Source organism: Streptomyces sp. NPDC020917, from assembly GCF_044333795.1.
Taxonomy (GTDB): Bacteria; Actinomycetota; Actinomycetes; order Streptomycetales; family Streptomycetaceae; genus Actinacidiphila.
In genome coordinates this window covers 93,926-196,175 of sequence record NZ_JBIRRR010000020.1, presented here as the reverse complement: position 1 = coordinate 196,175, position 102,250 = coordinate 93,926, and the positions used below count along the sequence as shown (strand labels likewise).

Genomic DNA, 102,250 nt, shown 5'->3' with positions numbered 1-102,250 from the left:
GATCTAAGGGCCCGGAGGCGAGGGCGCGGCAATAAGGGCCAGGACGTCCACTCTGCGGACTACGGCAACCGATCACCTTCAGCCGAATCGTCCACCCGACGAGCTACCCGCACCGATCACGTCCAGCCGATCCGTCCACCCTGCGAGCTACCCCCACCCCCCACCTCCACCCACCTCACCCCCACCCCCCACCTCCACCCACCCCCACCCCTCACTTCCCCGGGAACTCCACGCTGTTGACGATTTCCTGGAGGAGGGCGGGGTCGTGGGCGGTGCCGTCGGCGGCCCAGGCGCGGATGGTGACGGGGTGGCCCGCGGGGTCGCGGACGCTGACCTCGATGTGGCCGGCGGCCCGGCCGTCGGGGGCGGCCTGGGAGAAGCTGAGTACCTGGGCGCGGCGGCCGTCGAGGGTGAGCGTCTCGCGGCGCGCGTCGGCCGGCAGCTTGGTGTGGCGGGCCGGCGCGGCGGGGGTGACGGTGAGGGCGGCGTCGGTCCTGCCGCCGGTGCCGGGGAGGTCGGCTCCCCCGGTCCGCTCCTGCCACGTCTTGGGCAGGGCGACGGCCACGGAGCCGGTGCGCAGGTAGCGCCAGCCGTCGGGCGAGCCCTGGCCGACGGAGCAGCCGGTGGCGGCGAGCGCGAGGCCGAGGACGGCGGCGTGCCGCACCCTGGGGCGGGCGGTACGGGCCGGGCCGGGCGGCACGATCGGCGCGACCACTTCGGCATGCTTTGTCCGCTTCGTCGGCATGCGGGCAAATCTACGGTGCGCCGGCGCCGCCCGGGCTGATAGTCATGCGACATGCCCCCGCACGCCCTTCGGACGACGTACGAGCTGGATCCGCGTACCGACCCGCTGCCCACCGCCGATCCGCTGTGCCGCTGGGCGGCCGGACACCCGGACGGCGGCTCCCGGGCGTTCGTCCGTGGCGCGGCGGTCGCGGTGGCCGCGCCGGGGCTGTCGATGCGCGACCGGCTGGTGGTGACCGGCCCGTCCGGCGACGCGGTGCCGCTGGTGCGGGATGTGCTGGAGGCGGTCGGTCCCGGCTACCGTCCGCTCGGGGACCGCGCGCTGATCGACGCGATGGTGGCCGGGTTGCCCGGACTGCACCCGGTGGCGGCCTTCGGCTGGATGGACCGGTCGGCCACGCCGGCGCCGCCGGCCGCCGCCGAGCCCACACCCCTCTCCCCTTCCGCCGCCTGGCTCACCGAGGGCGACAGGGTCGCCGTGGGGGCGCTGCTCGACGAGGCGTTTCCTGAGTCGTACGCCTATCCGGGGCGTCCCGGGGCCCGGGACCGGTGGGCGGGCGTGCGGGACGGGGGCCGGCTGGCCGCGGTCGCCGCGCTGGCCTGGTGCGCTCCTACGGTGGGGTTCCTCGCCGGCGTGGCGACCGCACCCGCCGCGCGGGGCCGCGGCCTGGGCCGGGTGGTCTGCGCGTTCACGGTCGAGCGGGCGCTCGCGGAGTACGGCACGGCCGCGCTGATCGTGGACGACGCCAACACCGCCGCCCTGCGGCTCTACCGCGGTCTCGGCCTGGCGTACCGCCCGCTGGGAGCCGCGAGCCTGTCCCGCTGACGGGCGAGAACCGGCCGCACACAAAGAAACGGGCCGGTTCGCAGGGGGGGAGAGCGAACCGGCCCGAGGGGGGGAGTTACACCGTACCGCGTCCGAGGGGTTCGTCAGCACGTTACGCGGCAGGTGGCGTGAAAGTGATCTCGACCCGGCGGTTCTGGCGGCGGCTGGTTTCGGTGGAATTGTCCGCTATGGGGTAGTCCTCGCCGTAGCCGCGGACCTGAAATGTGTGGGAACCGTCACCGAGCGCACCCAGTTCCCTTGCGAGGACTTTGTACACCGCATCGGCTCTCTGCTTGGACAGGACGAGGCCATGGGCACTGGTGCCCAGATTGTCGGTGAACCCGAAGACACGGATGGGTGACGTGACGTGACGGGAGTTGATGTCGGCGGCGATCACCTGCAGCCGGGACGTCGCGGTCGGCGACAGGTTCGCGCTGTCCTTGGGGAACAGCACCTCCGCCTGGAGCGCATAGGTGACCGTCGCGTTCGACGTCTCCTCCCGCTGCTGGGGCTGGCTGGCCGACACCGAGCTCTGGTCGCTGACCGAGACGATGTCCAGCACCTTGGGCGGTGCGAGCGTGGCGCCCGCGGTCAGCCGCAGACCCGGGGACGAGGGGTCGATCTGCACCGGCGCGGTCGGCGAGGGGTCGCCGGCGCTGGGCGGCGGGTTGGCGTCGGCGAGCGCGGCCGGCGCGCTCAGGGTGGCGGCACCGGTGGTCAGCAGGACGACCAGCACGGCGGCTGCGGGCTTCATCGGCGCCTCACCCCTTCGCGTCCGAGATCGTGATCTTGGCCGGCGGCATGGTGGGCAGGTCGAACTCCACCTCGGTGGTGGCCTGCGGCGGCGCGGGGAACTGGGCGAAGAACGGCCGCGTCTCCTTGGGCCGGATGCCGACCAGCCCCATCGTGCACAGGCACCGCCCGTCGGTGTCCCGCAGCACGTAGTACCGCTTCTTGCCCGCCTCGTCGACGAGCACGGCCCCGGCGACCGAGGCGCCGGACTTCTGCAGGGCCACCTCCGGCCCGTTCCAGTACGTGGCGTCGAACGAGTTGCTGCCCTCGTTGTCGATGGTCCCCTCGACCGTCACGAAGCCCCCGGAGTCGCGCACCGCGGAGGTGATGGTGATCACCATGTCCCGCTCTCCCTTGAGTTGGGCCAGCACGGTGGTGGGCGACGCGGACGGGGTGGCGCCGGCGTCTGCGGTGGCCGAGGCCGACGCGGACCGTCCGGGCCCCGAACTCGGCTTGTCGTCGGCCTTCTTGCCGCCGCCCCCGCCGCCGCAGCCCGCCACGGCCACCGCGGTCACGGCGGCAAGCGCCACCGCGGCCGCGGAGTTGCGTCCGTATCGCATCGTTCCCCGCTCTCTCGTCGTGCGCTCTCGCATGGTGCCGGTGGTCACTTGCTCAGGTGGACGGAGTAGAAGTCCGCGAGGTCCAGCAGGAAGCCGGCCGCGGTGGGATCCACCGTCAGGTCGCCGCCGTCGCAGGTGAACCGGACCGCGTGGCCGTCCTTGTCGCCCGCCCGGCAGCGTGGTTCGACGACGGCGGTCGCCGACGCCGTCGCGTGCAGGTCCTGCGTGCCGTGGATCACCGAACTCCCCACCGTGCCACGGGTCCTGACTCCGACGGTGTAGCCGGGAGGACCGCTGACCCGCTGGCAGGAGCGCACGTCGGCGTCGTTGTCACCGGCGAACGAGCCCGCGGCCGAGCAGGCCGCGCCGTCGTCCGGGCCCAGCCCGGTGAGCAGGTTCCCGAGGGCGGTCAGGTCGCCCGCGGTCAGCGCCTTCAGGAAGTCGGCACCGACCTCGTCCCGGTACTCGCGGGCGGCGGCCAGCGCGGCGGCGTCCGCGGCGGTCTGGGCTCCGTTGCGCGTCACCGACGCCTGTCCCACCGCGAAGTACGCGAAGGCGAGGAAGAACAGCGCGGCCATGGCGACGATGTAGACGGCGATGGTCTGGCCGCGGTCGCCCGCGCACCGGCGCGACGCCCGCCGCGGCGGCGGCATCCCCGGCGAGGGTTTCGCCGGCCGTCTCACCCGCCCCCACCGCCTCAGTTGCCGGTGATCTTGTCGATCTGGTTCAGGATGCCGTCCTTGATCTTCTGGCCGATGTCCGTGGTGCCCGCCAGCACGCCGATGATCACGACGATCACCACCGCGATCCCGAGGTACTCGATCGTCCCCTGCCCGCGGTCGCCGGTTGCGGCGGAGCGCCGGGCCGCGAGCCGGTCCGTGCGTTCGCGGAGCAGGACTCCAGCAGCCACATAGAGCTGAAGTGCCCACCTGTTCATGCCTGTTCGCCCCATCCCTTGTCGCCTGGCCGCACACCGGGCGCTTCCGCGCCGAGTTGTGGCCGCCGTTCACGGCATCGCCGCAACTTCCGCCAGCATGACGGTTGATCACGTCCTGTGGCACCCCCGTCACGCATTCACCTCCCCCGTCCGCACCACGTTCACCCGTGGCCCCCGCGCTCTCATCCGTTGTTGCCGAACAGGTCGCCGAAGTGGACCTGGGACCCGATCACCGTGCCGGCCATGAGCAGGATCATCGTGGCCGGGACCAGCAGCGTGGTGACGACGAGCGTCGCGCGGGGCACCATGCGGGCCGCCCGGCGGCGGGCGTTCTGCGCCTCGGTGCGGCGCATGTCGGTGGCGATCTGCAGCAGGGTGCGGGCGATGGGCGCGCCGAGTTCCTCGCCCTGCTGGAGCGCGGTGACGAACTGGCCCACCTGCTCGCTGCCGTTGCGCTTGCGCAGCTGGTCGAAGGCGTCCCGGCGGCTCACGCCGAGATCCATCTGGCGCAGCGCGATGCGGATCTCGTCCGACCACGGGCCCCGGTAGACGGAGTTGACCCGCTCCAGGGCCTGGCGGAAGCCGAGGCCGGCGCTGACCACCACGGCCAGGACGTCGAGGAAGTCCGGCAGGGTGCGCTCGATGTCGTCGCGCCGGCGCCGGATCGCCACCCACAGCACGAGGTCGGCCCACCACCAGCCGTAGGCGAGCAGCAGCAGCGCGAGCAGCCAGCTGCCCTGGGTGAGCAGCAGCAGCGCGGCGAACCCGCCGAGCCCGCCGTAGACCGCGCGGCGGGCGGCGTACCGCTCGACGGTCAGGCCGTAGGGGTGCCCGGCGTGCTCGATCCGGGCCCGCATCCGGGCGATCCGGGCCGGGCCCATCAGCCGCAGCACCGTCGGCGCCCAGCGGATGCCGAGCCGGTCGATGAGGTTGCCGGTCCTGGTGGTCCGCGTCCGGCCGACCTCCAGGGCCAGTTGCAGGTCGTCGGGCAGCCGGACCTCGGCGCGCATCATGCCGACCGCGTGGACGACGCCGGCCGCGCAGGCGGCGAGCACGAGTCCCAGGGCCAGTCCGAGCAGGGTCATCGCGCGCTCCTCACACGTCGATCCGGGACATGCGGCGGATCAGCGCGAAGCCGACGACGTACAGGCCGAGCGAGATCAGGACGCAGATCCGCCCGACGTTCGAGCCGGTCAGGGCGCCGAGCGAGCCGGGCATGATCCGGTCGAGCAGCAGCAAAGAGCCGATCCCGATGACCGGAACGGCGTACGCGGTGACGGTGATCTGCGACATCTGGGTGCGGACCTCGCGCCTCGTCTCCTTGCGCTCCTCCAGGGTCACGGTGAGGTTCCGCAGCGACTCCACCAGCGAGCCGCCGGCCCGGCTGGACAGCACCAGCGTGGACACCAGGACCACCAGCTCCCGGCTGGGCAGGCGCTGCTGCAGCTCGGCGAGGGCGTCCTCGACGGAGTGGCCGAGCGCCATCGCGTCGGAGACCTGCTTGAACTCGTCGCCGGCTGGGGCCTCCAGCTCCTCCGCGGCCATCGACACGGCCGTGCGCAGCGCCAGCCCTGCCTGGGTGGCGTTGGCCAGGACTCGTGCCAGGTCCGGGAGTTGGGCGATGAAGCGCTCGTTGCGCACCCGGCGCCGCCACTCCAGGAACGACATGCCGGCCCATGCGGCGATGAGCGCGGCGATCGGCCCGAAGAACGGGGCGAGGACAAGGTGGGCGACGATCCAGGACCCGGCCACCAGGCCGGCCACCGCCGCGGTGAACTGGCCCGGCGTGAGGTTGGTGCCGGTGGCCGCCAGGCGTCCCGCGAGCCGCTTGCCCCAGGCGTACGTGCGGACCCGGCGGTCGAGCCCGGAGAACGCGGGCCGGCGTGCTTCGGGACCGCCGTCGCCGGCCAGCCGCTCGACGAGCGCGGCCCGGTCGGCCCGCCCGCCCCGCCACGCGGTCAGCCCCCACACTCCGAGCGCCAGGGCCAGCGCTGCGGCGCCGACGACCAGCAGCGGGTACGGCCCGGAGGCGAAGTCCCGGCCGGCGAGCAGGGCGTGCGGTCCGGCCGGCAGGTTCGGGGACCGGGTCATTTCGCCTCCCGGCTGTCGAGGTCGAGTTCGGTGACGCCGACGCCGAACGCGGCGGGGACGTGCTCGCCCGCCAGATACAGGCGCTCGCCGATCTCCCGTGACACCGGCCGGTGTTCGTACCAGCCGCGGACGATCCGGTCGACGCCCAGCGGCTCGGCGCGGAACCGGGTCGCGGTGGTGAGCCGGAAGACGTCGCGGCCGCGGGAGGAGAGCATCGCGATCTCGCCGATGCGCCGGGTGCCGTCGATGTGCCGATGGAGGTGGACGATGATGTCCACCGCGGAGTTGATCTGGTCGCGCAGCGCCTCGAAGGGGATCTTGACCTCGCTCATCGAGGCCAGGGTCTGCAGCCGCAGCACCGCGTCCTCGGCGGAGTTGGCGTGCACGGTGGCCAGCGAGCCGTCGTGGCCGGTCGACATGGCCTGCAGCATGTCGAGCGTCTCGCCGCCGCGGACCTCGCCGACGATGATCCGGTCGGGGCGCATGCGCAGCGAGTTGCGGACCAGGTCGCGGATGGTGATCCGGCCCTCGCCCTCGACGTTGGGCGGCCGTGACTCCAGCCGCACCACGTGCTCCTGCTGCAGCTGCAGCTCGGCCGCGTCCTCGACGGTGATGATCCGCTCGCCGTCAGGGATCAGCCCGGACAGGGCGTTGAGCAGGGTCGTCTTGCCCGATCCGGTGCCGCCGCTGACGATGACGTTGCACTTGGCGCGGACGAACGACGAGAGCAGCAGCAGCATGTGCTCGTCGAGAGTGCCCAGACCGATCAGTTCCTGCAGCGTGTAGGCGCGCGGGAAGCGGCGGATGGTCAGCGTCGGGCCGGTCAGCGACAGCGGCGGGATGATGACGTTGACGCGCTCACCGGACGGCAGCCGCGCGTCGACCATCGGATTCGACTCGTCCACACGGCGGTTGACGGTGGAGACGATCCGTTCGATGGTCTGCAGCAGCTGCTCGGCGGAGGAGAACCGGGCGGCGACCTGCTCGACCCGGCCGCCGCGTTCCACATAGATCCGGTCCGGGCCGTTGACCATGATCTCGGTGACCGAGGGGTCCTCCAGCAGCGGTTCGAGGATGCCCAGGCCGAGGGCCTCGTCCACCACCCGCCGGATGAGGGCGGCCCGTTCGGTGGTGGAGAGCACCGGGCCCTCGCGGCTGATGATGTGGCCGAGCACGCGCTCCAGCCGGGACCTGCGGTCGGCCGCGGACAGCGCGGACATCTCCGCGAGGTCGATCTCCTGGAGCAGCTTGGCCCGGTAGACGGCCACCAGGTGGCCTTCCTGCGTCTGCGGGGCGGCCTCGTCGACGGCGAGGCGGGCACGGAGGCTCATGGCGTGTCGTCCTCCTTCGGCATCGTCGCGGACCGGGTCACCGGGTGGAACAGGTGCAGGCCGGGGACGACGGACGGGACGTGGACGGTGGCCGTCGCGGTGGCCGCCGACGCGGAGTCCTGGGTGAGGCGGACGTCCGGGTCCACCCAGCCGCTCACGGCCTGACGGCCGGCCTCCACGGGGTCGGGGTGCGGGGCGTGCAGGGCCGCGGTCCTGGCCGCGGTTCTGGCCGCGGTGGCCGCCTGCTCGCCGCAGTAGGCGGCGATGCCGAGTTGGAGGCCGGCGAGGGCGATCAGTATCAGGAACGGCACCATCCCCAGGTACTCCAGTGCCGCCACGCCCCGATCCCGGGCCCGCTCCCCCGCGGTACCCCGCCGCCCCTGCGGTACGCCGCCGTCCCATGGCGCGCTGGGGTTGGTCGCGCAGTTCCCCGCGCCCCTACGGGGCTCGTCCCGTCGGACGAACGACAACCCGAGCCCCACCAGGGGCGCGGGGAACTGCGCGACCAACCCACCACCAGCCGGCGGACGGCGACGCACCGCACGGGGCACAACCAGCCCCGCAAGGAGCGCGGGGAACTGCGCGACCAACCCACCACCAGCCGGCGGACGGCAGCGGGCCCCGCGGGGCGGGGCGAAGGCCGTGGACGGGCGGCCGAACGTACGGCGCGAGGTGAACCGGGGGAAGCGTGCCCGCAGGGCAACCCTCATGGGCGCGCCTCCTCGTCGACGGTGCGCGCATGCCCGTGCACGGGCACCCAGAAATCCATCACCCCGGGAAAGAGCACCGGCACCTTGATGCTCAGCTCCACCTCGACCGTCCCGTCGGCACGGGAGACGTCGGGGCCGTTCAGGGAGTCGGCCCAGGCGCCGGGGAGGTCGGAGGCGGCAGCGGCCCTCGCGTCGCCGCCGACGGCAGCCGCGCGGGCCGCCTTGTCCGCCGCGTCGCCGGCCAGGGTGAAGGTGTAGCCGGCCAGCACGGCCTGCCAGACCAGGATCAGGGTGACGAGGATGATCGGCGTCATCCCGAGGGTCTCCAGGGCGATCTGGCCGCGGTCCCCGCCGCGCCGCGCCTTGCGCCCGCGCGCAGCGGGCAGCGCCGCGCCGGTGACCAGGCCCAACTCCCCGGCCAGCGCCCGGATTCCGGCCCGCACGGTGGACCGCGCGTCCAGGTCCTGCAGCCGCCCCGCGTCGATGACGGGCTGGAGTTCGCGGAACGCGGCCGGCACTGCGGACGCGGCGATCCTGGTGCCGGTGATCCGGCCGATGAGCGAGGGCTGGATCTCGCTGCCGCGGCTGTGCCGGTTGACCACGGTGGTGGTGTCCTGCGGCTTGCGGATCTGCAGCCGGTCCCACAGCCGGACCATGCGCTTGGCGGCGCGGACCGCGATCACGTCGGGGGTGGTGACCAGCACCGCGGCGTCGGCGGTCTCCACGGCGACCGCGTTCGCGCCGGTCATCTGGGTGCCGCAGTCCACCACGACGACCTCGTAGCGCTGGCGCAGCGCGGTCAGCACCAGCCGGGCGGAGCGGTCGGTGACCTCCTCGCCGCGCTCGCCGTCGCCGGGGGCGAGCAGCAGCGCGGGACCCGACTCGTGGACGTACATCGCGTCGTGCAGGACGCGGGAGGAGACGTCGGCGATGTCGGCGAGGTCGGCGATCGAGCGGCGGAACTGCACGTCCAGGTAGGAGCCGATGTCGCCGCCCTGCAGGTCGAGGTCGACCAGGGCGGTGGAGCGGCCGGAGGCGTGCGCGGCGAGGGCCAGGTGGACGGCGGTGACGGTGGTGCCGACGCCGCCCTTGGCGCCCGCGACGGCGATCAGAGTGCCGCCGGCGACCGCGGGCAACGAGGCGCGGCCGGGGCTCAGATGCCGCCGCACGCCGACCGCCCAGGTGGCCGCGGCCTCCACCCGGGCGCCCAACTCGTCGTAGGACAGGGGAAGTCCGATGACGCCGCGGGCGCCGGAGTTCATCGCGGAGGCGAGCATCGCCGGGCCCGCGTCGGCGGTGAGCAGCACGACGCCGGTCGCGGGGAAGCGCAGCGCGATGTCGCGGACCAGGTCGAGCGCGGGCATCGGGCCGATCACGTCGTGGACCACGACGACTTCGGGCAGTTCGTCGGGGCCGGCCTCGGCGGCCCTGGCGAGCGCGTCGAGCAGGGCGGTGGAGTCGCCGAGCGCGGGCCCGGGCTCCACGCCCGGCAGTTGGGACAGCAGCCCGGTCAGCGCGCGGGCGGCGTCGGGGTCGCCGGTTCCGGCGAGGATGCGCACGGTCACGGCTTCACCCCCGCGTCGCCGCCCAGGGTGTAGGTGCGCGAACTGGCGGGCGGTGGGGTGCTGTCGCCGGGCGCGACCAGCGCGAGCCGGACGTGGCGGGCGAACGACTCGGCGTAGGCGACGCGTTGGGCGTCCTCGGCGCCGAGCGCGAAGGTGATGGGCACGCCCTGCTCGGACAGCCGCTGGGCGTTGTCGCTCTTGTCGAACGCCTTGATCTCACCGACGTCGATGACCTGCGCGCCGGCGACGATGATCTTCGAGATATCGGGGTCGGTGTCCTTGCGCCCGGCGAACGTGGCGAAGATGTTCACCCGCGCGCCGGGGGTGATCTTGCCGGCCACGCCGGTCTCCGCGTCGATCATGATGGCGATCTCCATCTGGCCGGGCTGGAGGTCGGGCCGGGAGGACACCATGTCGGACTGCAGCAGCGAGCCCTTGGTCAGCGGTATCGCGGTGATCTTGCCCTGGAACTCCTCGGGCGTGCGTATCGCGGAGTCCGGCAGCCAGCGCTTGGGCATGGTGACCCGGTGCACCTGGGACGCGGTGAGCGGGGTGTACGCCGGGACGTCCTTGGTGAGTTCGTACGCGGTGACCTTCGGGCCCACCTGCGACCGCGCGTCGCCGACGACGGCGACCACCCCGGCGAGGGCGGCGGCCGCGCAGAGCACGGAGACCACCAGGAGGACGGCACCACGGCGCTGACGTGAGTTCATGTGCGGGCGCACCTATCGCTTGTGGGGTTCGAGTTGAGGCCGCTGGGGGCTGTCGAGGGCTCCGCTCCTGCTCCCGGGCACGGCCGGCCGGCCTTGCGGGGCGGCGACCGGGCGCCCGCCGGCGGGGGTGCCGGCGGCGGCGTGGCGGGCCGGCGCCAGGCGCCCGCCGAGCCGGGTGTCGCAGAACAGGCACTGGTCGCCGATGACTTCGAGCCCGCACCAGGTGCAGGTGTCGCGCCGTACCGAGGTGACGAGCTGGTAGAGCATGCCGACGTCCGCGATGTAGGCGGTGAACTCGACCAGTTTGGAGGTGCCCCACCAGCGGGCGGAGTCGCCCGGCAGCGGCACCTCGCGCAGGTGCTGGGTGCGCCAGGCGGCGGCCAGCGGTCCGGTGATCCAGCCGGGGTCCAGGCCGCGTCCGGCGACGGCGAGTTGCGTCTGGTAGCCGGGGCCGGGCGGCACGGCGGCCGCCTCGGCCGCGCCGAGGTACGGCTCGGGGTGGGCGAGGACCGCGAAGTGGCGCCCGGGGACGAGGGACTTGACGTGGTCGCCGACGCCGACCGGCACCCGGTCGAGCTTGGCGACCGAGCCCAGCAGCGCGCCGGCGTGCAGGTAGTACGTCAGCAGCCGGGCGGCGCCGGCCAGCACGCCGGGGCCGAGGTCGGTCCCGGCCAGCTGCCGCAACTGCTCGCCGAGCAGGGTGCGGGCGAGCGGCGGCAGGCTCAGCGGCACGATGGCGATCCGGTCCGCCTCCAGCGCGGAGCGCACCGTGTGCAGGCGCCGGCGGGCCGGATCGGCGGGTTCCGCCGGGGCGAGCGCCACGATGTGGCCATGGGCGTCCAGCGCGGCCGAGGTGCGCACCACCTGTTCCTCCAGGGGCAGCGCGAGGTCGTCGGCGGTGGCGATGATGACGCTCGGCATGCGGAACCTCCCCGTCTGCGCCCGACGAACGCACTCCACCTGCTCATTCGCGGTCGCCAGCTTATCGATGAGTAGCGATTCGGGCGCGGAAAGTTGCGGATCGGGCCCGGTGAACGACAGGTGGCCGTCAGAGGTCTTGACAACCTGATTGGTCTGGACCAGCTTTCTCCCTTGACACGTCTTCGACGTACCCGCGTTTCCCCCCAGCACCCGCACTCCCACCACCCCCCAACTCCTTGCCCCCAGGAGGCAGTCGTGGAACGTGCATCGCACGCGAATCACACGAGCCATGCCAGGCGGAGATCGACCGTCCTGCAGCGCACCCTCGCCGGCCTGAGCGCGGCCGCCGTCATCGGCGCCGGCATCGCCCTGGTCAACTCCGGTGAGGCCGGGGCCGCGACCACCAATCTGGTGGCCAACTCCGGTTTCGAGAGCGGCCTGTCCGGCTGGACCTGCACCTCGGGCTCCGGCACGACGGTCAGCAGCCCGGTGCACTCCGGCTCCTCCGCGCTCAAGGCCACGCCGACCAGCAGCGACACCGCCCAGTGCAGCCAGACCATCAGCGTGCAGCCCAACTCCCAGTACACGCTGAGCGCGTACGTCCAGGGCAGCTACGTCTACCTGGGCGCCACCGGCACCGGCGGCACCGACCCGTCCACCTGGACGCCGAGCGCGTCCTCGTACAGCCAGCTGAGCGTCAACTTCACCACCGGCGCCAGCACCACCTCGGTGACCGTCTACACGCACGGCTGGTACGCGCAACCCGCTTACTACGCCGACGACGTGACGCTGACCGGGCCCGGCGGCAGCGGCACCACGCCGCCCACCACTCCCCCGACCACCCCGCCGACGACGCCCCCCACCACGCCGCCGACGACCCCGCCGACCTCGCCGCCGCCGAACACCGGCCTGCCCAAGCACGTGGTCACCGGCTACTGGCAGAACTTCAACAACGGCGCGACCGTGCAGACCATCGCGCAGGTGCAGAGCCAGTACGACATCATCGCGGTGGCCTTCGCGGACGCGACCACCACGCCGGGCGCGGTGTCCTTCACCCTCGACCCGTCGCTCAACTACAGCGTGGCGCAGTTCAAGGCGGACATCGCGGCCAAGCAGGCGGCCGGCAAGAAGGTGATCGTCTCCGTCGGCGGGCAGAACGGCACCATCTCGGTGCGTGACTCCACCGCGGCCACCAACTTCGCCAACAGCGTGTACTCGCTGATGCAGACCTACGGCTTCAACGGCGTGGACATCGACCTGGAGAACGGGATCGACTCCACGTACATGCCGCAGGCGCTGCGGGCGCTGAGCGCCAAGGCCGGGTCCGGGCTCATCATCACGATGGCCCCGCAGACCATCGACATGCTCTCCGCGGGCAGCGACTACCTGGCCACCGCGCTGAAGATCAAGGACATCCTGACCATCGTCAACACGCAGTACTACAACAGCGGTTCGATGAACGGCTGCGACGGCGGCGTGTACAGCCAGGGATCGGTGGACTTCATCACCACGCTGGCCTGCACCGCCATCCAGGCCGGCCTGTCGCCCTCGCAGGTCGGCATCGGCACCCCGGCGTCCACCAGCGCGGCGGGCTCCGGCTACGTCAGCCCGTCCGTGGTCAACAACGCGTTGGACTGCCTCGCCAAGGGCACCGGCTGCGGCAGCTGGCACCCCAGCACCACCTGGCCGGGCATCGGCGGCGCGATGACCTGGTCGACCAACTGGGACGCCTCGGCCGGCAACGCCTGGTCCAACGGCGTCGGCCCGCACGTCCACGCCATGTCGTGACGTCCGGGACGCAGCACCCCGCGACCGGCCGCTGAGCCGGCCGGTCGCACACACGGCCGGGCCCGGGAGACGACGACCGTCTCCCGGGCCCGGAGCCGTGTCCGCGGGCGGGCGCCCGCGGACCCGCGCGTGCTCAGCCGAGCACGGCCAGCGCGTCGATCTCCACCAGGATCCCGGCGGGCAGCCCCACGTACACCGTGGTGCGGGCGGCCGGGGCCTCCTTCAGGCCGGCGAAGTACGCGTTCCAGAGCTGGTTGAACTCCGCGAAGTGCGCGGTGTCGGTGAGGTAGACGCGGATCATCAGCACGTCCTCCCACGACGCGCCGCCGGCCTCCAGCACGGCCAGCACGTTGGCGAGCGTCGTGTGCGTCTGCTCGGCCAGGGTGGGGCCGGAGAGCCGGCGCTCGCCGGAGCCGTCCTCGGGCAGGAAGCCGACCTGCCCGGCCACCTGCAGGATGTTGCCCTTCCGCACGCCGTGCGAGAACATCGCCGGCGGCGCGGCGGCGCCGGCCGGCGTGATCGCCGTCTTCGGCAGGTGCGGCAGCTGGGTGGGGTTGTGCTCGGGCAGCTCGCTCATTCGGGTGCTTCCTCGGAGGGGTCGGTGGTCGGGTCGGACATGGTCGTGGGCCCGGCGGCCGGGGCTTTCGTGGCGGCCGGCACGGTCCTGGCGGCCGGCGCGGTCGTGGCGGCGGGAACGGGCGGGATCGCGGGGCCGGGGACGGTGGTGCCGGGGACGGTGGTGCCGCGGACGGTGGTGCCGGACAGCTCCGCGCTGACGGCCTCCGCGGTGCGCAGGACCAGCGGGCGCAGCCGCAGCAGGTCGGCGGCGGCGACCACGACGTTGGGAGCCGAGACCGACATCGCCGCGCAGACCCGGCCGTCGGGGCCGCGCAGCGGCGCGCCGAGGCAGTTGATGGACTCCTCGTGCCCGCCGAGGTCGGTGGCCCAGCCCTGCTCGCGTACCCGGGCCAGCTCGGCGAGAAACGCCGTCGCGTCCGGCGTCGACCGGGCGGTGTAGCGCGGGTACTCCAGCCGTTCGGCGACCGCCCGCCGTTCGGGTTCCGGCAGGTCGGCCAGCAGCAGTTTGGCGACCGCGGCGACGGTGAGGGCCACCGGGCGGCCGATCCGGGAGTACATGCGGACCGGGTAGCGGCTCTCCACCTTGTCGATGTAGACCACCTCGCCCTGCTCGTACACCGCCAGATGGACGGTGTGGCCGGTGCGCTCGTTCAGCTCGGCCAGGTACGGGTGGGCGATCTCCCGGATGTCGAGGGCCTCCACGGCCTGCTGGGCCAGCGCGAACAGCCGCGTGCCGAGCCGGTAGCGCTGGTCCTGCTGGCGGTAGACCAGGCCGTGCGCGTGCAGGGTGCGCAGCAGCCGCAGCGCGGTGGACTTGTGCACGTCGAGCCGGGCGGCGACCTGGTCCAGGTTCGCCGGGCCCTCGGCGAGCAGCGGCAGGATGGTCAGCGCGCGGTCCACGGTCTGGCTCACGTCCGCACCTCCTGTCGCGTCCCGCCCGCTCCCTCGTCGCCGCGCCCGCCGCCGGCGCCGGCCCGGTCCGTACCGTCCGTCAGGCCCGTCCGGCCGGTCAGGTCCGTCCCGTCCTTCGCGTCCGTCCAGCCGGGGCCCAGCCGCAGTCTCCCCCACGCCGCGTCGTCCAGGGCGGCAAGCGCGTCGGCGTGTGCCCGGGTCGGGGGAACGGCCAGATCGGCGGGCACCGTCAGCGCGGCCGCGGCCGTCAGGTGGCCGTGCCGCAGCCGCTCGGCCGGCGGGAGGCCGCGGAGCGTCGCGGACAGGAAGCCGGCGGCGAAGGCGTCACCGGCGCCGACGTGCGCGACGACGTCGACGGCCGGCGCCGGCACGTGCAGCCGCTCGCCGCCCTGGTAGAGGGTGGCGCCGGCCGCGCCCTGCTTGACCACCAGCACCTCGGGCTCGGGCAGTTCGGCGCGCACCGCGTCGGCGTCCGGCAGTCCCCAGGCCGTGGCGGCCTCGTCCTCGCCGACGAACACCAGGTCGCAGCCGCGGGCCAGGTCGGCGAGCAGCCGCGGGTCGGCGTCCCGCCACAGGGCGGGCCGGTGGTTCACGTCGAAGGAGACCAGCGGGCGGCCCGGCTCGCGGCGGGTGAGGCGGTGCATCAGCTCGCGGCAGCTCGCGGACAGGGCGGCGGTGATGCCGGTCAGGTGCAGCACCCGGCCCGACCACAGCTCGTCGCGGTCCACCAGCTCGGGCGCCAGCGCGGAGGCCGCGGAGCCCTTGCGGTAGTAGACGACCTCGGCGCGTCCCGCGCCGGTGGCGTCGCGGTCGCCGGCGGTGCGGAAGTACACGCCGGTGGGCCGGTCCGGGTCGCGGCGCACCGCGCCGACGTCCACGCCGGACGCGGCGATCCGCCCGACCAGGTGGTCGCCGAAGCCGTCGGCGCCGACCCGGCTGATCCAGCGGGTGCGGTGGCCGGCGCGGGCGAGCGTGCAGGCGACGTTGGACTCGGCGCCGCCGATGGCCCGGTGGAAGGCCGGCACGTCGGCCAGCGGGCCCGGGACGGACGGCACGAAGGTGACCATGGACTCGCCCAGGCAGACGACATCGAAGGTCGGCGTCGTGCTCGGCTCGCTCGGCGTCACGTTCGCCCTCGCAATCCCTCAGGTGGCGGCCGCCGTTGACCCGGCGCAGGCTCGGATGTTAGACAGCCGTGAACAGCATACGCAATGCGTGTTGCACATAGTGCAACACGGCACGTCATCGAGTACGCGCACGGCCGGGAGGCACGATGGAGATCGACGAGCGGATCGCCGGACTGGACCGGGAGCCGGTGGGCCACCGCTTCAAGGGCATGCCCTTCGACGCGGCCGGGCTGACCGTCGGCGAACTCGCCGCCCAGCAGCGCGACCTGTTCGACGGCGGGTTCGCCACGCCCGTCCTGGTGCTCTCCGAGGAGGCGCTGGAGCACAACCTGGCCGCGCTGGAGCACTTCGCGGACGCCCACGGCCTGTCCTTCGCGCCGCACGGCAAGACCTCCATGGCCCCGCAGCTGTTCGCCCGCCAGCTCGCCCGCGGCGCCTGGGGCATCACCCTGGCCGTCCCCCACCAGGTGCGCGTCGGCCGGGAGTTCGGGGTGCGGCGGATCTTCCTGGCCAACGAGCTGGTGGACGCGGCCGCCCTGCGCTGGGCCGGCGGCGAGCTGGACGCCGACCCGTCGTTCGAGCTGATCACCTACGTCGACTCGGTGCGCGGCGTGGAGCTGATGGACGCGGCGCTGCGCGCGGCGGGCACCCGCCGGCCCCTCGACGTGGTCGTGGAACTCGGCGGCGGCGAGGGCGCCCGCACCGGTGTGCGCACCGAGGAGGAGGCGGCGGCCGTGGCCGAGGCGGTGGCCGGCACGGGCACGCTGCGGCTCGTGGGCGTCGCCGGGTACGAGGGCGAGGTGCCGAACGCGTCGCCCGAGCGGGTCCGCGCGTGGCTGCGCCGGCTGGTGGGGCTGGCCGCCGCCCTGGACGAGGCCGGGCGGTTCGCGAAGGCGGACGAGATCGTGGTGAGTGCCGGCGGCTCGGCGTGGTTCGACGCGGTCGCGGACGTCTTCGCCGACGTCCCGGAGCTGAGCCGGCCGGTGCGCAAGCTGCTGCGCTCCGGCGCGTACGTCTCGCACGACGACGACCACTACCGCCGGATCACGCCGTTCAACCGGGTCCCGGAGCAGGGCACGCTGGAGCCCGCGTTCCGCCTCTGGACGCAGGTGGTGTCCCGGCCCGAGCCCGGCCAGGCGTTCCTCAACGCGGGCAAGCGGGACGCCCCCTTCGACCTCGGACTCCCCCAGGTCGCCGCCATCCGATCGGCCCGCACCGGCGAGGTCCGCACCCCCGGGGACGGCGTCCAGGTCGCCCGCCTCTCCGACCAGCACGCCTGGCTCACCCTCCCCGACCACGAGCCCCTCGAGGTCGGCGACTGGGTCGCCCTGTCCGTCTCCCACCCCTGCACGACCTTCGACAAATGGCAACTGATCCCCGCGACCCGCGGCTCCTCGGTCACCTCCTACATCCGCACCTTCTTCTGAGCGACGCGGGCAGGGTGATCCGGCGCGGGGCGCGCGGTCGCGCGGTGGTCCCCGGGCGGGGTGCCCTGGTCCGGCGCGGGGGCCGCGTGATCCGGCGCGGGGCGCCCGGCATTGCGGCGCGGGCCGCGCTGGGCCCCTTCGGGGGTGCGGTGATCCGCCGCGCACGCCCGGTGGTTCGGCGGGACGCCGCGTGATCGGCGCGGGGGGCGGTCACAGGGGCAGGGCGAGCGTCAGCTCGTCGTGGAGGGGGATGCCGTAGTCGCCCGTGAGGGGGATCGCCGGCTTGAGGCTTCGGGCCGTGTCCACCGCGCCCGGCGCGACCGCGGTGATCCGCAGCCCGCGGCGCTGGTAGAAGCGCAGGGCGTCCAGGTTGTCGTTGGTGGTGACCAGCCACAGGCGCCGCATGCCGGCCGCCCGGGCGGCCTGGGCGGCGGCGGCCAGCAGGGCGCTGCCGACCCCGGCCCGCCGCTCCACCGCGTCCAGGGTCACGACTTCCAGCCCGTCGCCGTCCACGGCGTAGGTGAGCACCCCGGCGAGCCGGCCGTCCCGCTCGGCCAGCAGCGCCGGGAGGTCCAGGGCGTGGTACCGCGTCCCGTGCACCGCGATCACGGTGCCGCCCCAGGACCGGGCGAGCACCCCGGCGACCGCCGCGCGGTCCCCTTCCCCGGCCGGTCTGACCCGGACGTCCCCCCTCAGGTCCGGCACGTCCGGCCTCCCCCCGTGGCGCGCGGCGCGCAGCCGTACGCTGGCGTCCGTCGCGTCCGCCATCGTGCACGATGCCGCCTGTCCGGGCCACGGGCGGCGCGGGGGCCCGGCTCCGCGACGGCGAACTGAGAGGTGCGGGATGGACCTGGTGGTACGCGGGGCGACCGTGGTGGACGGCGGCGGAGGCGCCCGGTACCGGGCCGACGTCGCGATCGACGGCGGGCGCATCGTGGAGATCCGCCGGCCGGGCGGGCCGCGGCTGTCCGCCCGCGCCACCGTGCACGCCGAGGGCCTGGTCCTCAGCCCCGGGTTCGTCGACATGCACGCGCACAGCGATCTCGCGCTGCTCACCGATCCCGCGCACGAGGCGAAGGCCGCCCAGGGCGTGACGCTGGAGGTGCTGGGCCAGGACGGCCTGTCCTACGCGCCCGCGGACGAGCCGGTGCTGGCGGCGCTGCGCACCCAGCTGGCCGGCTGGAACGGCGACGGCAGCGGCGTCGACTTCGGCTGGCGCAGCGTCGGCGGGTACCTGGACCGGCTGGACGCCGGCGTCGCGGTCAACGCGGCCTACCTCGTGCCGCAGGGCACCGTGCGGGCGATGGCCGTGGGATGGGAGGACCGCCCGGCCACCGAGGGCGAGCTCGCCCGGATGCGCCGCCTGGTCGCCGAGGGCCTGGAGCAGGGCGCGGTGGGGCTGTCGTCGGGGCTGACGTACACGCCCGGGATGTACGCCTCGGACGCCGAACTGTCCGAGCTGTGCCGGGTGGTGGCCGCCCACGGCGGCTACTACTGCCCGCACCACCGCAGCTACGGGGCCGGCGCGCTGGAGGCGTACGCGGAGATGCTGGCGCTGGCCGCCCGTACCGGCTGCGCCCTGCACCTGGCGCACGCCACCATGAACTTCGGGGTGAACCGGGGCCGCGCCCCCGAGCTGCTGGCCCTGCTGGACGCCGCGCTGGCGGCCGGCACCGACGTCACGCTGGACAGCTACCCGTACACCCCCGGCTGCACCACGCTCGCCGCCCTGCTGCCGAGCTGGGCCGCGGCCGGCGGGCCGGAGGCGACGCTGGCCCGGCTGCGGGACGACGCGACGGCCGAGCGGATCCGGCACGCCCTGGAGGCCGAGGGCTCCGACGGCAACCACGGGGTGCCGATGGACTGGGCGACCATCGAGGTCTCCGGGGTGACCGAGCCGGCTCTGGCCGGCCGGGTCGGCACTCGGCTCGACGGCTGGCCGGCCGCCCGCGCCCTGCTGCTCGGCGACCGGCTGGGCACCACGATCCTGCACCACGTGGGCGACGAGCCGAACGTGCGGGCGATCATGCGGCACCCCACCCACACGGGTGGTTCCGACGGGATCCTGCACGGCGCCAAACCCCACCCGCGCGCCTACGGCACGTTCCCGCACTACCTCGGCCACTACGTGCGGGAGCTGGGCGTGCTCACGCTGGAGGAGTGCGTGGCCCACCTGACCGCCCGGCCCGCGGCCCGCCTGGGCCTGCCCGACCGCGGGCTGGTCCGCGAGGGCCACCGGGCCGACCTGGTGCTCTTCGATCCGGAGACGGTCGCGGCGGGGGCGAGCTACGACCACCCGCGGGTGCTGCCCGCCGGCATCCCGCACGTCCTGATCGACGGCCGGTTCGTGATGCGCGACGGCCGCCGCACCGACGTCCTGGCCGGCCGTTCGGTGCGCCGCGCGGGATCCCGGGCGGGCGGCGTGGTGAAAAACACCGAGCGGGTCCCGTGACGTGCCCGTAAGGTGACGCACATGCAGGTGATCCAGTCCACGAAGCTCGCCAACGTCTGCTACGACATCCGCGGACCGGTGCTCGAGGAGGCCATGCGGCTCCAGGCCGCGGGCCACCGCATCCTGGAGCTGAACACCGGCAACCCGGCGCCCTTCGGTTTCGAGTGCCCGCCGGAGATCCTGGAGGACATGCTCAGGTCGCTGGGCACCGCCCACGGCTACGTCAACTCCAAGGGCATCCTGCCGGCCCGCCGCGCGGTCATGCAGTACTACCAGACCAAGGGCGTCGAGCTGGACGTCGAGGACATCTACCTCGGCAACGGCGTCTCCGAGCTGATCCAGATGTCCATGCAGGCGCTGCTGGACGACGGCGACGAGGTGCTGGTCCCCGCGCCGGACTACCCGCTGTGGACCGCGTCGGTCTCGCTGTCCGGCGGCACCGCCGTGCACTACCGCTGCGACGAGGGCGCCGACTGGTTCCCCGACCTCGCCGACATCGAGCGCAAGATCACCGACCGCACCAAGGCGATCGTGCTGATCAACCCGAACAACCCGACGGGCGCGGTCTACGACGACGAGCTGCTGCGCGGCTTCGCCGAGATCGCCCGCCGGCACCGGCTGATCGTCTGCGCCGACGAGATCTACGACAAGATCCTCTACGACGACGCCACGCACACGCCGTTCGCCTCCCTCGCGCCGGACGTGCTGACGCTGACCTTCAACGGCCTGTCGAAGGCGTACCGGGTGGCCGGCTACCGCAGCGGCTGGCTCGCGGTGTGCGGCCCCAAGGAGCACGCCACCAGCTACATCGAGGGCCTGACGATCCTGGCCAACATGCGGCTGTGCGCGAACGTGCCCGCCCAGCACGCCATCGCCACCGCGCTCGGCGGCCGGCAGTCGATCAAGGACCTGGTGCTGCCGGGCGGCCGGCTGACCGAGCAGCGCGACGCCGCGTACGAGGCGCTCACCGCGATCCCCGGCGTCAGCTGCGTCAAGCCCCGGGGCGCGCTCTACGCCTTCCCCCGGCTGGACCCGAAGGTCCACAAGATCAAGGACGACCAGCAGATGGTGCTGGATCTTCTGCGGGCCGAGCGGATCCTGGTGGTCCAGGGGACCGGGTTCAACTGGCCCGAGCCCGACCACTTCCGCCTCGTCACCCTCCCCGCCAAGGAGGACCTCACCGACGCGGTCACCCGCATCGGCACCTTCCTCACCGGCTACAGCCAGCCCTGACGCTCCGCTGCGGGGTTCACCTGACGGTCAAGGCCAGCCCCGACAGGGCGCGGGGAACTGCGCGCGCCACCGGCCGGTGGTCCGGGTCGGACCGATCAGCCCCTTCGGGCCGGTGACGACCCGCGGCGCCGCGGTGGCCGCGCGCGCAGTTCCCGCGTCTCTTATGGGGTGCCCCAGGGCGTGGGGGTGCCCCAGGGCGTGGGGTGAGGCTCAGCCCAGGCGGGCGACAAGAGCCTCGTACTCGTCCCAGAGCTCCTTCGGGGTGTGGGACCCGAACGTCTCCAGGTGGGCCGGAATGAGACCCGCTTCCTCGCGCCAGACCTCGGGGTCGACGGTGAGGAGCAGGTCGAGGTCGGCCTGGCTGATGTCCAGTCCCTCGGTGTCGAGCGCGCCCTCGGCCGGCAGGATGCCGATCGGGGTCCGCACGCCCTCGGCCCGGCCGTTGAGCCGGTCCACGATCCACTTCAGGACGCGGCTGTTCTCGCCGAAGCCCGGCCACACGAAGCGGCCCGCGGCGTCCTTGCGGAACCAGTTGACGTAGTAGATCTTCGGCAGCTTGTCCGGGTCGTGGGTCTTGCCCAGGTCCACCCAGTGGCCGAAGTAGTCGCCCATGTTGTAGCCGCAGAACGGCAGCATGGCGAACGGGTCGCGGCGCAGTTCGCCGACCTTGCCCTCGGCCGCGGCGGTCTTCTCGCTGGCCACGTTGGCGCCGAGGAACACGCCGTGCTGCCAGTCGAAGGACTCGGTGACCAGCGGCACCGCGGAGGCCCGCCGGCCGCCGAACAGGATCGCCGAGATCGGCACGCCCCGGGGGTCCTCCCACTCGGGCGCGATGATCGGGCACTGGGCCGCGGGGACGGTGAAGCGGGCGTTGGGGTGGGCCGCCGGGGTCCCGCTCTCCGGCGTCCAGTCGTTGCCCTTCCAGTCCGTCAGGTGGGCCGGCGGCTGCTCGGTCATGCCCTCCCACCACACGTCGCCGTCGTCGGTCAGGGCGACGTTGGTGAAGACCGAGTTGGCGTACATCGTCTTCATGGCGTTGGCGTTGGTGTGCTCGCCGGTGCCGGGCGCGACGCCGAAGAAGCCGGCCTCGGGGTTGATCGCGTAGAGCCGGCCGTCCTCGCCGAACCGCATCCAGGCGATGTCGTCGCCGATGGTCTCCACGGTCCAGCCGGAGATCGTGGGCTCCAGCATGGCCAGGTTGGTCTTGCCGCAGGCCGAGGGGAACGCGGCCGCGATGTACTTGACGGCGTCGGCGCCGCCGCGCGGCGGGGTGAGCTTGAGGATCAGCATGTGCTCGGCCAGCCAGCCCTCGTCGCGGGCCATCACCGAGGCGATCCGCAGCGCGTAGCACTTCTTGCCGAGCAGCGCGTTGCCGCCGTAGCCGGAGCCGTAGGACCAGATCTCGCGGCTCTCCGGGAAGTGCGAGATGTACTTGGTCGCGTTGCACGGCCACGGGACGTCGGCCTGGCTCTCGGCGAGCGGGGCGCCCACGGAGTGCACGGCCTTGACGAAGAAGCCGTCGTCGCCGAGCTCGTCCAGCACCGGCTGTCCCATGCGGGTCATGGTGCGCATCGAGACCGCCACGTACGCGGAGTCGGTGATCTCCACGCCGATGGCGGACAGCGAGGAGCCGAGCGGGCCCATGCAGAACGGGACGACGTACATCGTCCGGCCGCGCATGGAGCCGCGGAACACGCCGCCCTCACCGTTCTGGCCGACGAAGACCTCGCGCATTTCCGCGGGGTCCTTCCAGTGGTTCGTCGGGCCGGCGTCCTGCTCGCGCTCGGAGCAGATGAAGGTCCGGTCCTCGACGCGTGCCACGTCCGTGGGGTCGGATGCGGCGTAGTACGAGTTGGGGCGAAGGGTGGGATCGAGTGGGGTGAAGGTGCCCTTTTCCACGAGTTCCCCGGCCAGCCGGTGGTACTCCTCCTCGGAGCCGTCACACCACACGACCTCGTCGGGCTGGGTCAGTTCGGCGATCTCGCCGACCCAGGTGATCAGTTCCTGGTGGTTGGTGGGAGCCGCAATACCGCGCGCCACGATCGCTCCGTCCCGCCGGGTCCGCACAGACCGGCGTCACATGTTGAGGGTTGGGTCGGCCCCTTGGGGGCTGCGGCCCGGACGCGTTCGTGGAATGCTCATCCGGTGCCGTCCGCACTCATATGAGTGTGAGCCCCTTCAAATGATTCTGTCCAGGGGACCGGGGGTGACCCACGCCACGTACCCGAGCGGAGTCCTACTTATGGGTAACTTACGGTTCCGTAGGTACGATTGACGTCATGACCGACGTGGAGGAGACGGGCGCGGCGCTTCCTGCCGTCGATCCGGCCGAGCTGCCGAAGCTCGCGAAACCCAAGCTCAGAGGGTGGCTGCACGCCGGGATGTTCCCGGCCGTACTGGTGTCGGGCGTCGCTCTGACCGCATTCGCGCAGAGCACCAGAGGACGTATCGCCTGCGCCGTCTTCACGGTCACCGCGTGCGCACTCTTCGGAGTCAGCGCCCTCTATCACCGTGGGAACTGGGGTCCGCGCAGCTCAGGAATTTTGCGGCGACTTGACCATGCCAACATCTTCCTGATCATCGCGGGCACCTACACGCCGCTGACCATCCTGCTGCTGCCCGGGGCCACCTCGGAGCTGCTGCTGTGGCTGGTCTGGGCGGGAGCGCTGGCCGGCATCGCGTTCCGGGTCTTCTGGGTCGGCGCCCCGCGCTGGCTCTACACCCCGTGCTACATCGCGCTCGGCTGGGTGGCGGTCTTCTTCCTGCCGGACTTCCTGCGCACCGGCGGTGTCGCGGTGATGGTCTGCGTGATCGTCGGCGGCGTGCTCTACAGCACCGGAGCGGCCGTCTACGGCTTCAAGAAGCCGAACCCCTCACCACGCTGGTTCGGCTTCCACGAGGTCTTCCACTCGTTCACGCTGGCCGCGTTCGCCGTCCACTACGTCGGGATCTCGCTGGTGGCCTACCAGCACTCCTGACCCCGTCCGGTCCGCCCGGCCACCGTCCCCAGGTCAGCCCCGGCCCCGCCCCCCACGGGAGGCGGGGCTTCGTCATGCTCAGCTGCGGCGCGGCCCCGTCCACACCTGGGAGCGCAGCTGCGAGCGCAGCGTGCGCGGGTCGGAGGTCGGCGCGTCGCACACGAAGTGCCGGCAGACATAGGCGGCGGCCCGGCCGCCGCGGGTGGGGCGGTCCTCCAGCAGCGGGAACTCGGTGGAGCCCTCCTCGCCGATGGCCACCACCGCCCCGGGCGCCGCGCCCAGCAGGGCGGTGCGGTGCAGCTCGGAGGTGAGCGGGTCGCCGGTGGGGCCGACGACGGCGACCTCGCGCGGCCCGTCGAGCATCGCCTCGGCCACCGCGAGTCCCCAGCCGACGAACCGCGGGGCCCGCGGCGCGAGCGCCCCCACCACGCCCAGCGCCCGCTCGGCGGCGGACCGGTGCGCCTGCGAGCCGGTGTGCGCCGCGTAGGACAGCAGCGCGCCGGCGGCGGCGTTCCAGCCGGACGGCACCGCGTTGTCCGTCGGGTCCTGCGGGCGCCGGATCAGCGCCTCCGCGTCGTCGGCGGTGTCGTACAGGGTGCCGTCGTCGGCGGTGAAGTGGTGCAGCACCGAGTCCAGCAGCAGCCCGGCGAAGTCCAGCCAGACGCCCTCGCCGGTGACGCCTGCCAGGGCGATGAAGCCCTCGGCGACGTCGCCGTAGTCCTCCAGCACGCCCTGGTGCGGGCCGGCGGTCCCGTCGCGGGAGGTGCGGAACAGCCGGCCGCGGCCGTCCATGTGCACCCGGACCAGCAGGTCGGCGGCGTCCACCGCCGCCTGCACCAGGTCGGGGCGGTCGAAGTAGGCGCCGGTCTCGGCGAGGGCGGCGATCGCCAGGCCGTTCCAGGCGGCGACCACCTTGTCGTCGCGTCCGGGACGCGGCCGCCGGGCGCGCGCGGCCAGCAGCCGCTCGCGCACCGAGCCGACCCGGTCGGCGTCCACCACGCCCGTGCCCTGCGGGAGTTGCAGGACCGAGGCGCCGTGCTCGAAGGTGCCCTCCTCGGTCACCCCGAAGTAGGCCGCGGCGAACGCGGCGTCCTCCGGGCCCAGTTCGGCGGCCAGCTGCTCGGGTGTCCAGACGTAGTGGGCGCCTTCCGCGGGCTTGCCCGAGCCGTCGTCGCTGTCGGCGTCCAGCGCGGAGGCGAACCCGCCCTCGGCGGTGCCCAGTTCGCCGATCACGAAGTCAGCGGTCTCCAGCGCGACGCGGCGTGCCAGGTCGGAGCCGGTGGCCCGCCACAGGTGCGCGTACACCCGCATCAGCAGCGCGTTGTCGTACAGCATCTTCTCGAAGTGCGGGACCACCCAGTCGCGGTCGACGCTGTAGCGGGAGAAGCCACCGCCCAGCTGGTCGTAGATGCCGCCGCGGGCCATCGCCTCGCAGGTGTCGCGGGCCATCTGCAGCGCGCCCTCGGCACCCGTGCGCGAGTGGTGCCGCAGCAGGAACTCCAGCGCCATCGACGGCGGGAACTTCGGGGCGCCGCCGAACCCGCCGCGCCGCGCGTCGTACTCGCGGGTCAGGCCCAGCAGCGCGCTGCCCAGCTCGCCCTCGCCGACCGGCACCGGCACCCCGTAGGCGCCGGCCCGTTCGGACAGCTCCCGCACGATCCGGGAGGCGACCTCGCCGACCTCGTCGCGCCGGTCCCGCCAGGCGGCGACGACACCCTCCAGCACCTGCATGAAGGACGGCATGCCCTGCCGGGCGACCGGCGGGAAGTAGGTGCCGAAGTAGAACGGTTCGCCGTCCGGGGTGAGGAAGACCGTCATCGGCCAGCCGCCCTGCCCGGTCGCGGCCTGCACCGCCTCCATGTACACCGCGTCGACGTCGGGCCGCTCCTCGCGGTCGACCTTCACCGCGACGAAGTGCTCGTTGAGGTACTCGGCGGTGGCCGCGTCCTCGAAGGACTCGTGCGCCATCACATGGCACCAGTGGCAGCTGCTGTACCCCACGCTCAGCAGCACCGGCACCCCGCGCTTGCGGGCCTCGCCGAACGCCTCCTCCCCCCACGGCCACCAGTCCACCGGGTTGTCCGCGTGCTGCAGCAGATAGGGCGAGGTAGCGTCACCGAGTCGGTTCACACCGTCACCTTCTCACGCCCCCGGCACCTCCCGTCACCGCCCGCCGCCCGGGTGTCGCCGGGTCGTGACCACACCGGCACGCCGCACGCACACGGACGGCGCAAAGGCCCCGCGGCCTGCGCCGGTTCAGTCGTTCGACCACAGCATGTCGGCCGACCGGGCGCAGTTGGTCGTGACGGCGTCCCCGGCGAAAGTGGTGCTGTTCTGGAGGCACTGCCCGGCCGTCGAGGCGCTCTCCACGACGGTGCCGCTGGAGGTGGACGAGCCGAACTTCCACAGGTCGGCGGTGGTGCTGCCGCAGGTGGCCATGTAGGTGAAGTTGCTGCCGGTGCCGGCGAGGCAGGTACCGCTGGCCGCGTTGCGCAGCTCGAACCGGCCGCCGGACACGGCGGCGTAGGTCCACTTGAAGGAGGCGGCCGAGGAGCAGCCCGCGAGGTAGGCGGCGGTGCTGTGGTTGAGGTCGAAGATCAGGCAGCGCCCGTCCAGGGCGGACTTGAGCCGGTGGGTGCCGCTCGCGGTGGTGCCGGAGCCGCCCGAGGAGGTGCTGCCGCCGCCCGAACTGCCCGAGCCGCCGGCACCACCCGAGGCCGTCGCGCCCGCGGACCCGCCCGTCTTCCCCGAACCGCCCGGTGTGCTGCCGGAGCCCGTCGGCTTCGACGTTCCGGTGGCCGTGCCGTGCGGGTGCTTGCCGCCGGGGGCGCCGCCGGCGTGGCCGGTCGGGGAGTTGGCCGGCCTGGTCGACGACGCGGCGGTGGACGGTGCCGCGCCGGCAGACGAGGTGCCGGCCGCGGACGCGCCGGCGGCGGAAGCGCTCACCGTGCCGCTGCCTTCGGCCGAGGGCGGGGTGTGGGTCTTCGGGGAGAGAACGTAGGGGGCGAGGGCCACCGCGCCGCCGGTGGCGGCGATGACCAGGGGCACCACCACGATGCGCGGGAACCGCCACTTGCGCCGCTCGGGAGCGGCAGCCTGGGGCGGTACGGCCTTTCCGTTCGCCCTGCCCGCGGGATCGCGACCGGGAGCCGGTTCGGACGCGGGCTCGGACGCAGCCGCTACCGCCGTTGCCGCCGCCGGCTCGGGCGCCGGCTCCGGTTCGGGTATGCGCTTCGCCGACTCGGCGTGCCTGGCGAGGAGTTGCCGCACCGGCTCCGGCCAGAGCACCGCGTCCCCGGTCACGTGCTCCACGGCCGTCCGGTTCAACTCCGCGGCGGTGGGCCGGGCCTGCGGATCCCGTGCCAGGCAGCCGGCGACCACGGCGGCCAGGTCCTCGTCGACCGCGCGCAGCGGTCCGAGGTCGGGGTCCTGGTGGATGATGCGGTACAGCATCTGCACCCCGCCGCCGTCGCCGTACGGCGGGCACCCGGTCGCCGCGAACCCCAGCAGGCAGCCGAGGGCGAACACATCGGTGGCCGCGGTCAACTCCCTTTCGCCGGCTGCCTGCTCGGGAGACATGTACGCCGGGGTGCCGATCGCCATCCCCGTCTGCGTCAGCCGGCTCTGCTCCAGCGCCTGCGCCACCCCGAAGTCGATCAGGGTCGCCCCGTCGGGGCGCAGCATCACGTTCGACGGCTTGAGGTCCCGGTGGACGACACCGATCTCGTGCACCGCCGCCAGCTCCGCCGCGGCCTCCCGCAGCAGCAGCCAGAGGTCCGCCACGGACAGCGGCCCGCCGTTCGTGCGGAGCGCCTCGTCCAGGGTGACGCCGGAGATGTAGGCGGTGGCCAGCCACGGAGGCCGGGCCTCGCGATCGCTGTCCAGGAGCTCGGCGCTGACCCCGGCGGGCAGCCGGGCCAGGTTGTCCAGCTCGTGGCCGAAGCGCCGCACGAAGCCCCGGTCCTCGGCCAGGTGCGGATGCACCTGCTTGACCGCGGCGAAGCGCCCGCCGGCCACGCCCAGGTACACCCGGCCCATCCCGCCGGACCCGAGCCGGCCCAGCAGCGCGAAGGGGCCGATCCGCCGCGGGTCGTCCGCCAGCAGCGGAACTGCTCCGAGGCCACTCAGGTCCCCGCTGTCTCCCCCGTGCACAGTCATGCGCGGCAGGCTAGCCAAACCGCGCACGCGTTGTCAGGCCGGAACGCCTGTCGCCGGTGCGGCGCCCGCACGCAGTCGACCGGGCCGGAAAAAATAATCCGGGCCGTGTGTCGAATCGCCGGGGGGTCGTTCGACGCGTTGGTGAAGGCGGGGAAGGCCCGCCGCGGGACACGTGGAAGAGGACAGTGCGATGCGCTACATGATGCTGCTGGAGCTGGACCCCTCGAAGGCTCCCTCGCAGGGCCCCAGCGAGGAGCTGATGGAGGAGATGGGCAAGCTCATCGAGGAGATGACCAAGGCCGGGGTGCTGCTGGACACCGGCGGGCTGAAGCCGGCCGACGAGGGCACGGTGATCCGGCAGTCCGGCGGCAGGCAGACGGTGGTCGACGGTCCGTTCACCGAGGCCAAGGAGGTCATCGGCGGGTACTGCATCGTCCAGGCCAAGTCCCAGGAGGAGGCGGTGGAGTGGGCTTCGCGGTTCCTCGCCATCCACGGCCCCGAGTGGGAGCTGACCTCGTACGTGCGCCAGATCGAGGAGCCTGCCTAGCCGGGACGCGGGTCCCGGGCGCACCGCCCGGGCCCGGGGCGGGCCCAGGGCCGGGGGGACCGTGGCGCGGGCCGCCGGTGCTTTGCACCCGCGGCCCGCGCCTGCTGTCATGGGTTGGCGTGAGTGCAGATGCGACGGCGGACGAGCGGGCCCGCAGGGCGGTCGACGCGGTCTGGCGGATCGAGTCGCCGCGACTGGTCGCCGGGCTGACCCGGATGGTGCACGACCTCGGCGTGGCCGAGGAGCTGGCGCAGGACGCGCTGGTGGCCGCCCTGGAGCAGTGGCCGGGGCAGGGCGTGCCGCGCAATCCCGGCGCGTGGCTGATGACCACCGCCAAGCGCCGCGCCGTGGACCGGATCCGCCGCAACGAGACGTACGCCCGCAAGCTGGAGCAGCTCGGGCACGAGCTGGAACTCGGCCAGGGCGCGGCCGCGTTCGAGGAGCCGGACGACCCCGAGGTGATCGAGGACGACCTGCTGCGGCTGGTGTTCATCTCCTGCCATCCGGTGCTGTCCCGGGAGGCCCGGGCGGCGCTGACGCTGCGGCTGCTCGGCGGCCTGACCACGGACGAGATCGCGCGGGCCTTCCTGGTCTCCGAGGCCACCGTCGCGCAGCGCATCGTGCGGGCCAAGCGCACCCTGTCCCGGGAGAAGGTGCCGTTCGAGGTGCCGTACGGGCCCGAGCGGGCGGACCGGCTCGCCTCGGTGCTCGAAGTGGTCTACCTGGTGTTCAACGAGGGGTACGCCGCCACCGCGGGCGACGACTGGATGCGGCCCGCGCTGTGCGAGGAGGCGCTGCGGCTGGCCCGGGTGCTGGCCGGACTGATGCCGGCCGAGCCCGAGGTGCACGGGCTCGCGGCGCTGCTGGAGATCCAGGCGTCCCGCTCGGCCGCGCGCACCCGGGGCCCGGTGCCGGTGCTGCTGCTGGACCAGGACCGCGGCCACTGGGACCAGCTGCTGATCCGCCGCGGCTTCGCGGCGCTGGCGCGGGCGGAGGCGGCCGCCCGGGCGCGCGGCGTCCCGCCGGGCCCGTACGCGCTCCAGGCGGCCATCGCCGCGAGCCACGCGCGGGCGCTGGACCCCGAGGACACCGACTGGGCGGCGATCGCCGCGCTCTACGAGCAGCTGGCGGTCCGCGCGCCCTCCCCCGTCGTGGAGCTGAACCGCGCGGTCGCGGTCGGCATGGCCCAGGGCCCGGCGGCCGGGCTGGCCCTGGTGGACGCGCTGGCCGCGAGCCCTGCCGGGGCCGCGCTGGCCGACTACCACCTGCTGCCGAGCGTCCGCGGCGACCTGCTGGCCCGGCTCGGCCGGTCCGCGGAGGCCCGCGCCGAGTTCGCCCGGGCCGCCGCCCTGACCCGCAACAAGGCCGAGCGGACGCTGCTGCTGGAGCGCGCGTCCTCCACGGCTTGCCCGCGTGGCACGAACGCCCCGCCCCCCTGACCGCCCCCACGGTGCCCCACACCGACCGTACGACGGCAACGAGCCCCGAAGGGGCGCGGGGAACTGCGCGCTGAGCCCATCTCCGGGCCTCAGGTCGTCACCGCCCCGAAGGGGCAGTTCTGTCCGTCCCGGACCACCGGCCGGTGGCCGGTTGCTCGCGCTCGGGGCACCTCCCCGGCGCAGCTCTGGGGGACCCCGCGCCCCTGACGGGGGGCACTCCACCACGCGACCAGCCCGCCGTGGCCAAGGCATACCGCCGACGCGGCCGAGCGCACGGCACCCCCCGCCTGCCCGGGGGGGGCCGGCCCGCCGTGGCCAAGACGTACCGCCGACGCGGCCGAGCGCACGGCACCCCCCGCCCGCCCGGGGGGCCAGCCCGCCGTGGCCAAGACGTACCGCCGACGCGGCCGAGCGCACGGCACCCCCCGCCCGCCCGGGGGGCCAGCCCGCCGTGGCCAAGACGTACCGCCGACGCGGCCGAGCGCACGGCACCCCCCGCCCGCCCCCCGGGGGGGCCGGCCTCGTGACGTCAGGGCGCACCGCATACGCGGGAGTTGACGCAAAAGCGGTGCGTTTCCCATCCACCGGATTCACACTCGTTCGGGTGCTTGACGTCCGGTCGGGGCGGGCACCAACACCACCCAGGGTGGTCGACCTTCAGCGGGAGGACATGTGCCGGAGTCACGGATCGCGCTGCGGGCGGCGGATCGCGGGGATGTGGAGCGGCTGCTGGAGCGGGCCGTGTCGGGCCGGGACGCCGGGCACCGCACGCCTGCCGAGACCGCCGCCCTGCTCGCGCGGGGGCGGGAACAGCTGGCGGAGATCGCGGACGCGGCGGCCGAGGAGTACGCGGCGTACCGGCGCGCGCTGGCCGCCGCCGACCGGTCCGGCACTCCCCCGCGCGCGTCCGGCTCGATCGGGCTCGCGGCGGGCGTCTCCGCGGCGGTGGCGTTCGGCGTGGATCTGGGCTTCGGGGTGGGGCCGGGGGTCGCGCTGGCGACCGGCGCGCTGGTGGGCGTCGCCGGGGCGGTCGTGGGAGGTGTGACGTCCGGGCGGGGCGGCAAGGACGCGGCCGCCGGTCCCGGCGGGTCCGCGCAGGCCCGGCTGCTGTGGCTGGCGGCCGTGGACCGGCACGGCATCCTCCCGTTCCTGGAGGCGGAGTCCGCGCGGGCGGCCGCACCCGCGGCGGCCTCCGCCGCGGAGGCCGCCCCGGACGCGGACCCGGCCGCCGGGACACCGGCCTCGGGCACGACCGCGGCCTCCGGCCGGACGGCCGCCTCGGGCACGACCGCGACTTCCGGCAAGACGGCCTCCTCGGGCAAGGCGGCGGCCTCCGGCAAGGCTCCCTCCGCGGGCCCGGTCCCCGCCCCGGCCAAGGTGCCGGGCCCCGCGACCGTCCCGCCGCCCCGCCGTTCCGGCGACCGCAGCGCCGCGGCCCGGACCCGGGCCGTGCTCGACCAGTCCTTCGGCCATCTCCCCGAGTACCAGGGGCCGTTCACCGGCCGCCGCGGCCATCTCGGGCAGATCGCCCAGTGGGTGCACCAGGCCCGCGCGTCGACGGGGGTGCGGCCCACCGTGGTGCTGCTGCACGGCCCGGCCGGCAGCGGCCGCACCATGCTGGCGGTGCGCGCCGCCCAGCAGTTGAAGGACCAGTTCCGGGGCGCGTGCGTGGTGGACCTGCGCGGCGCGGACGCCCCGCTGCCGGCCAGGGACGCGCTGCTGCACCTGCTGAACCGGCTGGGCGCACCCCGCGACCAGCTGCTGTTCCGGGACCGGCAGGAGCGGCAGGACCACGGCCAGCAGCTGCGCCGGCTCACCGACCAGTACCAGAAGCACCTCACCGACGTGCCCGTGGTGATCGTGCTGGACGAGGCGACGACCGCCGAGCAGGTGCGCAGCGCGGTGCCGGAGCGCTCGGAGTCCCTGGTGCTGGTCACCGCCCGCGAGCCGTTCGACCTGGAGCTGCCGGACACCTGGACGCACACCCTGGAGGTCGGCCCGCTCGACCTCGACGACACCTTCGAGCTGCTCGGCGACCTCGCCGAGGGGGCCGGGGCGCAGGGGCCGCGCCCCGAGGAGGCCGAGCGGCTGCGGGAGCTGTGCGGGGGCCTGCCGGTCGCGCTGCGGATCGCCGGCGCGGCACTGCCCGAGCACGGCAGCGCCGCCCAACTGGCCGCCGACATCGCGGTGTTCGGCCCGCAGGACCCGGTCGACCGGGTGCTGGCGCTGAGCTACCACGACCAGCCGGAGCCCAACCGCCGGCTGCTGCGGCGGCTCGCCCTGGCCGGCCGGGCCAGCTTCGGCGCCGCCGCCGCGGCCGCGCTGCTGGCCACCGACGAGCAGGAGGCCGGCCGCCGGCTGGAGGAGCTGGCGGCCGCCGGGCTCGTGGAGAACGTCCGCGGCAGCCGCTACCGCCCGCACGAGCTGGTGCGGCGGTTCGCCGGCGAGCGGCTGCTGGACGAGGAGGACCCGGTGGAGCGGGTGGCCGCGCACGAGCGGCTGATCCGCTCGTACGCGGACCTGGCGAACACCGTGATCCGGCTGGTCGAGGGGAAGACCTCCACCCGCGCCGGCCGGTTCGGGCAGCACGGCTTCCCCTCCCTCGACCAGGCGCTGCGCTGGCTGGACGAGGAGACCAGCTTCATCACCGGGGCGCTGCGCAACGCCGAGGGCGTGGACCGGGCCGCGGTGCAGGCGCTGCTGGGCGCGCTGTGCGACTACTGCCTGCTGCGCGGCGACCTGTACCGGCTGGGCGAGATCAGCGAGATGGCGCAGGCCCAGCAGGCCCGCGCGCAGGGCGCCGGACGGCCCGGCGAGGACCGCTCGGTGCTGGTCCGCTCGGTGCAGTGGCGCACCGGCATCGCGGCCCGGCAGCTCGGCGAGCTGGACAAGGCGCGGTCCACCCTGACGTCGGTGGTCGACCTGTACTTCGAGGCGCAGCACCCGGCGGGCGCCGCCCGGGCGCTGAACAGCCTCGGCATCACGCTGCACCACCAGGGCAACCTGCGGGAGGCCGAGGCCAAGCTGCGGGAGGCGCTGGCGATCCAGGGCACGTCGGCGGAGCTGGCCGAGGACCGGGCGTGGACGCTGCACGCGCTGGGCGCGGTGCTGCGCGACACCGGACGGCTCGGGGAGGCGCTGGAGCTGCTCCACGAGTCGCTGGCGCTGCACCGGGCCAACGAGAGCGTGCAGGGCGAGGCGTGGGCGCACCTGCAGCTGGGCCAGTCGTACCTGCTGCTGGGCATGGTCGACGAGGGCGAGGCGTCGCTGCGGGCGGCCGGCCAGTCGTACGCGCTGGCCCGCGACCCGCGCGGCTCGGCGTGGACGCTGACGCAGCTGGCCAGGACGCGGCTGCTGCGCGGCGCCGCCCAGGACGCGGCCCGCGACCTCGACGAGGCGGTGCAGCGGCACCGCGGCAACGACGACGCCCGCGGCGAGGCGTGGACCCTGTACCACCTGGGGCAGGCGCTGGAGGAGTGCGGCGACACCGACTCGGCGCTGCGCACCCTGGAGCGCTCGCGCAGCATGTTCTCCCGGATGCGGGACGTGTACGGGCTGGCGTGCGCCCGGCACCACTCGGCGCGGGTGACCCGCGACCAGCGGGCGGCGCGGACCGGGAACCTGCGCAACAGCGGGTTCGCCCGGCAGCTGCTCCAGGACGCGCGGCAGGACTTCCGGCGGATCGGGGTCGAGCACGGCGAGGCGTGGTCGTGCGTGGAGCTGGCCGTGATCGACGCCGGCAACGGGCGGCTGCTGGAGGCGCTGACGATGCTGGAGGAGGCCGCGGAGCTGTTCTCCGCGCTCGGCGACCTGCGCGGCCGGGACTGGGCGGAGTTCCTGCGGGCGACGATCCTGCCGCTGCTGGCCGCGGACAAGGACAGCGCGGGGGCGACGGGTACCGCGTACCCGCCGGAGGTCGCCGAGGAGGCCCGGGCGACGCTGCAGGCCCTGGCCGCGGAGCTGCACCCGGGGCAGGACCCGGACCTTCAGGAGTACGCGGCCGCCTACGGGCTGCTGCTGGACCGCGGCAGCATCGTCCCCGGCGGGCCCTGGGACGCCTGGCGGCTGGGCATGACGCCGGGCCGCTCGGCCCGCATGACGATGGCGCTGCCCGCGGCGGGCGGCGGCATGTGAGGCCGGCCGGTGGCGGCCGCCGGTGCGGTCAGGCGCCGGCGGACTTGGCGGACCGCTGGGGCCGGGCGTCGTCCTTCGGGGCGGCGGCCGGCTTCTGCTCCGGCTTCTCCTCGAAGTCGATCTTCTTCATCTGCTTGCCCATGTTCTTCATGAGCGCGTACAGCCCGACGGCCATCACGGCGAAGATCACGAAGCCGAGGAGCCCGGGCGTCACCTTGTTGTCGTCCAGCTCGGCGGCGAGCGGAACGAGCTGGTGGAGGGCGTGGGTCTGAGTCACGCCCTCCATTGTCCCCTAGGCCCCGCGGACGCCCGCAAAGAGGTCGTCCTCCGGGAGGGAGACGTCCACGCGGGAGCGCGCCAGCTCGTAGTCCTCGGTCGGCCACACCTCGCGCTGGAGGTCCATCGGGACGCGGAACCAGCCGCCGTCGGGGTCGATCTGGGTGGCGTGCGCGAGCAGCGCCTTGTCGCGGATCTCGAAGAAGTCGGCGCACGGCACGCGGGTGGAGATGTTCCGCTCCGGGCGGGCGAACTCGTCCCAGCGCTTGAGCCACTCCCCGTAGGGCGACTCCAGGCCGCGGGCCAGCAGGGCCTCGTGCAGCGCGATGGTGCGCTGCTTGTTGAAGCCCTGGTTGTAGTAGAGCTTCAGCGGGGTCCAGGGCGCGCCGGCCTCGGGGAAGCGCGAGGGATCACCCGCGGCGTCGAACGCCGCCATGGAGATCGTGTGGGTCATGATGTGGTCGGGGTGCGGGTAGCCGCCGTTCTCGTCGTACGTGGTGATCACGTGCGGCCGGAACTCGCGGATCAGCCGCACCAGCGCGCCGGCCGCCACGTCGACGTCCTGCAGCGCGAAGCAGCCCTCGGGCAGCGGCGGCAGCGGGTCGCCCTCGGGCAGGCCGGAGTCGACGAACCCCAGCCACGCCTGGCGCACGCCCAGGATCTGGCGCGCCTCGTCCATCTCACGGGCGCGCACCTCGTGGATGTGCTCCTCGATGTAGGGGTCGCCCTGGAGCTTGGGGTTGAGCACCGAGCCGCGCTCGCCTCCGGTGCAGGTCGCCACCAGTACGTCCACCCCCTCGGACACGTACTTGGCCATGGTGGCCGCGCCCTTGCTCGACTCGTCGTCGGGGTGGGCGTGGACGGCCATCAGTCGCAGCTGCTCAGTCAAGGCAGAAACCTCAAGTCTCCCGTTGTCGATCCCCCTCCGTCGGCGGGAAGGGCGCCTTCTATAGTGACCGAGTGCGGGGGCGAATAATTCCACGGTCCCCGAACGGGAGGAACGATCATGACGGCCGTGCAGTCCGGCCCGCCCGCCTCCCCTCCTGAGGGGCGCTACGGCAGCGGCGACCGCCGCTTCGACCGCGACGCGGACGCCCGCGCCGACCGCAAGCTGCGCCGCCTCGCGCTGGTGCTCGGCGTGCTGCTGGCCGCCGGCATCGGCTGGTACGGCTACCGCAGCATCGCCGACAGCCCGGTCAGCGCGCAGGTCGTCGCCTTCAAGCCGGTCTCCGACCAGGCCGTGGAGATCCATCTGGAGGTCCACAAGGACGCCGGGTCCACCGTGGTGTGCACGCTGCGCTCGGAGGACGCCGACCACAACGAGGTCGGCCGCAAGGACGTCCGGCTGTCGCAGCACGGCACGCAGGTCGACACCGTCGTCACGGTGCGCACCACCTCCCGCGGGACCACCGGTGAGCTGGTCGGCTGCAGTACCGCGTCGTCCTGACGCGGCGGTTCCGCCCGCCTGAGCCGGCCCGGCCGGTGAGACGTTGCCCCGGGCGAGGGGGCCGGTGCCGGGCGGCCGGTGCTTCGCTCCCGTCCGGCGCCGGGAATTGTTAGGCTCGTGGTTTCGTCCCGGCAGCCGGTGGCAATGCACTTGTTCACCGGGCACACACCTCTGTGCCGGCTTGCGGGGACGATCGGCCGGTCGCATTCGTTGACGCGACGGCACACCGTCCGCGGAGGGTCCGCCGGACAGGCACACCGCACGACAGTACCGACGAGGAGCACCTGTGACCCAGACCAGCGACAACGTCACCTGGCTCACCCAGGCGGCGTACGACCAGCTCAAGGCCGAGCTGGAGCACCTGTCTGGTCCCGCACGCGCCGAGATCGTCGCCAAGATCGAGGAAGCCCGCCAGGAAGGCGATCTCAAGGAGAACGCCGGGTACCACGCGGCGCGCGAGGACCAGGGCAAGCTCGAGCTGCGCATCCGCCAGCTCAACCAGATCCTGGAGACCGCCAAGGTGGGCGAGGCCCCGGCGGACGACGGCGTCGTCGCGCCCGGCATGGTCGTCACCATCGCCTTCGACGGCGACCCCGACGACACCACGACGTTCCTGCTGGGCTCGCGCGAGGGCGTGGCCGGCGATCTGGAGACGTACTCCCCGCAGTCGCCGCTCGGCAGCGGCGTGACCGGCAAGCGCACCGGCGAGGACGCCACTTACGAGCTGCCCAACGGCAGGTCGGCCACGGTGAAGATCCTCGACGTCAAGCCCTACCAGGGCTGACGCCCCCGAGCACGACGTCACCCCGGCCGCCGGACTGCTCCGGTGGCCGGGGTGACGTGTGTTTCACGGGCGCCCGGTGCCCGTGCGGGTGCCCTGGGTGTCCTCGGTCAGGCGGTCGCCGAGCGGTACTTGTGGACCGCCCAGGTGCGGAAGACCGCGACGATGATCACGGACCAGATCAGGGACGCCCACACCGGGTGCTCCATGGGCCAGGCGCTGGAGTGGCTGACGCCCGGGTTGCCGAACAGCACGCGGCACGCCTGCACCGTCGCGCTGAACGGGTTCCAGTTCGCGACCGGCTGCAGCCAGCCCGGCATCTGGGAGGAGTCCACGAAGGCGTTCGACACGAACGTCACCGGGAAGAGCCAGATGAGGCCGCCGGAGGTGGCCGCCTCCGGGGTGCGCACGGACAGGCCGATCAGCGCGCCGATCCAGGAGAAGGCGTAGCCGAGGAGCAGCAGCAGCGCGAACGCCCCGAACATCTTGGGGATGCCGTTGTGCACGCGCCAGCCGACCAGCACGCCGACGATGGCGAGCACCACCACGGTCAGCGCGGTCTGCACCAGGTCGGCCAGGGTGCGGCCGGTGAGCACCGCACCGCGGGACATCGGCAGCGACCGGAACCGGTCGATGAGCCCCTTGTGCATGTCGTCGGCGATGCCCGCGCCGGCACCGGCGGTGGCGAAGGTGACGGTCTGCGCGAAGATGCCCGCCATCAGGAAGTTGCGGTAGTCGGAGGCGCTGAGGGAGCCGCCGACGGCCACCGAGCCGCCGAAGACGTAGCTGAACAGCACCACGAACATGATCGGCTGGATGAGGCCGAAGATCACGACCTCGGGGATCCGCATCATGCGCAGCAGGTTGCGCTTGGCGACCACCAGCGAGTCGTGCGCGGACTGCAGCAGCCCGCCACGCGCCACCGGGGCCAGGGTGACCGACGGGCTGTCGGTGACGGCGCTCACTTCACTGCCTCCTTCTGCTTCGCGGCGGCAGGCGCGCCGTCCTCGTCGTCGGTGTTCCCGGTCTCCTCGGCGGCGTGGCCGGTGAGCGAGATGAACACGTCGTCCAGCGTCGGGCGGCGCAGACCGATGTCGTCGATCTCGATGCCCGCGCCGTCCAGGTCGCGGATGACCTCGGCGAGCAGCTTGGCGCCGCCGGTGACCGGGACGGTGATCTTGCGGGTGTGCTGCTCGACCTTGGCCTCGCTCAGGCCGTAGCGGGCCAGCACGCGCGCGGCCTCGTCGATCCGCGCCCGGTCGTGGGCCACGACCTCGACCCGCTCGCCGCCGGTCTGCGCCTTGAGCTCGTCGGAGGTGCCGCGGGCGATGACCTTGCCGTGGTCGATGACGCAGATGTCGTGGGCGAGGTGGTCGGCCTCCTCCAGGTACTGGGTGGTGAGCAGCAGCGTGGTGCCGCCCGCGACCAGTTCCTGGATGACCTCCCACAGCGCCTGGCGGTTCCGCGGGTCGAGGCCGGTGGTGGGCTCGTCCATGAACATCACCGGCGGGCTGACGACCAGCGCCGCGGCCAGGTCGAGGCGCCGCCGCATGCCGCCGGAGTACGTCTTGGCGGTGCGGTCGGCGGCGTCGGCCAGGTTGAACCGCTCCAGCAGTTCGTCCGCCCGGCGGCGCGCGTCCTTGGCGCCCAACTGGTAGAGCTGGCCGACCATCCGGAGGTTCTCCCGGCCGGTCAGGTACTCGTCGACCGCCGCGAACTGCCCGGACAGGCCGATGTGCCGGCGCACCTCGTTGGGGTGCTTGAGTACGTCGATGCCCGCCACGACGGCGGTACCGCTGTCGGGTTGCAGCAGGGTGGTCAGGACGCGCACGGCGGTGGTCTTGCCCGCGCCGTTGGGGCCGAGCAGGCCGAGGACGGTGCCCTCCGGCACGTCGAGATCCACGCCCCCCAGTGCCCTGACGTCACCGAAGGTCTTGACGAGACCCTCGGCGTAGATGGCGCCCGGCATGTTCTTCGCTCCTGTCGGTGGATTGCGGTGGGACTGCGGCCGCGTCCGGTGTCCGCGGCCCTCTCATTCGACCGGTGGCCGCGGTGAAACTCATCGGCCGCACGGTCGCCGGGTGCGTCGCCCCAGGATCCGCGGGCGGCACCCTCACGACGATAGGACGCGAGAATGCCAGACGCGATATATCGCGTCAACCCATTTAAGGAGTCGCTCAGGTGAGCACCGTGTAGCCGGCGTCCCGCAGGGCGGTGGCGACCGCCGTGCAGTGCTCCGGCCCCTTCGTCTCCAGGTGCAGCTCGACCTCCGCCTCGGTCAGGCCCAGCCGGGGGTCGGTGCGCACATGGCTGATGTCGAGGACGTTAGCGTCCACCACTGACAAAACCCCCAGAAGCGTGGCCAGCGCGCCGGGCCGGTCGGTGAGCAGCAGCCGCAAGGACAGGTAGCGGCCGGCCGCGGACATGCCGTGCCGCAGGATGCGCTGCATCAGCACCGGGTCCACGTTCCCGCCGGACAGCACCGCGACGATCGGGCCCTGGAAGGAGTGCGGGTGGGCGAGCAGCGCGGCCACCGAGCTGGCGCCGGCCGGCTCCACCACCAGTTTGGCCCGCTCCAGGCACAGCAGCAGCGCCGAGGACAGCTGGTCCTCGGTGACCGTGACGACCTCGTCCACCAGGTCGCGGATCACCGCGAACGGCACGTCGCCGGGCCGGCCGACCATGATCCCGTCGGCCATGGTGGCCACCGAGCGCAGCGCCACCGGCCGCCCGGCCTCCAGTGACGGCGGGTACGCGGCGGCGCCCGCCGCCTGCACGCCGACGATCCGCACCTCGGGCCGCAGCGCCTTGACCGCGACCGCCAGGCCCGCCGCCAGCCCGCCGCCGCCGATGCCCACCACGATGGTGCGCACCTCGGGGCACTGCTCCAGGATCTCCAGGCCCACCGTGCCCTGGCCGGCGATGATGTCCGGGTGGTCGAAGGGGTGGATGAACACCGCGCCGGTCTCGTCGGCGTAGTCCCGCGCCGCGTGCAGCGTCTCGTCCACCACGGTGCCGGTCAACCGCACCTCGGCGCCGTACTCGCGGGTCGCGGCGACCTTCGGCAGCGGCGCGCCGACCGGCATGAAGACGGTGGAGTGGACGCCGAGCAGCGAAGCGGCGAGCGCCACGCCCTGCGCGTGGTTGCCGGCGCTGGCCGCGACCACGCCGGCCGCCCGCTCCTCCGGGCGCAGGCCGGAGATCCTGACGTAGGCGCCGCGGATCTTGAAGGATCCGGTCCGCTGAAGGTTCTCGCACTTCAGGTGCACCGGTGCTCCGACCAGCGACGACAGGTGCCGCGAGCCTTCCATGGTGGTGACCCGCGCGACTCCTGACAGCATTTTGTGTGCGCCGCGAACGTCGTCGAGGGTGATCGACTGGGGCGCCGTCTGCTCCATGGGGCCAGTCTCGCAGTTCCCGCGGGGCGGTACGGGCGGCGCGCTCACCTGGGAGTCTGTGCCGGGGTCCAGAACAGGCGGCCGGACGGCCGCGGCGGGACCATGGGAGGGCCATCGCCGGCCGCCGCGCCGGTCCCCTGCCTGGACCCCGCTCCGGTTTCCCCGGGAAGGGTCCCGCGGCCATCACGACGCCGTACTCTTCTTCCCAACTTCCCGCCGTCCCGCCCTTTCAGCAGGGCCGACAGATCGCGAGCTTCAAGGTCATGTCCAACCCTCAGGAGACCTCGACCGACCTCCTCGAGCGCCTCCAGCACCAGGTAGCCCTCTTCGCCCGCCGAGCGGAACAGACCCGGCTCGGCGGCGTCGGCAAGGCCCGCAACTCGATGGACCGCGCCGCCTACCTGCTCCTCAACCGGCTCGACCGGGAGGGGCCGATGGGCGTCAAGGCCCTCGCGGAGGCCATGGGCATCGACTCCTCCACGGTCACCCGCCAGGTCGCCCCGCTGGTCGACACCGGCCTGGTCAAGCGCACCTCGCACCCGGAGGACGGCCGGGCCGTGGTGCTGGCGCTCTCGCCGCGCGGCCGCGGCCGGCTGGACGAGGTCCGCGACTCCCGCCGCCGTCTGATGGCGCAGGTGACGGACGACTGGACGCCGCAGGAGCGGGAGGTCTTCACCGACCTGCTGTTCCGCTTCAACATCGCGCTCGCGGAGTGGCACACCGGGTTCGGGCAGCGCGAGGACGCGGAGGAGAACCCCGCGCAGGCGGCCGACCCGGCGGACGCGCCGGTGCTGCGCGAGCCGGCCGGGACCGGCGCGGCGGCGGTCGCCGGAGGAGACACCCAAGGGGGTTGACCTGAACGCAAGGTTGCCGTCCTATGGCGGCGTGGGCAGACGCCGGGCGGCAGCGGACAGCCGACGGGACGCCGAGTTCGCGGCGTTCACCGCCGGCGCGGGGGGTCGACTGCTGCATTCCGCCACCTTGCTGACCGGCGACCCCGCCGCCGCCGAACGCCTGCTGACCACCGTGCTCGCCCAGGTCTACGCCGACTGGTTCCGGATGCGCGCGGAGGACCCGTACGAGCAGGCCAGGAGCGAGATGGTGCGCCGCTTCCACCACCGCCCGTGGTGGCGGCGGCCACACGGCGGCGAACTGGACCGGCTGTCCGGGCGGGAGCGCCTGGTGATCACGCTCCGGTTCTTCGAGGGCGTCGCCGAGGAGCAGACCGCTGCCCAACTGGGGCTGCCGGCCGACCGGGTGCGGGCGATCTGCGCGCGGGCGACGGCCACCCTGCGCAGCCGTCCGGATCCGCGGCTCGCCGGCGCGGAGCCCGCCGGATCGCCGGCGGCGCGGTCCCGTTCCGCCGCCGACTCCCGGGACCGGTCCGGGGATCCGGCCGCGATTCCGGGTGCCGGGAAGCCCGATCGGTCCGGGGGGTCCCCGGACGCCGCGCGGGACCCGGCGGTCGCCGCGCCGGCCGGGGCCCGCCGCTCCGAGGGCACGCCATGAGCCCGCTGCGGAACCGGCGCGACGACGAGGTGCGGCGGCTGCTCGACACCCCGCACCCCGCCGTGCCCGTGGACCTGGCCACCCGCGCGGTGCTGCGCGGGCGGCGGATCGTGCGCCGCCGCCGGATCGAGCACACCGTGCTGTGGGTGCTGCTCGCCGCGGCGGCGGTCGCCGGGATCGTGCTCGCCGTGCTGGCCTGGCCCGACCACCCCGCGCCGGACGTCCCGGCCACGGGCACGTGGTGGCCGCAGACCGGTCCGAACTGACCGCCGCGGGACGGCGGCTCAGGCCCCCAGGGCCTGGGTGAGGTCGGCCAGCAGGTCGTCGACGGCCTCGATGCCGACCGAGAGCCGGACGAGGTCGGCCGGCACCTCCAGCGCGGAGCCGGCGACGGACGCGTGCGTCATCCGTCCCGGGTGCTCGATCAGCGACTCGACGCCGCCCAGCGACTCGCCGAGGGTGAACAGCCGGGCCCGGTCGCAGACCCGCACGGCCGCCTCCTCGCCGCCGGCCACCCGGAACGACACCATGCCGCCGAACGCCTTCATCTGCTTGGCAGCGACCTCGTGCCCGGGGTGGGACTCCAGGCCCGGGTAGTACACCTGCGTCACCTTCGGGTGCGCGGCGAGCATCTCGGCGATCCGCCCGGCGTTGGCGCAGTGCCGGTCCATCCGGACGGCGAGCGTCTTGACGCCGCGCATCACCAGCCACGCGTCGAACGGCCCGGCCACCGCGCCCATCGCGTTCTGGTGGTAGGCCAGTTGCTCGCCCAGTTCCGCGTCGGAGGTGACCAGCGCGCCGCCGACCACGTCGGAGTGCCCGCCCATGTACTTGGTCAGCGAGTGCACGACGACGTCCGCGCCGAGCGCGAGCGGCTGCTGCAGGTAGGGGCTGGCGAAGGTGTTGTCGACGACCAGCCGCACCCCGGCCTGCCGGGCCACTCCGGCCAGCGCGGCGATGTCGGTGATGCCCAGCAGCGGGTTGGACGGGGTCTCCACCCAGATCAGCTTGGTCTGCGGGCGGACCGCGTCCCTGACCGCCTGCACGTCGGAGGTGTCGGCCACCGACCACTCCACGCCCCAGCGCTCCACGACCTTCGCGAACAGCCGGAAGGTGCCGCCGTACGCGTCGTTGGGGATCACCACGTGGTCGCCGGGCACGAGCAGGGTGCGCAGCAGGCAGTCCTCCGCGGCCAGGCCGCTGGCGAACGCCAGGCCGCGCCGGCCGCCCTCCAGCGCGGCGAGGTTCTGCTCCAGCGCGGTCCTGGTCGGGTTGGCCGAGCGGCTGTACTCGTAGCCGCCGCGCAGGCCGCCGACGCCGTCCTGCTTGTACGTGGACACCTGGTAGATCGGTGTCACCACCGCGCCGGTCGTGGCGTCCGCCGGCTGGCCGGCGTGGATCGCCAGCGTCTCGAAGTGCTCGCTCTCGTGGCCGGTGTGGCCCGCGGTGCGGTGCTCGCTGTGCTCATCGCTCATGCCGCCGAGCGTAGCCGTCGCGGAGCGCCCTTTCCGCTGGCCGACAGCCCGTGCCGGACCGTATGATCCGCTCCTGCTCGAACTCCCGTGCGGCGACCGCGCGGTACGGGGGTTCGCCGTCCTGTGGGGGGACCTTCCGATGAACGCGTCACTGCGCGCTGCCCGCGCGCTGCTGCTGCTTGCCGGCTTCTACCTGATGGGCCTGGTCCTGCTGGGCCTCGTCCTCACGCTCGACGCCTTCGTGGTCGTCGGACTGCTGCATGGCCACGCGCTCTTCGCCCTGGTCAAGCTGCTGCTGATCTCGCTGGCGCTGACGGTGCCGGTGCTCGACGGAATGCTCGCGATGCTGCGGCGCAAGGGGGACGACGGCCCCGACGGCCACGAGGTGACCGCGGCGGCGCAGCCCGAGCTGTGGGCCGAGGTCGCCGAGGCGGCCCGGCTCGCGGGGACCCGCGCCCCCGACCGGGTGGTGCTGATCGGCGACGTGAACGCCGCGGTGGCCGAACGCACCCGGCTGCTGGGCCTGGTGCCGGGCCGGCGCAGCCTCTACCTGGGCGTGCCGCTGCTCACCGGGCTCACCGTGCCGCGGCTGCGGGCCGTGCTGGCCCACGAGTTCGGCCACTACGGTCACCAGGACACCCGGCTGGCGAGCATCACCATGCGCGGCCGGGTCGCGATGACGCACACCATCGATTCGTTCCGCGCCGGCGCGGCGGACGGCAGCCGCAGCCACGCCTTCCTGGGCAACCTGTACGTCCGGTACGCACGGCTCTACCTGCGGGTCTCCCAGTCGGTGGCGCGCCGCCAGGAGCTGGCCGCCGACCGCGCCGCGGCGCTCGCCGTGGGCCGGCGCACCACGGCCAACGCCCTGCGCGAAGTCCCGCTGCTGAGCACGGCGTTCGGCTTCTACGTGACCCGGTACGCGACGGCCGGCCGGAAGGTGTCGCTGCTGCCGCCGGCCGGCGAGTTCTACGGCGGCTTCCGGCACCTGCTGGCGGACCCGGACCGCGGCGAGGAGCTGGCCCGGATGCGCGCCGGCCTGCCCGAGGAGGAGCAGTCGCCGTACGACTCGCATCCGCCGATGGCCGAACGGGTGCGGCTGATCGAGGAACTGCCGGACGACGGCCGGCCCGACGACCCGTCGGCGCCCGCCGCGCTGACGCTGCTCCGCGACCGTGCGGGTGTGCTGGCCGCGGTCGAGTCGGCCACCTTGGTGGCCGACGTCGCCGGCTTCCGGCGGGTCGCGTGGGCGGACCTGTTCCAGAGCAAGGGGTGGTCGGCGGCCACGGCGGCCGCGGAGCCGCTGCGCAAGGCCGTGTTCGCGGTGCGCGGCGGGGACGCGGCGATGCTGCCGACGATCGAGGAGACGCTGGACGCGATCGACGCGGGCCGGCTGTGGACCGAGATCGTGCCCCGGCTGCCCGTGCCCCGGGGCGGCACCGGGCAGGGCTCCCCCGAGGAGCTGCGGTCCGCGGTCCGCGACGGGCTCACCGCGCTCGCCCACCTCGCGCTGGCCCACGCGGGAACGGCCCGCTGGGAGCTGTCCTGGGCCGGAGCGCCGGTCCGCCTCGTCCTCCCCCCGGACGTGTCCGCCCACCTGGCCACCGCGGTGGAAGCCGCATCCACGGACACCCCCGACACCACCCCCCTCCGCCGCCTGCTGACGGAACCGCAGGCCCCGACGGCCGCCGATCCGGCACCGGACGCCCCGGGCGCCGTTGACCCGGCACGGGCAGCGGAGAACCCGGAGGCCGGCGACCCGGCACGGGCAGCGGAGAACCCGGGGGCCGGCGACCCGGCACGGGCAGCGGAGAACCCGGGGGCCGGCGACCCGGCACGGTCAGCGGTGGCCCCGGGAGCCGTTGACCGGGCACCCGCCGCGGAGAACCCGGGGGCCGGCGGCCCCGCCGGGGGCCGCTGAGGACTCGGGGGCCGACGCCCCGGCATCTACAGAAGTAGACCCGAGGTCCACCGGCCCCGGGCTCGCAACGGAAGACCCGGGAGCCGCCCACCCGACACCCGCCGCGGAGAACCCGAGGTCCACTGACGGACGCGGGCGGCGGAGAACCCGAGGTCCGCCAGCCCCGCAGCCGCCGCGGAGAACCCGGAGGCCGGCGGCCCCGCAGCCGCATCGGAAGGGCCCGCGGGGGCCGGCCCGGCTCGGCGGGACCCGCTGCCGGTGGCATCCTCCGAGGCGCGGTCGGGCAACGGCTGACGGCCCACCGCACTCGGGTGGGGCGCCTGGCCCGGCCCGACAGCGCAGGCCCGCAAGGGGCTCGGCATCCGTCGCGGAACCCCGGGCCTGCGGCGCGCGCGGGTGCTCAGCGTGAGCGGCCCGCGGGGGTGCCGGTCGCCACCGGCCGGGTGGCGGGGCCGGTGGCGGTGCCCAGGAGCCGGCCGCGGGGGTCGGCGCCGGGGCGGCGCAGGCAGCGGACGGCCAGGACGGCGTAGAGGCCGGCGAGCATCACGGCGTCCCGGAACGCCCGCCGCTGGAGGGACTCCAGGGACGGGAGGAGCAGCGCGCCGTTCTGCGGCAGCAGCACGATCCAGAACCAGGGTGAACGCGGCACCGAGGCCCGCAGCGGCAGCGAGGCCAGCAGGACCGGCAGGATCACCAGCACGTAGTGCAGGAACGCGGGCCGGGACGCCACGAAGGCGCACAGCATGAGCATGCTCGCCGTCTCCACCAGGCGGAGCCGCTGGTCGCCGCCGCGCCGCCAGCGCGCCCGGGCCGCCAGCACGCCCGCCACGGCAAGGGTGACGGCGATGACGTCCGCCGCCGTGTGCGGCATCCCGAGCCGCGGCAGCACGGTGCCGAGCGACGCGTCGTACGGCCGGGCGAACGCGTCCTGGCCGTGCAGCAGGAACGGCAGGGTCTTGGTGGCGAGGAGCCCCGGGTGCGGGATGAGCAGCGCGGCGAGCACGGATGCCACGAGCGGGATGCCGGCCAGCACCGCCAGCGCCCGCCATCTGCGGGCCAGCACGAACAGCAGCGCCACCGGCACGAGCATCGGCTTGCAGCAGATCGCCGCGCCGACCACCGCGGCCGCGGCTGTCCAGCGGTCGCGGGCGGCGAGGCCCAGGGCGACCGGCAGCGCCAGCACGGACGCCACCGTCCAGTTGCCGAGGCCCACTTCGCTGCGGAAGGGCGCGAAGTACGCGAGCCCGCCGGCGACCGCGACGCCGAGCCTGCTGCGCGGGCTCACGTCGAAGATCCGCAGCGCCGCCCACCAGCCGGCCAGGATCAGCAGCGCGGTGACGATCGGGACCAGCACCTGGAGGACCCGCGGGCCGAGTTCGGCCTCGGGCACGGCCAGCAGCACGCTGCTGGGCAGGTAGAGCAACCGCTTGTCGGCGTACGGCGAGCCGCCGTCGAGCAGCGCCCGGCCGGCCCGGACCAGCACCCGGTTGTCGATGCCGTTGGCCGCCGAGCCGGCGATCTCGGTGACGGTCAGCACCAGGAGCGCGGCGGCCGCGGCCTGGGCGGGCAGGGAGGCGCGGGTCCGCAGCCAGGCGCCCGGCGCGTCGACGCCGTGCGGCCCCCGCTCACCCGGTGCGTCGACGCCGTGCCGCCCCCGCTCACCCGGCGCGTCACGCCGATCGCTCCCGGCACCCGCCGTGTCGCGGCCCCGCCCGCCGCCACCGCCGGCGCCGTTCAGCCGCACGACGGCCAGCCGTATGTCATGGTTGCTCCCGGTCCGCCGGCCTCTGAGGCAAACATCCTCAATTGCTTATAGCAGCACCGCCGGGGCGGTCACGGGCACGACATGGCGCCGGCCGCCCGGGACGCGTGTCCCGGGCGGCCGGCTCCCCCCGTTCAGGGACGGCCTCCGTTCAGAGGCCGCCGCTCAGGGGCGGCCTCGGTTCAGAAGGCCACCGCTCACCACGCCGAGGGGGCGGGCGGCGGGACGACCGCGGGGCGGTCGTCGCAGGTGATGGTGTTGGGCAGCTCCCACGGCGCGAGCCAGGGCCCGGTGGTGCCGCCGCCGTCGTTGTCGCCGAGGTCGGTCACCGCGAACTCCGAGCCGGCGGGTGTGAACTGGAAGGAGCCGCAGTTGTTGACGCCGACCGCCCCGACGTTGCGGGCGTCGACGTTCTGGAAGGTCGCGCCGCCGGCGGTGCGGGCGCTGAGCACCGAGGTGCCGGTGCCGTCCACCCGGATGTCCGTGAAGTGGACGTCGGTGATCGAGTAGAGGTCCTTCACGGGGAAGTCGGAGACCAGCATGATCGCGTTGTAGGTGTTGTCGAGGAAGTCGTCGCCGGTCACCTGGATGTCCGCGTCGATGTTCCGCTCCAGCGCGTAGAACCAGATCGCGCCGAGGCCGATGTTCCAGTTGAGCTCGTACGTCCCGGCGCGGACCGTGGTGTTGCCGGTGATCCACAGGTGGCCGGTGAACGCCTGGGAGCCGAAGCGGGAGCCGACCTGCAGGGCGCTGCCCTCCCGGATCGGGTCGGCGATCAGGTTGTTCGAGACGGTGTTGTCGGTGCCGCCGTACAGGGCGATGCCGTTGGCGAGGACCGGCGTCTGCACGGTGTTGTGGTCGAAGGTGTCGCGGGCGTCCTCGGCCTTCTCCGACCACATCGCCAGGGCGTCGTCACCGGTGTTGCGCAGGAAGTTGCTGGAGACGGTGGAGTCCGTGACGCCGCTGTGGAAGTTGATGCCGTCGGCGATCTGGTCGACGATCGTGTTGCCGCTGATCCGCAGGTTCTTCATGGGGCCGTCGAACCACATGCCGACCTTGGTGTGCTGGATGTAGAGGCCCTCGATGGTGGAGTCGCTGAGCGCGCCGCCGATGCCGTTGACCTGGTCGGTGTCGATGCGCTCGCGGACGTCGCCCTCGATGGCGAAGCCCGACAGGTGGACGTGCGAACTGCCGCCGACCGAGGCGTCCTTGCCGTAGAAGCCGACGCCCGTGTGGACCGACCCGTCGGGTGCCGGCGTCGCCAGGTCCACCTGGTGGCCCTTGATGATCGTGTACCAGCTGCCGGCGCCCTCGATGGTGACGTCGTCGACGACGATGTGCCGGTTCACCTGGTAGGTGCCCGGCGGGATGTAGACCTTCAGGCGGGTGCGGTGGGCGAAGGCGATCGCCCGGTCGAGGGCGTCCGCCGAGTCCCGGCGGCCCGTCGGGTCGGCGCCGAACGCCAGCACGTTGGCGGCCACCAGGTCGACCTTGGGCTGCGCCACCAGCTGGGAGTCGAGCAGGTCGACGGTGGTGGCCGCGGCGCCGGCGGGCACGGTCAGCCGGACCTTCTGGCCGGCCCGGTAGGTGCGGCCGAGCAGCAGCCGCTGCTCGTCGTAGAAGTGGTTGGGCCGGAACGGCTTGGCGAAGACCGGGGCGGGCGTGGTGTCCTGCGGCACGCAGCCGCACTCGGTGACCCACCAGTCGGGGTGGGAGACGTCGGCGGTCGGGTCGTTCGAGAACGGATAGAGGTTGTAGAGCCAGGCGTACTGCGAGGTGAGCGTCATCCTCGTGCGGTGGCCGCCGTCGACGGTGACGTCCAGCGGCGAGGTGATGCCGCCGCCGGCCGGGGCGTCGGGGACGCTGTAGCGGACGGTGATCGCGTTGGCCGCGCTGGGCAGGGTGAACTCGACGTACTGGCCCGGCCGGAGGGTGACCGCGCTGCGGCCGGACGCCTCGGCGGGCAGGGTGTAGGCGTCGCGGCCGGGGCCGATGACGGTGCCGTCGGTGACCGCGTGCTCGGCCTCCTGCTCGGCGAAGTCGACGTTCGCGCCGCGGCCGGCGACGAGCGCGGGGGCGAGCCCGGCCCGGGTCACCACCGGTCCGGTCGGCGCGCCCGTCCCGCCGGCCGGGTGGCCCGCGCCGCCGCCGGTTCCGGCCAGCGCGGTCCCGCCGCCGAGCACGCCCAGCCCCAGCGTGACCGCGGTGACCGCCGCGGCCGCGCGCAGAACGGCCGTCGCCCCCGCGGTTCTTCGCCGCGGCCGGCCCGCCCGCCCCACCCCAGCACCTGTGAAGCTCCGTGACATCGAAAGCTCGTTTCTGTCGGATCCCATCGGGGTGAGGCGACAGTAGGGCCGCTCCGGAGCCTCCGACAAGGTTCCTGCACGAAGATTTCGCCGCCTTGGCGGCAAGCTGCACGTCCTTGTGTGATTCTTGCGCCGACTGATCCGGCTCGTTGCAGGAGCGGCGACCGGCGGTCGGCGTGGACGCGCCGGACCTCACGTCATGTCCCGCGGCGGGAAGGCTGGCTGGGGACGCGCGCCGGGACCGCGCCACCGGACAGCCGGTGGCCGGCGGGGATCCGCGGGGCGAGAGCGCAGGGGCTCGGCCCGAACGAGCGGCTCTGGAGCGGCTGATGCCGGGCGGGAGCGGGTGGTCGACGTCGCGGACCACGTCGACGCGACGGCGCACTTCCCGGTGACGGGGATCGTCAGGTGACGGAGAACTTCGGGTGACGGGGATCCTCGGGCGACGGGGTCGCCGGGTGACGGAGGGTCACACCGTGCAGGACGCCTTCGTCCCGGGCGGGTCGGCCTGCCCGGGACGAAGGCGCCGGTCGGGGCTCAGCGGGCGCCGAGCAGGTGGTCCATCGCCAGCTGGTCGAGGTGCTCGAAGGCCATGCCGCGGGCCGCGACCGCGTCCGCGTCGAAGTCCTCGTACGCGCTGCGGTCGGCCAGCAGCGCCTGCAGGGTCTCGCCCTCGCCGAGCGTCGGCCGGGCCAGCTCGTCCAGGCGCGAGGCGCGCAGCGCCTCCTGCACCTCGGGGTCGGCGCGGAACGCCGACGCGCGCTCCTTGAGCAGCAGGTAGTTGCGCATGCAGCCGGCCGCGGACGCCCAGACGCCGTCCTTGTCCTCGGTCCGCGGGGGCTTGAAGTCGAAGTGCCGCGGGCCCTCGTAGCCGGCCGTCTCCAGCAGGTCCACCAGCCAGAACGCGGCGCGCAGGTCGCCGGCGCCGAAGCGCAGGTCCTGGTCGTACTTGATGCCGCTCTGCCCGTTGAGGTCGATGTGGAAGAGCTTGCCGTGCCACAGTGCCTGGGCGATGCCGTGCGGGAAGTTGAGCCCGGCCATCTGCTCGTGGCCGACCTCGGGGTTGACGCCGACCAGGTCGGGGCGCTCCAGGGAGTTGATGAACGCGAGCGCGTGGCCGACGGTCGGCAGCAGGATGTCGCCGCGCGGCTCGTTCGGCTTGGGCTCGACGGCGAACCGCAGGTCGTAGCCCTGCGAGACGACGTAGTCGCCGAGCAGGTCGAACGCCTCCTTCATCCGGTCCAGGGCGGCCCGCACGTCCTTGGCCGCACCGGACTCGGCGCCCTCGCGGCCGCCCCAGGCGACGTAGGTGGTGGCGCCCAGCTCGACCGCGAGGTCGATGTTGCGGATGGTCTTGCGCAGCGCGTAGCGGCGCACGTCGCGGTCGTTGGCGGTGAACGCGCCGTCCTTGAAGACCGGGTGCGTGAAGAGGTTGGTGGTGGCCATCGGGACCTTCATCCCGGTGCTGTCCAGCGCCTGCCGGAAGCGCTTGACGTGGCCCTCGCGCTCGGCGTCGGTGGAGCCGAACGGGATGAGGTCGTCGTCGTGGAACGTCACTCCGTACGCGCCCAGCTCGGCGAGGCGGGTGACGCTCTCCACGGGGTCCAGCGGGGCGCGCGTGGCGTCACCGAACGGGTCGCGGCCCTGCCAGCCGACCGTCCACAGGCCGAAGGTGAACTTGTGCTCGGGCCCCGGGGTGAGGTGCTCGGGCACCGAGGGCGTGGTGGAAGTCATGATGGTCGGCTCCTATTCGTCAGACTGTTGAACAAATTAGTATGCGAGGCCGAGGATGGGAAGTGGGCACGGCGCCGGCTTCCGCCACAGGGCATTTGCGAAGGGATCGGTCACATGGCGGCACAGGGGACGGGCGGCCCGGGCGGGCGGGTCGTACTGGGCGTGGACAGCTCGACGCAGTCCACGAAGGTGCTGGCGGTCGACGCCGGCACCGGCGAGGTCCTGGCGCGCGGGCAGGCGCCGCACACCGTGAGCACCGGCGCGGGGCGGGAGACCGACCCCGAGGTGTGGTGGCAGGCCCTGCTGAGCGCGCTCGGGCAGATCGGCGAGTACGCCGCGCGCGCCGAGGCGGTCGCCGTCGGCGGGCAGCAGCACGGGCTCGTGGTGCTGGACGGCGCGGGCACGCCGCTGCGGCCCGCCCTGCTGTGGAACGACACCCGGTCGGCGCCGCAGGCCGCCGCGCTGGTCGAGCGGCACGGCGCCCAGTGGTGGGCGGAACGGTTCGGCTCGGTGCCCGGCGCGAGCTTCACCGTCGCCAAGTGGGAGTGGCTGCGCGAGAACGAGCCGGAGGCGGCGGCCGCGGCCGCGGCGGTGCGGCTCCCCCACGACTTCCTGACCGAGCGCCTGTCGGGCGCGGCCGTCACCGACCGCGGCGACGTGTCCGGCACCGGCTGGTGGGCCTCGGACCGCGAGGAGTACGACCACGAGCTGCTGGCCGGCGTCGGGCTCGACCCGGCGCTGCTGCCGGCCGTGCTCGGGCCCGGGCAGCAGGCCGGCGAGGTGCGCGACGGGCTTCCCGTACGGGCCGGCGCGCTGGTCGGCGCCGGCACCGGCGACAACGCGGCGGCCGCGCTGGGACTCGGGCTCACGCCCGGGCGGGCGGTGCTCAGCCTGGGCACGTCCGGCACGGTCTACTCGGTGTCCCGGCAGCGGCCCGCGGACCCGACGGGCATCGTGGCCGGGTTCGCCGCGGCCGACGGCGGCTGGCTGCCGCTGGCATGCACGCTCAACTGCACGCTGGCGGTGGACAAGGTGGCCGCGCTGCTCGGCCGCGACCGCGAGGACGTCGAGCCGGGCGGCTCGGTGGCGTTCCTGCCGTTCCTCGACGGCGAGCGGACGCCGAACCTGCCGTACGCGTCCGGCCTGCTGACCGGGCTGCGCCACGAGACGACGGCCGGCCAGGTGCTTCAGGGGGCGTACGACGGCGCGGTGTACGCGCTGCTGGGTGCGCTGGACCAGGTGCTCGCCGTGGACGGGGCCGAGGCCGCGGGGTCGGCGGAGCCGCTGCTCCTGATCGGCGGCGGGGCGCGCGGCGCCGCGTGGCTGCGGACGGTGCGGCGGCTGTCCGGGCGGGACGTGCAGGTGCCGCGGGCGGCGGAGCTGGTCGCTCTCGGCGCGGCCGTGCAGGCCGCGTCCCTCCTCACCGGGGAGTCGGCGGCGGCGATCGCCTCCCGCTGGGGGACGGCGGACGGGCCCGTCCACGCCGCGCTCCCCCGCGACGACGACGCTCTCGCCCGCCTCGCGGCCGCCCTCCCCCTCGCCTAGCGCCCCCTCAGGGGCGCGGGGAACGAGCCGCACGCCGGCGACGCTCCCCCGCCGGGCAAGCACCTGCCCCCCAGGGGCGCGGGGAACGAGCCGCACGCCGGCGACGCTCCCCCGCTAGGCAAGCACCTGCCCCGCAGGGGCGCGGGGAACTGCGCGCCCAACCACGCACGAGCCGCCCGACGGCAACGAAGCCCCGCCGGGCAAGCACCTGCCCCGCAGGGGCGCGGGGAACTGCGCGCTCAGCCCGCGCGGCGCCGCGGGTCGCCACCGCCCCGAAGGGGCAGTTCGGTCCGTCCCGGACCACCGGCCGGTGGTGGGCTGGTCGCGCAGTTCCCCGCGCCCCTTATGGGTTGCCCCACACCGCAAGGTGAAGCAGGCCCGGAGCCGGCCCCGAGGGCGAGCCCACACCGCGGGGTGAAGGTGGGGAAGGGGGCGGCCCGGAGGAGCGGGAGAAGGGATGCGGATACTGAGGGACGAGAGAAGGAGGCGCCGTGGGAAACGGCAAGGGGAGCGGGCCGCAGGCCGAACTGCGGCGCCGGAACATGGCCCTGGTCACCCAGGCCCTCGCCGCGGGCGAGCAGAACACCCGCGCCACGGTGGCCGCAGCCGTCGGCCTGACCAGGGCAACCGTCTCGACCCTGGTCGACGAGCTCCTCGCGGCCGGCCTCCTGAAAGAGCTCGGCGCGCAGCGCCCCGGCACGGTCGGCCGCCCCGGCACCGTCCTGGCGCTGGCCGACACCGGCCCCGCGGGCCTCGGCGCCGAGGTCGGCGTCGACCACCTCGCGGCCTGCGTGGTGGACCTGCGCGGCGCGGTCCGCTGCCGCGCCGAGGCCCCGGCGGCCAACCGCGGCCGCCCCGCCGAGGCCGTCCTCGCCGACCTCGCCGTGCTGGCCGCGAACGTCACCGGGCAGGCCGCCGCGATGAGGCTGCGCCCGGTCGGCACGACGGTCGCCGTCCCCGGCCTGGTCGGCCGCGACCGCCGGACCGTGCTGCGCGCACCCAACCTCGGCTGGGAGCAGGCGGACGTCGCCGCGGCGCTCGGCCCGGACACGGTCGTGGAGAACGAGGCCAACCTCGGCGCCCTGGCCGAGCTGTGGTTCGGCGGCCACGACCGCCTCGCGGACTTCGTGCACGTCTCCGCCGAGATCGGCATCGGTGCGGCCGTGGTGGTCGAGGGCCGGCTGTTCCGTGGCGCCCGCGGCTTCGCCGGCGAGCTGGGCCACGTGCCGGTGCGGCCGGACGGCCCGCTGTGCTCGTGCGGCGCGCACGGGTGCCTGGAGACGTTCGCGGGCGAGGAGGCGCTGCTGCGCGCCGCGGGCGTGACCGCGGGCCGCGGCCCGGCGCTGGGCGCGGCCGCCGCCACGGGCGACCCGGCGGCGCTGGCCGCGCTGGCGGAGGCCGGCGCGGCGCTGGGCATCGCGCTCAGCGGCGCGGTGAACCTGCTGGACCCGCAGGCCGTGGTGGTCGGCGGCCCGCTCGCCGAGCTCGCGCCGTGGCTGCTGCCGGGGGTGCGGCGGGAGCTGGCGGACCGGGTCACGGACCGCCAGTGGCGCCCGCAGGACGTGGTCACCTCGCGCCTGGGGCGCGACGGGGTGCTGCGCGGCGCGGCCTACAGCTCGGTACGGGCCGTCCTGGACGACCCGGCCGCCTGGATCATCGCCGGGGCGGAACGGTCCGCGAACCCGGTCAGGACCGGCCCTGGTGGGGGCCGGTCCTGACGGGACGCGCTCGGCGGGAACGCCCTGGGCGGGCAGCCGCGGGTCAGTGGAGGGCGGAGCCCGCCACCCACTGCGCCCAGCTCATGTTCCAGCCGTTGAGGCCGTTGGACGGCTGGATCGTCTTGTCCGGCGAGTTCTTCACGATGACGACGTCACCGACCAGCGAGTTGTTGTAGAACCACGCGGCCGGGGTGTTCGGGTCCTTGCCGCCCTTGGTGTCGCTCAGGCCGATGCAGCCGTGGCTGGTGTTGACCGTGCCGAAGATGGACTTGTCGCCCCAGTAGTTGCCGTGGATGAACGTCCCGGAGTTGCTCAGCCGCATGGCGTGCGGGACGTCGGGGATGTCGTACTCGCCCTTGCCGTCGCTGTCGGTGAAGCCGACGGTGGCGCCGTTCATCCGGGTCGTCTGGTCCTTCTCGGAGATGACCATCTGGCCGTCGTACGTGGTGTGGCCGTCGGCGCCCGCGGAGATCGGCAGGGTGTTGATCACCTGGCCGTCGCGGACCACGGTCATCATGTGGGTCTTGGTGTCGACGGTGGACACCTGCGAGCGGCCGACGTCGAAGCTGACGGTCTTGTGCTGGACGCCGTAGACGCCCGGCTCGGCCTTGACGCCGGCGAGGTTCAGGGTCAGCGAGACGTGCGAGCCGGCCTGCCAGTAGTTCTGCGGCCGCAGGTCGAGGCGCTTGGAGTTGAACCAGTGGCCGACCACGGTCTGGCCACTGCTGGACGTCACGGTGATGCCCTTCTGCACCGCGGCCCGGTACGTGCTGTCGACGGCCTTGTCGAAGTTGATCGAGACCGGCATGCCCACGCCGACGGTGGAGCCGTCCTCGGGCGTGAAGTAGCCGACGAAGGTGCTGGTGGCCGTGGTGGTCGCGAACGTGGTGTCCGCCGCCGCGGCGCGGCCCTGCGGGTCGGTGGCCTGCGCCGATATGTGGTACTGGGTGGCGCGGCTGAGCGACGCCTTCGGCGTCCAGGTCTTGCCGTCGGAGGATATCGAGCCCGGCACGACGGCACCGGTGGCCTTGACCGTCATGGTGACGTGCGTGAGGGTGCCGCCGGCGACGGTGACCTTGGCGCTGTTCAGCTTGTTGCCGGTGCTGCCGCTCTTCGGCGTGATGGTGATCTTCGCCGCGGACACGTTCTTCGCGGCGTTCGCGTCCTCACGCAGCTGGGTGTTCGCGGAGGCCGAGCCGGACGGGGACGCCGACGGAGAGGACGACGCCGCGCTGGAGGCGCTGGGCGACGAGGAGACGGTCGCGGCGGCCTTGGCCGACCCGCCGTGCCCGCCGCACGCCGTCAGCGCGATACCGCCTCCGGCGAGCACCGCGGCGGCCGCGAGGGCGCGGCGGCGGACGGCGGACTTGCGGGCAGGGCGCTGAGCAGGGGCGTTTCCGGAGTCGTGCGTCACTCGTGTCTCCAATGGGCTTCGACTGGGCTTTCGACGAGCCGAGGGCTGCTTCGACTGCTTCGTCCTTATGCATGGAAACAGGTGACCGGACCGTTACGTGCCGATCTGCCGGAAATTGTGTCCTTTCACACGCTGCACACACGCACCTGCCCCGATCCCTCCCGCCCCGCGTCCGCGCAGCTCAGAGGGGCCGGGCCCGTCCGTCAGCGGCGCCGCGCACCCCCGGAGCCGCCCGCGGCCGCCCCGTCCTCGTCCTCGTCCTCGTCCTCGTCTTCTTCGTCTTCGTCGTCCTCTTCGTCGTCCGCCTCGTCGTCCTCGTCCATCCCCCAGTCGTCGTCCTCCGCCGGGTCGTACTCGGTGTGCGCGCACGACCACGACGCCTGGACCAGCTCGATGCCGGGGACGTCGGCGACCAGCTCGCTGGGGTCGACGAGGTACGCCAGCGCCTCGGACTCGTCGTGACCGACCGCCGACTGCGCGTGGTCGCGTTCCTGCTGCGGCATGAACGTGTCGGCCGCGATCCGGGAGAGCGCGGACGCGCGCAGGTCGTCGGCGGCCGTCACCTCCAGCACGAGTTCTGCCTGCAGGCGTACGTAGTGGGGGCCGGTGTCACCGCGGGGAAAGTCAGTAGCGCTCATGACACGGAGGGTAAGCGGACGGAGCGCGGCTTCCCACGAGCCACACCAAGTCACTACGATCGCCCCCACGGTCAAGTCACCGCACCCTCCCCCCGGGTTGGCGCCCGGGAGGTATCCCCAGGGAGATCCTTTGACCTCGCCCCGCCCCTATGTGGCCGCAGCGGCAGCGTCCGTGCTCGCCGCCCTGTACTTCGTGCCGTCCGCTTCGGCGAGCCCGCACCACTCCACGACCGCCCGGACCGCCGCGACGGCCGACCGGGCCACCACCATGTCGCAGGCCGCCCCGCAACTCGGGCTCGCCGACACGGGAGCGGTGGACACCAAGCCGTACCTCGTCGGCGGCGCGGCCTTCCTCGTCGTCGGCGCCGGCCTCGTGGTGAACGCCGGCCGCCGCTCGCGCGCCTCTCTCTGACGGGTCGTCAGAGAGAGGCGGTACGCGGCTGACGCGCGCCCGGACGGCGCTGCCCGCCGGCCGCGGCCTAGGCCAGCGGGCCGGTGACCGTCTCGGCGGCGCGGACGAGCCCGCCGCCACGGACGAACACGCAGGCGCTCTCCAGGTCCGGCGCCAGGAAGCGGTCACGGCCGGGGCCGTGCACACCCGCTTCCCGCACCGCCGCCAGGACCGCGGCGGACGCGGGCGCCAGGCGCAGCTCGGTGCCCACGGTCCTGATCTCCAGCGCGCGGGTGGCCGCGAACATCTCGACGGCGATGACGCGCGCCAGGTCGTCCACCGCCGTGCGCAGCTTGCGGGCCGCCGACCAGCCCATCGAGACGTGGTCCTCCTGCATCGCCGAGGACGGGATCGAGTCGACCGAGGCCGGCACCGCGAGCCGCTTCATCTCGCTGACCAGGGCGGCCTGCGTGTACTGGGCGATCATCAGCCCCGAGTCGACGCCCGGGTCGTCGGCCAGGAACGGCGGCAGGCCGTGCGAGCGGTTCTTGTCCAGCAGGCGGTCGGTGCGGCGCTCGGCGATGGACGCCAGGTCGGCCGCGGCGATCGCCAGGAAGTCCAGGACGTACGCCACCGGGGCGCCGTGGAAGTTGCCGTTGGACTCCACCCGGCCGCCGCCGTCGCCGTCGATCAGCACCACGGGGTTGTCGACGGCCGCGGCGAGTTCGCGGTCGGCGACCAGCAGCGCGTGCGCCAGGGTGTCGCGGCCGGCGCCGGCGACCTGGGGCGCGCAGCGCACCGAGTAGGCGTCCTGGACCCGCGGGGCGTCGTCCTGGTGATGGCCCGTCAGCCCCGAGCCGGCCAGCACCCGCAGCATGTTGTCGGCGCTGGCCGCCTGGCCGGGGTGCGGGCGGATGGCGTGCAGTTCGGGCGCGAGCACCTTGTCGGTGCCGAGCAGCGCCTCCAGGGTGAGGGCCGCGGTGATGTCGGCCGCGGTGAACAGCGCGGCCAGGTCGGCGCAGGCCATCAGCAGCATGCCGAGCATGCCGTCGGTGCCGTTGATGAGGGCCAGGCCCTCCTTCTCGCGCAGCTCGACCGGCTCGATGCCGTGCTCGGCGAGGAGGTCGGCGGCCGGGCGGACGGTCCCGTCGGGGCCCTCGGCCTCGCCCTCGCCCATCAGCACCTGGGCGCAGTGGGCCAGCGGCGCGAGGTCGCCCGAGCAGCCGAGCGAGCCGTACTCGTGGACGACCGGGGTGATGCCGGCGTTCAGGATCGCGGCCATCGTCTGCGCGACGACCGGACGGACGCCGGTCCGCCCCGAGGCGAGGGTCTTCAGCCGCAGGAACATCAGCGCGCGCACGACCTCGCGCTCCACGCGCGGGCCCATACCGGCCGCGTGCGAGCGGACCAGGCTGCGCTGGAGCTGGGCGCGCAGTTCGGGGCTGATGTGGCGCACGGCGAGCGCGCCGAAGCCGGTGGACACGCCGTACACCGGTTCGGGCCTGGCCGCGAGGGCCTCGATCACGGCGCGGGAATCGGCGAGGCCGTCCAGGGCGGACGGGGCCAGCTCGACGGTGGCGTCGTGCCGGGCGACGGCGAGGACGTCCTCCGCGGTGGCGCCCGTGGCGCCCACCACCACGTTCTGCATATCCATATTCACGCACCCTAAGCACTGAATCGCTTCCTGTCACGCCCGGTCGCCCTCCCCGGGCCGGCCCCCCTCCCCGGACTACCCGAGCCCCCAGGGGCGCGGGGAACTCCGCGACCAGCCCATCTGCGGGCCGCAGGTCGTCACCGCCCCGAAGGGGCAGATCGGTCCGTCCCGGACCACCGGCCGGTGGCGGGTTGCGCGCGCTGGGGGCACCTCCCAGGCGCAGCACTGGGGGACCCCGCGCCCCTGATGGTTGACCTGCACCGTCAGGTGGAGCCGGACAGGGCCGAGCCCTGAAAATGCTCAAGGCAGCCCGCATGCGGCGCACCGCAGCCCGCAGGGTGGACGCAGCCCGTGGGCCGGGTCAGAGGTGGCGGCCTCGCAGGGAGCGCCGCTCAGAAGCCGGATGCGCAGGCGGCGAATCCGCGAGCCTGACGACGGGATCGTCGGGCCCCTCCTGCCCGGCCACAACAGGATGCTCCGCCCGCAACGCCTTCGCCCGGTACTGCGCCGCATCCGCAAGCCGGAAGAGCCGCCGCGCCGACCGCACCGGCCCGATCGCCTCGCCGGTGGAGGCGACCCCGCAGGCCACCCCCTCGCCGACCTCCAGCTCCGCGGCCCGCCGGCACAGCTCGCCGGCCGCGGCGATCACCTCCTCGGGTTCCACCCCGACCGCCACGATGCAGAACTCGTCACCGCCGAGCCGGGCCGCCAGGCTCCCGGGCAGCATCGCCCCGCACAGCGACAGCAGCGAGCCGAATCGTTCCAGCAGGCGGTCGCCGACCGCGTGGCCCAGCCGGTCGTTGACCGTCTTGAGGCCGTTGAGGTCGCACACCACCAGGCTGACCACCGTGCCGTCGGCCCGGTGCCGCTCCAGCGCCTCGTCGAGCTTGACGTCGACCGCGCGGCGGTTGCCGAGCCCGGTCAGCGGATCGGTGAAGGCCAGCCGCTGCACCTCGGCCAGCCGCTCGGTCTGCGCGATCCCGGAGGCGATGAGCGCGGCCAGCACCGTCGCGAAGTCCGCGTCGGCGCGGCCGAAGGCGGGCTCGCCGAGGCCGCGGGCCACGTACAGCTCGCCCCAGGCCCGCCCGTGCACGACGATCGGCGCGACCACGCAACTGCCGCGCCCGCGCCGCCGCAGCGCCGCCGTCCGGCCCCAACTGCTGCCGCCGGGCTCCGCGCCGGTGTCGTCCGCGGTCTCCACCCAGGCGTGCGGCTCGCCACCGGCCGCCCAGGTGCCGTGCAGGAACTCGGCGATCTCCGGGAAGTCGTGCACCGAGTACGACTCGTCCGCCGGCTCCGGGTCCTCGCCCGGCGCCAGGTCGCCGTCGTTGACCAGCACCCGCAGCCGGCCGGTCTCGCGCTCCCACGCGGAGATCGCCGTGAAGGAGCCGTCCATGGCCAGCCGCGCCCGGCGCGCGGCGGCGCGCACCGCGGCCCTGGGCGTGTGGGCGGTCGCCAGGACCTGCGCGAGCTCGACGACGGCCCGCAGCCGCACATCGGCCGAATCGTCAACCATCCGTCCAGGCTAGGGACGTTTGACCCGGTATGGGCGCGTGGCGACGCGGCGGCTGGGCCGAACGGACCTGACGGCTACTCCCCAGGCCAGCGCGGCGCGCGCTTCTCGTTGAAGGCGGCGACGCCCTCCGCCCGGTCGCCGGAGAAGGCGACAGAACGCCAGGCGGCGTCCTCGACCTCCAGGCCGGACCGCAGGTCCAGGCCGTGGCCGAGCCGCAGCGCGCGCTTGGCGGCCCGCAGGCCCACCGGGGAGTTGGCGGCGATCCGGTCGGCCAGTTCCAGGGCGGCGGCGCGGTCCTCGCCGTCGGGCACCAGCTGGTCCACCAGGCCGAGCCGGGCCGCCTCCTCGGCGGCGACGCGGCGGGCGGTGAAGACCAGCTCCGCGGCGCGGGCGGCGCCGACGCGGCGCGGCAGCAGCTGGGTGCCGCCGCCGCCCGGGATGACGCCGACCGACACCTCGGGGAGGCCGACGACCGCGGTGCCGTCCGCGACGATCAGGTCGCAGGCGAGGGCGAGTTCGAAGCCGCCGCCGAGGGCGTAGCCGTGGACGGCGGCGAGGGTGGGCATCGGCAGGTCGAGCACGCCGGTGTACGCGGCGCGGGCGTGCGGGCGCTGGCGCACCAGCTTGGCGTCCGTCAGGGAGTTGCGCTCCTTGAGGTCGGCGCCGACGCAGAACGCACGGTCGTGCGACGAGGTCAGCACGGTGACGCTGACCGCTGGGTCCGCGGCGAGGGTCGCGCAGGCGTCGGCGAGGGCCGCGGCCATCGCGCTGGACACGGCGTTCATGGCCTTCGGCCGGTCCAGGACGAGTTCCGCCACGCGGGCGGCGTGCCGCCGGACCACCACGACGTCGCCGAACCGCTGTTCGTCGCTCATCCTCGCCCTCGTCTCTGGTTAACGCCCGTAAACTTCCCGCCCCATCCTGCCACGCCCTCCTGGCGCCCTGCGCCCCCTTGCCCTCGTCCGCTTTCGCACGGCGGGGCGCGCCCAGCCCATCTCCGGGCCTTGCGACGGCGACGCTGCCCCCGCGGGGCAGGACGAGCCCCGCAGGGGTGGACCCCGCCGTGCGGACAGCGCGCCACCGTCGTGGCTGGGCGGGCTGAGGAGGTAGGCCCGCCCGTCAGGTGGGCCATGGGGGGCCGCACACCGCAAGGGGAAGGCGGACAGGGCCGAGCCCGGAAAGGCGAACGCGGCCCGCGCAGGGCGAACCGCAGCCCGCGAGGGGGGCTAGCTAGGGCCTGTCTGACAAATCCCGCCTGTCCCGCGGCGCCTGGCACGCACGCTCGCTGCGTTGTCAGTCGTCGGCGCAGCCCGCTGCGCTCTCCTCCCTCCGCCTTGCGATCGCACGCACCAGGTCCCGCGGGCCCCGCCCTCCGGGCGGACGGCGCTATTGGTCAGACAGGTCCTAGTCGCGGCGGGAGAGGAGCCAGGGCTCCACCACGCCGAGGCCACGGACCGGCCGCCGCCACATCGGCTGCAGAGCGAAGCGATACTTCTCCGCGGAGTCGGCGTCCACCTCGGCCTCGGAGATGGGCGCCTCGCCCGCCTCGCCGAGCGCCTCGGCGAAGTCGCCGTCGACGAGGACGGCGTCCCGCGGCGCTATCGAGGTGAGCCGGGACGCCAGGTTCACCGTCGTCCCGAAGACGTCACCCATCCGGGTGGTCACCGTGCCGAACGCCATGCCGACCCGCAGGGCCGGCATCGTCTCGTCGCCGGTCATCGTCTCGATCAGCCGCATGCCGATCTCCGCGGCGGTGCCGGGGTCGTCGGCGACGAACAGCACCTCGTCCCCGAGGGTCTTGATCAGCCGCCCGCCGTACGCGGCGACCTGGTCCGCCGCGGTGGTCTCGAACGCCTCGACCAGCTCGCCGAGTTCCTCCTCCTCCAGGCGGCGGGTGAGCCGGGTGAAGCCGACCAGGTCGGCGAAGCCGACGGCCAGCCTGCGGTCCACCGCCTCCTCGTCGTCGGACTGGACGACCCTGCTGGTGGCCGCGGCGACCTGGCGGCGCCACACGTAGATCAGGAACTCCTCCAGCTCGGGCAGGAGCAGCTCCACCAGCGGGTAGGCCACCTCGGCGCGGGTCATGCCGGGCTCGGGGGGCTCGGTGAGGCCCTCCAGGAAGGAGTCGGTCTGCCAGTCGGCCAGCCGGGCGGTGGTCTGCCCGGTGGAGCGGGCCACCTGGATCGCCATCGACTCGCTCAGCAGGCCCGCCTCGACCAGACCGGCGAGCCGCCGCAGCGCCAGCACGTCCGCCTCGGTGAGGGCCTTGGCCTGGCCGATGTCGGCGAAGCCCATGGCCCGCCAGAAGCGGGACGCCAGGTCCATGGAGACGCCGGCCGTGCGGGCGGCCTGGAAGGGCGTGTAGCGGCGGGGCGCGCCGAGGATGAGCTGTTCGAGCCGCAGGGCGAGCGGGTGCTCGCCGCCCTCCGCGACCGTGCCGGAGTCGGGCTCCGCACCCTCGTCGCCGGCCTGCTCGTCGGCGGGGTCGGCGCCGTGCGGTTCCGGTGCGGTGCCCGGATCCGGGAGGAACGGCTCGTCCGGCTGGGCCTGGTCCATGGGTTACCGCCCGGCCCCTGAAGAATCCCTGCGCACAGCCCTTCCGATCATCGAGACGACGCAGCCCCTCAACGATACGGCAGGTGTGCCCTAGCTCACTCTCGTCGGGACGGGCCGGCTCACCGGGACGGCCGGAGGTGGACGATGTCGCCCGCGCCGACCGGCTGCTCCCCGTCGGGACCGGCGATCACCAGCCGGCCGTCGCCGTCGACCGCGACCGCGGTGCCGGCCAGCTCGCGGCCGCCGGGCAGTTCGGCGCGCACCTGGCGACCCAGGGTGGCGCAGCCGGCCGCGTAGGTCTGGTCGAGGCGGCAGGCGCTCGGGTCGCCGCCGGCCGCGCGCCAGGCGGTGTACCAGTCGGCGAGGGAGCGCAGGACGGCCCGCAGCAGCGGGTCCCGGTCGGTGACCGCGGCGCCGGCCAGGGCCAGCGAGGAGGCGGTGGGCACCGGTAGTTCGCCGGCCCGCAGCGAGACGTTGACGCCGATGCCGAGGACGACGCCGGTCTCGCCGGCCCGCTCGGCGAGGATGCCGCCGGTCTTGCGCTCCTCGCCGCCGGTGGTGACCAGCAGGTCGTTGGGCCACTTGAGTGCCGTGTCCACCCCGGCGGTGCGGGACAGTGCGGTGGCGGTGGCGACGCCGGCCAGCAGCGGCAGCCAGCCCCAGCGGTGCGCCGGCACCGGCGGGTGGCCGCCGCCGGCTTCACCCGGTCGGAGCAGTACCGAGAAGAACAGGCCGGACCGGGCGGGGGCGCTCCAGGCACGGTCCAGCCGGCCGCGTCCCGCGGTCTGCTCCTCGGCGACCAGCACCGCGCCCTCGGGTGCTCCCTGCTGGGCTTTCGCCGTCAGATCGGCGTTGGTGGAGCCGGTGGCGCGGACGACGTCGAGGGCACTCCACACCCCGTCAGGACCGACCACCGCCCGGCGGAGCGCGGCGGCGTTGAGCGGCGGGCGGTCGAGGTCCGACCAGGGGCTTGAGGTCATACCACCACCCTACGAGCGGGTACCGGAGTGTGGTGAACGCCGCAGTGCCGGTACCCCAGCGTCGCCACTACGCTACGGAACACAGCGTTACTCGCCAGTTAAACAATCGAGCCGTCACAGCGCCGAGAGCAGGAGAGCCGTCCCCATGGCCGACCCTGAGTACGACATCCACACGACTGCGGGGAAGCTCGCCGACCTGCACCGCCGTATCGAGGCGGCGACGCACGCGGGGTCCCAGCGCGCGGTGGAGAAGCAGCACGCGAAGGGCAAGCTGACCGCCCGTGAGCGGGTCGAACTCCTTCTGGACGAGGGCTCGTTCACCGAGCTGGACGAGTTCGCCCGGCACCGCTCCACCAACTTCGGCCTGGAGGCCAACCGCCCCTACGGGGACGGCGTGGTGACCGGCTACGGCACCGTCGACGGCCGCCCGGTCGCGGTGTTCTCGCAGGACTTCACGGTCTTCGGCGGCGCGCTCGGCGAGGTCTTCGGCGAGAAGATCGTCAAGGTCATGGACTTCGCGCTGAAGACCGGCTGCCCGGTCATCGGCATCAACGACTCGGGCGGCGCCCGCATCCAGGAGGGCGTCACCTCGCTGGGCATGTACGGCGAGATCTTCCGCCGCAACACCCATGCCTCCGGCGTGATCCCGCAGATCAGCCTGATCACCGGCCCGTGCGCGGGCGGCGCGGTGTACTCCCCGGCGATCACCGACTTCGTGGTGATGGTCGACCAGACCTCGCACATGTTCATCACCGGTCCCGACGTCATCAAGACGGTGACCGGTGAGGACGTCGGCATGGAGGAGCTGGGCGGCGCCCGCACCCACAACACCATGTCGGGCAACGCCCATCACCTGTCGGGCGACGAGAAGGACGCGTTCGAGTACGTCAAGGCGCTGCTGTCCTACCTGCCGAGCAACAACCTGGAGGAGCCGCCGTCGTACCCGGCCGAGGCCGACCTGGCCGTCGGTGCCGAGGACCTCGAACTCGACACGCTGATCCCGGACTCGGCGAACCAGCCGTACGACATGCACAAGGTCGTCGAACACGTCCTGGACGACGGGGAGTTCCTGGAGACGCAGTCGCTGTTCGCGCCGAACATCATCACCGGGTTCGGGCGGATCGAGGGCCGGCCGGTGGGCGTCGTCGCCAACCAGCCGCTGCAGTTCGCCGGCTGCCTGGACATCAACGCCTCGGAGAAGGCGGCGCGTTTCGTCCGCACCTGCGACAGCTTCAACGTCCCGGTGGTCACCTTCGTCGACGTCCCCGGGTTCCTGCCCGGCACCAGCCAGGAGTGGGACGGCATCATCCGCCGCGGCGCCAAGCTGATCTACGCCTACGCCGAGGCCACCGTGCCGCTGATCACGATCATCACGCGCAAGGCGTACGGCGGCGCGTACGACGTGATGGGCTCCAAGCACCTGGGCGCGGACCTCAACCTGGCCTGGCCGACGGCCCAGATCGCGGTGATGGGCGCGCAGGGCGCGGTCAACATCCTGCACCGCCGCACCCTCGCCGAGGCGGAGACGCCCGAGGCCGCCGAGGAGCTGCGCCAGCAGCTGATCACGGACTACGAGGACACCCTGCTGAACCCGTACATCGCGGCGGAGCGCGGCTACGTGGACGCGGTCATCCCGCCGTCGCAGACCCGGGCGCAGCTGGTGAAGGCGCTGCGGACGCTGCGCAACAAGCGGGAGAGCCTGCCGCCGAAGAAGCACGGCAACATCCCGCTGTAGGGCGCGGGGTGGGGCGGGTCGGGGCGCGGGTTCCCGCGCGAGGCACGGAGACGGACAGCAGAGCCGGAGAGGAGCGTTCCCGTGGTGATCAAGGTGGAGCGGGGCAAGCCGACCCCGGAGGAGCTCGCGGCCGTCGTGGCCCTCGTCCAGGCGCGGGCCGCGGCGGCGGAGCCCGCCGCCGACGGCCCGTCCCGCCGGGCGGTGTGGGCCGACCCGGGGCGGAACCTGCCGCGCCGGGTGCCGGCGCCGGGCCCGGGCGCGTGGCGCACGTCGGTCTGGCCGGCCTGACCTCCGGGCGTCCTCCGGGGCGCCCGGAGGCGGTTGGTGCGTGAGCGACGGGTGCGGTCGAGGGGAACTTCTGAGTACCCGTACTCAGGCGCACGGGCGGTGGGAGCGCAACCCTTGGATCATGCTGTGGTCGGACGATCCGCACGACGAGCCTCCCGAAGAGATGCGCCGGGTGCAGGCGATGCTGCGCCGGGCGATGCTGCTCGTGGCGCTGGCCGCAGCGGTGGTGATGGCGTTCAGCGCCTGGCGCGCGTGACCTCGCGCGCGGCGCGCCCGGCGGCCCAGCGCACGGGGCGGCGGGCGCTGTTCGCCCGCGCCCTGTTCCGGGCCGGGGCGAGGGTCCCCCTCCCGGGCGGCCGCCGGGTCCCTACGATGGCCGCATGACCGCGACCCCTCGCCGCACGCTCGTTCTCGCCTCCGCCTCCCCCGCCCGCCTCGGCCTGCTCAAGCAGGCCGGATTCGATCCCCGGGTGATCGTCTCCGGGGTCGACGAGGAGGTGATCTCCGCGCCGACACCGGCCGAACTCGCCCGCGTGCTCGCCGAGGCGAAGGCCGGCGCGGTGGCCGGCGGCGGGCTGCTGGACGGCGGCGAGCTGGTCGTCGGCTGCGACTCGGTGCTCGAACTCGACGGCCGGGCGCTGGGCAAGCCGGCGGACGCGGCCGAAGCGACCGACCGCTGGCGGCAGATGCGCGGGCGGCACGGCGTGCTGCAGACCGGGCACTGCGTGATCGACACGTCGAGCGGACGGCAGGTCTCGGCGACCGCGTCCACCACGGTGCGCTTCGGCTCGCCCGACGACGAGGAGATCGCCGCCTACGTGGCGAGCGGCGAACCGCTGTACGTGGCAGGGGCGTTCACCCTGGACGGGCGGTCCGCGCCGTTCGTGGACGGCATCGACGGCGACGCGGGGAACGTCATCGGGCTGTCGCTGCCGCTGCTGCGCTCCCTGCTGGCGGACCTGGGCGTGCGCATCACCGACCTGTGGACGTGACTCCGGTCCCGCGGAGCCGCTGACCCGCTGAGGAAGGGCGCGCGGCGCCGCTTCAGGCGGTGGCCGGCGGGGCCTGCTCGCCGGGACCGGCGGGCGGCGTCCCGCGCTCGCCGCCGGAGGCGCCCCTGGCCTGCCCGGCCCCGGGCTCGTCCTCGGGCGCGTACAGCAGCAGCGTGCCCACCAGCAGCCCGAGGATCACCATCATCGCCACGAAGGCGACCCAGCCGACGAGGCCGACGACGACCGCGCCGACGACGCCGTGCACCACCGCGCACACGATGAGCACGATGCGGCCGAACCGGCCGGCCATCCGGTCGCGCAGCGCGATCCGCAGCGCGATGGCGGCGCAGCCGATCAGGAAGAGCCCGAACACCCCGCCGGCCACCCACGATCCGACGGCCATGGAGTCGTGCGACAGCCCGCCCATGGTCATCTTCTGCTTCTGCACGATCAGGCCGAGCAGCCAGTTGAGGAAGGCGATGCCGAGCCCTTCGAGCACCAGCACCACCGCCGTGCAGGTGGCTATCCCTCTGCGCACGCTGTCGTCCCCCTTCGGCCGATGCCGCTGCGGCCGTCCGGGCCGTTACCAGCGGTACTCCGCGCTGGCAGGCTACTCACGGGTATGCGAGGGGGGCAAGGGGTCCTGCGGAACCACTCGTTCGGGAACGGCAGGGCGCAAAGTTTCCGCCGTGTCTTCGTGGGGTTCCCACAAAAGACCGTCAGATCGGCCCAGGCCCGCCGCACGAGTTCGGGGCCACGCCCGGGAGTCGCAGACAACCTCCCAAGCCTGGCCGTACCGTGGATTGAGCAGGCATTCACGGGTTCTCCAGGCCCATGGATCACCCTCCGTGTGGGCAACCTCACGTGCAGGGGTGCCTCGGCATGAAGTGTGGCCAGTACCTAAACTCGGCTTGTTTCAAGGAGGGAGCCATCGTGCGCAAGGTGCTCATCGCCAACCGCGGTGAAATCGCAGTACGCGTCGCCCGTGCCTGCCGGGATGCCGGGATCGCCAGCGTAGCCGTCTACGCTGACCCGGATCGGGACGCGCTGCACGTGCGCGCGGCCGACGAGGCATACGCGCTGGGCGGCGACACACCGGCCACCAGTTATCTGGACATCGCCAAAGTCCTGGCAGCGGCCGCCGAGTCCGGGGCGGACGCCGTCCACCCGGGCTACGGCTTCCTGTCGGAGAACGCCGAGTTCGCGCAGGCCGTGCTGGACGCCGGCCTGACCTGGATCGGGCCGCCGCCGCAGGCGATCCGCGACCTGGGCGACAAGGTGGCGGCCCGTCACATCGCCCAGCGCGCCGGCGCCCCGCTGGTGGCCGGCACCCCCGACCCGGTGTCCGGCGCCGACGAGGTCGTGGCCTTCGCCGAGGAGCACGGCCTGCCGATCGCGATCAAGGCCGCGTTCGGCGGCGGCGGGCGCGGCCTGAAGGTCGCCCGCACGCTGGAGGAGGTGCCCGAGCTGTACGAGTCGGCGGTCCGCGAGGCGGTCGCCGCCTTCGGCCGCGGCGAGTGCTTCGTCGAGCGCTACCTCGACCGCCCGCGGCACGTGGAGACCCAGTGCCTGGCCGACAAGCACGGCAACGTGGTCGTCGTCTCCACGCGTGACTGCTCGCTCCAGCGCCGCCACCAGAAGCTGGTGGAGGAGGCCCCCGCGCCCTACCTGAGCGAGGACCAGAACAAGCAGCTGTACACCGCCTCGAAGGCCATCCTCAAGGAGGCCGGCTACGAGGGTGCGGGCACCTGCGAGTTCCTGGTCGGCCAGGACGGCACGATCTCGTTCCTCGAGGTCAACACCCGCCTTCAGGTCGAGCACCCGGTGACCGAGGAGGTCTCCGGCATCGACCTGGTCCGCGAGATGTTCCGGATCGCCGACGGCGAGGAGCTCGGCTACGACGACCCGAAGCTGCGCGGCCACTCGTTCGAGTTCCGGATCAACGGCGAGGACCCGGGCCGCAACTTCCTGCCGGCCCCCGGCACGGTGACGAGGTTCGACGCGCCGTCCGGCCCTGGGGTGCGGCTGGACGCCGGCGTGGAGTCCGGCAGCGTCATCGGCCCCGCGTGGGACTCGCTGCTGGCCAAGCTGGTCATCACCGGCGCCACCCGCGAGCAGGCGCTGCAGCGCGCGGCCCGCGCGCTGGCGGAGTTCGAGGTCGAGGGCATGGCGACCGCCATCCCGTTCCACCGCGCGGTGGTGGTCGACCCGGCGTTCGCCCCGCCGAAGGACTCCGGGCCGTTCACCGTCCACACCCGGTGGATCGAGACCGAGTTCGTCAACACCATCCCGCCGTTCGCCGGCGCCCCTGGTGACGACGAGGAGGCCCCGGGCCGCGAGACGGTCGTGGTGGAGGTCGGCGGCAAGCGCCTGGAGGTGTCGCTGCCGGCGTCGCTGGGCATGACGCTGGCCCGCACCGGCCTGGCCGCGGGCGCCAAGCCCAAGCGGCGGCAGGCCACCAAGGCGGCGGCCGCGGTGTCCGGCGACGCGCTCGCCTCGCCGATGCAGGGCACCATCGTCAAGGTCGCGGTCGAGGAGAACCAGCAGGTCACCGAGGGCGACCTGATCGTGGTCCTGGAGGCGATGAAGATGGAGCAGCCGCTGAACGCGCACCGCTCCGGCACCGTCATCGGCCTCAAGGCCGAGGTCGGCTCGTCGATCTCCTCGGGCGCGATCATCTGCGAGATCAAGGACTGACCTGAGTTCCGGGGGCCGCGGGTCCCCGGAACGTACGAGGCGCCGGTCGCGCTGGTGGAGCACCAGCCGGCCGGCGTTCGTACGTCGGGCAGGACGTGTGCCGTACACCGGAGCGGACGTACGGCGGAGGGGACGCGGGGCGGTCAGCGCACCGCGGTCCTCGCGGGCTGCCTGAGGGTCAGGACGAGCAGCGTCGCCGCGCCGGTGAAGACCGCGGCCATGCTGAACGCGGCGGTCGCGCCGTGCACGAACGGCTGGCCGTGGGCGTGCCGCGAGGCCGTGCCGAACACGGTGACCAGGACGGACAGGCCGAGGCTGCCGCCGACCTGCTGCATGGTCTGCAGCAGCCCGGACGCGGAGCCGGCGTCCTTGGGCTCGACGCCCGCCAGGATGAAGGTGTTCAGCGGCATCATGGTGAAGCCGACGCCGACGCCGATCAGGACGAGCGAGGGCAGGATGCCCTGGGCGTAGCCGTCGGACGCGCTCAGCCGGCTGATCCACAGGGTGCCGGCGAGGTTCAGCGCGCCGCCGAAGGCCGCCACCCACTTGGCGCCGAACCGGGCGAGCGCGCGGGGCGCCAGGCGCGCCGCGACGAACAGCGGCCCGGCCAGCGGCAGGAAGGCGAAGCCGGTCCTCAGCGGGCTGAAGTGCAGGTAGGACTGCATGTACTGGGTGCTGAAGTAGAACACCCCGAACATGCCGGCCGGCACCAGCAGCATCACCCCGTACGCCAGGGCCCGGTTGCGGTTGCGGAACAGCCGCAGCACCACGAGCGGGCGCTCCACGCGGACCTCGTTGAGGAAGAACGCGAGCAGCAGCGCGACGGCGACGGCGAAGAAGGTCAGCGCGCGGTGGTCGCCCCAGCTGCTCTCGCCGACCCGGATGAACGCGTACACCAGGGTCGCCATGCCGGCGGTGCCGGTGATCGCGCCGGCGATGTCGAACCGGCCGCCGCGGTGGCGTTCGGTCTCCTTGATGTAGCGGGGGGCCAGCAGCATGATCGCCAAGCCGACCGGGATGTTGATGAAGAACACCCAGCGCCAGGAGCCCCAGTCGGTCAGCATGCCGCCGACGGTGAGGCCGATGGCCGAGCCGGCACCGGAGATCGCCGAGAAGACGCTGAGCGCGCGGTTGCGCTCGGTGCCCTCACTGAAGGACGTGGCGATCAGGGCCAGGGTGCTGGGCGCGGCCAGGGCCGCGGCGGCGCCCTGCAGCCCGCGGGCCACGAGCAGGGTGGTGGCGTCGTTGGCGACGCCGCCGGCGATCGAGGCCAGGGTGAACGCGGCCACGCCCCAGACCAGGGCGGTCCGGCGGCCGATCAGGTCGCCGATCCGGCTGCCGAGCAGCAGCAGGCCGCCGAAGGCGAGCGTGTAGACGTTGAGCACCCAGGACATGCCGGTCGACGAGAAGCCGAGGTGGACGCCGATGCCCGGGAGGGCCACGTTCACCACGGTCGCGTCGAGCAGCAGCATCAGCTGGGCTCCGACGATCGCGGCGAGGGCCAGATACGGGTGCCTGCGGGCGGGGGACGGCCGGCCGGAGGCGGTGGTAGAAGCAGTACCAGCAGTGCCGGAAGCAGTGCCGGACAGATCGCGCACACTGTGCGAGGACATGGTGAGTAAACCCTCCAGCGGAGAGGAGAAGCGGAGGTCGCCTCCGTTAACTATACGGAGACCACCTCCGGTTCTACAATCGCTTTTGGGGAAGACCACTTCAGGAGGCATGAGCACATGCGGGCAGACGCGCAGCGCAACTACGACCGCCTGCTGCACGAGGCCAAGCAGGCGTTCATCGTGCACGGGACCGAGGTCCCGCTGGAGGACATCGCCCGGCACGCGGGCGTGGGTGTGGGCACCCTCTACCGGCACTTCCCCGACCGCTACGCGCTGATGAACGCGGTCTTCGAGCAGGAGGTCGAGAAGATCGCCGAGGAGGCGCGGCAGCTAGTCGCCTCCGAGGACGACCCGACCGAGGCGCTCATCGCCTGGCTGCGCGCCGTCGCGGTGCACTCCACGATGTACCGCGGCCTGTCCGCGGCCATCATGGAGGCCTCCGACTCGCGGATGCCCGCCTGCAAGACGCGGCTGCGCGACGCGGGCGGGATGCTGCTGTGGCGGGCCCAGCAGGCGGGCGACGTCAAGCCGGACCTGCAGATCGCCGACCTGCTGAAGCTGACCTCGGCGATCGTGCTGGCGGCGGAGAAGGACCCGGAGGACCGCGGCGTCTTCGGCCGCCTAATGGCACTGGTGATCGACGGCATGCGGACCCACCCCGGACAGGGCGCGCCGCAGCGGCCCGCGACCGGCGGCACGCAGGACGAGCCCGCGGGCGCCCCGGCGCCTGCCGCGAAGTAGGCAGGCGCCGGGACCGGGACTGAGACCGGGGCCGGGTCAGCGGCGGCGGACGTCCGCCAGCCGCGGTGTGGCCGACGGGTCGCCGGCCGGGTGCAGCCGCTGCGGGCGGCGCGGCCCGGGCAGCGGGGCCTCCCTGCCCTCGCGGGCATCGCGGGCATCGCGCGCCTCCCGGGCATCGCGAGCGTCCCGGGCGTCGCGGCGCTGCCGGCCGGCGGCCAGCACCTCCGCACCCACCGGGGTCTGCGCGACCGCGACCTGGACGCCGCGGTCGGCGAGCGCCTGCAGTTCGGTGCCGGCCCGCTCGTCGCCCACCGGCGGCTCGTCGGTCACCAGATGGGTGATCAGGTCCGTCGGCACCGTCTGGAACATGGTGTCGGCGCCGAGCTTGGTGTGGTCGGCGAGCACCACGACCTCGGCCGCCGCCTGCACCAGCGCCCGGTCCACGCTCGCGGAGAGCATGTTCGAGGTGGACAGGCCGCGTTCGGCGGTCAGCCCCGCACCGGACAGGAACGCCCGCGACACGCGCAGCCCCTGGAGGGACTGCTCGGCACCGCTGCCGACCAGGCCGTAGTTGGAGCCGCGCAAGGTGCCGCCGGTCATCACCACCTCGACGCGGTTGGCGTGCGCGAGCGCCTGGGCCACCAGCAGCGAGTTGGTGACCACGGTCAGACCCGGCACCCGCGCCAGCCGACGGGCCAGCTCCTGCGTGGTGGTGCCCGCGCCGACGACGATCGCCTCGCCCTCGGCCACGAGCCCGGCCGCGAGATCGGCGATGGCCGTCTTCTCCGCGGTGGCCAGGTGGGATTTCTGCGGGAAGCCGGATTCCCGGGTGAAACCGCCGGGCAGCACGGCGCCGCCGTGCCGGCGGTCCAGCAGTCCTTCGGCCTCCAGTGCACGCACGTCCCGGCGGACGGTCACTTCGGAGGTCTGGACGACACGGGCGAGCTCACGCAGCGACACGGCCCCGTTCGCACGCACCATTTCGAGAATCAACTGACGACGTTCTGCAGCGAACACGAAACCGACAGTAACCCCGTTGACCCAGGAAGTTCTGCGTTATGCACCAGATACGGCAATCTTCGGACCAAACACCCCGTCAAGTGCTATGGCCCGAAGGCATGTTCGGCACTCAGCCGGCGACGGGGCGTCAGCTCGCCGCCGGTCCGCCGTCAACTCCCGGCAGAAAGACGGCAGGTGACGACGGCCGGTGACGACGTGCCGGTGCGGCCGCCGGGGACTGCGGCCGGGAGCCGGTCAACGGCCGCCGGCAGTACGTCAGCTGCCGTCGCCGGTCTTGCGGGAGTGCAGCTGGCGGGCCGCCTCGGCGACCGAGCCGGACAGCGACGGGTAGACGGTGAAGGCGTTGGCGATCTGCTCCACCGTCAGGCTGTTGTCGACCGCGATCGAGATCGGGTGGATCAGCTCGCTCGCCTTGGGCGCGACCACCACACCGCCGACCACGATGCCGGTGCCGGGCCGGCAGAACAGCTTCACGAAGCCGTCCCTGATGCCCTGCATCTTCGCCCGCGGGTTGCGCAGCAGCGGCAGCTTGACGACGTTCGCCGCCATCCGCTGGGCGTCGACGTCGGCCTGGGTGTAGCCGACGGTGGCGATCTCCGGGTCGGTGAAGACGTTGGAGGAGACCGTCTTGAGGTTCAGCGGGGCCACCGCGTCGCCCAGGAAGTGGTACATCGCGATGCGGCCCTGCATGGCGGCCACCGAGGCCAGCGCGAAGACGCCGGTCACGTCGCCCGCGGCGTACACGCCCGGCGCACTGGTCCGCGACACCTTGTCGGTCTTGATGTGGCCGGACTCGGTGAGCCTGACGCCCGCCTCCTCCAGGCCCATGCCCGCGGTGTTGGGGATCGCGCCGACCGCCATCAGGCAGTGCGTGCCCTCGATCACCCGGCCGTCGGCGAGGGTGACCTCGACCCGGTCGCCGACCCGCTTGACGGACTGGGCGCGGGAGCGGGCCATGACGTTCATGCCGCGGCGCCGGAAGACGTCCTCCAGCACGGCCGCCGCGTCGGGGTCCTCGCCGGGCAGCACCCGGTCGCGCGAGGAGACGAGGGTGACCTTGGAGCCCAGCGCCTGGTACGCGCCGGCGAACTCGGCGCCGGTGACGCCGGAACCGACCACGATCAGCTCTTCCGGCAGCTCCTCCAGGTCGTAGACCTGGGTCCAGTTCAGGATCCGCTCGCCGTCGGGCAGCGCGTCCTCCAGCTCGCGGGGACGGCCGCCGGTGGCGATCAGCACCGCGTCGGCGGCCAGCCGCTCGGTGGTGCCGTCCGGGGCCTCGACGACCACGGTGCGGGTGCCCTCGGCGGTCTGGCAGCCCTCCAGCCGGCCGCGGCCGCGCAGCACGCGGGCTCCTGCCCGGGTCACCGACGCGGTGATGTCGTGGGACTGCGCGAGGGCCAGCCGCTTCACGCGCTTGTTGACCTTGCCCAGGTCCACGCCGACCACCCGGGCCGCCTTCTCCAGCGGCGGGGTGTCGTCGGCGACGGTGATGCCCAGTTCCTCGTACGACGAGTCGAAGGTGGTCATCACCTCCGCGGTGGCGATGAGGGTCTTGGACGGGACACAGTCGGTCAGCACCGACGCTCCGCCCAGGCCGTCGCAGTCCACGACGGTCACCTCCGCGCCGAGCTGCGCCGCCACGAGCGCAGCCTCGTAGCCGCCGGGTCCGCCACCGATGATCACGATCCGAGTCACGTACCCCATTGTCCCGCACGCGCCAAGGGATCGACGACGGGGGCGCCGACGGCGGCCCCGCAGCGTGCGGAGACGCTCCAGGACGGCTGCGGGCCGCTCCCGTACTCTCGTGCCATGTCGCTCTACGCCGCCTACGCCAGCAACCTCGACGCGCGGTTGATGACGCGCCGGGCACCGCACTCCCCGCTGCGCGGTACCGGCTGGCTGATGGGCTGGCGGCTCACCTTCGGCGGCGAGCTCATGGGCTGGGAGGGGGCCCTGACCACGCTCGTCGAGGACGAGGCCGGCCAGGTCTTCGTGGGGCTCTACGACATCGCGCCGGTGGACGAGGAGTCGCTGGACCGCTGGGAGGGCGTGCCGCTGGGCATGTACCGGCGGACCACGCTGCGGGTGCACACCCTGGAGGGCGACCTGCCGGCCTGGCTGTACGTCCTCAACGACTACGAGGGCGGGCTGCCCTCGGCCCGCTACCTGGGCGAGATCGCCGACGCGGCGGAGTCCGCGGGGGCGCCGCACGACTACGTGATGGAGCTGCGCAAGCGGCCCTGCTGATCGGTGCGGGGGCCGGGCGGGCGGCCCGGTTGATCGGTGAGGGGGCATGAGCCGGCAGACCGGTTGATCGCTGAGGGGGGGCCGGGCCGGCGGGCCCTGCCGAGGCCGTCGCGGCGACCCGCCGCCCGGGGGATCCGTCCCCCACACGGCCGCCGCCGCGGGGGTGAACGATCCGTTCAGTCAATTGTCGGAAGATCCGATCTTCACGTCCGGTCTGGGACTGCCGTCTACGCGCGTAGGCCATCACGGGTTACCCTCATGCGGTGAACGCTTCCGTGAACCCCGATCCCTACGCCGCGGCCGACGCCGCCGCCGCCCGCCTGCGCGAGCTGACCGGCGCCGAAACCCACGACGTCGCCCTGGTCATGGGCTCGGGCTGGGTGCCCGCCGCCGACGGACTTGGCACCGCCGACACCGAGATCCCGGTGACCGACCTGCCGGGCTTCCCCGCCCCCGCGGTGGCCGGGCACGCGGGCACCCTGCGCTCGGTGCGGATCGGCGGCGTCCGCGCGCTGGTCTTCCTCGGCCGCACCCACCTCTACGAGGGCCGCGGCGTGGCCAGCGTGGTGCACGGAGTACGGACCGCGGTCGCCGCCGGCTGCAAGACCGTCGTGCTGACCAACGGCTGCGGCGGGCTGCGCCCCGGGTACCGGCCCGGGCAGCCGGTGCTGATCAGCGACCACATCAACATGACGGCCACCTCCCCCCTCGCCGGCGCCCGCTTCGTGGACCTGACCGACCTGTACTCGCCGCGGCTGCGGGCGCTGTGCCGGGAGATCGACCCGTCGCTGGAGGAGGGCGTCTACGTCCAGCTGCCCGGCCCGCACTACGAGACGCCGGCCGAGATCGGCATGGTCCGGGCCATCGGCGGGGATCTGGTGGGCATGTCCACCACCCTGGAGGCGATCGCGGCCCGCGAGGCCGGCGCCGAGGTGCTGGGCCTGTCCCTGGTGACGAACCTGGCCGCGGGCATGACCGGCGAACCCCTCAACCACGAGGAGGTCCTGGAGGCCGGACGCGAGTCGGCGGTGCGGATGGGGACGCTGCTCGCCCAGGTGCTGGAACGCTTGTAAGGGCCGCCGACGGCCGACTCGTGGACCCGGGCCGCCGGCCCGCGCCGTACACCGGGCGCAGGGCCACCCGGGCTTTCACTTCGCGGAGGAGACGATGGACGAGTTGCTGGCCCGGGTGCGCGCCTGGATCGACGAGGACCCGGACCCCCGGACCCGGGCGGAGCTGGAGCGGCTGCTCGCCGACGGCGCCCTGGACGACCTCGCCGAGCGCTTCTCCGGGACGCTGGAGTTCGGCACCGCCGGGCTGCGCGGCGCCCTCGGCGGCGGTCCGAAGCGGATGAACCGGGCTGTCGTCATCCGTGCCGCGGCCGGCCTCGCCGCCTACCTCAACGCGCACGGCGGCGGGCTCGTCGTCATCGGCTACGACGCGCGCCACATGTCGCAGGCGTTCGCCCAGGACACCGCCGCGGTGATGGCCGGCGCGGGCCTGCGCGCCCTGATGCTGCCGCGGCCGCTGCCCACGCCCGTACTGGCGTACGCGATCCGGCACCTGGGCGCGGCGGCCGGCGTGATGGTGACCGCCAGCCACAACCCGCCGCAGGACAACGGCTACAAGGTGTACCTCGGCGACGGCTCGCAGATCGTGCCGCCGGCCGACGCGGAGATCGCCGCCGCGATCGCGGCGGTCGGGGCGCTGGACTCGGTGCCGCGGCCCGCGTCGGGCTGGGCGGTGCTCGGCGAGGACGTGCTGGACGCCTATCTGGAGCGGGCCGCGGCCGTGGTCCGCCCGGGCGGCGCCCGTGACGTGTCCGTCGTCTACACCCCGCTGCACGGCGTGGGCCTGGAGACGCTGACTGCGGCCTTCGCCCGGGCCGGCTTCCCCGCTCCCGTCGTGGTGCCCGAACAGGCCGCGCCCGACCCGGACTTCCCCACCGTCGCGTTCCCGAACCCCGAGGAACCCGGCGCGATGGACCTGGCGTTCAAGGCCGCGCAGGACGCCGGCGGGCGCGCCCCCGACGTCGTGATCGCCAACGACCCCGACGCGGACCGCTGCGCGGTGGCCGTGCCGGACGCCGCCGCGCCCGGCGGCTGGCGCATGCTCACCGGTGACGAGCTGGGCGCGGTCCTCGCCGAGCACCTGGTGCGGCGAGGTGCGGCGCGGCCGGGCCGCGACGTGTTCGCGGCGAGCATCGTCTCCTCCTCGCTGCTGTCGAAGATCGCGGGCGCGGCCGGACTCGAGTACCGGGACACCCTCACCGGCTTCAAGTGGATCGCCCGCGTGCCCGGGCTCCGCTACGGGTACGAGGAGGCCCTCGGCTACTGCGTCGACCCCGCGGGCGTCCGCGACAAGGACGGCATCACCGCGGCGCTCCTGGTGGCCGAGCTGGTCGCGGAACTGCGGGCGCAGGGGCGCCGGTTGACGGACGTCCTGGACGAACTGGCCGTCGCGCACGGCTTGCACGCGACCGGCCAGCTCTCGGTGCGGGTCGCCGACCTGTCCCTCATCGCGAAGGCGATGGCCCGGCTGCGGGCCGAGCCGCCCGCGTCCCTGGCGGGGCTCGACGTGGTCTCGGCGGAGGACCTCCGGTCCGGGGTGGGGGATCTGCCGCCCACCGACGGCCTGCGGTACCGCCTGGCCGGCGAGGGGGTTGCGGCGGCGCGGGTCGTGGTGCGGCCTTCCGGTACGGAGCCCAAGATCAAGTGCTACCTGGAGGTGGTGGTCCCGGTGGGGGCCGATCTCGCCCGTACGCGGACGGCCGCTTTCGACGTCCTCGGCGCGCTCAAGTCCTCCCTGGCTTCAGCAGCCGGCCTCTGACCCCTGAGGGTTCGGCCCGGTTCGGCTCCCGGGCTGCCTCGCGCTGCGCGTGGCCGTCTGCTGGTCTCGTCGTGGCTTGTCGCGCAGTTCCCCGCGCCCCTGGCGGTGCACCTTCGGTGGGTGGGGTCGGGGCCGCCACGGGAGTGTCTCCTCGGAACTGTGCGTGCACCTTTGTCCGTGAAGTGGGCCGGGTGTGTGCACAGTTCCTGCGGGGACACTCCCGCACCGTCCCCTCCCGGGCGGCCCCCGTCTGCGGGAGGAATGGGGACGGCGTCCACCCATGGGGGCGCGGGGTCCCCCAGCGCTTCGCCTGGGAGGTGCCCCCAGCGCGACCAGCCACAGCCGGTCCGCACGCGGGAACGTGGGCCCGGGGGCACCCCCGACGCCCGCCCCGGAGGGGCGATGCTCCAGGAGCGCGGACGTTCGACATGGTGCTGGTGCTCTTGGAGGATCGGGCCATGAGTCTCCTCGTGCACACCTTCGTCTATGACGCCGAGGGTGGCCACGACTTCCTGGAGGACCCCGACCACGGTGAGACCCTGGCCGGCTTCGAGAGCACCCGGACCCGTTTGTGGGGCAGCGAGGCGATCCGGGCTCTGGGTTGCCGGTTCTTCCCGCGACTGCGCAGCGGCGATCTCTACGTGGAGCGCGGCGACGTGGACGACTTCCTCGCCGAGTGCGAGGCGCTCCGTCCCCACCTGGGCCGCCTTGCCCATCAGGGTGGTTACGAGGTCGGCTACGTCACCGAGCGCTTCGACAACATCGTCGCTGCCGCGGTGCGAGCCCGGGCCCACGACGGCGGCATCGTCGTCTGGTAGCGATGCCCGGCCCCCCGTCGGCAACCGGGCTGCCCCCGGGCCCGCACTCCCGGGTGCGCCACGCATTGTGGCTGGGCGCGGAGTTCCCCGCACTCCTGGAGCATCGCCCCTCCGGGGCGGGGGTCGGGGTTGCCCCCGGGCCCACGTTCCCGCGTGCGGACCGGCTGTGGCTGGTCGCGCAGTTCCCCGCGCCCCCATGGGTGGACGCCGTCCCCATTCCTCCCGCAGACGGGGGACGGCCCGGGAGGGGACGGTGCGGGAGTGTCCCCGCAGGAACTGTGCATCCCCCCGGCCCACCCCACGAAAAGACCCGCACGCACAGTTCCGAGGAGACACTCCCGTGGCGGCCCCGACCCCACCCACCGAAGGTGCACCGCAAGGGGCGCGGGGAACTGCGCGACAAGCCACGACGATGCCCGCGCACGGCAGAGCAGGCCCGGGGGCAGCCCGGGAGCCGTACACCGCAGAAGGCGGAGCCGTTAGCCGAAGCGGCCGTTGACGTAGTCCGAGGTGCGCTCGTCCCGCGGCGACGAGAACATCGCCTCCGTCGAACCGTGCTCGACGATCACCCCAGGCGTACCCTGCTCCGCAAGGAAAAAAGCACAGGAGTGCGAAACCCGCGCAGCCTGCTGCATGTTGTGGGTGACGATCACGATCGTGACCTCGTCCGAAAGCTCGCCGATCGTCTGCTCGATGCGCCGCGTCGAGGTCGGATCGAGGGCCGAGCACGGCTCGTCCATCAGAAGCACGCGCGGCCGCACCGCCAACGACCGTGCGATGCAAAGCCGTTGCTGCTGCCCGCCGGACAGCGCACCACCGGGCTGCCGCAGCCGGTCGCGGACCTCGCGCCACAGCCCCGCCTTGGTGAGGCACTCCTCGACCAGGTCGTCGCGCTCGCTGCGGCCGGCCTTGACGCCGTTCATCTTCAGGCCGGCCAGCACGTTGTCGTAAATGCTCATCGCCGGGAAGGGGTTGGGCTTCTGGAAGACCATGCCGATCTCGCGGCGGGCCTGGGTGATGCGGCGGCCGCGGTCGTAGATGTCCTGGCCGTCGAGCAGCACCTGCCCGGCGAGCGAGGCGGTGCCGACGAGTTCGTGCATGCGGTTGAGGATCCGCAGGAACGTGGACTTGCCGCAGCCGGACGGGCCGATGAGCGCGGTGACGCGCTGCGCCGGCATGGTCAGCGAGACCTGGTCGAGGACCTTGTGGTCGCCGAACCAGGCGGAGACGTCGCGGGCTTCGAGCGAGGCGGAACGGGACGCCGCCGTGGGGGTGTGCGGCGCCGAAGGACCCGGTACGGGCGGGAGCTTGACGGTCTCGTCGGTGGTGGACATCGGGTGTGCTTCCCCTCGGAGGTGGGTGAGCGCGCGGGCGGTGGTCAGAGCAGGTTCGGCAGCAGTTCGGTGGCCGCGCCGGACAGCGCGACGACGATCGCGACGAGGACCGGGACGCCGGCGATCCAGGTCTGCCAGCGGCCCCAGCGGCGGTAGGCCCAGGTGACGGCGACGACGGCGAGCAGCAGCGCCTGCAGCCACAGCATCACCGGCAGCCAGGCGGACGGGTCGCCCTCCAGGGGGCGTTCCGCGGTGGAGATCTGGCCGCCGGCCGCGGGCGCGGGCTGCGCGGTGCCGGTCAGCTGGGCGTCGACGCGGAGCACCCCGCGCGGGGTGTAGGCGCCGCCGGTGGCGGTGATCAGCGTCAGCCGGCCCTGCCCGCTCTGCAGGACGGCGGGCGCCGGATCCCCGGCCCTGCGCAGGCCCGTGACCCGGTAGTGCTGCTGGCCCTGCCCGGTGGTGACGGTGATCGGGTCGCCGGCCTTCAGCTCGTCGAGGTGGTTGAACGGGCTGCCGTAGCCCCACTGCCGGCCCAGGATCGTGCTGGTGCCGGGCTGTCCGGGCAGCGGGGTGTTCCGCAGGTGCCCGGGGCCCTTGGTGAGCACCCCGGACGTGGTGCCCTGGAAGACGACCTCGCGCAGCTTGATGGACGGGATGTGCAGCACGGCGACCGGTGAACCGGTCGGCACCTGCTTGCCGTTCTGGTCCAGCCGTCCCACCGGCGCGGTGCCCAGGGCGAGTTCCTTGCGCAGGTCGTCGAATCCGGCCTGCTGGGCGTGCGCGTGCTCGATGTGGCCGAGGACGGTGAGGTGCGCGGCGAAGCCGAGCAGCAGCGCGGCCAGCAGGGTGAGCGCGGCGCCGGGTATCACGAAGCGCGGGTCCGGCCTCGGTCCGCCGCCCGGTGGCGGCTCGGCCTGCTGGGGCTCCGGCGGCGCGGCCGCGGGCTGCGACGGTGTCAGTACGGCCACGGGTGGCTCCTTCGGTGCGGGCTCTCGGTGCTGGTCGGATGCGGGCCGGATGCGTATCGGTTGTCGGCCGGACGCGGCCGGTTGTCGGCCGGAGGCATGCCGTCCAGCGGTCGGCACGTCCGGGTCGGACGCCCGCCATGCGGCGGGTGGGGACACCGCGGGCTGCGGCGTCCCCACCCGCCGCATGGCGGGTCGCGCGGCGAAGGTCAGTCGCGCGGGGTGGGGCCGAAGGTCAGCAGCCTGCCGTCCCTGCGGACCCGGTAGACGGCGTAACCGCCGCCGCCCAGGAGCAGCAGGGCGAGCAGGCTGAGCGAGGTGATGCCCGCGGCACCGGTCGCCGCCAGCGGGCCGTTGCCGCCGCCGGACGAACCGCCGCCGGCGGCACCGCTCGTGCCGCTGGTCCCGCCGGACACGTCGCCGGACGTGCCGGAGGTGTCCCCGGAACCGCCCGTGTCGCCCGATCCGGAGGTGTCGCCGGAGCCCGCGGTGTCCCCCGAGCCGGCCGTGTCACCGCTGCCGGAGGTGGTGCCCGAGGTGTCGCCGGACCCGGCTGTGTCGCCGCTGCCGGAGGTGGTGCCGGTGGTGTCGCCGGTCCCGGCCGTGGTCCCGGAGTCCTTGCCGGCCTTGAAGGCGAAGGTCTGCTTGATCCCGCTGTCGTCGCCCGTGACGTCGAGCGTGTGCGCGCCGTCCGCGAGGTCGGCGGGCAGCGTCACCTGGAGACCGGGGATCGAGCCGTCGGTGGTCGCCTGGCTGGTCGCCAGGGCGGTCGGGGCGGCGTCCAGCGTGACCGTGACGCCCTCTCCGTTGCTCGCGCCGGCCCCCGGCAGGAAGCCCTCCGCGCTGACCTTCAGTTTGGCCCCCGCCGCCAGGGTGGGGGTGTCCTGCAGGGTGTCCCCCGCCTCGTTCTGCACGACGAGCGAGGGCTCGGCGACGATCGGGTAGGCGAGCGTCGTCGCGCTCGGCACGAACTTCAGCGGGTCGGTCGGCGTGAAGGTGATCGTCGGCGTGGTCACCCCGGGGGTCGACGTCCTGGGCACGGTGACGTTCACTCCGCCGCTCGCGTAGGCCGCCTCCCCCACGGTCTGCGACTGGAAGGCGACCTTCACCGTTCCGACGGCGTCGTCCGGGATGACGGCGATGTGGAGGGTGTAGTCCTTGTCCACCTGCTGGTGCCCGGCCGGGTCGGCCGTGACGGTCAGCGAGGTCGCCGCGGGCGGAGTGGCCGCCTTCTGCGTCCACTGGCTGCCCGTGATGTCGAACTGGGCAGTGAACGTGGGGGTGTCGGTCTTCGTGGTGTCACTGGACTTGCACACGATGTGCATCACGTAGGAGCCGTCGACGACATAGGGCGCGTTGCTCGCGTCCTTGTACCCCGCGAAGCCGAACACCGTGGTGATCGACCGGTTCAACGGGCCGGCGGCCGTGGGCAGGGTGGCGTTGATCGGAGCCGTGCCGTACGGTGCGCCGCCCGTGACGTGACTGGCCAGGAGGATGTCGGACACGGCGCCCGAGGTCTTGTTCGGCAGCGCCAGGTACACGTTCAGGGAGTCCTGGTAGCCGTCGGGGCACGCCTGGTCGACCGAGATCTGCGGGAACGCCGGGGCGTCGGTCACGCTGCCGCTGGCCGGGTTCAGCGTGACCTTCGCGTCCGAGGTGTCCGCGTGGGCGCTCTCCCCGGTGGTGAGGACCAGGGCGCCGCTGCCCAGGACCAGTGCCAGCACGCTGAGCAGCGCGGCGTGCATTCTTCGTCTCATATCTCCTCGTCCCCTCGGGGATGTGGCGGTGGTTGGCGGTGGGTGCGTGTCACGCGTGCGGCCCTGCCACCTGGCGGGTGGCAGGGCACTGGTCTGCCGTGCTGGTCAGCGGGGCAACCGCCGGGCCGGCACGGCTACTTCGTGGTGAACGTGAAGGTGATCGCCACGAGGGTCTGCTCTCCGACGAGGACCGCCTTGTGGGTCCCGGCGCAGATGTTCCTGGGAACGGTGAGCGCGTAGTCCGCCACCACTCCGGCACTGTTCGAGGCCGTCGAGGCGAGCACCGCCGGGAGGGGGCCGTAGACGTTGGTGACGGCCACGTCGACCTTCTCGCCGCCGGCCGGCCGGAAGCCCCGCGCCGAGACCGTGACGGTCTGGCCGAACGTCAACTGCGGTGTGTCGCCGAGGGTGTTGCCGCCGGCGTCGGTGACGGTGACCGACGGCGCGTCGACGAACGCGTAGTCGAGGGTCTCGTAGTCCTGGGCGTAGGCCAGCTGGTCGGCCGGGGTGAAGACGGCGATGTACTGGCGGACGTTCACGACCGTGTTGACCGGCGGCTGGATGCTGGCGGTGCCGTTGACGACGGGCACCGGCGCGCCCACCACGGTCACCCCGTTGTCCGCCTCGAACTGCACGGTTCCGGGCACGCCCGCGGCGACCTTCGCGGTGAGTGTGAAGGGCTGGCCGACCTGCACGTGGTTCGCCGGGCTCGCGGAGAGCTTTACCTTCGTCGCGGCCGGCGCCGGGCGGGAGGAGACCTGCCACGTGCTGCCGGTGATGTCGATGAAGCCGGTGAAGGTCGGGTGCTCGGTGAACGCCGTGCGGTCGGCGTTGGCGCAGGTCACGTGGATGGGGTAGGTCCCGTCCGCGACCGGCACGTGGACCAGGGCGAACGCGGTGGCGATCGACCGGACGATGGTGCCGTTGCCCGTGGCGGCGGGCACGTCGGCCGTGACCGGGGCGGTGGCGTACGGCGCGCCGCTGGTGAGGTGGGAGGCCAGCAGCGACTCCCGGCCGTCCGGCACGACCACCGACACGTTGAGCGCGTCGCGGTAGTTCGCCGGGCAGGCCCTGTCCACCGAGACCTGCGCGAACGGCGAGGTGTCGGTGAGCGCGCTGCCGCGGGCGACGAGGGTGACCGTCCCCGAGGTCGCCGTCGTCGCCGCGGAGTCGGCGTCGGCCGTGCCCGCGCCGGCGACCACGGCGGCCGTACCGAGGGCGAGTCCCAGTGCGCCGGCCAGTACGCCGCGCAGTCTTCGTCTCGACATGTGCTTCGTTCCCCCCTGAGGAGTCCGATGTGTGGGTGGCGGTGCGGGGTGCGGCCGGGCACCCGCGAGGGGGTGCCCGGCCCGGCGGGGCAGGAGGCCCGCCGTGGTGGTCAAGGGGTCAGGGGACTCGCCGGACGAGGCCCGTCACCCGAGGGGTCAGACCAGGTCCTTGCTGGTGAGCGCGGTCAGCTGGGCGCCGCAGTTGGTGTCGGTGCCGAAGCCGTACTCGTTGATCACCGTGGTGGAACCGCTGAACAGCGCGGTGCACACCTCGGAGTTGGCGCCGATGAAGGTGTCCTTGATGAGGCTCTCGGTCACCCGGGTGTGCGGGATGACGTTGTAGACCTCGCGGTTGATCGGGAACGCGGTGTTGAGGTTGCCGCTCGCGTCGGTCGGCGAGACGCCGCCGATCGTCTCCAGCACGGCGCCGTTGCGGCGGTCGGTCACACCGGAGATGCCGCGGCCCTGCGCGATGTACTGCGCGATGGAGAACGGCATGACGTCCTCGGCGCCGTCCGCGGCGGCCGTGCGCTGCAGCGCGTTGCCGTTGTGCTCCTGGACGGACGCGCCGTTCTTGGCCACGTCGCTGACGCAGGACGGCAGGGTGGTGGCGTTGAAGCCCAGCGTCGACGCCCAGAACTTGCGGGTGCCGGAGCCGGACTGCGGCACCAGCGGGTGCACGGTGACGCCGTTGAGCTTCGGGAAGGTGCCGGCCGGCAGGGCGGCGCCCGTCGAGTCCTGGCAGTTGTACGCGTGCTTGAGGTCCACCAGGGTGACGTTCCCGCCGATGGTGCTGCCGGACTTCACCGCGAGCGTCACCGCGTCCACACCGAACGGGATGAAGTCGAACTGGCCGTTCGCGTTCGGGGCGGAGGAGGAGCGGGCGAAGTCCAGGCAGTGCGTACCGGCCGCGATGTCGTCGCGCAGCGCCTTGACACCGGCGCCGGAGCCGTCGGGGCGGACGACCGACTGGCAGCCGGAGTCGCGGGTGGCGATCGTCGAGCTGCCCGTCGCGTCGTAGGAGGCGATCAGGTAACCGTCGGAGCTGCCGGTCGGGTTCGGGTCCAGGATCGTGTTGGACAGGCCGTTCAGCACGTCCTGCGTGGTGTCGGAACCCACACCGACGAGCGTGCGGTGGACACCGGCCGGCGGGTCGGCCTGGGCCGCACCAGCCACCACCACGACACCCAGGGCCGCGGTACCGGCGACGATCGCCGCCCGCTTGGCGAAGTTCACGTTCACTGTATTTCCTCCGAATAAGTGCGGATGGAATTTCCAGATGTGACGCGAGGAGAGACTCCGGAATCCCTCCAGAATGATCCGATCCGTCAACCGGACGATGAATATCCTGCCGACCCGGGCAATCGGTGGCAACCAAATTGACCGCTCCGGGAAAGTGAACGACAGGTATTCCGAATTCTTTTTTAATTTCCCTCCAAGGGACACCCAGGTCCCCGGACGGGTAGGCGGATCCGATCTCGTGCGTCAGGTCACGTGGTCCTGGAGCGGCGGAGGTTCAGCAGCGGGCGGCCACTTGCGTGGAGGACACCGGCGCGCATCAGCAGCGGGCCGGCCAGGGAACCGGCGATGCCGGCGATCAGGACGATCATCAGGACCCAGCGGACGGCGCCCAGGATCATTCCGGGGGTGGTCCCGCCGGAGTCCGCGACGTTGTGGACCGGTGGGGAGGCGCTGGGCCCGCCCGCGGCACCCTTGGTCGCGGCGGCCGCGGGCGTCGGGGACGGGGAGCCGCCGGAACTCCCGCCGCCGGACGTCCCGTTGCCGCCGCCGGCCGCGCCGCTGCCACCGCCGGCCGAGCCTCCGCTCGCGCCGCCGCCCGACCCGGAGCCCGAGCCGGAGCCGCCGCCGGCGCCTCCGTCGGCCTGCGAGGTGGGGACCACGCCCGCGACCAGCGCGGTCGCCGCGGCGAGCGCCTGGTCGTGCAGGGTCGGGGTCAGCGGGGCATAGCCGAAGGGAAGTTGGCCGTAGCTGATGCCGGGCTGCTGGCCCGCGCCGACCGCGTAGCGGATCAGCGTGGCGTACTTGGCGCGCTGGGCGGCATCCATGGAGGCGTTGCCGGCGGCGTAGGTGACCGTCGTGAGCGGGTACGCGCCCGGCGTCTTCCGCGCGGGGTCCTGGTCGAGGACGCCGGGCACCTTGCCGGCCTTCATCCCGTTCACCGCCTTGGTCAGCGAGTCGACCGTCGGGGCGACGAACTGGCCGTCAGCATTGAGGAGTTCGGCGGTGCCGAGCCGGTAGCGGGCCGCGCTGGCGGCGTCGGTGAGGCCCATCATGAACGACTGGCCCGGAAGGGCCCGGGGGTCCTTCTGCGCCAGCGGGGGTCCGCCCCCGAAGACCCAGGAGCGGATGGCGCCGTTCGTGCCGTTGCGGACGATGCGGGCCGTGTCGAACAGGCTCGGCATGTACGGGTTGACGTCGATGCCGGTGACCCTGGTGTCGGGGTGGCCCTTCGGATCCGGCAGGTAGACGGTGGAATCGGGCTTCCCGAAGTCGGAGAGCGCGGTGTGGGCGGGATCGAGAGCCAGGTAGTAGGGGTTGATCTTCATGCCCCAGGGATCCGCCTTGCCTTCCAGGAAGGCCTTCGCGGCAGGATCCGAGCGCAGCCACGTCCACAGCATCGCCGCGCCGTCGCTGCCGGCCTGCGGGACGCCGAGGCTGAAGTCGCAGGAGCTGGAGGAGCCGTAGTGGACGTCGGAGTTGAGCTGCTTGAACTCGGGGTCCCCCGCGAGGTCCTTGGCGTTCTTGGGGTCCAGCCGGCCGAACGGCGGGCTGTTGGGCGGGGTGGGCAGATCGCAGGAGTAGCTCTGCGTGATCATCTTCGCCACCAGGCGGGCGTTCAGCCGCAGGTGCGGGACCTGTCTGGTCGTGCCGGAGACGTTGACGTTGTATCCGATGACCAGCCCGGAGACCGCCGTGGGCGCGTAGACGACCGGTGGCGACGACGCGGCGTCCGGCTGCGGCGCGACCGGGTTCTCCACGAACGCCAGTCCGGCCGCATTTCCGTCAGGATTGGCGATCTGCTGGCGCGAGAGATCCTCCAGCTGCGGGGTGAACTGGTAGGTGATCTTGTCGCTGGTGCAGAGTTTCGGTTCCCAGGAAGTCATGGCCTGGAAAGCGAAGTCGGATCCGGTGGTGGGCTGTTCGTCCTGGCCGATCACGCACGGCGATTCGGTCGGCCGGAAGTCCATCCGGAACTGAATGCGCTGCTTCCAGTTGGTCGCCGAAAGGGCCGATGTCGAAAGGCCGTTGAACTGCGGCGCACTTCCGTCGGCTTCGTGCATGCCCCGGGGCACGACCACCAGCCAGCAGGGCGGAGGCGTCTGGCCGCTCTGGCGGCTGGCGCCGCATCCGAGGATCTGCGACGTGGTGTCGTCCTCCAGGGAGAAGACGGTCTCACCGGTTCCGTCGGATCCGGTGACGGCGAGATCCTGCTCGTTGGTGGTGAACTGCGTGAAGTACTGGCTGACGTCCGTGGAGCTCTGCCCCGTCGCGGTGGTGAAGGGGATGTCGCGCTCGGTCGGTTCCTGCGGGTCGTCGCGCGGGGTCACCGTGCGGGTGGCGTTCAGCACCGGGGACGGCACCGGCGGCTGCCCGAACTCGCACTGCTCCGGGGACGGTCCGGCCTCGCTCCCCCAGCACTGCATGATCTGCAGGTAGTTGCCGACGAACACGCCACCGTTCTGCGTGGTCGGCTCCCCGCCGGTCCAGTTGATCTTCACGCCCTGGGTGGTCAGGTTCGCCGTCTGCTCGACCGTCACCTTCAGCCGCGAGAAGTCGTCGTACGCTCCCTTCGCGCCCGACTTGGTCACCGCCGAGCCGCTGTCCGCCTGGGCCCGGCCGCCGCCCGCCGCGGGCGGGAGCAGGACGAGGCCGACCGCGGCCAGCACCGACGTGAGGATGCCGCCGAGGCGGAGCATCCGTACCGGGCCCCTGGCGAGCTGGGGGTCACGCGCGGCCATCACGCCTCCTGGATTCGGTGAACCGCCGCGCGAGAGCCGGCGGGGCGAGGACGACGGCGAGCAGCAGCAGGGCGGACAGGCCCATCAGCCAGGTGCGCAGGCCCCAGAAGGAGTCCGCGCCGACGATCACCGACGCGGCGGAGACGTCCTGCCCGTTGCCCGCGGTGCCGCCGTCTCCGGTGCCGTCGGTGGTGGCCAGGCCGGTGTCGGGGTCGACCCCGCCCGTGCTGCCGGCCGCGCTGCCGCCGGTGGTTCCCGCCGACGTGCCGCCGCTCGCACCCGCCGTCGAACCGCCCGAGCCCGAGCCGCCGCCACTGCCGCCGCTGCCACCACCACTGCTGCCGTTTCCGCCGCCGCTGCCGCTGCCGCCGCTCGAACCTCCGCCCTGGGCGGCCGGTTTCACCTGGGTCGGGGTGTCGTGCGCGCCGGCGGTGCCGTCGGTGCACTGCGTCGGGCCCTGCCGGTCACAGGACTTGGGGAACGGCGCGTTCCTCGCCAGGGTGTTGCTGCCGTCGGTGGAGAAGGTCGGGTTGTGGCAGCCCTGGATGTTGATGCTCTGGGTCTGCACCCCGGGGATCTTCTTGACCTGGTCGAAGGCGTCCTGGACCAGGTTGATGGGCAGCGGCGAGAAGCCGAGCCGCTCGGCCTGCGCCTGCCCCTGGCACAGGAAGTAGTACGAGAACGCGCCGAGCGTTCTGCCCTTGTCCGTGGTGAGCGGCGACTCCAGCTTCGTCGGCAGGATCATGTAGCTGTAGCTGGACAGCGGATACGTCCTGCGGTCGGGGTCGGTGTAGACCCGGTCCAGGATCTGCGTCAGGTAGTTGCTGGAGTCCTTGTTCTGGTTGATCTGCGCCTGGAGCAGCGCCACGGCCACCGAGGAGGCCGTCGGCTCGGTGTAGTAGCCCGCCGCGTTGAGGACCTTGGCGACGGGGAAGCCGGTGGTCAGGGCGTAGGAGTACTCGACGTAGGTGATCGCGCCCTCGGCGTAGGACTGCCGGGTGTAGCCGGACACGCCCAGCGAGCCGGACTGCGCGATGAAGCCGGAGCCGGGGATCACCGGGTAGTTGGAGGTCTCGCCGCACGGCGTGGGCTTGCCCAGGCGCTTGCAGTAGGCGTCCCACAGGGCGCTCTGCTGCTTGGCCATCCACAGGGTGAACTGGGCCGAGGTGCCGGAGCCGTCCGAGCGCACCACCGGGATGATCCTGCGGCTGGGCAGGGTCAGTCCGGGGTTGTCGCGAGCGATCTGCGGGTCGTTCCAGTTCTTGATCACACCGGTGAAGATCTTCGCGAGCGAGTTGCCGCTGAGCCGCAGGTTGGTGACCAGCTTGCCGTTGATCTTGAGGTTGTACATGAACGAGGTGCCGCCGGCGACGATCGGCATATAGGCGTAGCCGCGCTTGGGCGGGGGTTCGCGCACGCCGAACTCCGTCGTCCCGTAAGGGATTTCGGAGACAGCGAAGTCCACGGTGCTGTTGGCGAACTGCTGACGGCCGTCGGAGGAGCCGGTGCCCGCGTAGTCGACGGTCATGCCGTACTGCGCGACGTTCCGGCGCCACTGGTCGATGGCGTTCTGGCTCCAGGTGGAACCGGCACCGCTGATACGGGCGTAGGTGGCGCTGTGCGCGGGCGGCTGGCCGAGGGCGAGCAGCGTGCACAGCATCAGGGCGAGGGCTGATGCCGCCGCCCGTATTCTCTTCACGATCCGTCAACTCCCTGTGCGGGTCCGTGCTCGGGGCTGTCGAGAGGGGCTGGTGCGGGGCCTGCGGAGGACGCGGCGGCGCGCGCCGCCGACCGCTCGGCGAAGCGCTTCAGGTCGCGGCGGGAGGTGACCACCCGGCGGTGGGTGCCGCGCTTGGTCAGCTCACCGGGGCCGCGGCCGCCCACGGTGCGGGCGACCACGAAGAGCACCAGGACCAGGACCAGGAGGGTGGCCGCGGTGCCGAACCCGCGCGAGATCATGGCGGGTTGTGGGGACTTGACGAACTCGAAGGTGGCCAGCGGCAGCGACACCATCGGCCCGTGCAGCGGGTCGGTGTTGGTGATCGCGGTGAACCCTGCGGTCAGCAGGACGGGCGAGGTCTCGCCGACGCCGCGGGCGGTGCCGAGGATCACGGCGGTGGTCAGGCCGGACCGGGCGGTGGGCAGCACCACGTGCCACACGGTCCGCCAGCGCGGCGAACCGAGCGCGTACGACGCCTCCCGCAACGTGCCGGGCACGAGCCGGATCACCACGTCGGAGGCGCGGATGATGATCGGCAGCATCATCACCGAGATGGCCAGGGACGCGGCGAAGCCGGACTTCTCCAAGCCGAGGGCCAGGATCGCGGTGGCGTAGACGAACAGGCCGGCGACGATCGACGGCAGCGCGGTCATCGCCTCGACGACGGTGCGGACGAACCGCGCGTAGCGGCCCGGCACTTCGTTGAGGAAGACCGCGCACAGCAGGCCGGCCGGCACGGTCAGCACCAGCGCGATGCCGATCTGGACGAGGGTGCCGACCATGGCGTGCCGGATACCGCCGACGCTCAGCGGCTGCAGCGGACCCGCGGTCTTCATGTCCTGGGTGAAGAAGTTGGTGTGCGGCAGCGCCTTGCGGCCGTCCCACAGTGTGTAGACCACGACGAAGGTGAGGGCCGTGAGCAGGACCACCGCCAGGCTGTGCACGATCACCGACGCGAAGCGGTCGCGCACCGCGGGCCCGTTCTCGTCGAACGACACCAGCAGCGCGTACAGCGCGAGGAAGAGGACGTAGGCGAACACCACGAAGCCCAGGCCGCCGCTGAACGGGGCGAGCCGGGTGAAGAACAGCCAGGTGAGCGCGAGCGAGGAGGCCGCGGCGCCGACGATGGCGTAGACGTCGCTGGCGCGCGTGGTCCCGGTGTTGCGCCGCCGCTCCTGCCCTTCGGGCCGCGCGGTACGGGCCGGCAGGGTGGTCGCCGCCCCCGGCCCGGCGCCGTCGGCCCCGGACGTGGCGGGAACGGGCGTGGCGGGCAAGGGCGTTGCGGGTGGCGCGTGGCCGGCCGGGCCCGGCTCGGTCGCGCCGCTGGTGGCCGTGGCGTCCGTGGTCATACGGGAGGAACTCCTGTCTCCGCCGATTGCTCGGCTACTCGGCGGTGGCGCCGGAACGGCTGCGGGCGACGATCGAGGAGGCGACGAAGTTGACGACGAGGGTCATCAGAAAGAGCGCCAGGCCGGCCGCCATCAGCGCGGACATGCCGAACTTGCTGGCCTCGCCGTAGCGCAGGGCGATCAGCGAGGACACCGAACTGGTGCCGCTCTGCAGGATGTGCGGCTGGATCGCGAAGACCGGGGAGATCACGAGGTAGACGCCGATGGTCTCGCCCAGCGCCCGGCCGAGGCCCAGCATCGTGCCGCCGATCATGCCGCCCTTGCCGAACGGCAGGACGACCGAGCGGATCATGCCCCAGCGGGTGGCGCCGAGCGCGTACGCGCCCTCCCGCTCGCCGACCGGGGCCTGCGAGAAGACCTCGCGGATCACCGAGCAGATGATCGGGGTGACCATCATCGCCACCACCATCCCGGCGACGAACGTCGACGCGGTGTAGACGGTCGCGGTGGCCAGCGGGTCGTGCGGATCGGCGCCGTCCACCGTGAACAGCGGGATCCAGCCGAAGTACGTGGACAGCCAGCGGGCCAGGCCGATCACCTTGCCCTGGAGGAAGAACAGCCCCCACAGGCCGTAGACCACCGAAGGAACCGCGGCCATCAGGTCCACGGTGCTGATCAGCGTCCGGCGCAGCCGCTGCGGGGCGTACTCCGAGATGTACAGCGCGGTGCCGATCGCCAGGGGCACCGCGAAGACGATCGCGACCAGGGCGATCAGCACGGTCCCGGTGAGCACGGCCGCGATCCCGAAGTTTCCGGCGTCCGGATCCCACGCGGCGGTGGTCACGAACGACCACCCGGCCTTGCGCAGCGCCTGCCACGCGCGGAACGTCAGAAAGCCGCCGACCAGCAGCATCACGGCCAGCACCACACCGCCGCCGCCGCGGGCGACGCCGCGGAACAGCCGGTCGGGCAACCCGGAGTCGGCGTGCAGCCGGCGCGGCCGGTCCGCGGCCGCTCCGGCGTCGACCTCCATGTCGGCACCTGCTGTTCGTGCCCGTGTTCGCATCGTCACGGGATGACGCTCACGGGGTGCGATGGCCGGGTGAGCACCGAAAAGTGAACGAGGGCACCCGTAGGGGCAACTTCCGTTCACCTTGGGGCAGTCACGGCCTCCGGTCGGCTCGCGGCCCGGCTCGCACGTCGGCGCGTGCCACGGTCCGGGGTACGCCGTTCAGCCCGCGTCGCCCCACAGCGACGCCGGTGTCTCCCGCAGCGCGAGCAGCAGGACGCGGAACCGTTCGTAGGCGGCCTGGCAGGTCGAATGGCGTTCGTAGGCCCGGGCGGAGACCGCGCGCACCCGGCCCTCGCCGTCGCGTAACCGCCACACCCATCCGCTGGTCTCCGCGGCGTGCTGCACGCCTCCGGTGAGCAACTCCGGCTGCCTGCACAGCCCTTCGAACGCCTCCCGGCACGCCGCCTCGTCCGGGTAGGCGATCGCGCCCAGCGCGATCACCCGGCCGTTGCTGGCGGTCAGCCGCCAGGAGAACCGTCCGCTCTCCCCGATGTCGATCTGGCACCGCGTCCCGAGAGCCGCGCCGCCCCCCACTGCTTCCCCTGTTTCCCCGGCCATCCTGCATCCCCACCCCTGTCAGCCCCTGAGGAATGCGCGCAGGCGCGAGCACGCCCGCTTGGTGGCGAGCGAACCCGGCTGGTTCCGCGCACAGCGCCGCGCCTTCGTTGCCGCGGGCGGCACGGGCAATGTAGGCGGCGGGCGAATGGTTCAGCGTTGTCTCACAGGTTGCTCGCGGCATCCTTCACTCCGAAGTTGCCCCTTGTTCACGCCACATCACTCAACGTCACCGGGTCCGTCCACTCCCCCGGAGCAGCTTTGCCTCTCCGAGGGGCCCCATCTCCCATACGCTCGGCCCGCGTTGGCCCGGGCCCGGCCCCGGGGTGCCTCTCGCTGCGCGTGGCCGTCTGCGGGTCTCGTCGTGGCTTGTCGCGCTGGTCTCGTCGCGCCCCCTCGGCAGCCGGGGTGCCCCCGGGTGTGCTTTGCCGTCGTGCGGCGTCGTTGTGGCTGGTGGCGCAGTTCCTCGCGCCCCTGGCGGTGCACGTTCGGTGGGTGGGGTCGGGGCCGCCACGGGAGTATCTCCTCGGAACTGTGCGTGCGGCTTTCTCCGTTGGGTGGGCCGGGTGTGTGCACAGTTCCTGCGGGGACACTCCCGCACCGTCCCCTCCCAGCCCGGCCCCCGTCTGCGGGAGGAATGGGTCCGGGGGGCACCCATAGGGGCGCGGGGTCCCCCAGAGCTTCGCCTGGGAGGTACCCCCAGCGCGACCAGCCACGACGCAGGGCGCACCCGGCAACGCAGGCCCGGGGGCACCCCGGACCCCCGCCCCGGAGGGGCGATGCTCCAGGAGCGCGGGGAACTCCGCGACCAGCCGAAGTGGACCGTTCGACGGGAACGGCGGCCCGGGGGCAACCCGGAACCCGAACCCGCACTTTGGTCTGGGCGTTGGCAGAGGGGCTGTCACTGCGGGTGGTGGGAGGCCCAGTCGTCGCGGGCAGCGATGAGCGCGGGGCGAACCTTGTGGTCGAGCACATCGGCATGGGCCCGGAGCCGGGCGGCGATGTCGCTGAGGCGCTGCGGGTCAAGCCCGAGAATCCAACGTCCCACACTGACTTGAAGGTTGACTACTGGCATCCGCATGCCGGGGTCGGGGTCATACGGGTTGCAGTCGATGCTGCCCTCCAGGACGGAGTCCTCCTCGACACCGTCCCAAAGGTCCGGCGCAGTGATCGGCAGCGTCGGACCGTCGAAGAACGCGCGGTGGTTGATCATGGCCAGGCGCCTGCTCAGCTCTTGCGGAGGCACGTTCACCTCGGTCGGGTCGTCCTCGGCCCATGCGGGTAAATGGCCTGTGATCGCGATGCCTTCGGTTGTGGTGATCGTCCACGCTCCTGGCGTGCTCCACGGCGACGGCTGCTCCGTGGAGGGGACAGTGCCAGGGCCGACCTCGAACCAGACGATCTTCCCTGCCGGGTCCGCTGTAGTGCCCCAGTCAGCGGCAAGCGCGTCCACCAGGAGCAGGCCACGGCCGCCTTCGGAATCCGGTGAACTTTCGCGCGGCTTGGGATGGGCAGAGCTGGTATCCGTGACCTCGACCCGCACACGCGCTCCGGTCCAGCGCACGGTCACGGCGCATGAAGCGTCGCTATAGCGCAGGGCATTGGTGATCACTTCGCTCGACAGCAGCTCCAGTTCTCGGAGTGCATCGCCCGGCAACGGAAGGTCCCAATTCCGCACGAGGGTCTGGATCTTGTGCCGGGCTTCGGACACCGCGACGGTCTCGGCCTCGACACGGAAGCCGACGGGGACGGTGGTGGGCTTGGTCATTGCACGCGGTCCTTTACGGGGAGCCCTTGTGACACGGACGGTCAGTCCATGCCTGGCAGTGGGGAATTCACGTTCGCGGTCGGAATTCCGGGAAGGTCCGTTGCGTCGTCGGAGCAACAGAGCACCGTCAGTAGACGACTGCAGTTCGCTCACGGGAGACTCCGTTACGTGACTCCAAGACGGAGTCACCATGCGGAGCATGGTCGTAACCTCGAGGTCAGGTTGTACTGAGGAAGGTGCTCGTGAATGGTGCGGAGCGCGACCCGCGCGAGATCGTCACCGGGCTTCTGGCCGATCGCCGGTTTCTTGCCGCCTGCTCCAGCCGCGATATGGGCACGCTGTTCCGTCTGCTCAACTACCGCGGTGTCAGCACCCGCCGCATAGCTGCCGCGGTCGATATCAGCCAAGGACGGCTGTATGACTACATGAACGGTAAGAGCCGGGTCGAGAAGCTGGCCATCTTCGAGCAGATCGCCGATGCCTTCCATATCCCCGGCCGTCTCCTCGGTCTGACCGAGCGCCCCTGGGAGCCCGCGGCCCCGGCCCCAACGCAAGCCTTAGCCGAGCCTCTGCAGACTGGCGACGACATGACGGCGATGCACGCCTTCCGCACCGCCGATCGCCAGGCAGGTGGCGGGCGCCTCTACACCTCCGTCACCCGCCACCTGCGCGAGGTCATCGGTCCCCGTCTGGTGGACGCCGACGGCACCCTCCAGGTCTTCGCGGTCGCCGCCATCCTCACAGAAATGGCTGGGTGGATGGCCCACGACTCAGGCCAGGACACCACTGCGGGACGTCACTTCGCCCGCGCCCTCCCACTGGCACGAGCGTCGGGCGACACCCCGCTGACCGCCAGCATTGCCGCGAGTACCAGTCATCTCGCCCTCCAAACCGGCGACCCGGAAGCGGCAGTGCACTGGGCACAGAGCGGGCTCGCTCTCACAAAAAGGGGCCCCTCACTTCCCAGCCTTGTCGCCCGCCTGCACACCATGTCGGCCCGCGCGCTGGCCGCAGCCGGCCAGCCGACTCCCGCCATGGCGGCCCTCGCCAGTGCCGAAGAAACCCTCGACGGCGTGCCCGAAGCCGAACGCCCATGGCTGAGCCCCTTCGATCGGGCAGCACTGGCTCTCGAGTCCGCTCTCGTCCTACGTGATCTGTGCCGCCATGACGAAGCCCGCGCCCACGCCGAACACGCGGTCCACCTCCGCGAGTCCCACCGCGCCCGTTCCCTGGTCCTCAGCCGCATCGCCCTGGCCACTCTGCATCTCCGGTGCAGCGACCTCGATGCCGCCGTCATCGTTGGGAACGACATCGCGACTGCCGACCCAAACCTCGGCTCGATCCGGGTGTTGCGCCACATCGACGACCTTCGCGCCCAGCTCGCACCACACCGCGACCATCCGCCGGTTCGTGCCCTCCTGATGAGGCTGGACGAAACGCGCCGGGCGAGGATGCTGTTGCTCGCCGATCTCGTTCCCGCGCCCAGCAAAGGCACGATGCCATGAGGCCCTCTCCCGCAGACCCGGAAGCCTGGAACGCCTATCTCGCCGAAGGCAACGCCAAGCAGGCCCGCAAGCGCGTCTCCGCGGACGTCCTGCTGCGCGACGAACAAGGCCGCGTCCTCCTCGTGAAGCCCACGTACAAGCCGGGCTGGGACCTCCCCGGCGGGATGGCCGAGGCCAACGAGGCCCCGGACGACGCCGCCCGCCGTGAACTCAAGGAAGAACTCGGACTCGACGTCATCCTCCGCGGCCTCCTCGTCGTCGACTGGGTCCCGCCCCATGGTCCCTGGGACGATCAACTGGCCTTCCTCTTCGACGGAGGCACCGTCGGCCCTGCCCAGACCGCCGCGCTGCACCCCCGCGACGACGAGCTCTCCACCGTCGCCTTCGTTTCCGCGGCGGATGCCTCCCGACGGCTGAACGAGCGCCTCGCCCGCAGACTCAGCGCGGCGATGCGCATGGAAGGCGCGGCGAACGTGCTGCTGTGCGACGGCTTCCCTCCCCGCATGCGGCAGGACGACTGAACTACGCCGGGGGTGCCTCGTCCCGCTTGTCCTCGACGTGGACGACGCGCAGTTCGGTGCCGTCGCGGTGGCGCTTGGAGCGTCCGTAGAGCCCGACGGCGATGTCGGTGTGCTCCTCGATCTCGTCGGCTGCGACATACGTCAGAACGTCAGGGTGGTGGCTGGTCACCGCCCACCCCTCCGCGTCCTCGGGGTTGATCACCGTGAAGTCCCCGGCCGAGGACCCCACATGCACGGGCCCGACCCTCCGGAGGATCTCCTCGGCCTGCTCCGCGAGGTCCCCCTCCGGAGCGGTCAGGACGACACAGGTGCCGTGCTCGAACAGAACCCACGATGCATTCGGGTTCACCAGAAGGCGCCGCCAGGCGTCGATGAGTATGTCTGAGTTCACCTCGCCCATGATGCCGAGGCCCACTGACATCCGAGTGCTCTCTGCTTGGGCGCGGGCTTCGCTTTCGGGGTTCGGGCTGCCCCCAGCCCCCGTTCCCGTCGAACGGCCCACTCTGGCTGGGCGCGAAGGTCCCGCACTCCTGGGAGCATCGCCCCTCCGGGGCGGGAATCCGGGCTGTCCCCGTGCGGTACGTCGCCGGGTGCGCGGCGCGTGGGCGGCCGGTCGCGCAGTTCCCCGCGCCCCTGCGGGATCCGGGGTGCCCCCTGGGCCGCACTGCCGGGTGCGGACCCGTCGCGGCTGGGCGCGGAGTTCCCCGCGCTCCTGGAGCATCGCCCCTCCGGGGCGGGGGTTCGGGGTGCCCCCCGGGCCTACGTTGCCGGGTGCATCGCCGTCGTGGTTGAGCGCGCAGTTCCCCGCGCCCCTGTGGGGTGCCCCCCGGACCCATTCCTCCCGCAGACGGGGGCCGGGCTGGGAGGGGACGGTGCGGGAGTGTCCCCGCAGGAACTGTGCATCCACCCGGCCCACTTCACGGACAAAGCCGCACGCACAGTTCCGAGGAGACACTCCCGTGGCGGCCCCGACCCCACCCACCGAACGTGCACCGAAAGGGGCGCGAGGAACTGCGCCACAAGCCATGACACCGCGGCACACGGCGACGGCCCCCGGGGGCACCCCGGATGCCGCCGGCTCAGGCGGGACGAGGCCCGCACACGGCACGGCGCACCCGGGAGCACCCCGGACAACGGAAAAAGCGAGGCTCAGATAGCGAGAAGCACAATAAGCACGATGAGCCCCGCCAAAGCCGGAGCGATCAACTCGTAGCACCAGCGCACCTCGGCCGGCGGCCGCTCCGCCCCGTCCTCCGGGACGGGCCGCGCATCGGAAAGCTCGCTCAGCTCGTCGACGGCCTGGTCCGACCACGCCCGCGTCGGGTCCGCGGACGGGGATCCCGGGCGGAGCCCGGGGCGGCGCGGACGGCTCGGCCCGAACGGGTTGTCCCCGGCGGCAGCCGCCCGCGACGCCTGCCGCGACGCCCGCTTCCGCGCCCGCAGCGACACCGGAATCGCCCACAGCTGGTACTTCCGGCCCCCGGAGAACAGCTCCGTGGAGTACGCGGCCCTGATCCGGTCCACCGCGGTCCACGGCAGGACGATCGTCCGCAGCGGATTGCGGATCCGGATCCGCTCGTCGTTCGCGTAGACCGCCGGCCGCACCGTGAACGCCACGATGACCGGCACCGCCAGCAGCAGCCCGGCCAGCGCCAGCCACGGCGTCCTGCCGTGCCCGCGGAAGATCGCGTCTCCGCCGAGCCACCCGGCGAGCACGAGCAGCAGCACGCCGCCGGTGATCCCGGCCATCGAGCGGTAGGCGCGGTCGGCGTACTTCGGCTGCTGCTGCCCGTCCCCGGCGGTGGCCGGACCGTTCGGGCGATCCTGGTGGGGGCTTGTCATAATCACCGATTCTGCCCGACGCCGTACCGCAACCGGCCACGACCCGGTTGCTTTCCGATCTCGGTCACCCGGAACCGGCCGTCCGCCCCGCACAGAACGGCCTCCGGCCCGCCATCGAGACAACTCTCACATTTCCCCGCGGGTCAGATGTTCCCGCGGATCGCCTTCCCGCGGATCACCTTCCCGCGCGGACCGGCCGCCGCCCGGCCCAGCCCGCCTTCCCCCCTCGCCGCGGGCAACAGCCCGTCCGCCCCAGCCCCCCTCCCCCGCCTCGCCGCGGGCAACAGCCCGGCCGGCCCGGCCCGCCTCCCGGACCCGCCCGAAGGCCCAGGGCCCGCCCAGGGCCCGCCGAAGACCCGCCAGGGAACGGCCCCGGCCCGCCCGGACCACCCCTCCCCGCGGCCCCGCCAGGACGGAAGCAAGGGAGGATAGGGGTAGTGACACGCTGCTACGCGCGTAGATATGCTGGTGTGGTGACCATGTCCTCCGTTGTACCCGCATACGCCCCCGATGCCGCGGGCCGCCTGGCCGGCCTCGCGGACGTCACCGCGTCCGCCGGCGCGCTGCGCCGCTTCCTGCACGGGCTGCCGGGGGTCGACGCGGTCGGGCTGGAAGCCCGCGCCGCCGGCCTCGGCACCCGTTCGATCAAGACCACGGCGAAGGCGTACGCCATCGACCTCGCCATCTCCATGATCGACCTGACCACGCTCGAGGGTGCCGACACCGCCGGCAAGGTCCGGGCTCTGTGCGCCAAGGGCGTCCGGCCCGACCCGACCGACCGGGGCACCCCGCAGGTCGCCGCGATCTGCGTCTATCCGGACATGGTGGCGGTGGCCAAGGAGGCCCTCGGCGACTCCGGCATCCACGTCGCCTCGGTGGCCACCGCGTTCCCCGCGGGCCGCGTCGCCCGCGACGTGAAGCTGGCCGACACCCGGGACGCGGTGGCCGCGGGCGCGGACGAGATCGACATGGTCATCGACCGCGGCGCGTTCCTGTCCGGCCGCTACATGGACGTCTTCGAGGAGATCCGCGCGGTCAAGGCCGCCTGCGCACGCGCCGACGGATCCAGCGCCCATCTGAAGGTGATCTTCGAGAACGGCGAGCTGTCGACGTACGACAACATCCGCCGCTGCTCCTGGCTCGCCATGCTGGCCGGCGCCGACTTCATCAAGACCTCGACCGGCAAGGTCGCGGTGAACGCCACCCCCGCGAACACCCTGCTGATGCTGGAGGCGGTGCGCGACTTCCGCGACGCGGTGGGCGTGCAGGTCGGCGTGAAGCCGGCCGGCGGCATCCGCACCTCCAAGGACGCGATCAAGTACCTGGTGCTGGTCAACGAGACGGTCGGCGACGACTGGCTGTCCCCGGACTGGTTCCGCTTCGGCGCCTCCAGCCTCCTCAACGACCTGCTGATGCAGCGTCAGAAGCTCCGCACCGGCCGGTACTCCGGTCCCGACTACGTGACGGTGGACTGATTCCCGTGACCGTGAAGCACCAGATGTTCGCCTACGCGCCCGCGCCCGAGTCCCGCGCGATCGTCGATCTCGCCCCGTCCTACGGGCTGTTCATCGACGGCGAGTTCACCGAGGCCGCGGACGGCCGGGTGTTCAAGTCCGTGTCGCCGTCCAGCGAGGAGGTGCTCGCCGAGGTCGCCAGGGCCGGCGAGCAGGACGTCGACCGGGCGGTTCGGGCCGCGCGCCGGGCGTTCACCCCGTGGTCGGCGCTGCCCGGCGCCGAGCGCGGCAAGTACCTGTTCCGCATCGCGCGCATCCTGCAGGAGCGCTCGCGCGAGCTGGCGGTCCTGGAGTCGCTGGACAACGGCAAGCCGATCCGCGAGACCCGGGACGTCGACCTGCCGCTGGTCGCCGCGCACTTCTTCTACTACGCGGGCTGGGCGGACAAGCTCGCCCACGCGGGCCTCGGTCCCGACCCGCGGCCGCTGGGCGTGGCCGGCCAGGTCATCCCGTGGAACTTCCCGCTGCTGATGCTGGCGTGGAAGATCGCCCCGGCGCTGGCCGCGGGCAACACGGTGGTGCTCAAGCCCGCCGAGACCACCCCGCTGTCGGCGCTGTTCTTCGCCGACGTGTGCCGCCAGGCGGGCCTGCCCCGCGGCGTGGTCAACATCCTCACCGGGTACGGGGACGCCGGTGCCGCGCTGGTGGCCCACGAGGGCGTGGACAAGGTCGCGTTCACCGGCAGCACCGAGGTGGGCAAGGCCATCGCCCGCACGGTCGCCGGCACGGACAAGAAGGTCACCCTCGAACTCGGCGGCAAGGCGGCGAACATCGTCTTCGACGACGCCCCGATCGACCAGGCCGTCGAGGGCATCGTCAACGGCATCTTCTTCAACCAGGGCCACGTGTGCTGCGCCGGATCGCGGCTGCTGGTGCAGGAGTCGGTGCAGGAGGAGCTGCTGGACGCCCTGAAGCGGCGGATGAGCACGCTGCGGGTCGGCGACCCGCTGGACAAGAACACCGACATCGGCGCGATCAACTCCGCCGAGCAACTGGCCCGGATCACCGCGCTGGCCGAGGCCGGCGAGGCCGAGGGCGCCGAGCGCTGGGCGCCGGCCTGCGAACTCCCGGACGCGGGCTACTGGTTCGCGCCGACGCTGTTCACCGGCGTCACCCAGGCGCACCGGATCGCCCGCGAGGAGATCTTCGGCCCGGTGCTGTCGGTGCTGACCTTCCGCACCCCGGCCGAGGCGGTGGAGAAGGCCAACAACACGCCGTACGGCCTGTCCGCCGGCATCTGGACGGAGAAGGGCTCGCGCATCCTGTCGATGGCCAGCAAGCTCAAGGCCGGTGTGGTGTGGGCCAACACGTTCAACAAGTTCGACCCGACCTCGCCGTTCGGCGGCTACAAGGAGTCCGGCTACGGCCGGGAGGGCGGCCGCCACGGCCTGGAGGGGTACCTCAAGTGACTGCGTCAGAGAAGTCCGCGAAGGCCGCGAAGCCGGCGAAGGGCGGCGGTGCCGCCCCCGCGGCGAGCGCTGCCGGTGCCGCGTCCGAGGCGAAGCAGCAGGGCGCGCGGCTGAGCGTGTTCAAGACCTACAAGCTGTACGTCGGGGGGAAGTTCCCCCGTTCCGAGAGCGGCCGGGTGTACGAGGTGACGGACTCCAAGGCCGGCCGGTGGCTGGCGAACGCGCCGCTGTCCTCCCGCAAGGACGCCCGTGACGCGGTGGTCGCCGCGCGCAAGGCGGTGGGCGGCTGGTCGGGCGCGACCGCGTACAACCGCGGGCAGGTGCTGTACCGGGTCGCGGAGATGCTGGAGGGCCGCGGCGAGCAGTTCGCCCGCGAGGTCGCCGAGGCCGAGGGCCTGTCGAAGGCCAGGGCCGCGGCGGTCGTGGAGGCGGCCGTGGACCGCTGGGTCTGGTACGCCGGCTGGACGGACAAGATCGCGCAGGTGGTGGGCGGCGCCAACCCGGTGGCGGGGCCGTTCTTCAACCTGTCGACGCCGGAGCCGATGGGCGTGGTGGCCGTACTGGCCCCGCAGGACTCGTCGTTCCTGGGCCTGGTCTCGGTGCTGGCGCCGGTGATCGCGACCGGCAACACCGCCGTGGTCGTGGCGTCGGAACGGGCCCCGCTGCCCGCGCTGTCACTGGGCGAGGTGCTGGCCACCTCGGACGTGCCCGGCGGCGTGGTCAACGTGCTGTCCGGCAGGACCGCGGAGATCGCCGGTCCGCTCGCCGCCCACCAGGACGTCAACGGCATCGATCTGACCGGCGCCTCGGCCGAGTTGGCCACCGAGCTGGAGACGGCCGCGGCGGAGAACCTCAAGCGGGTCCGCCGCCCGTCGGCCGAGGACTGGGCCGCGGACCCCGGCACCGGGCGCCTGACCGCCTGGCTGGAGACGAAGACGGTCTGGCACCCGATCGGGGTCTGACCTCGCATTGGGCGCCGCGCGCCCGGGGCACGACCCCGGGTTGCGCGGCGCCTCGCGCCACCGGCCGACGGGAGAGGGTGGGGTGACGATCCCCGGCCGGCCCGGCGACAGCACGTGACGCCGACGGCCGGGGGGCAGTACGGACCCCCTCGGCCCGGACTCGGGTCAGCCCGGGAGCAGGCCGGTCGCGGTGCCGACCAGCGGCAGGGTCGCGAGCGAGCCGCCGTGGGTCAGCGGATCCGTGGCGACCGCCGTCGACAGCGGCTTGAAGTCGGCGACCCGCGAGCCGACCGCGTTGTCCAGCGGGTCGACGCTGGTGTTGGACAGCGGGTCGAGGGTGAGGTGCTTCACCGGGCCGACGGCGTCGCCGAGCACGCCGGTGACGGTCTGGGTCGGCAGCGCCGAACTCACGGAGTCCGGCAGCACGTCGGGCAGGGACTGCCCGGGCTGCGGTGCGGCGGAGCCGGCCGTGGCCGCGGCGGCGGTCCCCGCGGGGAGGGCCACGGCGGCGGCGCCGGTGAGGGTCAGGAGCAGGGCGGTACGGAGTGAGGCCATACCCGTTCCAACGCCGCCCCGGCCCCACGGTCACGCCTTTGCCCTGTCCGGGGTGCTTCGGGGGTTCGCTGCCGTCTGCGACGTGCGTCGTGGCTGGGCGCGGAGTTCCCCGAGCCCCTGCGGGATCCGGGGTGCCCCCGGGGTTCGCTGCCGTCTGCGACGTGCGTCGTGGCTGGTCGCGGAGTTCCCCGCGCTCCCTGCGGCAACTG

Annotated in this window: 86 protein-coding genes; 33 read left to right on the top strand and 53 right to left on the bottom strand. The window is 73.3% G+C overall.

What is annotated here, in order from left to right; translation table 11 throughout:
• Positions 1 to 211 precede the first annotated feature (211 nt).
• The gene (locus ACH4TG_RS32760) at positions 212 to 745 is read right to left on the bottom strand and encodes a hypothetical protein (protein ID WP_398246251.1); all 534 of its coding nucleotides are present in this window, start codon (positions 743 to 745) and stop codon (positions 212 to 214) included.
• 51 nt (positions 746 to 796) lie between these two features.
• Between ACH4TG_RS32760 and ACH4TG_RS32755 the strand changes: the two genes are divergently transcribed.
• On the top strand, positions 797 to 1,570 hold the full coding sequence (locus tag ACH4TG_RS32755) for a GNAT family N-acetyltransferase (protein WP_398246250.1): 774 nt from the start codon (positions 797 to 799) through the stop codon (positions 1,568 to 1,570).
• 112 nt (positions 1,571 to 1,682) lie between these two features.
• Here the strand turns inward: ACH4TG_RS32755 and ACH4TG_RS32750 are convergent, their stop codons facing one another.
• The 11 genes from ACH4TG_RS32750 to ACH4TG_RS32700 all read right to left on the bottom strand — a co-directional run bounded on the left by ACH4TG_RS32750 (position 1,683) and on the right by ACH4TG_RS32700 (position 11,190).
• Positions 1,683 to 2,324 carry an OmpA family protein gene (locus ACH4TG_RS32750; RefSeq protein ID WP_398246249.1) on the bottom strand — a complete coding sequence of 214 codons (642 nt, stop codon included), beginning with the start codon at positions 2,322 to 2,324 and terminating at the stop codon, positions 1,683 to 1,685.
• A 7-nt stretch (positions 2,325 to 2,331) separates the two neighbouring features.
• Positions 2,332 to 2,922, bottom strand: a complete 591-nt coding sequence (locus ACH4TG_RS32745) for a hypothetical protein (RefSeq protein ID WP_398246248.1) — start codon at positions 2,920 to 2,922, stop codon at positions 2,332 to 2,334.
• 44 nt (positions 2,923 to 2,966) lie between these two features.
• Entirely contained in the window at positions 2,967 to 3,575 is a 609-nt protein-coding gene (locus tag ACH4TG_RS32740; RefSeq protein ID WP_398246247.1) for a pilus assembly protein TadG-related protein, read from the bottom strand.
• Positions 3,576 to 3,619: 44 nt separating this feature from the next.
• Entirely contained in the window at positions 3,620 to 3,859 is a 240-nt protein-coding gene (locus ACH4TG_RS32735) for a hypothetical protein (RefSeq protein WP_398246246.1), read from the bottom strand.
• Between the two features lie 182 nt (positions 3,860 to 4,041).
• Complete coding sequence (locus tag ACH4TG_RS32730; protein ID WP_398246245.1) at positions 4,042 to 4,944, bottom strand: DUF5936 domain-containing protein; 903 nt, start codon at positions 4,942 to 4,944, stop codon at positions 4,042 to 4,044.
• A 10-nt stretch (positions 4,945 to 4,954) separates the two neighbouring features.
• Positions 4,955 to 5,950 carry a type II secretion system F family protein gene (locus ACH4TG_RS32725; RefSeq protein ID WP_398246244.1) on the bottom strand — a complete coding sequence of 332 codons (996 nt, stop codon included), beginning with the start codon at positions 5,948 to 5,950 and terminating at the stop codon, positions 4,955 to 4,957.
• Positions 5,947 to 7,281 (bottom strand): CpaF family protein, encoded by a 1,335-nt coding sequence (locus tag ACH4TG_RS32720; RefSeq protein ID WP_398246243.1) that lies wholly within the window; start codon positions 7,279 to 7,281, stop codon positions 5,947 to 5,949. Before ACH4TG_RS32720 ends, ACH4TG_RS32725 begins: the two co-directional genes overlap by 4 nt.
• On the bottom strand, positions 7,278 to 7,619 hold the full coding sequence (locus tag ACH4TG_RS32715; RefSeq protein ID WP_398246242.1) for a pilus assembly protein: 342 nt from the start codon (positions 7,617 to 7,619) through the stop codon (positions 7,278 to 7,280). Before ACH4TG_RS32715 ends, ACH4TG_RS32720 begins: the two co-directional genes overlap by 4 nt.
• 368 nt (positions 7,620 to 7,987) lie before the next feature.
• Entirely contained in the window at positions 7,988 to 9,556 is a 1,569-nt protein-coding gene (locus ACH4TG_RS32710; protein ID WP_398246241.1) for a CpaE family protein, read from the bottom strand.
• On the bottom strand, positions 9,553 to 10,269 hold the full coding sequence (gene cpaB / locus ACH4TG_RS32705; protein ID WP_398246240.1) for a Flp pilus assembly protein CpaB: 717 nt from the start codon (positions 10,267 to 10,269) through the stop codon (positions 9,553 to 9,555). Before cpaB ends, ACH4TG_RS32710 begins: the two co-directional genes overlap by 4 nt.
• A gap of 12 nt (positions 10,270 to 10,281) precedes the next feature.
• A complete protein-coding gene (locus ACH4TG_RS32700; protein WP_398246239.1) occupies positions 10,282 to 11,190 on the bottom strand; it encodes a hypothetical protein in 909 nt (302 codons plus the stop codon).
• Positions 11,191 to 11,445: 255 nt separating this feature from the next.
• On the opposite strand from ACH4TG_RS32700, the gene ACH4TG_RS32695 reads away from it, so the two are divergent.
• Complete coding sequence (locus tag ACH4TG_RS32695) at positions 11,446 to 12,978, top strand: chitinase (RefSeq protein ID WP_398246238.1); 1,533 nt, start codon at positions 11,446 to 11,448, stop codon at positions 12,976 to 12,978.
• Between the two features lie 133 nt (positions 12,979 to 13,111).
• On the opposite strand, the gene ACH4TG_RS32690 is transcribed toward ACH4TG_RS32695, so the two are convergent.
• The 3 genes from ACH4TG_RS32690 to ACH4TG_RS32680 are packed head-to-tail and all read right to left on the bottom strand — an operon-like array spanning position 13,112 to position 15,536.
• Complete coding sequence (locus ACH4TG_RS32690) at positions 13,112 to 13,555, bottom strand: RidA family protein (protein WP_398246237.1); 444 nt, start codon at positions 13,553 to 13,555, stop codon at positions 13,112 to 13,114.
• Entirely contained in the window at positions 13,552 to 14,469 is a 918-nt protein-coding gene (locus ACH4TG_RS32685) for an IclR family transcriptional regulator (protein ID WP_398246236.1), read from the bottom strand. Before ACH4TG_RS32685 ends, ACH4TG_RS32690 begins: the two co-directional genes overlap by 4 nt.
• On the bottom strand, positions 14,466 to 15,536 hold the full coding sequence (locus ACH4TG_RS32680; protein ID WP_398246262.1) for a sugar kinase: 1,071 nt from the start codon (positions 15,534 to 15,536) through the stop codon (positions 14,466 to 14,468). The genes ACH4TG_RS32685 and ACH4TG_RS32680 overlap by 4 nt, the downstream gene beginning before the upstream one ends.
• A 206-nt stretch (positions 15,537 to 15,742) precedes the next feature.
• Here ACH4TG_RS32680 and ACH4TG_RS32675 point away from each other — a divergent pair, with 206 nt between their 5' ends.
• Entirely contained in the window at positions 15,743 to 17,023 is a 1,281-nt protein-coding gene (locus ACH4TG_RS32675; protein WP_398246235.1) for an alanine racemase, read from the top strand.
• A 210-nt stretch (positions 17,024 to 17,233) separates the two neighbouring features.
• Here ACH4TG_RS32675 and ACH4TG_RS32670 read toward each other — a convergent pair whose 3' ends face one another.
• Positions 17,234 to 17,728 carry a GNAT family N-acetyltransferase gene (locus tag ACH4TG_RS32670; RefSeq protein WP_398246234.1) on the bottom strand — a complete coding sequence of 165 codons (495 nt, stop codon included), beginning with the start codon at positions 17,726 to 17,728 and terminating at the stop codon, positions 17,234 to 17,236.
• A gap of 139 nt (positions 17,729 to 17,867) precedes the next feature.
• Between ACH4TG_RS32670 and ACH4TG_RS32665 the strand changes: the two genes are divergently transcribed.
• Positions 17,868 to 19,475, top strand: coding sequence for an amidohydrolase family protein (locus tag ACH4TG_RS32665; protein WP_398246233.1), 1,608 nt, complete (start codon positions 17,868 to 17,870; stop codon positions 19,473 to 19,475).
• A gap of 21 nt (positions 19,476 to 19,496) precedes the next feature.
• Positions 19,497 to 20,708 (top strand): pyridoxal phosphate-dependent aminotransferase, encoded by a 1,212-nt coding sequence (locus ACH4TG_RS32660; protein WP_398246232.1) that lies wholly within the window; start codon positions 19,497 to 19,499, stop codon positions 20,706 to 20,708.
• A gap of 210 nt (positions 20,709 to 20,918) precedes the next feature.
• Here ACH4TG_RS32660 and ACH4TG_RS32655 read toward each other — a convergent pair whose 3' ends face one another.
• Positions 20,919 to 22,748, bottom strand: a complete 1,830-nt coding sequence (locus tag ACH4TG_RS32655) for a phosphoenolpyruvate carboxykinase (GTP) (RefSeq protein ID WP_398246231.1) — start codon at positions 22,746 to 22,748, stop codon at positions 20,919 to 20,921.
• Between the two features lie 239 nt (positions 22,749 to 22,987).
• Between ACH4TG_RS32655 and ACH4TG_RS32650 the strand changes: the two genes are divergently transcribed.
• Positions 22,988 to 23,686, top strand: a complete 699-nt coding sequence (locus tag ACH4TG_RS32650; protein ID WP_398246230.1) for a hemolysin III family protein — start codon at positions 22,988 to 22,990, stop codon at positions 23,684 to 23,686.
• A 78-nt stretch (positions 23,687 to 23,764) separates the two neighbouring features.
• Here the strand turns inward: ACH4TG_RS32650 and ACH4TG_RS32645 are convergent, their stop codons facing one another.
• Entirely contained in the window at positions 23,765 to 25,816 is a 2,052-nt protein-coding gene (locus ACH4TG_RS32645; protein ID WP_398246229.1) for a thioredoxin domain-containing protein, read from the bottom strand.
• 126 nt (positions 25,817 to 25,942) lie between these two features.
• Positions 25,943 to 27,844, bottom strand: coding sequence for a protein kinase (locus ACH4TG_RS32640; RefSeq protein WP_398246228.1), 1,902 nt, complete (start codon positions 27,842 to 27,844; stop codon positions 25,943 to 25,945).
• A 190-nt stretch (positions 27,845 to 28,034) separates the two neighbouring features.
• On the opposite strand from ACH4TG_RS32640, the gene ACH4TG_RS32635 reads away from it, so the two are divergent.
• From ACH4TG_RS32635 to ACH4TG_RS32625, 3 genes are all read left to right on the top strand, one after another.
• Positions 28,035 to 28,391 (top strand): YciI family protein, encoded by a 357-nt coding sequence (locus tag ACH4TG_RS32635; protein WP_398246227.1) that lies wholly within the window; start codon positions 28,035 to 28,037, stop codon positions 28,389 to 28,391.
• Positions 28,392 to 28,510: 119 nt separating this feature from the next.
• Positions 28,511 to 29,830, top strand: coding sequence for an RNA polymerase sigma factor (locus tag ACH4TG_RS32630; RefSeq protein WP_398246226.1), 1,320 nt, complete (start codon positions 28,511 to 28,513; stop codon positions 29,828 to 29,830).
• 672 nt (positions 29,831 to 30,502) lie between these two features.
• Entirely contained in the window at positions 30,503 to 33,964 is a 3,462-nt protein-coding gene (locus ACH4TG_RS32625; RefSeq protein ID WP_398246225.1) for a tetratricopeptide repeat protein, read from the top strand.
• Between the two features lie 28 nt (positions 33,965 to 33,992).
• On the opposite strand, the gene ACH4TG_RS32620 is transcribed toward ACH4TG_RS32625, so the two are convergent.
• A complete protein-coding gene (locus ACH4TG_RS32620; protein WP_398246224.1) occupies positions 33,993 to 34,250 on the bottom strand; it encodes a hypothetical protein in 258 nt (85 codons plus the stop codon).
• A gap of 6 nt (positions 34,251 to 34,256) precedes the next feature.
• Entirely contained in the window at positions 34,257 to 35,129 is an 873-nt protein-coding gene (gene mca, locus ACH4TG_RS32615) for a mycothiol conjugate amidase Mca (RefSeq protein ID WP_398246223.1), read from the bottom strand.
• A 117-nt stretch (positions 35,130 to 35,246) separates the two neighbouring features.
• Here mca and ACH4TG_RS32610 point away from each other — a divergent pair, with 117 nt between their 5' ends.
• Both ACH4TG_RS32610 and greA read left to right on the top strand, forming a co-directional pair.
• Positions 35,247 to 35,687 (top strand): DUF4307 domain-containing protein, encoded by a 441-nt coding sequence (locus tag ACH4TG_RS32610; RefSeq protein ID WP_398246222.1) that lies wholly within the window; start codon positions 35,247 to 35,249, stop codon positions 35,685 to 35,687.
• A 286-nt stretch (positions 35,688 to 35,973) separates the two neighbouring features.
• Complete coding sequence (greA, locus tag ACH4TG_RS32605; RefSeq protein ID WP_398246221.1) at positions 35,974 to 36,471, top strand: transcription elongation factor GreA; 498 nt, start codon at positions 35,974 to 35,976, stop codon at positions 36,469 to 36,471.
• 107 nt (positions 36,472 to 36,578) lie between these two features.
• On the opposite strand, the gene ACH4TG_RS32600 is transcribed toward greA, so the two are convergent.
• The 3 genes from ACH4TG_RS32600 to ilvA all read right to left on the bottom strand — a co-directional run bounded on the left by ACH4TG_RS32600 (position 36,579) and on the right by ilvA (position 39,866).
• On the bottom strand, positions 36,579 to 37,433 hold the full coding sequence (locus ACH4TG_RS32600; protein ID WP_398246220.1) for an ABC transporter permease: 855 nt from the start codon (positions 37,431 to 37,433) through the stop codon (positions 36,579 to 36,581).
• The gene (locus ACH4TG_RS32595; RefSeq protein ID WP_398246219.1) at positions 37,430 to 38,437 is read right to left on the bottom strand and encodes an ATP-binding cassette domain-containing protein; all 1,008 of its coding nucleotides are present in this window, start codon (positions 38,435 to 38,437) and stop codon (positions 37,430 to 37,432) included. The genes ACH4TG_RS32600 and ACH4TG_RS32595 overlap by 4 nt, the downstream gene beginning before the upstream one ends.
• A gap of 208 nt (positions 38,438 to 38,645) precedes the next feature.
• A complete protein-coding gene (ilvA, locus tag ACH4TG_RS32590; protein ID WP_398246218.1) occupies positions 38,646 to 39,866 on the bottom strand; it encodes a threonine ammonia-lyase in 1,221 nt (406 codons plus the stop codon).
• A gap of 263 nt (positions 39,867 to 40,129) precedes the next feature.
• Between ilvA and ACH4TG_RS32585 the strand changes: the two genes are divergently transcribed.
• Genes ACH4TG_RS32585 through ACH4TG_RS32575 form a run of 3 tightly spaced genes read left to right on the top strand, consistent with a single transcriptional unit; the run spans position 40,130 to position 41,641 of the window.
• On the top strand, positions 40,130 to 40,720 hold the full coding sequence (locus tag ACH4TG_RS32585; protein ID WP_398246217.1) for a MarR family winged helix-turn-helix transcriptional regulator: 591 nt from the start codon (positions 40,130 to 40,132) through the stop codon (positions 40,718 to 40,720).
• A 31-nt stretch (positions 40,721 to 40,751) separates the two neighbouring features.
• A complete protein-coding gene (locus tag ACH4TG_RS32580; RefSeq protein WP_398246216.1) occupies positions 40,752 to 41,375 on the top strand; it encodes a sigma factor-like helix-turn-helix DNA-binding protein in 624 nt (207 codons plus the stop codon).
• Positions 41,372 to 41,641: a hypothetical protein gene (locus ACH4TG_RS32575; protein WP_398246215.1), complete on the top strand. Its 270-nt coding sequence runs from the start codon at positions 41,372 to 41,374 to the stop codon at positions 41,639 to 41,641. The genes ACH4TG_RS32580 and ACH4TG_RS32575 overlap by 4 nt, the downstream gene beginning before the upstream one ends.
• An 18-nt stretch (positions 41,642 to 41,659) precedes the next feature.
• On the opposite strand, the gene ACH4TG_RS32570 is transcribed toward ACH4TG_RS32575, so the two are convergent.
• Positions 41,660 to 42,850 (bottom strand): cystathionine gamma-synthase, encoded by a 1,191-nt coding sequence (locus ACH4TG_RS32570; protein ID WP_398246214.1) that lies wholly within the window; start codon positions 42,848 to 42,850, stop codon positions 41,660 to 41,662.
• Positions 42,851 to 42,989: 139 nt separating this feature from the next.
• Here ACH4TG_RS32570 and ACH4TG_RS32565 point away from each other — a divergent pair, with 139 nt between their 5' ends.
• Positions 42,990 to 44,771, top strand: coding sequence for a M48 family metalloprotease (locus ACH4TG_RS32565; protein WP_398246213.1), 1,782 nt, complete (start codon positions 42,990 to 42,992; stop codon positions 44,769 to 44,771).
• 400 nt (positions 44,772 to 45,171) lie between these two features.
• Here ACH4TG_RS32565 and ACH4TG_RS32560 read toward each other — a convergent pair whose 3' ends face one another.
• The 3 genes from ACH4TG_RS32560 to xylA form a co-directional block, all read right to left on the bottom strand.
• A complete protein-coding gene (locus ACH4TG_RS32560; RefSeq protein ID WP_398246212.1) occupies positions 45,172 to 46,515 on the bottom strand; it encodes a glycosyltransferase family 87 protein in 1,344 nt (447 codons plus the stop codon).
• A gap of 215 nt (positions 46,516 to 46,730) precedes the next feature.
• Positions 46,731 to 48,839: a glycosyl hydrolase family 28-related protein gene (locus tag ACH4TG_RS32555; protein WP_398246211.1), complete on the bottom strand. Its 2,109-nt coding sequence runs from the start codon at positions 48,837 to 48,839 to the stop codon at positions 46,731 to 46,733.
• Between the two features lie 537 nt (positions 48,840 to 49,376).
• The gene (gene xylA / locus ACH4TG_RS32550; RefSeq protein WP_398246210.1) at positions 49,377 to 50,573 is read right to left on the bottom strand and encodes a xylose isomerase; all 1,197 of its coding nucleotides are present in this window, start codon (positions 50,571 to 50,573) and stop codon (positions 49,377 to 49,379) included.
• Between the two features lie 114 nt (positions 50,574 to 50,687).
• Here xylA and xylB point away from each other — a divergent pair, with 114 nt between their 5' ends.
• Together xylB and ACH4TG_RS32540 are read left to right on the top strand one after the other, a co-directional pair.
• Complete coding sequence (gene xylB / locus ACH4TG_RS32545) at positions 50,688 to 52,118, top strand: xylulokinase (protein WP_398246209.1); 1,431 nt, start codon at positions 50,688 to 50,690, stop codon at positions 52,116 to 52,118.
• Between the two features lie 542 nt (positions 52,119 to 52,660).
• The gene (locus ACH4TG_RS32540; protein WP_398246261.1) at positions 52,661 to 53,836 is read left to right on the top strand and encodes an ROK family protein; all 1,176 of its coding nucleotides are present in this window, start codon (positions 52,661 to 52,663) and stop codon (positions 53,834 to 53,836) included.
• A gap of 43 nt (positions 53,837 to 53,879) precedes the next feature.
• Here ACH4TG_RS32540 and ACH4TG_RS32535 read toward each other — a convergent pair whose 3' ends face one another.
• Positions 53,880 to 55,250, bottom strand: a complete 1,371-nt coding sequence (locus tag ACH4TG_RS32535) for an Ig-like domain-containing protein (protein WP_398246208.1) — start codon at positions 55,248 to 55,250, stop codon at positions 53,880 to 53,882.
• Between the two features lie 203 nt (positions 55,251 to 55,453).
• Positions 55,454 to 55,888: a hypothetical protein gene (locus ACH4TG_RS32530; protein WP_398246207.1), complete on the bottom strand. Its 435-nt coding sequence runs from the start codon at positions 55,886 to 55,888 to the stop codon at positions 55,454 to 55,456.
• A gap of 130 nt (positions 55,889 to 56,018) precedes the next feature.
• Between ACH4TG_RS32530 and ACH4TG_RS32525 the strand changes: the two genes are divergently transcribed.
• Positions 56,019 to 56,300, top strand: a complete 282-nt coding sequence (locus ACH4TG_RS32525; protein WP_398246206.1) for a hypothetical protein — start codon at positions 56,019 to 56,021, stop codon at positions 56,298 to 56,300.
• Between the two features lie 67 nt (positions 56,301 to 56,367).
• Here the strand turns inward: ACH4TG_RS32525 and hutH are convergent, their stop codons facing one another.
• From hutH to ACH4TG_RS32500, 5 genes are all read right to left on the bottom strand, one after another.
• Positions 56,368 to 57,933 carry a histidine ammonia-lyase gene (gene hutH, locus ACH4TG_RS32520; protein WP_398246205.1) on the bottom strand — a complete coding sequence of 522 codons (1,566 nt, stop codon included), beginning with the start codon at positions 57,931 to 57,933 and terminating at the stop codon, positions 56,368 to 56,370.
• A gap of 361 nt (positions 57,934 to 58,294) precedes the next feature.
• Positions 58,295 to 59,449, bottom strand: a complete 1,155-nt coding sequence (locus ACH4TG_RS32515; protein ID WP_398246204.1) for a diguanylate cyclase domain-containing protein — start codon at positions 59,447 to 59,449, stop codon at positions 58,295 to 58,297.
• Positions 59,450 to 59,523: 74 nt separating this feature from the next.
• On the bottom strand, positions 59,524 to 60,324 hold the full coding sequence (locus tag ACH4TG_RS32510) for an enoyl-CoA hydratase/isomerase family protein (RefSeq protein WP_398246203.1): 801 nt from the start codon (positions 60,322 to 60,324) through the stop codon (positions 59,524 to 59,526).
• Between the two features lie 529 nt (positions 60,325 to 60,853).
• On the bottom strand, positions 60,854 to 62,005 hold the full coding sequence (locus tag ACH4TG_RS32505) for an adenylate/guanylate cyclase domain-containing protein (RefSeq protein WP_398246202.1): 1,152 nt from the start codon (positions 62,003 to 62,005) through the stop codon (positions 60,854 to 60,856).
• A 119-nt stretch (positions 62,006 to 62,124) separates the two neighbouring features.
• Positions 62,125 to 62,985 (bottom strand): biotin--[acetyl-CoA-carboxylase] ligase, encoded by an 861-nt coding sequence (locus ACH4TG_RS32500; protein ID WP_398246201.1) that lies wholly within the window; start codon positions 62,983 to 62,985, stop codon positions 62,125 to 62,127.
• A gap of 145 nt (positions 62,986 to 63,130) precedes the next feature.
• Between ACH4TG_RS32500 and ACH4TG_RS32495 the strand changes: the two genes are divergently transcribed.
• The 4 genes from ACH4TG_RS32495 to ACH4TG_RS32480 all read left to right on the top strand — a co-directional run bounded on the left by ACH4TG_RS32495 (position 63,131) and on the right by ACH4TG_RS32480 (position 66,000).
• Positions 63,131 to 64,720 carry an acyl-CoA carboxylase subunit beta gene (locus ACH4TG_RS32495; protein WP_398246200.1) on the top strand — a complete coding sequence of 530 codons (1,590 nt, stop codon included), beginning with the start codon at positions 63,131 to 63,133 and terminating at the stop codon, positions 64,718 to 64,720.
• Positions 64,721 to 64,801: 81 nt separating this feature from the next.
• On the top strand, positions 64,802 to 65,008 hold the full coding sequence (locus ACH4TG_RS32490; protein ID WP_398246199.1) for an acyl-CoA carboxylase subunit epsilon: 207 nt from the start codon (positions 64,802 to 64,804) through the stop codon (positions 65,006 to 65,008).
• A 121-nt stretch (positions 65,009 to 65,129) separates the two neighbouring features.
• On the top strand, positions 65,130 to 65,264 hold the full coding sequence (gene mmpB, locus ACH4TG_RS32485; RefSeq protein ID WP_398246198.1) for a morphogenic membrane protein MmpB: 135 nt from the start codon (positions 65,130 to 65,132) through the stop codon (positions 65,262 to 65,264).
• A gap of 124 nt (positions 65,265 to 65,388) precedes the next feature.
• A complete protein-coding gene (locus ACH4TG_RS32480; protein WP_398246197.1) occupies positions 65,389 to 66,000 on the top strand; it encodes a nucleoside triphosphate pyrophosphatase in 612 nt (203 codons plus the stop codon).
• A gap of 52 nt (positions 66,001 to 66,052) precedes the next feature.
• On the opposite strand, the gene ACH4TG_RS32475 is transcribed toward ACH4TG_RS32480, so the two are convergent.
• Positions 66,053 to 66,538 carry a hypothetical protein gene (locus ACH4TG_RS32475; protein ID WP_398246196.1) on the bottom strand — a complete coding sequence of 162 codons (486 nt, stop codon included), beginning with the start codon at positions 66,536 to 66,538 and terminating at the stop codon, positions 66,053 to 66,055.
• 395 nt (positions 66,539 to 66,933) lie between these two features.
• Here ACH4TG_RS32475 and ACH4TG_RS32470 point away from each other — a divergent pair, with 395 nt between their 5' ends.
• Entirely contained in the window at positions 66,934 to 68,697 is a 1,764-nt protein-coding gene (locus ACH4TG_RS32470; RefSeq protein ID WP_398246195.1) for an acetyl/propionyl/methylcrotonyl-CoA carboxylase subunit alpha, read from the top strand.
• A 143-nt stretch (positions 68,698 to 68,840) separates the two neighbouring features.
• Here the strand turns inward: ACH4TG_RS32470 and ACH4TG_RS32465 are convergent, their stop codons facing one another.
• Positions 68,841 to 70,310 carry an MFS transporter gene (locus tag ACH4TG_RS32465; protein WP_398246194.1) on the bottom strand — a complete coding sequence of 490 codons (1,470 nt, stop codon included), beginning with the start codon at positions 70,308 to 70,310 and terminating at the stop codon, positions 68,841 to 68,843.
• Between the two features lie 117 nt (positions 70,311 to 70,427).
• Between ACH4TG_RS32465 and ACH4TG_RS32460 the strand changes: the two genes are divergently transcribed.
• A complete protein-coding gene (locus ACH4TG_RS32460) occupies positions 70,428 to 71,051 on the top strand; it encodes a TetR/AcrR family transcriptional regulator (protein WP_398246193.1) in 624 nt (207 codons plus the stop codon).
• Between the two features lie 36 nt (positions 71,052 to 71,087).
• Here ACH4TG_RS32460 and ACH4TG_RS32455 read toward each other — a convergent pair whose 3' ends face one another.
• Both ACH4TG_RS32455 and ACH4TG_RS32450 read right to left on the bottom strand, forming a co-directional pair.
• Entirely contained in the window at positions 71,088 to 72,032 is a 945-nt protein-coding gene (locus ACH4TG_RS32455; RefSeq protein ID WP_398246192.1) for a DeoR/GlpR family DNA-binding transcription regulator, read from the bottom strand.
• A 294-nt stretch (positions 72,033 to 72,326) separates the two neighbouring features.
• Positions 72,327 to 73,775 carry an NAD(P)H-quinone dehydrogenase gene (locus ACH4TG_RS32450; protein WP_398246191.1) on the bottom strand — a complete coding sequence of 483 codons (1,449 nt, stop codon included), beginning with the start codon at positions 73,773 to 73,775 and terminating at the stop codon, positions 72,327 to 72,329.
• Positions 73,776 to 73,880: 105 nt separating this feature from the next.
• Here ACH4TG_RS32450 and ACH4TG_RS32445 point away from each other — a divergent pair, with 105 nt between their 5' ends.
• The 4 genes from ACH4TG_RS32445 to ACH4TG_RS32430 all read left to right on the top strand — a co-directional run bounded on the left by ACH4TG_RS32445 (position 73,881) and on the right by ACH4TG_RS32430 (position 77,965).
• Positions 73,881 to 74,318, top strand: coding sequence for a gamma-glutamylcyclotransferase (locus ACH4TG_RS32445; protein ID WP_398246190.1), 438 nt, complete (start codon positions 73,881 to 73,883; stop codon positions 74,316 to 74,318).
• A 263-nt stretch (positions 74,319 to 74,581) separates the two neighbouring features.
• Positions 74,582 to 75,391 carry a purine-nucleoside phosphorylase gene (locus tag ACH4TG_RS32440; protein ID WP_398246189.1) on the top strand — a complete coding sequence of 270 codons (810 nt, stop codon included), beginning with the start codon at positions 74,582 to 74,584 and terminating at the stop codon, positions 75,389 to 75,391.
• A 94-nt stretch (positions 75,392 to 75,485) separates the two neighbouring features.
• Positions 75,486 to 77,147 (top strand): phospho-sugar mutase, encoded by a 1,662-nt coding sequence (locus ACH4TG_RS32435; protein ID WP_398246188.1) that lies wholly within the window; start codon positions 75,486 to 75,488, stop codon positions 77,145 to 77,147.
• A 458-nt stretch (positions 77,148 to 77,605) separates the two neighbouring features.
• Positions 77,606 to 77,965: a hypothetical protein gene (locus tag ACH4TG_RS32430; protein WP_398246187.1), complete on the top strand. Its 360-nt coding sequence runs from the start codon at positions 77,606 to 77,608 to the stop codon at positions 77,963 to 77,965.
• A 479-nt stretch (positions 77,966 to 78,444) separates the two neighbouring features.
• Here the strand turns inward: ACH4TG_RS32430 and ACH4TG_RS32425 are convergent, their stop codons facing one another.
• From ACH4TG_RS32425 to ACH4TG_RS32375, 11 genes are all read right to left on the bottom strand, one after another.
• Positions 78,445 to 79,299 carry a phosphate ABC transporter ATP-binding protein gene (locus ACH4TG_RS32425; protein ID WP_398246186.1) on the bottom strand — a complete coding sequence of 285 codons (855 nt, stop codon included), beginning with the start codon at positions 79,297 to 79,299 and terminating at the stop codon, positions 78,445 to 78,447.
• A gap of 44 nt (positions 79,300 to 79,343) precedes the next feature.
• Positions 79,344 to 80,267 carry a sortase gene (locus ACH4TG_RS32420; RefSeq protein WP_398246185.1) on the bottom strand — a complete coding sequence of 308 codons (924 nt, stop codon included), beginning with the start codon at positions 80,265 to 80,267 and terminating at the stop codon, positions 79,344 to 79,346.
• Positions 80,268 to 80,473: 206 nt separating this feature from the next.
• The gene (locus ACH4TG_RS32415) at positions 80,474 to 82,021 is read right to left on the bottom strand and encodes an LPXTG cell wall anchor domain-containing protein (RefSeq protein WP_398246184.1); all 1,548 of its coding nucleotides are present in this window, start codon (positions 82,019 to 82,021) and stop codon (positions 80,474 to 80,476) included.
• Between the two features lie 134 nt (positions 82,022 to 82,155).
• Positions 82,156 to 83,289, bottom strand: a complete 1,134-nt coding sequence (locus tag ACH4TG_RS32410) for a hypothetical protein (protein WP_398246183.1) — start codon at positions 83,287 to 83,289, stop codon at positions 82,156 to 82,158.
• Between the two features lie 156 nt (positions 83,290 to 83,445).
• Positions 83,446 to 84,531: a hypothetical protein gene (locus ACH4TG_RS32405; RefSeq protein ID WP_398246182.1), complete on the bottom strand. Its 1,086-nt coding sequence runs from the start codon at positions 84,529 to 84,531 to the stop codon at positions 83,446 to 83,448.
• A 248-nt stretch (positions 84,532 to 84,779) separates the two neighbouring features.
• Complete coding sequence (locus ACH4TG_RS32400; RefSeq protein WP_398246181.1) at positions 84,780 to 87,269, bottom strand: hypothetical protein; 2,490 nt, start codon at positions 87,267 to 87,269, stop codon at positions 84,780 to 84,782.
• Entirely contained in the window at positions 87,256 to 88,968 is a 1,713-nt protein-coding gene (pstS, locus tag ACH4TG_RS32395) for a phosphate ABC transporter substrate-binding protein PstS (RefSeq protein ID WP_398246180.1), read from the bottom strand. The genes ACH4TG_RS32400 and pstS overlap by 14 nt, the downstream gene beginning before the upstream one ends.
• The gene (gene pstA, locus ACH4TG_RS32390; protein ID WP_398246179.1) at positions 88,965 to 90,338 is read right to left on the bottom strand and encodes a phosphate ABC transporter permease PstA; all 1,374 of its coding nucleotides are present in this window, start codon (positions 90,336 to 90,338) and stop codon (positions 88,965 to 88,967) included. Before pstA ends, pstS begins: the two co-directional genes overlap by 4 nt.
• A 34-nt stretch (positions 90,339 to 90,372) precedes the next feature.
• Positions 90,373 to 91,371 (bottom strand): phosphate ABC transporter permease subunit PstC, encoded by a 999-nt coding sequence (gene pstC / locus ACH4TG_RS32385; RefSeq protein ID WP_398246178.1) that lies wholly within the window; start codon positions 91,369 to 91,371, stop codon positions 90,373 to 90,375.
• 198 nt (positions 91,372 to 91,569) lie between these two features.
• Positions 91,570 to 91,968, bottom strand: coding sequence for a hypothetical protein (locus ACH4TG_RS32380; RefSeq protein WP_398246177.1), 399 nt, complete (start codon positions 91,966 to 91,968; stop codon positions 91,570 to 91,572).
• 898 nt (positions 91,969 to 92,866) lie between these two features.
• The gene (locus ACH4TG_RS32375) at positions 92,867 to 93,733 is read right to left on the bottom strand and encodes an ATP-binding protein (RefSeq protein ID WP_398246176.1); all 867 of its coding nucleotides are present in this window, start codon (positions 93,731 to 93,733) and stop codon (positions 92,867 to 92,869) included.
• Between the two features lie 242 nt (positions 93,734 to 93,975).
• On the opposite strand from ACH4TG_RS32375, the gene ACH4TG_RS32370 reads away from it, so the two are divergent.
• The gene (locus tag ACH4TG_RS32370; protein ID WP_398246175.1) at positions 93,976 to 95,238 is read left to right on the top strand and encodes an XRE family transcriptional regulator; all 1,263 of its coding nucleotides are present in this window, start codon (positions 93,976 to 93,978) and stop codon (positions 95,236 to 95,238) included.
• On the top strand, positions 95,235 to 95,759 hold the full coding sequence (locus tag ACH4TG_RS32365; protein WP_398246174.1) for an NUDIX domain-containing protein: 525 nt from the start codon (positions 95,235 to 95,237) through the stop codon (positions 95,757 to 95,759). The genes ACH4TG_RS32370 and ACH4TG_RS32365 overlap by 4 nt, the downstream gene beginning before the upstream one ends.
• A gap of 1 nt (position 95,760) precedes the next feature.
• On the opposite strand, the gene ACH4TG_RS32360 is transcribed toward ACH4TG_RS32365, so the two are convergent.
• Positions 95,761 to 96,159, bottom strand: coding sequence for a hypothetical protein (locus ACH4TG_RS32360; protein WP_398246260.1), 399 nt, complete (start codon positions 96,157 to 96,159; stop codon positions 95,761 to 95,763).
• 749 nt (positions 96,160 to 96,908) lie between these two features.
• Positions 96,909 to 97,601, bottom strand: a complete 693-nt coding sequence (locus tag ACH4TG_RS32355; protein ID WP_398246173.1) for a PH domain-containing protein — start codon at positions 97,599 to 97,601, stop codon at positions 96,909 to 96,911.
• A gap of 479 nt (positions 97,602 to 98,080) precedes the next feature.
• On the opposite strand from ACH4TG_RS32355, the gene deoC reads away from it, so the two are divergent.
• From deoC to ACH4TG_RS32340, 3 genes are all read left to right on the top strand, one after another.
• Complete coding sequence (deoC, locus tag ACH4TG_RS32350; RefSeq protein ID WP_398246172.1) at positions 98,081 to 99,076, top strand: deoxyribose-phosphate aldolase; 996 nt, start codon at positions 98,081 to 98,083, stop codon at positions 99,074 to 99,076.
• Between the two features lie 23 nt (positions 99,077 to 99,099).
• On the top strand, positions 99,100 to 100,524 hold the full coding sequence (locus tag ACH4TG_RS32345; protein WP_398246259.1) for an aldehyde dehydrogenase family protein: 1,425 nt from the start codon (positions 99,100 to 99,102) through the stop codon (positions 100,522 to 100,524).
• A gap of 110 nt (positions 100,525 to 100,634) precedes the next feature.
• A complete protein-coding gene (locus ACH4TG_RS32340; RefSeq protein WP_398246258.1) occupies positions 100,635 to 101,486 on the top strand; it encodes an aldehyde dehydrogenase family protein in 852 nt (283 codons plus the stop codon).
• Positions 101,487 to 101,651: 165 nt separating this feature from the next.
• Here the strand turns inward: ACH4TG_RS32340 and ACH4TG_RS32335 are convergent, their stop codons facing one another.
• Positions 101,652 to 102,041, bottom strand: a complete 390-nt coding sequence (locus ACH4TG_RS32335; protein WP_398246171.1) for a hypothetical protein — start codon at positions 102,039 to 102,041, stop codon at positions 101,652 to 101,654.
• Between the last annotated feature and the right edge of the window lie 209 nt (positions 102,042 to 102,250).

What these genes read in the sequence shown, in the direction of transcription:
- ACH4TG_RS32760 (WP_398246251.1), bottom strand. Translation starts at nt 745, where the DNA reads ATGCCGACGAAGCGGACAAAGCATGCCGAAGTGGTCGCGCCGATCGTG.
- ACH4TG_RS32755 (WP_398246250.1), top strand. Translation starts at nt 797, where the DNA reads ATGCCCCCGCACGCCCTTCGGACGACGTACGAGCTGGATCCGCGTACC.
- ACH4TG_RS32750 (WP_398246249.1), bottom strand. Translation starts at nt 2,324, where the DNA reads ATGAAGCCCGCAGCCGCCGTGCTGGTCGTCCTGCTGACCACCGGTGCC.
- ACH4TG_RS32745 (WP_398246248.1), bottom strand. Translation starts at nt 2,922, where the DNA reads ATGCGATACGGACGCAACTCCGCGGCCGCGGTGGCGCTTGCCGCCGTG.
- ACH4TG_RS32740 (WP_398246247.1), bottom strand. Translation starts at nt 3,575, where the DNA reads ATGCCGCCGCCGCGGCGGGCGTCGCGCCGGTGCGCGGGCGACCGCGGC.
- ACH4TG_RS32735 (WP_398246246.1), bottom strand. Translation starts at nt 3,859, where the DNA reads ATGAACAGGTGGGCACTTCAGCTCTATGTGGCTGCTGGAGTCCTGCTC.
- ACH4TG_RS32730 (WP_398246245.1), bottom strand. Translation starts at nt 4,944, where the DNA reads ATGACCCTGCTCGGACTGGCCCTGGGACTCGTGCTCGCCGCCTGCGCG.
- ACH4TG_RS32725 (WP_398246244.1), bottom strand. Translation starts at nt 5,950, where the DNA reads ATGACCCGGTCCCCGAACCTGCCGGCCGGACCGCACGCCCTGCTCGCC.
- ACH4TG_RS32720 (WP_398246243.1), bottom strand. Translation starts at nt 7,281, where the DNA reads ATGAGCCTCCGTGCCCGCCTCGCCGTCGACGAGGCCGCCCCGCAGACG.
- cpaB (WP_398246240.1), bottom strand. Translation starts at nt 10,269, where the DNA reads ATGAACTCACGTCAGCGCCGTGGTGCCGTCCTCCTGGTGGTCTCCGTG.
- ACH4TG_RS32700 (WP_398246239.1), bottom strand. Translation starts at nt 11,190, where the DNA reads ATGCCGAGCGTCATCATCGCCACCGCCGACGACCTCGCGCTGCCCCTG.
- ACH4TG_RS32690 (WP_398246237.1), bottom strand. Translation starts at nt 13,555, where the DNA reads ATGAGCGAGCTGCCCGAGCACAACCCCACCCAGCTGCCGCACCTGCCG.
- ACH4TG_RS32680 (WP_398246262.1), bottom strand. Translation starts at nt 15,536, where the DNA reads ATGGTCACCTTCGTGCCGTCCGTCCCGGGCCCGCTGGCCGACGTGCCG.
- ACH4TG_RS32675 (WP_398246235.1), top strand. Translation starts at nt 15,743, where the DNA reads ATGGAGATCGACGAGCGGATCGCCGGACTGGACCGGGAGCCGGTGGGC.
- ACH4TG_RS32665 (WP_398246233.1), top strand. Translation starts at nt 17,868, where the DNA reads ATGGACCTGGTGGTACGCGGGGCGACCGTGGTGGACGGCGGCGGAGGC.
- ACH4TG_RS32660 (WP_398246232.1), top strand. Translation starts at nt 19,497, where the DNA reads ATGCAGGTGATCCAGTCCACGAAGCTCGCCAACGTCTGCTACGACATC.
- ACH4TG_RS32650 (WP_398246230.1), top strand. Translation starts at nt 22,988, where the DNA reads ATGACCGACGTGGAGGAGACGGGCGCGGCGCTTCCTGCCGTCGATCCG.
- ACH4TG_RS32640 (WP_398246228.1), bottom strand. Translation starts at nt 27,844, where the DNA reads ATGACTGTGCACGGGGGAGACAGCGGGGACCTGAGTGGCCTCGGAGCA.
- ACH4TG_RS32635 (WP_398246227.1), top strand. Translation starts at nt 28,035, where the DNA reads ATGCGCTACATGATGCTGCTGGAGCTGGACCCCTCGAAGGCTCCCTCG.
- ACH4TG_RS32620 (WP_398246224.1), bottom strand. Translation starts at nt 34,250, where the DNA reads ATGGAGGGCGTGACTCAGACCCACGCCCTCCACCAGCTCGTTCCGCTC.
- ACH4TG_RS32610 (WP_398246222.1), top strand. Translation starts at nt 35,247, where the DNA reads ATGACGGCCGTGCAGTCCGGCCCGCCCGCCTCCCCTCCTGAGGGGCGC.
- ACH4TG_RS32595 (WP_398246219.1), bottom strand. Translation starts at nt 38,437, where the DNA reads ATGCCGGGCGCCATCTACGCCGAGGGTCTCGTCAAGACCTTCGGTGAC.
- ilvA (WP_398246218.1), bottom strand. Translation starts at nt 39,866, where the DNA reads ATGGAGCAGACGGCGCCCCAGTCGATCACCCTCGACGACGTTCGCGGC.
- ACH4TG_RS32585 (WP_398246217.1), top strand. Translation starts at nt 40,130, where the DNA reads ATGTCCAACCCTCAGGAGACCTCGACCGACCTCCTCGAGCGCCTCCAG.
- ACH4TG_RS32575 (WP_398246215.1), top strand. Translation starts at nt 41,372, where the DNA reads ATGAGCCCGCTGCGGAACCGGCGCGACGACGAGGTGCGGCGGCTGCTC.
- ACH4TG_RS32570 (WP_398246214.1), bottom strand. Translation starts at nt 42,850, where the DNA reads ATGAGCGATGAGCACAGCGAGCACCGCACCGCGGGCCACACCGGCCAC.
- ACH4TG_RS32565 (WP_398246213.1), top strand. Translation starts at nt 42,990, where the DNA reads ATGAACGCGTCACTGCGCGCTGCCCGCGCGCTGCTGCTGCTTGCCGGC.
- ACH4TG_RS32555 (WP_398246211.1), bottom strand. Translation starts at nt 48,839, where the DNA reads ATGTCACGGAGCTTCACAGGTGCTGGGGTGGGGCGGGCGGGCCGGCCG.
- xylA (WP_398246210.1), bottom strand. Translation starts at nt 50,573, where the DNA reads ATGACTTCCACCACGCCCTCGGTGCCCGAGCACCTCACCCCGGGGCCC.
- xylB (WP_398246209.1), top strand. Translation starts at nt 50,688, where the DNA reads ATGGCGGCACAGGGGACGGGCGGCCCGGGCGGGCGGGTCGTACTGGGC.
- ACH4TG_RS32540 (WP_398246261.1), top strand. Translation starts at nt 52,661, where the DNA reads ATGGCCCTGGTCACCCAGGCCCTCGCCGCGGGCGAGCAGAACACCCGC.
- ACH4TG_RS32530 (WP_398246207.1), bottom strand. Translation starts at nt 55,888, where the DNA reads ATGAGCGCTACTGACTTTCCCCGCGGTGACACCGGCCCCCACTACGTA.
- hutH (WP_398246205.1), bottom strand. Translation starts at nt 57,933, where the DNA reads ATGGATATGCAGAACGTGGTGGTGGGCGCCACGGGCGCCACCGCGGAG.
- ACH4TG_RS32515 (WP_398246204.1), bottom strand. Translation starts at nt 59,449, where the DNA reads ATGGTTGACGATTCGGCCGATGTGCGGCTGCGGGCCGTCGTCGAGCTC.
- ACH4TG_RS32510 (WP_398246203.1), bottom strand. Translation starts at nt 60,324, where the DNA reads ATGAGCGACGAACAGCGGTTCGGCGACGTCGTGGTGGTCCGGCGGCAC.
- ACH4TG_RS32505 (WP_398246202.1), bottom strand. Translation starts at nt 62,005, where the DNA reads ATGGACCAGGCCCAGCCGGACGAGCCGTTCCTCCCGGATCCGGGCACC.
- ACH4TG_RS32500 (WP_398246201.1), bottom strand. Translation starts at nt 62,985, where the DNA reads ATGACCTCAAGCCCCTGGTCGGACCTCGACCGCCCGCCGCTCAACGCC.
- ACH4TG_RS32495 (WP_398246200.1), top strand. Translation starts at nt 63,131, where the DNA reads ATGGCCGACCCTGAGTACGACATCCACACGACTGCGGGGAAGCTCGCC.
- mmpB (WP_398246198.1), top strand. Translation starts at nt 65,130, where the DNA reads ATGCTGTGGTCGGACGATCCGCACGACGAGCCTCCCGAAGAGATGCGC.
- ACH4TG_RS32480 (WP_398246197.1), top strand. Translation starts at nt 65,389, where the DNA reads ATGACCGCGACCCCTCGCCGCACGCTCGTTCTCGCCTCCGCCTCCCCC.
- ACH4TG_RS32465 (WP_398246194.1), bottom strand. Translation starts at nt 70,310, where the DNA reads ATGTCCTCGCACAGTGTGCGCGATCTGTCCGGCACTGCTTCCGGCACT.
- ACH4TG_RS32460 (WP_398246193.1), top strand. Translation starts at nt 70,428, where the DNA reads ATGCGGGCAGACGCGCAGCGCAACTACGACCGCCTGCTGCACGAGGCC.
- ACH4TG_RS32455 (WP_398246192.1), bottom strand. Translation starts at nt 72,032, where the DNA reads ATGGTGCGTGCGAACGGGGCCGTGTCGCTGCGTGAGCTCGCCCGTGTC.
- ACH4TG_RS32450 (WP_398246191.1), bottom strand. Translation starts at nt 73,775, where the DNA reads ATGGGGTACGTGACTCGGATCGTGATCATCGGTGGCGGACCCGGCGGC.
- ACH4TG_RS32445 (WP_398246190.1), top strand. Translation starts at nt 73,881, where the DNA reads ATGTCGCTCTACGCCGCCTACGCCAGCAACCTCGACGCGCGGTTGATG.
- ACH4TG_RS32435 (WP_398246188.1), top strand. Translation starts at nt 75,486, where the DNA reads ATGGACGAGTTGCTGGCCCGGGTGCGCGCCTGGATCGACGAGGACCCG.
- ACH4TG_RS32430 (WP_398246187.1), top strand. Translation starts at nt 77,606, where the DNA reads ATGAGTCTCCTCGTGCACACCTTCGTCTATGACGCCGAGGGTGGCCAC.
- ACH4TG_RS32425 (WP_398246186.1), bottom strand. Translation starts at nt 79,299, where the DNA reads ATGTCCACCACCGACGAGACCGTCAAGCTCCCGCCCGTACCGGGTCCT.
- ACH4TG_RS32415 (WP_398246184.1), bottom strand. Translation starts at nt 82,021, where the DNA reads ATGAGACGAAGAATGCACGCCGCGCTGCTCAGCGTGCTGGCACTGGTC.
- ACH4TG_RS32410 (WP_398246183.1), bottom strand. Translation starts at nt 83,289, where the DNA reads ATGTCGAGACGAAGACTGCGCGGCGTACTGGCCGGCGCACTGGGACTC.
- ACH4TG_RS32400 (WP_398246181.1), bottom strand. Translation starts at nt 87,269, where the DNA reads ATGGCCGCGCGTGACCCCCAGCTCGCCAGGGGCCCGGTACGGATGCTC.
- pstA (WP_398246179.1), bottom strand. Translation starts at nt 90,338, where the DNA reads ATGACCACGGACGCCACGGCCACCAGCGGCGCGACCGAGCCGGGCCCG.
- pstC (WP_398246178.1), bottom strand. Translation starts at nt 91,371, where the DNA reads ATGGAGGTCGACGCCGGAGCGGCCGCGGACCGGCCGCGCCGGCTGCAC.
- ACH4TG_RS32380 (WP_398246177.1), bottom strand. Translation starts at nt 91,968, where the DNA reads ATGGCCGGGGAAACAGGGGAAGCAGTGGGGGGCGGCGCGGCTCTCGGG.
- ACH4TG_RS32375 (WP_398246176.1), bottom strand. Translation starts at nt 93,733, where the DNA reads ATGACCAAGCCCACCACCGTCCCCGTCGGCTTCCGTGTCGAGGCCGAG.
- ACH4TG_RS32365 (WP_398246174.1), top strand. Translation starts at nt 95,235, where the DNA reads ATGAGGCCCTCTCCCGCAGACCCGGAAGCCTGGAACGCCTATCTCGCC.
- ACH4TG_RS32360 (WP_398246260.1), bottom strand. Translation starts at nt 96,159, where the DNA reads ATGGGCGAGGTGAACTCAGACATACTCATCGACGCCTGGCGGCGCCTT.
- ACH4TG_RS32355 (WP_398246173.1), bottom strand. Translation starts at nt 97,601, where the DNA reads ATGACAAGCCCCCACCAGGATCGCCCGAACGGTCCGGCCACCGCCGGG.
- deoC (WP_398246172.1), top strand. Translation starts at nt 98,081, where the DNA reads ATGTCCTCCGTTGTACCCGCATACGCCCCCGATGCCGCGGGCCGCCTG.
- ACH4TG_RS32345 (WP_398246259.1), top strand. Translation starts at nt 99,100, where the DNA reads ATGTTCGCCTACGCGCCCGCGCCCGAGTCCCGCGCGATCGTCGATCTC.
- ACH4TG_RS32335 (WP_398246171.1), bottom strand. Translation starts at nt 102,041, where the DNA reads ATGGCCTCACTCCGTACCGCCCTGCTCCTGACCCTCACCGGCGCCGCC.